Source organism: Salibacterium aidingense DSM 18341 (assembly GCF_000429685.1).
In the GTDB taxonomy this organism is placed as follows: Bacteria; Bacillota; Bacilli; order Bacillales; family Marinococcaceae; genus Salibacterium; species Salibacterium aidingense.
The window spans coordinates 1-115,343 of record NZ_AUCI01000012.1 but is presented as its reverse complement, the minus strand read 5'-3'; the positions used below and the strand labels follow the sequence as shown (position 1 = coordinate 115,343).

Annotated in this window: 128 protein-coding genes and 1 riboswitch (1 of these 129 running past the window's edge); of the genes, 100 read left to right on the top strand and 28 right to left on the bottom strand. The window is 40.4% G+C overall.

All coding sequences use genetic code 11. From position 1 onward, the window contains the following. From G475_RS0113245 to G475_RS0113235, 3 genes are all read left to right on the top strand, one after another. A protein-coding gene (locus G475_RS0113245; RefSeq protein WP_026701708.1) for a helicase-related protein crosses the window boundary here: on the top strand, nucleotides 1–550 show its 3' end. 2,753 nt of this gene lie to the left of the window's left edge; the window shows 550 of its 3,303 coding nt (coding positions 2,754–3,303); its start codon lies beyond the left edge, outside the window; it ends in the stop codon at nucleotides 548–550. Between the two features lie 15 nt (nucleotides 551–565). Continuing rightward, nucleotides 566–715, top strand: coding sequence for a hypothetical protein (locus G475_RS27240; protein ID WP_156911699.1), 150 nt, complete (start codon nucleotides 566–568; stop codon nucleotides 713–715). Nucleotides 716–790: 75 nt separating this feature from the next. Next, nucleotides 791–1,936: an ATP-dependent DNA helicase gene (locus G475_RS0113235; protein ID WP_051302511.1), complete on the top strand. Its 1,146-nt coding sequence runs from the start codon at nucleotides 791–793 to the stop codon at nucleotides 1,934–1,936. Nucleotides 1,937–1,983: 47 nt separating this feature from the next. Here the strand turns inward: G475_RS0113235 and G475_RS0113230 are convergent, their stop codons facing one another. The 3 genes from G475_RS0113230 to G475_RS0113220 form a co-directional block, all read right to left on the bottom strand. Continuing rightward, nucleotides 1,984–2,250, bottom strand: coding sequence for a hypothetical protein (locus G475_RS0113230; protein WP_026701706.1), 267 nt, complete (start codon nucleotides 2,248–2,250; stop codon nucleotides 1,984–1,986). A 67-nt stretch (nucleotides 2,251–2,317) separates the two neighbouring features. Then, nucleotides 2,318–2,758 (bottom strand): hypothetical protein, encoded by a 441-nt coding sequence (locus G475_RS0113225; protein ID WP_026701705.1) that lies wholly within the window; start codon nucleotides 2,756–2,758, stop codon nucleotides 2,318–2,320. A 16-nt stretch (nucleotides 2,759–2,774) separates the two neighbouring features. Further along, nucleotides 2,775–3,566 (bottom strand): ParA family protein, encoded by a 792-nt coding sequence (locus tag G475_RS0113220; RefSeq protein ID WP_026701704.1) that lies wholly within the window; start codon nucleotides 3,564–3,566, stop codon nucleotides 2,775–2,777. Nucleotides 3,567–4,481: 915 nt separating this feature from the next. Here G475_RS0113220 and G475_RS0113215 point away from each other — a divergent pair. After that, a complete protein-coding gene (locus G475_RS0113215) occupies nucleotides 4,482–5,078 on the top strand; it encodes a hypothetical protein (RefSeq protein WP_026701703.1) in 597 nt (198 codons plus the stop codon). A gap of 46 nt (nucleotides 5,079–5,124) precedes the next feature. Here the strand turns inward: G475_RS0113215 and G475_RS0113210 are convergent, their stop codons facing one another. The 3 genes from G475_RS0113210 to G475_RS0113200 form a co-directional block, all read right to left on the bottom strand. Continuing rightward, nucleotides 5,125–6,054: a helix-turn-helix domain-containing protein gene (locus G475_RS0113210; RefSeq protein ID WP_026701702.1), complete on the bottom strand. Its 930-nt coding sequence runs from the start codon at nucleotides 6,052–6,054 to the stop codon at nucleotides 5,125–5,127. Between the two features lie 12 nt (nucleotides 6,055–6,066). Next, nucleotides 6,067–6,501, bottom strand: a complete 435-nt coding sequence (locus G475_RS0113205) for a DUF5348 domain-containing protein (protein ID WP_026701701.1) — start codon at nucleotides 6,499–6,501, stop codon at nucleotides 6,067–6,069. Nucleotides 6,502–6,858: 357 nt separating this feature from the next. Beyond that, nucleotides 6,859–7,401, bottom strand: coding sequence for a hypothetical protein (locus G475_RS0113200; protein WP_026701700.1), 543 nt, complete (start codon nucleotides 7,399–7,401; stop codon nucleotides 6,859–6,861). Nucleotides 7,402–7,699: 298 nt separating this feature from the next. Between G475_RS0113200 and G475_RS0113195 the strand changes: the two genes are divergently transcribed. The 3 genes from G475_RS0113195 (at nucleotide 7,700) to G475_RS25060 (ending at nucleotide 13,420) form a co-directional block, all read left to right on the top strand. Beyond that, nucleotides 7,700–8,740 (top strand): tyrosine-type recombinase/integrase, encoded by a 1,041-nt coding sequence (locus G475_RS0113195; RefSeq protein ID WP_026701699.1) that lies wholly within the window; start codon nucleotides 7,700–7,702, stop codon nucleotides 8,738–8,740. Between the two features lie 672 nt (nucleotides 8,741–9,412). Then, a complete protein-coding gene (locus G475_RS0113190) occupies nucleotides 9,413–12,634 on the top strand; it encodes a type ISP restriction/modification enzyme (RefSeq protein ID WP_026701698.1) in 3,222 nt (1,073 codons plus the stop codon). Nucleotides 12,635–13,024: 390 nt separating this feature from the next. Further along, nucleotides 13,025–13,420 (top strand): tyrosine-type recombinase/integrase, encoded by a 396-nt coding sequence (locus G475_RS25060; protein WP_026701697.1) that lies wholly within the window; start codon nucleotides 13,025–13,027, stop codon nucleotides 13,418–13,420. 113 nt (nucleotides 13,421–13,533) lie between these two features. On the opposite strand, the gene G475_RS0113180 is transcribed toward G475_RS25060, so the two are convergent. After that, nucleotides 13,534–14,418 (bottom strand): hypothetical protein, encoded by an 885-nt coding sequence (locus G475_RS0113180; protein ID WP_026701696.1) that lies wholly within the window; start codon nucleotides 14,416–14,418, stop codon nucleotides 13,534–13,536. A gap of 1,067 nt (nucleotides 14,419–15,485) precedes the next feature. Between G475_RS0113180 and G475_RS0113165 the strand changes: the two genes are divergently transcribed. From G475_RS0113165 to G475_RS0113155, 3 genes are all read left to right on the top strand, one after another. Then, entirely contained in the window at nucleotides 15,486–16,121 is a 636-nt protein-coding gene (locus G475_RS0113165; RefSeq protein ID WP_026701694.1) for a hypothetical protein, read from the top strand. An 86-nt stretch (nucleotides 16,122–16,207) separates the two neighbouring features. Continuing rightward, complete coding sequence (gene ku / locus G475_RS0113160; RefSeq protein WP_026701693.1) at nucleotides 16,208–17,032, top strand: non-homologous end joining protein Ku; 825 nt, start codon at nucleotides 16,208–16,210, stop codon at nucleotides 17,030–17,032. A 91-nt stretch (nucleotides 17,033–17,123) separates the two neighbouring features. Further along, nucleotides 17,124–17,975, top strand: a complete 852-nt coding sequence (locus tag G475_RS0113155) for an ATP-dependent DNA ligase (protein ID WP_051302509.1) — start codon at nucleotides 17,124–17,126, stop codon at nucleotides 17,973–17,975. Nucleotides 17,976–18,430: 455 nt separating this feature from the next. Here G475_RS0113155 and G475_RS25055 read toward each other — a convergent pair whose 3' ends face one another. From G475_RS25055 to G475_RS0113105, 9 genes are all read right to left on the bottom strand, one after another. Beyond that, nucleotides 18,431–19,705 carry an RNA-guided endonuclease InsQ/TnpB family protein gene (locus tag G475_RS25055; protein WP_035711169.1) on the bottom strand — a complete coding sequence of 425 codons (1,275 nt, stop codon included), beginning with the start codon at nucleotides 19,703–19,705 and terminating at the stop codon, nucleotides 18,431–18,433. Between the two features lie 21 nt (nucleotides 19,706–19,726). After that, nucleotides 19,727–20,473, bottom strand: a complete 747-nt coding sequence (locus G475_RS0113145) for a DUF1385 domain-containing protein (RefSeq protein WP_026701691.1) — start codon at nucleotides 20,471–20,473, stop codon at nucleotides 19,727–19,729. 1,098 nt (nucleotides 20,474–21,571) lie between these two features. Then, the gene (locus tag G475_RS0113140) at nucleotides 21,572–22,330 is read right to left on the bottom strand and encodes a DUF1385 domain-containing protein (RefSeq protein WP_026701690.1); all 759 of its coding nucleotides are present in this window, start codon (nucleotides 22,328–22,330) and stop codon (nucleotides 21,572–21,574) included. 76 nt (nucleotides 22,331–22,406) lie between these two features. Next, on the bottom strand, nucleotides 22,407–23,075 hold the full coding sequence (locus G475_RS0113135; RefSeq protein ID WP_026701689.1) for an SOS response-associated peptidase: 669 nt from the start codon (nucleotides 23,073–23,075) through the stop codon (nucleotides 22,407–22,409). 50 nt (nucleotides 23,076–23,125) lie between these two features. Further along, the gene (locus G475_RS0113130; protein WP_026701688.1) at nucleotides 23,126–23,818 is read right to left on the bottom strand and encodes a helix-turn-helix transcriptional regulator; all 693 of its coding nucleotides are present in this window, start codon (nucleotides 23,816–23,818) and stop codon (nucleotides 23,126–23,128) included. 114 nt (nucleotides 23,819–23,932) lie between these two features. Further along, nucleotides 23,933–24,856, bottom strand: coding sequence for a restriction endonuclease (locus G475_RS26415; RefSeq protein WP_051302507.1), 924 nt, complete (start codon nucleotides 24,854–24,856; stop codon nucleotides 23,933–23,935). 298 nt (nucleotides 24,857–25,154) lie between these two features. Then, complete coding sequence (locus G475_RS0113120; RefSeq protein ID WP_026701687.1) at nucleotides 25,155–25,667, bottom strand: hypothetical protein; 513 nt, start codon at nucleotides 25,665–25,667, stop codon at nucleotides 25,155–25,157. A gap of 150 nt (nucleotides 25,668–25,817) precedes the next feature. Beyond that, the gene (locus tag G475_RS0113110; protein ID WP_026701686.1) at nucleotides 25,818–26,183 is read right to left on the bottom strand and encodes an FKBP-type peptidyl-prolyl cis-trans isomerase; all 366 of its coding nucleotides are present in this window, start codon (nucleotides 26,181–26,183) and stop codon (nucleotides 25,818–25,820) included. 384 nt (nucleotides 26,184–26,567) lie between these two features. Next, nucleotides 26,568–26,825 (bottom strand): hypothetical protein, encoded by a 258-nt coding sequence (locus tag G475_RS0113105; RefSeq protein WP_026701685.1) that lies wholly within the window; start codon nucleotides 26,823–26,825, stop codon nucleotides 26,568–26,570. Between the two features lie 147 nt (nucleotides 26,826–26,972). Between G475_RS0113105 and G475_RS0113100 the strand changes: the two genes are divergently transcribed. From G475_RS0113100 to G475_RS0113065, 7 genes are all read left to right on the top strand, one after another. Further along, nucleotides 26,973–27,719, top strand: a complete 747-nt coding sequence (locus G475_RS0113100; protein WP_026701684.1) for a hypothetical protein — start codon at nucleotides 26,973–26,975, stop codon at nucleotides 27,717–27,719. A 2-nt stretch (nucleotides 27,720–27,721) separates the two neighbouring features. Further along, entirely contained in the window at nucleotides 27,722–28,366 is a 645-nt protein-coding gene (locus tag G475_RS26410; protein WP_051302505.1) for a single-stranded DNA-binding protein, read from the top strand. Between the two features lie 85 nt (nucleotides 28,367–28,451). Beyond that, a complete protein-coding gene (locus tag G475_RS0113085) occupies nucleotides 28,452–28,736 on the top strand; it encodes a nucleotidyltransferase family protein (RefSeq protein WP_026701683.1) in 285 nt (94 codons plus the stop codon). Next, nucleotides 28,733–29,062, top strand: coding sequence for a HepT-like ribonuclease domain-containing protein (locus tag G475_RS0113080; RefSeq protein ID WP_026701682.1), 330 nt, complete (start codon nucleotides 28,733–28,735; stop codon nucleotides 29,060–29,062). The genes G475_RS0113085 and G475_RS0113080 overlap by 4 nt, the downstream gene beginning before the upstream one ends. Nucleotides 29,063–29,192: 130 nt before the next feature. Then, nucleotides 29,193–29,738 (top strand): hypothetical protein, encoded by a 546-nt coding sequence (locus G475_RS0113075; RefSeq protein WP_026701681.1) that lies wholly within the window; start codon nucleotides 29,193–29,195, stop codon nucleotides 29,736–29,738. An 834-nt stretch (nucleotides 29,739–30,572) separates the two neighbouring features. Further along, nucleotides 30,573–31,718: a replication initiation protein gene (locus G475_RS0113070; protein ID WP_026701680.1), complete on the top strand. Its 1,146-nt coding sequence runs from the start codon at nucleotides 30,573–30,575 to the stop codon at nucleotides 31,716–31,718. Nucleotides 31,719–31,851: 133 nt separating this feature from the next. After that, the gene (locus G475_RS0113065; protein ID WP_026701679.1) at nucleotides 31,852–32,178 is read left to right on the top strand and encodes a hypothetical protein; all 327 of its coding nucleotides are present in this window, start codon (nucleotides 31,852–31,854) and stop codon (nucleotides 32,176–32,178) included. Nucleotides 32,179–32,435: 257 nt separating this feature from the next. Here the strand turns inward: G475_RS0113065 and G475_RS0113060 are convergent, their stop codons facing one another. Together G475_RS0113060 and G475_RS0113055 are read right to left on the bottom strand one after the other, a co-directional pair. Further along, on the bottom strand, nucleotides 32,436–33,035 hold the full coding sequence (locus tag G475_RS0113060) for a short chain dehydrogenase (RefSeq protein WP_026701678.1): 600 nt from the start codon (nucleotides 33,033–33,035) through the stop codon (nucleotides 32,436–32,438). 839 nt (nucleotides 33,036–33,874) lie between these two features. Then, nucleotides 33,875–35,296, bottom strand: coding sequence for a hypothetical protein (locus G475_RS0113055; protein ID WP_026701677.1), 1,422 nt, complete (start codon nucleotides 35,294–35,296; stop codon nucleotides 33,875–33,877). A gap of 511 nt (nucleotides 35,297–35,807) precedes the next feature. On the opposite strand from G475_RS0113055, the gene G475_RS0113050 reads away from it, so the two are divergent. Continuing rightward, nucleotides 35,808–36,227 (top strand): hypothetical protein, encoded by a 420-nt coding sequence (locus tag G475_RS0113050; RefSeq protein ID WP_156911695.1) that lies wholly within the window; start codon nucleotides 35,808–35,810, stop codon nucleotides 36,225–36,227. Nucleotides 36,228–36,388: 161 nt separating this feature from the next. Here the strand turns inward: G475_RS0113050 and G475_RS0113045 are convergent, their stop codons facing one another. After that, on the bottom strand, nucleotides 36,389–36,811 hold the full coding sequence (locus G475_RS0113045; RefSeq protein WP_026701675.1) for a hypothetical protein: 423 nt from the start codon (nucleotides 36,809–36,811) through the stop codon (nucleotides 36,389–36,391). A gap of 211 nt (nucleotides 36,812–37,022) precedes the next feature. Next, nucleotides 37,023–37,664 (bottom strand): helix-turn-helix domain-containing protein, encoded by a 642-nt coding sequence (locus G475_RS27550; protein WP_051302503.1) that lies wholly within the window; start codon nucleotides 37,662–37,664, stop codon nucleotides 37,023–37,025. A gap of 237 nt (nucleotides 37,665–37,901) precedes the next feature. Between G475_RS27550 and G475_RS27760 the strand changes: the two genes are divergently transcribed. The 37 genes from G475_RS27760 (at nucleotide 37,902) to G475_RS0112850 (ending at nucleotide 73,065) form a co-directional block, all read left to right on the top strand. Next, the gene (locus G475_RS27760) at nucleotides 37,902–38,174 is read left to right on the top strand and encodes a helix-turn-helix domain-containing protein (protein ID WP_084414114.1); all 273 of its coding nucleotides are present in this window, start codon (nucleotides 37,902–37,904) and stop codon (nucleotides 38,172–38,174) included. A gap of 33 nt (nucleotides 38,175–38,207) precedes the next feature. Then, nucleotides 38,208–38,639, top strand: a complete 432-nt coding sequence (locus tag G475_RS0113030) for a hypothetical protein (RefSeq protein WP_026701673.1) — start codon at nucleotides 38,208–38,210, stop codon at nucleotides 38,637–38,639. Between the two features lie 120 nt (nucleotides 38,640–38,759). Beyond that, nucleotides 38,760–39,548 carry a hypothetical protein gene (locus tag G475_RS0113025; protein ID WP_026701672.1) on the top strand — a complete coding sequence of 263 codons (789 nt, stop codon included), beginning with the start codon at nucleotides 38,760–38,762 and terminating at the stop codon, nucleotides 39,546–39,548. After that, entirely contained in the window at nucleotides 39,545–39,838 is a 294-nt protein-coding gene (locus G475_RS0113020) for a hypothetical protein (RefSeq protein ID WP_026701671.1), read from the top strand. Before G475_RS0113025 ends, G475_RS0113020 begins: the two co-directional genes overlap by 4 nt. A gap of 123 nt (nucleotides 39,839–39,961) precedes the next feature. Next, complete coding sequence (locus tag G475_RS0113015) at nucleotides 39,962–40,213, top strand: hypothetical protein (RefSeq protein WP_035711165.1); 252 nt, start codon at nucleotides 39,962–39,964, stop codon at nucleotides 40,211–40,213. Nucleotides 40,214–40,490: 277 nt separating this feature from the next. Continuing rightward, nucleotides 40,491–41,021, top strand: coding sequence for a metal-dependent hydrolase (locus G475_RS26400; RefSeq protein ID WP_051302502.1), 531 nt, complete (start codon nucleotides 40,491–40,493; stop codon nucleotides 41,019–41,021). A 101-nt stretch (nucleotides 41,022–41,122) separates the two neighbouring features. Beyond that, on the top strand, nucleotides 41,123–41,512 hold the full coding sequence (locus tag G475_RS0113005) for a hypothetical protein (protein ID WP_026701669.1): 390 nt from the start codon (nucleotides 41,123–41,125) through the stop codon (nucleotides 41,510–41,512). A 67-nt stretch (nucleotides 41,513–41,579) separates the two neighbouring features. Then, nucleotides 41,580–41,921: a hypothetical protein gene (locus G475_RS0113000; RefSeq protein ID WP_026701668.1), complete on the top strand. Its 342-nt coding sequence runs from the start codon at nucleotides 41,580–41,582 to the stop codon at nucleotides 41,919–41,921. A 30-nt stretch (nucleotides 41,922–41,951) separates the two neighbouring features. Further along, the gene (locus G475_RS0112995) at nucleotides 41,952–42,800 is read left to right on the top strand and encodes a hypothetical protein (RefSeq protein WP_026701667.1); all 849 of its coding nucleotides are present in this window, start codon (nucleotides 41,952–41,954) and stop codon (nucleotides 42,798–42,800) included. Nucleotides 42,801–42,806: 6 nt separating this feature from the next. Next, entirely contained in the window at nucleotides 42,807–44,801 is a 1,995-nt protein-coding gene (locus G475_RS25025; RefSeq protein WP_051302500.1) for a VirB4 family type IV secretion system protein, read from the top strand. Nucleotides 44,802–44,831: 30 nt separating this feature from the next. Next, on the top strand, nucleotides 44,832–47,276 hold the full coding sequence (locus G475_RS0112985; RefSeq protein ID WP_026701666.1) for a hypothetical protein: 2,445 nt from the start codon (nucleotides 44,832–44,834) through the stop codon (nucleotides 47,274–47,276). Further along, complete coding sequence (locus G475_RS26395; RefSeq protein ID WP_051302498.1) at nucleotides 47,273–49,303, top strand: peptidoglycan DD-metalloendopeptidase family protein; 2,031 nt, start codon at nucleotides 47,273–47,275, stop codon at nucleotides 49,301–49,303. The genes G475_RS0112985 and G475_RS26395 overlap by 4 nt, the downstream gene beginning before the upstream one ends. 19 nt (nucleotides 49,304–49,322) lie before the next feature. Next, a complete protein-coding gene (locus G475_RS0112975; RefSeq protein ID WP_026701665.1) occupies nucleotides 49,323–49,739 on the top strand; it encodes a hypothetical protein in 417 nt (138 codons plus the stop codon). A gap of 122 nt (nucleotides 49,740–49,861) precedes the next feature. Further along, complete coding sequence (locus G475_RS0112970; RefSeq protein ID WP_026701664.1) at nucleotides 49,862–51,484, top strand: AAA family ATPase; 1,623 nt, start codon at nucleotides 49,862–49,864, stop codon at nucleotides 51,482–51,484. Continuing rightward, a complete protein-coding gene (locus tag G475_RS0112965; RefSeq protein ID WP_026701663.1) occupies nucleotides 51,481–52,314 on the top strand; it encodes an AAA family ATPase in 834 nt (277 codons plus the stop codon). The genes G475_RS0112970 and G475_RS0112965 overlap by 4 nt, the downstream gene beginning before the upstream one ends. Next, entirely contained in the window at nucleotides 52,311–52,793 is a 483-nt protein-coding gene (locus tag G475_RS0112960; protein ID WP_026701662.1) for a prepilin peptidase, read from the top strand. Before G475_RS0112965 ends, G475_RS0112960 begins: the two co-directional genes overlap by 4 nt. A 141-nt stretch (nucleotides 52,794–52,934) precedes the next feature. Further along, nucleotides 52,935–54,146, top strand: coding sequence for an S-layer homology domain-containing protein (locus G475_RS0112955; protein ID WP_026701661.1), 1,212 nt, complete (start codon nucleotides 52,935–52,937; stop codon nucleotides 54,144–54,146). Beyond that, nucleotides 54,146–55,744 (top strand): hypothetical protein, encoded by a 1,599-nt coding sequence (locus G475_RS0112950; RefSeq protein ID WP_026701660.1) that lies wholly within the window; start codon nucleotides 54,146–54,148, stop codon nucleotides 55,742–55,744. Before G475_RS0112955 ends, G475_RS0112950 begins: the two co-directional genes overlap by 1 nt. A gap of 3 nt (nucleotides 55,745–55,747) precedes the next feature. Continuing rightward, nucleotides 55,748–56,242: a hypothetical protein gene (locus G475_RS0112945; RefSeq protein ID WP_026701659.1), complete on the top strand. Its 495-nt coding sequence runs from the start codon at nucleotides 55,748–55,750 to the stop codon at nucleotides 56,240–56,242. Nucleotides 56,243–56,288: 46 nt separating this feature from the next. Further along, the gene (locus tag G475_RS0112940; protein WP_026701658.1) at nucleotides 56,289–57,443 is read left to right on the top strand and encodes a Flp pilus assembly protein CpaB; all 1,155 of its coding nucleotides are present in this window, start codon (nucleotides 56,289–56,291) and stop codon (nucleotides 57,441–57,443) included. Between the two features lie 14 nt (nucleotides 57,444–57,457). Then, a complete protein-coding gene (locus tag G475_RS0112935; RefSeq protein WP_026701657.1) occupies nucleotides 57,458–58,918 on the top strand; it encodes an AAA family ATPase in 1,461 nt (486 codons plus the stop codon). Between the two features lie 93 nt (nucleotides 58,919–59,011). Further along, a complete protein-coding gene (locus tag G475_RS0112930; RefSeq protein ID WP_026701656.1) occupies nucleotides 59,012–60,571 on the top strand; it encodes a CpaF family protein in 1,560 nt (519 codons plus the stop codon). A 16-nt stretch (nucleotides 60,572–60,587) separates the two neighbouring features. Then, on the top strand, nucleotides 60,588–61,487 hold the full coding sequence (locus G475_RS0112925) for a type II secretion system F family protein (protein WP_051302496.1): 900 nt from the start codon (nucleotides 60,588–60,590) through the stop codon (nucleotides 61,485–61,487). Nucleotides 61,488–61,525: 38 nt separating this feature from the next. Further along, on the top strand, nucleotides 61,526–62,431 hold the full coding sequence (locus tag G475_RS0112920) for a hypothetical protein (protein WP_026701654.1): 906 nt from the start codon (nucleotides 61,526–61,528) through the stop codon (nucleotides 62,429–62,431). 306 nt (nucleotides 62,432–62,737) lie between these two features. Further along, nucleotides 62,738–62,989: a hypothetical protein gene (locus G475_RS0112915; protein ID WP_026701653.1), complete on the top strand. Its 252-nt coding sequence runs from the start codon at nucleotides 62,738–62,740 to the stop codon at nucleotides 62,987–62,989. Between the two features lie 88 nt (nucleotides 62,990–63,077). Next, nucleotides 63,078–63,287 (top strand): hypothetical protein, encoded by a 210-nt coding sequence (locus tag G475_RS0112910; RefSeq protein ID WP_026701652.1) that lies wholly within the window; start codon nucleotides 63,078–63,080, stop codon nucleotides 63,285–63,287. Further along, nucleotides 63,259–63,771, top strand: a complete 513-nt coding sequence (locus G475_RS0112905) for a hypothetical protein (protein ID WP_035711161.1) — start codon at nucleotides 63,259–63,261, stop codon at nucleotides 63,769–63,771. The genes G475_RS0112910 and G475_RS0112905 overlap by 29 nt, the downstream gene beginning before the upstream one ends. Nucleotides 63,772–63,883: 112 nt before the next feature. After that, nucleotides 63,884–64,189 (top strand): hypothetical protein, encoded by a 306-nt coding sequence (locus G475_RS0112900; RefSeq protein WP_026701650.1) that lies wholly within the window; start codon nucleotides 63,884–63,886, stop codon nucleotides 64,187–64,189. Between the two features lie 44 nt (nucleotides 64,190–64,233). Beyond that, a complete protein-coding gene (locus tag G475_RS0112895) occupies nucleotides 64,234–64,560 on the top strand; it encodes a hypothetical protein (protein WP_026701649.1) in 327 nt (108 codons plus the stop codon). A 16-nt stretch (nucleotides 64,561–64,576) separates the two neighbouring features. Then, nucleotides 64,577–65,308 (top strand): RusA family crossover junction endodeoxyribonuclease, encoded by a 732-nt coding sequence (locus tag G475_RS0112890; RefSeq protein WP_026701648.1) that lies wholly within the window; start codon nucleotides 64,577–64,579, stop codon nucleotides 65,306–65,308. A 566-nt stretch (nucleotides 65,309–65,874) separates the two neighbouring features. Then, nucleotides 65,875–67,008 carry a replication-relaxation family protein gene (locus G475_RS0112885; RefSeq protein ID WP_026701647.1) on the top strand — a complete coding sequence of 378 codons (1,134 nt, stop codon included), beginning with the start codon at nucleotides 65,875–65,877 and terminating at the stop codon, nucleotides 67,006–67,008. Between the two features lie 154 nt (nucleotides 67,009–67,162). Further along, nucleotides 67,163–68,452 carry a ParM/StbA family protein gene (locus G475_RS0112880; RefSeq protein WP_026701646.1) on the top strand — a complete coding sequence of 430 codons (1,290 nt, stop codon included), beginning with the start codon at nucleotides 67,163–67,165 and terminating at the stop codon, nucleotides 68,450–68,452. Nucleotides 68,453–68,543: 91 nt separating this feature from the next. Then, nucleotides 68,544–69,086: a hypothetical protein gene (locus tag G475_RS0112875; RefSeq protein ID WP_026701645.1), complete on the top strand. Its 543-nt coding sequence runs from the start codon at nucleotides 68,544–68,546 to the stop codon at nucleotides 69,084–69,086. 88 nt (nucleotides 69,087–69,174) lie between these two features. Beyond that, nucleotides 69,175–69,402 (top strand): hypothetical protein, encoded by a 228-nt coding sequence (locus G475_RS0112870; protein WP_026701644.1) that lies wholly within the window; start codon nucleotides 69,175–69,177, stop codon nucleotides 69,400–69,402. Nucleotides 69,403–69,558: 156 nt separating this feature from the next. Beyond that, entirely contained in the window at nucleotides 69,559–71,490 is a 1,932-nt protein-coding gene (locus G475_RS0112865) for a CAP domain-containing protein (RefSeq protein ID WP_026701643.1), read from the top strand. A 91-nt stretch (nucleotides 71,491–71,581) separates the two neighbouring features. Next, entirely contained in the window at nucleotides 71,582–72,103 is a 522-nt protein-coding gene (locus G475_RS0112855; protein WP_026701642.1) for a hypothetical protein, read from the top strand. Nucleotides 72,104–72,531: 428 nt separating this feature from the next. Then, nucleotides 72,532–73,065, top strand: coding sequence for a hypothetical protein (locus tag G475_RS0112850; RefSeq protein WP_026701641.1), 534 nt, complete (start codon nucleotides 72,532–72,534; stop codon nucleotides 73,063–73,065). 271 nt (nucleotides 73,066–73,336) lie between these two features. Here the strand turns inward: G475_RS0112850 and G475_RS25015 are convergent, their stop codons facing one another. Next, nucleotides 73,337–74,047 (bottom strand): helix-turn-helix domain-containing protein, encoded by a 711-nt coding sequence (locus tag G475_RS25015; RefSeq protein ID WP_169728526.1) that lies wholly within the window; start codon nucleotides 74,045–74,047, stop codon nucleotides 73,337–73,339. 480 nt (nucleotides 74,048–74,527) lie between these two features. Here G475_RS25015 and G475_RS0112840 point away from each other — a divergent pair, with 480 nt between their 5' ends. The 24 genes from G475_RS0112840 (at nucleotide 74,528) to G475_RS0112720 (ending at nucleotide 93,409) form a co-directional block, all read left to right on the top strand. Next, on the top strand, nucleotides 74,528–75,268 hold the full coding sequence (locus tag G475_RS0112840; RefSeq protein ID WP_026701640.1) for a DUF2786 domain-containing protein: 741 nt from the start codon (nucleotides 74,528–74,530) through the stop codon (nucleotides 75,266–75,268). Nucleotides 75,269–75,288: 20 nt separating this feature from the next. Then, the gene (locus tag G475_RS0112835) at nucleotides 75,289–75,486 is read left to right on the top strand and encodes an AAA family ATPase (protein WP_026701639.1); all 198 of its coding nucleotides are present in this window, start codon (nucleotides 75,289–75,291) and stop codon (nucleotides 75,484–75,486) included. 82 nt (nucleotides 75,487–75,568) lie between these two features. After that, nucleotides 75,569–75,763: a hypothetical protein gene (locus G475_RS0112830; protein WP_026701638.1), complete on the top strand. Its 195-nt coding sequence runs from the start codon at nucleotides 75,569–75,571 to the stop codon at nucleotides 75,761–75,763. A gap of 391 nt (nucleotides 75,764–76,154) precedes the next feature. Then, nucleotides 76,155–76,481 (top strand): hypothetical protein, encoded by a 327-nt coding sequence (locus tag G475_RS0112825; protein ID WP_026701637.1) that lies wholly within the window; start codon nucleotides 76,155–76,157, stop codon nucleotides 76,479–76,481. Nucleotides 76,482–76,697: 216 nt separating this feature from the next. Then, nucleotides 76,698–77,084, top strand: a complete 387-nt coding sequence (locus tag G475_RS0112815) for a hypothetical protein (RefSeq protein ID WP_026701636.1) — start codon at nucleotides 76,698–76,700, stop codon at nucleotides 77,082–77,084. Nucleotides 77,085–77,417: 333 nt separating this feature from the next. Next, on the top strand, nucleotides 77,418–77,798 hold the full coding sequence (locus G475_RS0112810; RefSeq protein WP_026701635.1) for a hypothetical protein: 381 nt from the start codon (nucleotides 77,418–77,420) through the stop codon (nucleotides 77,796–77,798). A 94-nt stretch (nucleotides 77,799–77,892) separates the two neighbouring features. Continuing rightward, nucleotides 77,893–80,286 (top strand): DNA topoisomerase 3, encoded by a 2,394-nt coding sequence (locus tag G475_RS25010; RefSeq protein WP_051302494.1) that lies wholly within the window; start codon nucleotides 77,893–77,895, stop codon nucleotides 80,284–80,286. Between the two features lie 268 nt (nucleotides 80,287–80,554). Beyond that, the gene (locus G475_RS0112800) at nucleotides 80,555–80,806 is read left to right on the top strand and encodes a hypothetical protein (RefSeq protein WP_026701634.1); all 252 of its coding nucleotides are present in this window, start codon (nucleotides 80,555–80,557) and stop codon (nucleotides 80,804–80,806) included. A gap of 25 nt (nucleotides 80,807–80,831) precedes the next feature. Next, on the top strand, nucleotides 80,832–80,993 hold the full coding sequence (locus tag G475_RS27225) for a hypothetical protein (protein ID WP_156911691.1): 162 nt from the start codon (nucleotides 80,832–80,834) through the stop codon (nucleotides 80,991–80,993). A gap of 39 nt (nucleotides 80,994–81,032) precedes the next feature. Further along, the gene (locus tag G475_RS0112790) at nucleotides 81,033–81,563 is read left to right on the top strand and encodes a hypothetical protein (RefSeq protein WP_026701633.1); all 531 of its coding nucleotides are present in this window, start codon (nucleotides 81,033–81,035) and stop codon (nucleotides 81,561–81,563) included. Nucleotides 81,564–81,598: 35 nt separating this feature from the next. Then, nucleotides 81,599–83,848 carry a type IV secretory system conjugative DNA transfer family protein gene (locus tag G475_RS26830; protein WP_084414110.1) on the top strand — a complete coding sequence of 750 codons (2,250 nt, stop codon included), beginning with the start codon at nucleotides 81,599–81,601 and terminating at the stop codon, nucleotides 83,846–83,848. Nucleotides 83,849–83,889: 41 nt separating this feature from the next. Next, nucleotides 83,890–84,753, top strand: a complete 864-nt coding sequence (locus tag G475_RS0112780) for a hypothetical protein (RefSeq protein ID WP_026701632.1) — start codon at nucleotides 83,890–83,892, stop codon at nucleotides 84,751–84,753. A 14-nt stretch (nucleotides 84,754–84,767) separates the two neighbouring features. Beyond that, nucleotides 84,768–85,529, top strand: coding sequence for a hypothetical protein (locus G475_RS0112775; RefSeq protein ID WP_026701631.1), 762 nt, complete (start codon nucleotides 84,768–84,770; stop codon nucleotides 85,527–85,529). Between the two features lie 43 nt (nucleotides 85,530–85,572). After that, nucleotides 85,573–86,796, top strand: coding sequence for a murein hydrolase activator EnvC family protein (locus G475_RS26390; protein WP_051302492.1), 1,224 nt, complete (start codon nucleotides 85,573–85,575; stop codon nucleotides 86,794–86,796). Nucleotides 86,797–86,887: 91 nt separating this feature from the next. Further along, nucleotides 86,888–87,055, top strand: a complete 168-nt coding sequence (locus tag G475_RS26825) for a helix-turn-helix domain-containing protein (protein ID WP_169728525.1) — start codon at nucleotides 86,888–86,890, stop codon at nucleotides 87,053–87,055. Nucleotides 87,056–87,468: 413 nt separating this feature from the next. After that, entirely contained in the window at nucleotides 87,469–87,789 is a 321-nt protein-coding gene (locus G475_RS0112760) for a hypothetical protein (RefSeq protein WP_026701630.1), read from the top strand. Between the two features lie 21 nt (nucleotides 87,790–87,810). Next, nucleotides 87,811–88,650, top strand: a complete 840-nt coding sequence (locus G475_RS26385) for an ORF6N domain-containing protein (RefSeq protein ID WP_051302490.1) — start codon at nucleotides 87,811–87,813, stop codon at nucleotides 88,648–88,650. A 24-nt stretch (nucleotides 88,651–88,674) separates the two neighbouring features. Further along, nucleotides 88,675–89,937, top strand: coding sequence for an ERF family protein (locus tag G475_RS26380; RefSeq protein ID WP_051302488.1), 1,263 nt, complete (start codon nucleotides 88,675–88,677; stop codon nucleotides 89,935–89,937). A gap of 3 nt (nucleotides 89,938–89,940) precedes the next feature. Continuing rightward, nucleotides 89,941–90,234, top strand: a complete 294-nt coding sequence (locus tag G475_RS0112745) for a hypothetical protein (RefSeq protein WP_026701629.1) — start codon at nucleotides 89,941–89,943, stop codon at nucleotides 90,232–90,234. Nucleotides 90,235–90,252: 18 nt separating this feature from the next. Next, nucleotides 90,253–91,026, top strand: coding sequence for a hypothetical protein (locus G475_RS0112740; protein ID WP_026701628.1), 774 nt, complete (start codon nucleotides 90,253–90,255; stop codon nucleotides 91,024–91,026). An 18-nt stretch (nucleotides 91,027–91,044) separates the two neighbouring features. Next, nucleotides 91,045–91,497 carry a single-stranded DNA-binding protein gene (locus tag G475_RS0112735; protein WP_026701627.1) on the top strand — a complete coding sequence of 151 codons (453 nt, stop codon included), beginning with the start codon at nucleotides 91,045–91,047 and terminating at the stop codon, nucleotides 91,495–91,497. Between the two features lie 124 nt (nucleotides 91,498–91,621). Continuing rightward, complete coding sequence (locus G475_RS0112730) at nucleotides 91,622–92,257, top strand: JAB domain-containing protein (RefSeq protein WP_026701626.1); 636 nt, start codon at nucleotides 91,622–91,624, stop codon at nucleotides 92,255–92,257. Then, entirely contained in the window at nucleotides 92,257–92,454 is a 198-nt protein-coding gene (locus tag G475_RS0112725) for a hypothetical protein (protein WP_026701625.1), read from the top strand. The genes G475_RS0112730 and G475_RS0112725 overlap by 1 nt, the downstream gene beginning before the upstream one ends. Nucleotides 92,455–92,494: 40 nt before the next feature. Further along, nucleotides 92,495–93,409, top strand: coding sequence for a hypothetical protein (locus G475_RS0112720; protein WP_026701624.1), 915 nt, complete (start codon nucleotides 92,495–92,497; stop codon nucleotides 93,407–93,409). A 224-nt stretch (nucleotides 93,410–93,633) separates the two neighbouring features. Here G475_RS0112720 and G475_RS26820 read toward each other — a convergent pair whose 3' ends face one another. After that, the gene (locus tag G475_RS26820) at nucleotides 93,634–93,906 is read right to left on the bottom strand and encodes a helix-turn-helix domain-containing protein (RefSeq protein ID WP_169728524.1); all 273 of its coding nucleotides are present in this window, start codon (nucleotides 93,904–93,906) and stop codon (nucleotides 93,634–93,636) included. Between the two features lie 54 nt (nucleotides 93,907–93,960). Continuing rightward, the gene (locus tag G475_RS0112710; RefSeq protein WP_026701622.1) at nucleotides 93,961–94,848 is read right to left on the bottom strand and encodes a LysR family transcriptional regulator; all 888 of its coding nucleotides are present in this window, start codon (nucleotides 94,846–94,848) and stop codon (nucleotides 93,961–93,963) included. A gap of 88 nt (nucleotides 94,849–94,936) precedes the next feature. Here G475_RS0112710 and G475_RS0112705 point away from each other — a divergent pair, with 88 nt between their 5' ends. The 4 genes from G475_RS0112705 to G475_RS0112690 all read left to right on the top strand — a co-directional run bounded on the left by G475_RS0112705 (nucleotide 94,937) and on the right by G475_RS0112690 (nucleotide 98,639). Then, nucleotides 94,937–95,575 (top strand): HD domain-containing protein, encoded by a 639-nt coding sequence (locus G475_RS0112705; RefSeq protein WP_026701621.1) that lies wholly within the window; start codon nucleotides 94,937–94,939, stop codon nucleotides 95,573–95,575. A gap of 179 nt (nucleotides 95,576–95,754) precedes the next feature. Beyond that, the gene (locus G475_RS0112700) at nucleotides 95,755–97,110 is read left to right on the top strand and encodes a DHA2 family efflux MFS transporter permease subunit (RefSeq protein ID WP_026701620.1); all 1,356 of its coding nucleotides are present in this window, start codon (nucleotides 95,755–95,757) and stop codon (nucleotides 97,108–97,110) included. A gap of 64 nt (nucleotides 97,111–97,174) precedes the next feature. Continuing rightward, nucleotides 97,175–98,014, top strand: a complete 840-nt coding sequence (locus G475_RS0112695; RefSeq protein WP_026701619.1) for a dihydrodipicolinate synthase family protein — start codon at nucleotides 97,175–97,177, stop codon at nucleotides 98,012–98,014. 109 nt (nucleotides 98,015–98,123) lie between these two features. After that, nucleotides 98,124–98,639 carry a GNAT family N-acetyltransferase gene (locus G475_RS0112690; RefSeq protein ID WP_026701618.1) on the top strand — a complete coding sequence of 172 codons (516 nt, stop codon included), beginning with the start codon at nucleotides 98,124–98,126 and terminating at the stop codon, nucleotides 98,637–98,639. Nucleotides 98,640–98,932: 293 nt separating this feature from the next. Here the strand turns inward: G475_RS0112690 and G475_RS0112680 are convergent, their stop codons facing one another. Then, complete coding sequence (locus G475_RS0112680) at nucleotides 98,933–99,148, bottom strand: hypothetical protein (RefSeq protein WP_026701617.1); 216 nt, start codon at nucleotides 99,146–99,148, stop codon at nucleotides 98,933–98,935. A gap of 92 nt (nucleotides 99,149–99,240) precedes the next feature. Then, nucleotides 99,241–99,412, top strand: a riboswitch (cobalamin riboswitch). Nucleotides 99,413–99,690: 278 nt separating this feature from the next. Between G475_RS0112680 and G475_RS0112670 the strand changes: the two genes are divergently transcribed. After that, complete coding sequence (locus G475_RS0112670; RefSeq protein WP_026701616.1) at nucleotides 99,691–99,882, top strand: hypothetical protein; 192 nt, start codon at nucleotides 99,691–99,693, stop codon at nucleotides 99,880–99,882. A 185-nt stretch (nucleotides 99,883–100,067) separates the two neighbouring features. On the opposite strand, the gene G475_RS0112665 is transcribed toward G475_RS0112670, so the two are convergent. The 3 genes from G475_RS0112665 to G475_RS24985 are packed head-to-tail and all read right to left on the bottom strand — an operon-like array spanning nucleotide 100,068 to nucleotide 101,097. Then, a complete protein-coding gene (locus tag G475_RS0112665; RefSeq protein WP_026701615.1) occupies nucleotides 100,068–100,475 on the bottom strand; it encodes a hypothetical protein in 408 nt (135 codons plus the stop codon). Between the two features lie 14 nt (nucleotides 100,476–100,489). Continuing rightward, nucleotides 100,490–100,750 carry a hypothetical protein gene (locus tag G475_RS0112660; protein WP_026701614.1) on the bottom strand — a complete coding sequence of 87 codons (261 nt, stop codon included), beginning with the start codon at nucleotides 100,748–100,750 and terminating at the stop codon, nucleotides 100,490–100,492. Nucleotides 100,751–100,770: 20 nt separating this feature from the next. Next, nucleotides 100,771–101,097 (bottom strand): hypothetical protein, encoded by a 327-nt coding sequence (locus tag G475_RS24985; RefSeq protein WP_051302484.1) that lies wholly within the window; start codon nucleotides 101,095–101,097, stop codon nucleotides 100,771–100,773. 815 nt (nucleotides 101,098–101,912) lie between these two features. Between G475_RS24985 and G475_RS27220 the strand changes: the two genes are divergently transcribed. The 15 genes from G475_RS27220 (at nucleotide 101,913) to G475_RS0112570 (ending at nucleotide 113,174) form a co-directional block, all read left to right on the top strand. Beyond that, the gene (locus G475_RS27220) at nucleotides 101,913–102,242 is read left to right on the top strand and encodes a hypothetical protein (RefSeq protein ID WP_156911689.1); all 330 of its coding nucleotides are present in this window, start codon (nucleotides 101,913–101,915) and stop codon (nucleotides 102,240–102,242) included. Nucleotides 102,243–102,266: 24 nt separating this feature from the next. After that, nucleotides 102,267–103,379: an AAA family ATPase gene (locus G475_RS24980; protein WP_035711149.1), complete on the top strand. Its 1,113-nt coding sequence runs from the start codon at nucleotides 102,267–102,269 to the stop codon at nucleotides 103,377–103,379. 105 nt (nucleotides 103,380–103,484) lie between these two features. Then, nucleotides 103,485–104,972 carry a vWA domain-containing protein gene (locus G475_RS26375; RefSeq protein ID WP_026701613.1) on the top strand — a complete coding sequence of 496 codons (1,488 nt, stop codon included), beginning with the start codon at nucleotides 103,485–103,487 and terminating at the stop codon, nucleotides 104,970–104,972. Nucleotides 104,973–105,303: 331 nt separating this feature from the next. Then, complete coding sequence (locus G475_RS0112630) at nucleotides 105,304–105,645, top strand: hypothetical protein (protein ID WP_026701612.1); 342 nt, start codon at nucleotides 105,304–105,306, stop codon at nucleotides 105,643–105,645. A gap of 257 nt (nucleotides 105,646–105,902) precedes the next feature. Then, nucleotides 105,903–106,085: a hypothetical protein gene (locus G475_RS0112620; protein ID WP_026701611.1), complete on the top strand. Its 183-nt coding sequence runs from the start codon at nucleotides 105,903–105,905 to the stop codon at nucleotides 106,083–106,085. A 118-nt stretch (nucleotides 106,086–106,203) separates the two neighbouring features. Beyond that, on the top strand, nucleotides 106,204–107,097 hold the full coding sequence (locus tag G475_RS0112615) for a hypothetical protein (protein ID WP_026701610.1): 894 nt from the start codon (nucleotides 106,204–106,206) through the stop codon (nucleotides 107,095–107,097). A gap of 53 nt (nucleotides 107,098–107,150) precedes the next feature. Continuing rightward, on the top strand, nucleotides 107,151–107,381 hold the full coding sequence (locus G475_RS0112610) for a hypothetical protein (RefSeq protein WP_156911687.1): 231 nt from the start codon (nucleotides 107,151–107,153) through the stop codon (nucleotides 107,379–107,381). Further along, entirely contained in the window at nucleotides 107,374–107,727 is a 354-nt protein-coding gene (locus G475_RS0112605; protein ID WP_026701608.1) for a DUF2325 domain-containing protein, read from the top strand. Before G475_RS0112610 ends, G475_RS0112605 begins: the two co-directional genes overlap by 8 nt. Beyond that, nucleotides 107,684–108,808, top strand: a complete 1,125-nt coding sequence (locus G475_RS0112600; RefSeq protein WP_407636205.1) for a DUF6094 domain-containing protein — start codon at nucleotides 107,684–107,686, stop codon at nucleotides 108,806–108,808. The genes G475_RS0112605 and G475_RS0112600 overlap by 44 nt, the downstream gene beginning before the upstream one ends. A gap of 23 nt (nucleotides 108,809–108,831) precedes the next feature. Continuing rightward, complete coding sequence (locus tag G475_RS0112595) at nucleotides 108,832–109,065, top strand: hypothetical protein (protein ID WP_026701606.1); 234 nt, start codon at nucleotides 108,832–108,834, stop codon at nucleotides 109,063–109,065. Nucleotides 109,066–109,127: 62 nt separating this feature from the next. After that, nucleotides 109,128–110,075 (top strand): hypothetical protein, encoded by a 948-nt coding sequence (locus G475_RS0112590; protein ID WP_026701605.1) that lies wholly within the window; start codon nucleotides 109,128–109,130, stop codon nucleotides 110,073–110,075. A 24-nt stretch (nucleotides 110,076–110,099) separates the two neighbouring features. Further along, nucleotides 110,100–110,309 (top strand): hypothetical protein, encoded by a 210-nt coding sequence (locus G475_RS0112585; RefSeq protein ID WP_026701604.1) that lies wholly within the window; start codon nucleotides 110,100–110,102, stop codon nucleotides 110,307–110,309. Nucleotides 110,310–110,426: 117 nt separating this feature from the next. After that, nucleotides 110,427–111,830: a DNA cytosine methyltransferase gene (locus tag G475_RS0112580; protein ID WP_026701603.1), complete on the top strand. Its 1,404-nt coding sequence runs from the start codon at nucleotides 110,427–110,429 to the stop codon at nucleotides 111,828–111,830. 97 nt (nucleotides 111,831–111,927) lie between these two features. After that, nucleotides 111,928–112,926: a DNA adenine methylase gene (locus G475_RS0112575; protein WP_051302482.1), complete on the top strand. Its 999-nt coding sequence runs from the start codon at nucleotides 111,928–111,930 to the stop codon at nucleotides 112,924–112,926. 20 nt (nucleotides 112,927–112,946) lie between these two features. Beyond that, the gene (locus tag G475_RS0112570; protein ID WP_026701601.1) at nucleotides 112,947–113,174 is read left to right on the top strand and encodes a hypothetical protein; all 228 of its coding nucleotides are present in this window, start codon (nucleotides 112,947–112,949) and stop codon (nucleotides 113,172–113,174) included. A 73-nt stretch (nucleotides 113,175–113,247) separates the two neighbouring features. Here G475_RS0112570 and G475_RS0112565 read toward each other — a convergent pair whose 3' ends face one another. Then, nucleotides 113,248–114,213 carry a hypothetical protein gene (locus tag G475_RS0112565; protein ID WP_026701600.1) on the bottom strand — a complete coding sequence of 322 codons (966 nt, stop codon included), beginning with the start codon at nucleotides 114,211–114,213 and terminating at the stop codon, nucleotides 113,248–113,250. A 450-nt stretch (nucleotides 114,214–114,663) separates the two neighbouring features. On the opposite strand from G475_RS0112565, the gene G475_RS24970 reads away from it, so the two are divergent. Further along, nucleotides 114,664–115,343 (top strand): ZmpA/ZmpB/ZmpC family metallo-endopeptidase-related protein (locus G475_RS24970; protein ID WP_267880105.1); only part of this gene is annotated, 680 nt, incomplete at its 3' end.

Sequence of the window (115,343 nt, the reverse complement as noted above, 5' to 3'; positions counted from 1 at the left end):
GTTTAAACGGCTTATGTCTCGCCGCATATCAGCTATGATTACGGAAGGACGCATTGAACGTTCAGATAGTTTGGCGCAATATGCCGATGCTGGAGCCGGTCAATTGACCAACGATCTTTCCAAAGAATTAGCCTCCAGCGACCTGACAGCGGCCTGGGAAGATTTAGCCCAAAAAGATATCGACGATAATATAGAAATCGTGAAGGAAGATGAATTTAAAGATGCCATCACGAAGGCCTTTGAAAAGCTGACCGCTGAAACCAAAGAGCTGTGCGGTATAGATACGAACGAGGCTGTCAAGGAATGGATCGAAGAAGGAATGGACATTACCGAAGAGAACTTGGAAGAAATTCTTGCTCTCTTTGAATCCATTGACGAAGAAAACGTAGAGACAGAAAGGGAAGTGGTTTCTACTCAACCAGGCAACCCCCGTTATGATGAGAATCATGATATGGTGACGCACCTGGTTGAATTGAATAACCCCGAATCCCAAGACTCCTTGATAGAAGCTGCCAAAGAGGAACAATTGTCCCTCTTTGCCATGGCGTAATAAGGAGGGGAAACAATGAACGTATCAAAAGCATATCGAAAGTTTGTAACGGCTTCACATCCATACGAAGCCTACCGTGTCGTTGAAAAACTCACCCCGGATCAGGCCCGGGAATTACTAAAAATTATGGCGATCAACCAAAATCCAGAGAAAAATACAAACTAAAAGAAACGGAAGAAAAAGGAGCGGGAGACCGCTTCTTTTTCAATTCAATCGAAGAATAGAGGAGCGATTTGACGTATGACAACAACAATGCTAGCGTCTTCAATAACCCTGACAGAAACACAAAAGAATGCGATCAGTAAAGCAGTATATTGGTTTAAAAATGAAACCGATACCCAAAAAATATTTACGGTTGGTGGATACGCCGGTACTGGTAAAACTACGGTCGTTCGATCTCTGATTGAAGAATTGGGGATTAAAGAAAGCCGAGTCACGTATATAGCTTTTACTGGTAAGGCAGCTTTACAATTAACTCGAAACGGGAACAGGGCATCCACGATCCATCGTTTGATCTACGATGTGAAAGATATAAATGGCCAAGTTCGATTTGAAAAGAAAAACAAAGATGCTCTTGATTATGACTTGCTAGTGATTGATGAGGTTTCCATGGTTCCCAAAGATATCCTCGAGGATTTAAAAACTTTTGATATTCCAATTCTGGCTATCGGAGATCATGGACAATTAGATCCGATTGGAGAAACGAATGGTCTGTTAGAACATCCTGATGTTCAGTTAACGGAAATTCACCGCCAGGCTAAAGACAACCCCATTATTTATCTATCGATGCTTGCAAGGCAGGGAAAACCATTACCGAGAGGAGCATTAGGCAGTGAAGCTTTTGTTCTCCCCAAAAACGACCCACGAGTAAAAGCTGAGATGTTTCTCCGGGCAGACCAGGTACTATGTTCGTATAATAAAACAAGGCATCAGCTGAATATGAGAATGAGACAGCTTTTAGGGTTTCCGTCTCCTTCCCCTGCGGTACAGGATAAAATCATATGTACCAAAAACAACTGGGAAGAAAACATCGATGGAATGGCCTTGATTAACGGTCTGATTGGCAACATTCAGTGTGTAAAGAATAGTGAAGGCAGCAATGCTTTGAACATTGATTTCTTGCCTGAATTTATGGAAGAACCTTTCACCGAATTAGATACCCTGGTAGCCCCTTTTCTTGGTAAAAAAGTATCTCCAGCTCAGTACAGGTATTTTAATATGTTTGATTATGGGTACGCCATTACTACCCATAAATCCCAAGGCTCCCAATGGCCAAAGGTAGCAGTACAATATCAACCGATGGGTAACAAAGACAGCCAAAAGAAGTTATTGTACACTGCGATAACACGGGCCCAGGAGAAACTCATATTAGTGCTCCCAGCATAAAAAAAGGATTCCATCTCTCATACGAAGAGGTGGAATTCCTTTCTTTGTTAATTTTGAACATAGGTAGAAGTAACTTCTGCACCATCCCTGATCTTAAGAATAGAATCTGTAAAGTCAACAATATCGTTCATGTTTACTACCCAGTGTCTTCCCTCTGACTTATCTTCCTCATTATCTTTATAATATTTATTTATTTCTATATGGGCTTCTACAGCGCTTCTTGCCGGTACATAGGCAATAATGTCATCAAACCGGAAGAAAGAACGGTCCTCTAACTCTGTTTTTAATACAACAAAAGATTGTTCCTCTTGCATTTGACATTCTCCTCTCCTTAAGACGAAATTTAGCTATCAATAAAATGATATTTTCTCATCTTCCCCTTTAGGAATCTTCGTTATAATATTCTTTGCTCATTTTAATAATATAATCATACAGGGCTTCATTAACTATTCTAGTTTTTTCACCTTTTTGTTTATTTGCCAGACGGTTGATTGCCTTTAAAATGTCATTCTTTACGTAAAACGTATCTTTAGTGTGTGTATCTTCAAATTTTAACTTTTTCTGTTTAGGTCGTTTCTTAACAATAGTATCTGCTAATTGTGTTAAATCTTTTGGTTCCTCATCTAATGAATTATTTTGGGTTTGGGAATCATTATTTATTGCTACATCGTTTTTATTTTCACTTGTGTTTACGTTTGTATTTTCATCATCAAAATTATCAGTATGACTTTCCCACAGTGCATCATGCGCTTTGTTTCCTTTGCGCTCTCCTTCTGTTTTATTTCTTAAGTTTTCTGCCATTTCTTTTCTTTTAGAAGACAATTTGCTGCTCCTCCTCTCAGGAATTATTAGTAGTATTAATCGTATCAAGTAGTTCTTTTACAAAAACAATATAAGGTTCTAAAACTTCCTGATCGTTTTTAGTGGAATGGGAGATTCCTGTATTTGAAAATTCTTTAATTCTACTTCGTCTTTTAATAATACTGTTAAAAACAATATCGTCATACACTTCCTTAACAGAATCTAATATTGTTGAGTCTAATACTACGCGGCTATCTAACATTGTGGTCAAAATACCTGCTAAGTATAAGTCAGGATTAGTATGTTCTTTTACTCCATTAAGGAAATCCATGTATCGATCTAATGCATCATAACTTAAAGGGTCGCTTTGTAAAACAACGACGGTATAATCGGAAGCGGTAAGGCCGTTAATGGTTTGGTCTCCTAAATTGGGTGGTAAATCGATAACAATATAGTCATAATCATGTTTAATAGGTTCTAATATTTCTTTTAGCAATTGAGATGGATCACCTTTACCTCTATAAGTGGTATGAAGATATCTATTTATAGTAATGAGATAATCCTCAGCAGGTATAATGTGAAGGTTGTCCGTTATTCTATGAATATATTTTTCAGCATTCTTTTCTTTCATTGCTTCCAGAATGGTATATTCATGAAAATCATAGATGTTTTGTTGTGTTAAAAATAAAGTCATGTTGCCTTGGCTATCAAAGTCAATTGCTAACACCTTATAATTATAATATTCAGCTAGAAGGTAACTAGTAATACTTGCAGAGGTTGTTTTACCTACGCCTCCTTTTTGCAAACCAAAGCTTATGGTATGTCCCATGACTAACCCCTTCCTATAACATTAATACATACAGTTTAATATAAGAATAAAAATAAAACAAGTAAACATAGAATAATAAACGTAAACGTAAGCAAAAACACTTGTGTTTTTGCAATTAAAATTACTGTTCTTATATTAAAGCAGCATTTTCATTGTCTTTATGTTAATATCGAGAAATTTTGTCCCCATAACCCCTTGAACAATTAAGATTATACGAATAATTCAATATGCAATTAATATAATAGCAAGTGTATAGAAAAATATCAATATTTTTACTTTGACAAACGTTTGTAGAAACACAAGCGTTTTTATTTTACAAATCAACTGTATTGTGTATTTTAAAAGCATTAACAAAAAGAAAATTGAACTTGATTACAATTAGGTGTTTAAAACAGCGAAGGGAAATAAGTGAATAATAAAAAGATCGGCTCATGGTAGGCCGATCTTTTTCTGCTCCCAAATAGGAGCAATCAAAAATGGAATTGAAATCTTATTATAACATATTGTCAGGATTAATTAAATGATTTACATAAGTTAAGCATTTTGCACGATTATTAGAGATACGTCGCTAGGGGCAAATGCTTCCTCGTAGCCATGACTGGTGGAAGATATGGACGGGTCAGTGGTCACATACATGTAATGTAAAGACTTTAATAAATACTGCTAATCGTTTTATACAGGTTGAGATTGCGAAAATCTTGGTGAATTGCTTTTTTGGTCATGTTAATTCTGGCTTTGGAATGTGTGTCAGAAAAGAAATAGATACTCCAATATCACATTAAAAACCATCGTAGTCAGACTAATTTATTTCCGATAAATATCTTATATAGTATTTTCTATCATAAATTAACACAACATGTAGATGATCCTATCATTTAGGTGATATAATTAGGGAATAGAAGAGGGGGATTTTATATGGCCGTTACAAAGGAAGTAATGAAAAATACAACGCTGCAGATTCTAATTCTCAATATAGCGCTTCCAATAGCTTGCGGTTATTTTGTAAATAACTTTAGAATCACTCAATTATTAGGAATACCTGGTTATGTATATACTTCCCTATTAATTATTCTATTTTTTTGGACAATATATGGAGTATTCTCGATATATAGAAATTGGGTCATTAAAGTCAGAGAATCAAAACAATATAATCCTACAAGTTTTAAAGGAGGTTTTTATAATGCAGGGAATCCCCAAATATATTATGAATACGGGGGATTTAAATGGATTATTTATATCGAAAATAGAGACATACACGTTCAATTTTCACATACAACCCAATATTCTATTGATATTGATCATGTGATAGGACCTTTATGTCCAAAAGAAAATTGCATATCTGATTTAAATATGGTTAAAACCTATTTTGGTAAGTATAAGTTCACTTGTCCAGCTTGTTCCTTCAATAGAACAAGAAGTAAAAATGCAAACACTTTAGCAAGAGACATGAAAAAAACTTTGTACGGGCATGTGAGAAGAGAAGGGTTGAACCAGCTTGATATAAGGAGGTAATACAATATAAAATTTTTATATAATAATTGTAGCCCCCATTAGTTCATTAATCGTTACCTATTAAAATTCGTTTTATGTAGGAATGAATATCCTCATCTTCTCGTTTTAAAGAGTGCAGCGCATCCAATTCCTGCTTGCTAAAATAGGTTGTCACCGGAATCGCATCGCTATGAATCGCTATCCGCTCTTGTTTCCATTCTACATCCCCTTCAATCAGTCCGCTCAGCAAGAGCGAAAAATCCGCTTCCGTTCCCGTAAAGGAACTGCTGCGGATCCGCATCTTGTAATTCCCCTGGTGATCATCCAACACTTGCATATTCGAAGGCCCGATATCGTGCATCATCCGATACAACAGGTCATACAGCACATGATTACCGCTTCGAGGCATCGGAAACTGAAACACAGCATGTCCTTTTCGGCGGCTGTATGGGCGTTCCGGCCAGTTGTCCTGGGACTCGAAATCTTTTGACGGCAACGTGCTCTGTCCGTGTTCCCAAAGCACACGGACCGGCCGCACCTGAATGATCCGGCCGGTCTTCCCGTTCAGCGATACGGGCGCAAATAACCGGTGCCCCTGGTGGTAGGGTTTCAGTTTGGTACCGATATCGCTTGCAGAAGTCTCCTGGTTTCCAAGCAGCTGCCGCACCCGTTCGCACTCAGCCCGGGAAAACACGAGCCGGTGCTGTTTTCCAATATAAGTATCATGCGCCTGGATAGTTCCGTTCTGGCGGAGCTTGGATACATACTGCGGGGTGACGCCGATAACGTCCGCTGCTTCCCGGAGCGTTAATCCGCGTAATTCGACACGTTTCAACAAGTCCTCAACTTCCCGTGTATCAAACAAGTACCCGCCATCAATGGAGCGGGTTTCTTCATTGATGGGATGTAGTTTGTCTTCCGCAATCCAGCGGTAGATAGTAGCTCGTGATTTTTTTGCCGCTTCCTGAACCTGCTGGACCGTCATAAAATGTTGCATAGTCATCCGCTCCTATCTTCTTATCCGTGCCTGCATGCCGTCTATCGGCTGCTCAAAGCCGAAGGCTTTGGCATAATAACGCCCATGATGTTCAATCGTGGTAAATACCCAATAAGGACCATCTTCATCGGCTACTAATAGTTCGCAGGCATCGCCGCTGGTTAATTCCGTACCATCCGGAAAGGCAGGGCGTCCGTTACTCTGTTTCATGAGCGGTCCTTCTACCGCAATCTTTTTATGGAGGTACCGCAGACGACGGTGAACATCATCCAGCTGATCCAGCAATCGGGTGTATTGGTAAGTCAGAAACACTTCATCGGCATCCTCCATATCATAGGCGATCTGCTCCCCGGTATGGCCGCCGCCAAACTCAAGAACCCGTTCGATCTGCTGCTGAAGAGTTTGAAATTCTTTCTTCATGGTCTCGAGGGAACAAAGGTTATCCAATATTTGATCATCCTCTCTAAGGTATGCGTTCTATGTATCCTATTCACGAAATCTTTTGCAGGAAAAGTCAATTATTCACCACTCATTAACTGTTTTTATTTCCTAATCATCAGATGCTACATAAGTCATTTGGATTTAAACAACTTTTTTCTCCGTTTAATTTCTTTTTTTACTCCCATTTTTTCACGATATAAATGAGACATAAATTCTAACTTAGTACCTTTAAAATCAAAAGGCTTTGCCACATTTGTTTTTAATTTTTTATACTGTTAATTAATGATACAAGATAGTCTTTTAACTCCTTGTCCGCCAGTTTTGAAATATTTCTCACCATAATTGAATTCCTTTCAACCTTTCTTATTTTCTTTTGTTCGTCGTCCCGCTAAATCTACGAAAGAGAAATTGAAATGATAAGATCGTAAGAGCTATGGCAAAGGGAAATTTTAAAATTGTACTTTCTTCTAGTTGGATTTGTGAAAAAAGTAATTGAACGATTTTGACCGAGAATAATTGAAGTAAAATCAACGTGATTATGGCAGCTCCTATGATTCCGATAATCCCCAGCATGTCTTTTGCTGCAGGTATTAAAAAATGCTTCGAGATATTTTTATGCTTAAACAGACGGTCGATAGGCATGAAAAACAAAAAGATTAGCGCGAGGCCATAGACGGGGATAGTAATCATCGTTAGAATACCATCAGGTACGGTATGGATAGGGAGCAACAAAAAATGTTGTTCCAAAGCTTCAGCGTGGATAATAGGAAATGGATAAACTAAGGATAAACAAATCCCTGTTAATAATCCAATGACACTAATTATAAATAACGTTGCGATATATTCAGGTTGAAGGTCATACCTAAACACTTTCTTCTTGTTCCAACTTGCTTCGTTATTTTCCATTTATAAAAACTCCTTTCAATTAGATAAATAAAATTCAAAATAAAATGAATAGTAGTACATATTACTATTTTCCATTTTTAACTTGTTTTATTGTACCATAAATAGTTGTGTTGTAAATTAGATGATATATAAATAATATACCTAAAGAAATAGTCGCTTTCTTTATGTAAGTTATTAATATTTCAAATACAACAATTATAAATGATGGTACAATAGTGGTGGAAAGACATGGAATGTATATCATTTAATATCTGTTTATAGATCAGTCAAATTAAAGGACGAAAGGGGAGAGGAACCGATGGCCAATATCCAGCAGGGGGCCGATTCTTCCACGGTTTCCCATTTAGACTTACGCCGAAAAGCATCCTTTTTGGATACGGCGCATTACTATGCCATATCGCAGCAGGGTTTTGATGGGGTGAACTGGGAGCGGATCCCGGACGAATATCTGTTGTATATCTACTTGCATAAAAGCCCGAAAATGAATGAGGACCGCAGCAGGCGGACCATCGATAAATACCTGGAATCCCTGCGGCCGTTTTTGGCATTCGCTGTCGAGCACGGGGGTGTCCGTTCCCTTACACCAGCACTCGTTTATTCATATCAATTACAGCTGCAGCGGAGCGGCTCCTACGCTTCAGCCACGTTGGCCCGTCATACGTCGGTGATCAAGCAGTTCCTTCTGTTTCTATACCGCGAGGGCATGATTGCAGAGAACCTGACCACGAAAATGGCGGGGGTGAACATTGAACACCATGTAAACCGGGATCTGCATGATGAGGAAGTCCAGGCGTTACTGTCGCATTTTCGGAGCGAAAACCGATTCATTTATACGATGTTGTACGTGCTGCTTAGCACGGGGATGCGGATTGAAGAACTGGCCACTGCGAAGTGGAAGGATGTATATTGGAGGGACAAAGAAGAAGCCTACTTTTTGACTGTCACAGGCAAGGGAGATAAGCGGCGGATTGTTTTGCTATTTGAAGATGTCCTGGATGTCGTGAAAGCATTCCGGATGCGCCGGGGGTGTGAGGTTGAGAGTTTCACCGGAGAAACGGCGTTTTTTCCTAAACCAGACGGTCGTTCTTACAATGCCACATATCTCGGTGCGACCTTCTCGAAACACGTGAACACGGTCCTGGACCGGGAACATCCTATCACTCCGCATACATGCCGGCACTATGCCACTCATTACATGCTGGAGCGGGGAGCGGATATGGATTCGGTCCGTGCTATGCTCGGTCATGCTTCCATACGAACGACCGAAGCTTATACCAAAGGGGAAAGGCAGCACGGGGAGCATGCAGCGGCTAAGATTAAGCAGAAAACTTTTCAATAAGATATAAAAATATCGAGAGATATTGAATATGTAAACAAATTGTTAAGGGAGCAGAATCAGAGACAAGTAGAAATAGCTGTAGTAATAAGTGGAGATGACGCAGCTTCATTATTGTGTTGTATTTTCATTTCTTATTTTCTTTTTTTATTACAACAAAACTTATAAGAACAAGCTAGAGCAAATAAAAATTCGTCCTCTAAGTAGCAATAATACATATTCACCTGCATTGGCTTCTCCTTTAAAAGTTTAATTATATTAGGGGAAAATACCATAAAATTGGTAAACATTTCAATATGCTTCGATTCGGAAGACCGAACGGTATACGAAAAAAGAAAAGTAGCATGCGGATGCTGAACATGCCTTAGATACTTTAGGGACATAAAATTCTTTGTGTAAGAGGGATTCTCTATGATAAAAGTATGATATTATAGAAACTAATTAGATTAGATTCTGTAGAAGGGTGAAAGTTTGATACCTAAAAAAATTGGAGAATATCAAGAAGATTAGTATTTGTGGTATAAAGAAAGATTTGGGGCGCGTTTAGCTAATCACGCGCCTTTTTGTATTGAGCCATGTACTACAATGAAAAAAGGATGTAGAATACCACTTATTTTGACCTTTAAAAGGTAAAGAGATGTATTTAGCATTAATAAATAATGGGGAGGGTGTTCTTTGAAGTCAGAAATCCGAAAGTATCTTAAATCTATATCCCACGAAGCAAAATCTAGACGTTCCACTGAGCATACTTTTCGTCCTGCAATAAAGCAATTACTTGACGCTTTTCACGGAATCTCCGCTATAAATGAACCTAAACGACAAAATATAGGAATGCCTGATTTCCTTATCTCAGATGGTTACATTCCTATAGGCTATATTGAAACCAAGGATATTAGTACCTCATTAGACGATGTAGAAAGAACAGAACAAATATCACGTTACTTAAATGGATTAGAAAATTTTATTCTAACAAATTATATTGAATTTAGATGGTACGTTAGAGGAGAGCATCGTAAAACTGTTTCATTAGGAATTCTTCAACCTAACTATACTATTCAAATAAAAACAGAAGGTTTAAGTAGTTTTATAGAAATGTTGAAAAACTTCTATAATCAATCTTCTTCTACCGTGAATTCTTCAAAAGAATTAGCAGAACGGATGGCAGCTATGGCAAAACTAATCTATGAAGTTATTGATAAAACATTTGTAAAAGGTTCTAATCGTGACAAAAATCTCATGAGGCAGTATGAAACACTGAAACAAACTGTAATGCACACCTTGACACCTATCGAATTTGCAGATATGTATGCTCAGACTATTGTATATGGGTTATTTTCAGCTCGTTTAAATGTTATTGAAGATGCCTTCACCAGAGAAAAAGCAGGATTTTTAATTCCAAAGACAAACCCCTTCTTACGTGAACTATTTAATCATTTGGCCGGCCCATCCCTTAACGATTCTTTAATATGGATAGTTGATGAAGTGATTCAGCTTTTAAAAAACACTGATGTTCGAAATATTCTTAAAGAGTTTGACTCTATAAAAGAAGATCCTATGATTCACTTTTATGAAACATTTCTTAATTTTTACAAACCTGAAGAGAGAACTACTCGCGGCGTGTATTACACACCAACGGCTGCGGTCAGTTTCATGGTACGGAGTTTAGATAAAATTTTAAAAAACGATTTTGATTTATACGAAGGCTTAGCTGATACTAGCCAAACCATTACTAGAGAAGAAATCATTAGTAAAAACCAAACTAGAAAATATTATATACCTAAAGTTCAGATACTTGATCCAGCAGTTGGTACTGGTACCTTTCTTCATAAAATTATCGACCATATCTATAAAGACTCATTTAAGAATAACCAAGGTTTATGGTCAGGTTATGTAAGAAACAATTTACTCCCGAGACTTTATGGTTTCGAGCTTTTAATGGCTTCTTACACCATAGCCCACATGAAGTTAGACTTAAAACTTAAGCAGACAGGTTATAACTTTGAAGGTAGTGATCAAGACAATCGACTTCGTGTTTTTCTCACCAATACCCTAGATAAACCTGGTGAAACCAACAATCCCTTATTTATGAGTCAATTTATAGCAGGTGAAGCTGAGTCGGCAAATAAAATTAAAAGTAATGAACCTATTATGGCTATTATTGGGAACCCACCATATTCAGGTGATTCTGCTAATGATATAGAATGGATGAAACAATTGATGCGGGGTTTTGATGAAACCACTGAAAAAGTTGTTGAGTCTTATTTTAAAGTAGATGGCCAGCCATTAGGAGAACGCAATCCGAAATGGTTAAACGATGATTACGTGAAATTCTTACGGTTTGCTCAGTGGAAAATTGCACAACGAGGGTATGGGGTGGTGGTTTTTATTACCCCACACGGTTTTTTGGATAATCCAACTTTCAGAGGGATGCGTGAAAGTCTTATGAAGACCTTTGATGATCTATACGTTATTGACTTACATGGCAACGCAAACAAAAAAGAGGGTATTTCAACCAACGATCAAAATATATTTGACATTAGGACGGGCATTGCAATTAGTCTATTTATTAAGAGGGATAATAGGAGAAAAATAACACGCGTTTATCACACAGAGATGTGGGGGAGCAGAGAAGAGAAGTATGAATGGCTTAATACAAATGACATTAAAAGTTTATTTTGGACAAAATTAAAACCTAAAAAACCATTTTACTACTTTTCTCCACAACTCTCTTCATACACCAATGAATATTATGAAAGAGGAGTTAGTATAACCGAGGCAATGCCAGTGCACTCGACAGGCATTGTAACGGCGAGAGATCGTTTTACTATTCATTGGAATACTGAAGATGTTATGGACACAATATCTACTTTTGTTAATCTAACACCAGAGGAAGCAAGAGACCACTTTGACTTGTCTAGAGATGTTAGAGACTGGAAAGTTCACCTGGCCCAAGAAGACATAATTAATACAGGACAAAGTGATGAAAATATTGTACCTATACATTACCGTCCATATGATATTCGGTATACCTATTATACTGGCAAGAGTAGAGGCTTTTTGTGCATGCCGAGAGCTAAAACTATGAGAAACATGATTGAACGTGATGATAATATTGCTTTGGTTACAACCAGGTTAACAAAAGGAGAGTCTTTCAATCACCTGCTGGTTAGTCGACACATAATTGATTCCATAACACTTTCTGATAACTCATCAAACCGCTCTTATATTTTTCCACTTTTATTTAAAAATACAAAAAATTCTCGAACAGAAGTGAATTTTTCTCCTAATTTTATCAAAACGCTTGAACAAAAAACACGACTAGTAGTTGATAAAAAATGCTCCAACATAGATGATGAAAAAAAAGATAACAAAGAGCAAAGTCGAATAGATCCAATTGATATTTTTGGTTATTTGATTTCTATTTTATCGTCAACACTTTACAAGGAACGATATGCAGAGGAATTGACTCGCGATTATCCACACATCCAAATTACATCAAACCCCACTTTATTCTTAAATCTGTGTAAAAAAGGGAAAGATTTAACACGTGTTCTATTACTTGAATATGAACCTAGTTTAAAAACAAACTTTCCAGTCGAAGGAACGAATGTGGTTGATCATAACGCTATCAAATTTAAGTATTCTGACGATGCAAAAGGACAGTTGTGGTTAAATGAAAAACAATTTTTGGAGAACGTACCAATTGAAGCGTGGGAGCATATGGTTGGTGGGTATCAATTGCTTTCCAAGTGGTTAAAGGTTAGAGATGGCAGAAAGCTAGAATATATTGAGCTTAAACATCTTCAGCATTTAATTGCTATGATTATTGATAGTAGTAAAATCATTGTAGAAATTGATGAAATAATTACTAAAGAGGGGGGATTTCCATTATTGTGAATCTAAAGTAATATATCATTAAGCCTTTATCCCGTTATAATGATGCATCTTGAAGACCAAATCCAACTTGGATTGGTCTTTTATTAGGGTGTGCCCGCATGTGTGAGTACGGCGGACGACTTCTTTTCCCTCTTTTCCCACTTATGCCACCTCACTTCTGCCAAACTGGATCGGTTGGTCAGCGAGATGGCAAATGCCTCAAAAAAACAGATCGCAAAATGCGATCTGCTCTGTATATAAACCCATACTTACACCTGCTACTCCGGACCTGCATGATGAGGAAGTGCAATTTCTGTTGGATCACTTTCAAAAGAAGGACCGCTTTTTTTATACGATGCTGTACGTGCTGCTCAGCACCGGGATGCGGATTGAGGAATTGGCCACGGCGAAATGGAAGGACGTGTACTGGCGGACAAAGGAGGACACGTACTTTATGACAGTCACCGGGAAGGGGGAAAAAAGCGGGTGGTATGGCTGTTTCCGGATGTCCTGGAGGTTGTTAAGGAAATGCGGGCGCGCCGGGGATGTGTGTATGAAATATTCACTGGGGAGAGTGCCTTTTTTCCAAAGCCGTCCGGTGACCATTACCATCCATCGTATTTAAGTGGGGAGTTTTCGAAGCGGGTTAACGAAGCGGTGGACCGGTACCATCGTATTACGCCTCATACATGCCGGCACTATGCCACGCATTTTATGCTGGAGCGGGGAGCGGACTTGGCGGATACTGGGGCACTCTTCGATTCAGACGACAGAACGCTATACAAAAAAAGAAAAGCAGCATGCTGAACATGCGGCGGCAAAAATAAAACAAAAGACCTTTCAATAAAGTAAAACGAGCGTTGATATCAGGTCTTATCCCTGTATAACACAGGGATAAGGCCGAAGGCAGTTTTTATTACTTAAAATACATGTTGAGCTCCACCATAAGTACTTCCTGCTACAGTACTTCCTACATAGGTTTCTACTGTAGATGAATTTAATGTAATCATAGCCCATTTAATACCGAATCCTGCCTCATAGTATAATCGAGTGTACACTTCTGCATATTCATAATCGCCTTCTACCACGTTACGCCCTTTACCAACTCCACGTTCCTCAATGTAGAGAGTTGAACCACCAAAGGAACGTTGCCAATCTCCATCCTTGCTAGCAACATCAACAGAATCACCATCGTATGAAAATGCCCCTTCTGACCACATAGAAAACATTCTTGTGCCTAAAGCATTATAAGCAGATGCCCCCGTTCTTTTAGTATCGGTATTATTATCGAAAGTCGTAATGGTTCCATCTTCTGGTTCAACTGTTTTGTGTTCTGTAATGTAGAAATCTCCTGTTTCTGAGATAAAGATATTTGCTACACCGTTATTGTAATTGAGTGTTATTACGTTACCATCAGTTGGTGTCTCACCTTTTTTAGCCTCATTAGTTAGTTCATTCATGTTTAATACCTTACCGTTATTTTCTTTAGCCTTTTTGGCTTTTTTGGGAAAAACATCCTTTATCGATAGGTTTTTATCATTTTCCATAAAGCTTGGAGCTGGATTATTTTCATAGTGAGTTTCTATTGTTTCCTCAATTTTTTCCATGCTAAGATTGTCTTCATTTCTTAAGTCATTCAATTTTTGGGTTAGTTCTGATACGTTGTTTTCGATATAATCTTTTGCTTCTTGTATTTTTTGTCCTCTTGGAATGTCATCTGATTTTGCATCGGAAGTTGAATAAATTGACAATGAACTAACTAACAATAAGACTGCTAATGTTAAGAAACTGAAAAACTTTCTCATAATACATCACCTCAAATAGAAATTTGTACAAATATTGTACTTTTACCAATTTCTACATTAAATTGAAATTACCTTCTTTAAATCCAAAAAAGTTACAATTCAGTACAAATGAATCTTTTTTTTGTAGAGGAAAATCGGTCATACTTAATAAAGGAAAAGATAGTAACCAAATAATGTTTACGGGAAAAGGAGACTTTATATATGAAACATTTTTCACTATTTTTATTGTTTAGTTTTGGTACCGTTTTACTGTTAAAGTTAATTAGAGAAGTAGCACCATTTTTATTTCCTTATTTATTCTTTACAGCCATCGCTGTACTGATTGTATTGATAGGGTTTCTGATTAAGGTTTACCTAACTAAGTATCAGTCAAATAAGAAATGAAACTAGGGGCACGCAACTTCTCATGTTAAAAAGGATAACTTTTATTGGAGGAATATTGAATTGGTGATGAAAAACAAATAACTATTTATTAAGAAAGCCGCATTGGTGAATGGAATAATGGGGTTTCCCGTTATAATCGGGCTTCCCGCTATTAAATGAAATTTCTTTATTGTCACTGATCACATATAAGTTCCCATTACAAATAATTAAAGACAGGAACAACATTTGTCCCTGTCTTTAATTATTTAACTCAATATGATGTAACAAAATAAAAAACTTTGCAACGATATTATTTTTTCTTTTTCCGTGGAAAATGATACTTGTCAGCCAGCTTTTTTATTTTTTCAGCTTCCTTTTTCGCCTCTTTTTCAGATATTTTGATCTTCACGTGTTTTCCCTCCGTACTTGTCTTCATACTCCATGATCGCCAATAAAAAAAGGGTCTAAACCTCCATTTTTAATGCCTATTCGTGGGACGGGAGGAAAGTGTCCCAGGACTAGGGCTTGATAAAGATAATTACGGATGATCTTTGCCCTCGCTGTGACCACCTCAAAAGTAGAGGGATTCAATGATTATGTTGAAGCGGTAATAACGTTTTCCCCACTCCCATATAAATAAAAAATAACGGTGGGACGGGAGGAAAGTGTCCCTATTCTAATATTGATTTTAGGAGGGAATAGTGGTGGGGGAGAAGAAAGAAAGAGCCACTCGTTCGGACAAAAAAAGAGATGTAAAACCGACTATAAGTTCAGATCTGTATGAATGTATTGGTCGTTTATCCTACATTACTCGGCGCCCGATAAAAGATGTCGGGGAAACCATATGTGAAAAAGGGTTGGTATCCGATGGGGTGATCGAAAGTCTGTCTCCGAACTTTAAACGAGATTACTGGTTAAGTCCTAACCGAATGGTAAAAGGACAAGGCGGAATAAACCAAACCAGGATCTTACGAGTATACGGAGAGAAGCGTCGCATTAAAATACGTTTCCGGCAAGACACCTACGAAAAGCTTTGTGATTTCGCTCATGCTTTAGATTTTACGGTTTCCTCTGCCTGCAGCCTATTGTTAGAAATGAGTACGATGAGTGGCAATATTATTCATACTTTTATCGAGGAGTACATGGATGAAGCTCTCGATGAACCGCGTAAAAAACAGCTGAGGCATGTTTTATCCTATATTAATATGCATTCCCCTTATGAAGAAGAGATAACTATGACGGAGCTGTTTAATTGGATCGTGGAGGAGTTACGAACAGGGACAGAAAACATCAAGAACACGGTAGATCAGTATTTGCAACGTTTTATCGACCACGAATAGACGGTAAAAAATCGCATGACAAACTGGATAAATGGGGGCAAAAAGGAGAAGCATAAAAAGAAATAAAAAATGAAGGAAGGGATAACTTGCACACCATTTGGAAGGGGCATATCCAGTTTGGTCTTGTTAGTATACCTATCAAGTTGCACGCAGCCACAGAAAATAAAAATATTTCGTTTCGTAACATACATGAAGAATGCGGAACCCCCATTCAATATCAAAAATACTGCCCTAACTGTCGGGAAGAAGTCTCCAATAATGATATTGAGAAGGCATATGAGTATGGAGAGGGAAAGTTTATAAAAATTAATGATCGCGAGCTCAATCAAGTAAACAGGGAGAGTAAGCAAAACAGTATCGAAGTTCTCGATTTTGTGAGGTTAAGCGACATTGACCCTATGTATTACGATAAAACGTATTTTATCGGGCCGAATGAGGCGGGAGTCAAAGCCTATGCATTGTTACGTGACTCCATTAAAAAAACAAAGAAAATCGCGGTGGCCAAGGTAACCATACGATCCAAAGAACATTTAGCTGTCATTCGTGTTATCAAAAAAGCATTAATCATGGAAACCATCTTTTATCCGGATGAGGTTAGGGAGATTAATGACATACCCAACTTACCCGGAAACATTGATTTAACAGACAAAGAAGTAGAAACCGCAGAGACATTAATAAAGCAGCTGACAACAGAATTCAATCCAAATCATTACACCGATGCAGTCAGACTCTCTTTACATGAATTGATTCAAGATAAGCTGGAAAAGGAACAAGATGTGATTACTTCGGGTGATAAAGAGAAGGAAGACATTAATGATTTAATGGAGGCATTGCAGGCCAGTATAGACAAAGAAAAGAGTACCCACCATCAGGAAGAAGAAAGGAAAAAGAAGGCAAAAAAGGCAACGTAAACCGCTCAAAGGTGGAGAGCGGTTTTTCCAATCATTACATCTCCTTTATTGCATCTCCTGCTGATATAATGCAACCAGGAGTGTGAAGAACGTGATACAACCAATGTTGCTACATAAAGCAGAAAACAATGTTCCTATAAAAGATAACCGATATTTTTCAGAGCTGAAACTGGACGGCATTCGGCTGATTTTAATAAAACAGAAAGATAAAATATTATTATATACAAGGCACCAGGTTGAAGTAACCTCACGATTCCCGGAACTATTAGCCATTGATATCCCCGACAATACAATATTGGATGGAGAGCTGGTAGTGACCGATAATCGGGGTTTTCCTGATTTCGAATGGGTAATGAAGCGATTTCAGTTCACAAATGCTTCAAAAATAGCTAAAATGCGCAGCAGCTATCCTGTTACCTTTGTGGCCTTTGATCTTCTAAAATATGAAAATCGCTGGGTAACTGATTTAACACTCATCGAACGTAAAATGTTATTATCCCATGTGATTCCGGAAAATAATGACGTGCTTTGTAAGGTGGCCTATTTGGAAGAGAAGGGGCCAGAACTGTTTGATCAGGTCCAAGAAAGAGGTCTAGAGGGCATTGTTCAAAAAGATAAGCACGCCAAATACATATGTAACTTCCGCTCTTCTTCATGGATAAAAGTCATCAATTATCAGCAAACAGAAGTGTATATTAGCGGGTACCGAAAAGATCAAACGGGATGGCTCCTCATGTATGAAAATGGCAAAGAGGCTGGCCTCCTGGAACTTGGAATAGATCCAAAAAGTAGGGCTGCTTTTTATCGTATAGCAAATCAAAACATTATTGTTGAGGATCATGATTTCATCATGATTAATCCTCTGAAAGTGAAAGTAAAATATAGAAATATAACATCCTCTGGAAAGTTAAGGCTTCCTGTTTTCAAAAGTTTTGCTTTGTGAACCTCATAGGTAAGATGAAAACCTATAATATTGTTCTTGAGCATCCAATCTATCCGTGTTTCAAACCCTTATAGGTAAGATGAAAACAACACTCTTATCCGCAGGTTTCCCACCTTTTGCCTTGCGTTTCAAACCCTTATAGGTAAGATGAAAACCCCAGCAAAAGCTGATGTGACAGGGTTGTATATTGTGGTAGAGTTACAGGGTTTGCTCCAGCTTTTTTATCCATCCCCGTGAATCCAAGGCTTTTGATGTCGTCGACCCGCCGGGGTATTTACGCTACTGAAGGTCGACGACAGTTTTACATCTACCAAATATGTAGTTGCAAGGGTTCCTCAGTCGGTTTTTGTGACTGAGATTTCAGCCCACCCGAAACGATGGGACTACCTTCACGAGTGTTGCCGCCACTGTGAGCGGTACTTCTCGTTTTATGGGCGAGAAAGCGCCCAATAAATTTAACTTTTCATCTCGGTTTGTATGATTTGTTCAATACCTGGTATTGAAATGTTTTTTGCTGCATTGAAGTCAGCATTCGTTTCCATCCCACATGAGGTGCACAGAAAAGAGGCCTGTTCTTTTCTATTATTGCTGTCTATGTTACCACAATGATGACAACGCTGAGAAGTCTTTTGAGGGTCTACTTTTATGACCTGAATTCCTTTCTCTTCTGCTTTGTACGTTATTTTTTCCTGAAGGTCATGATAGGACCATCTTTTTAAGAAAGCATCGTCCTGATGAATACCCTTGAGTTCTTCCAATTGTATTGTGGCACACTCATGTTTTTCGGCCATATCCACGACATAACGGGAATAATGATGGTTTTTGGTTTCCCGGAAATTGGCTATTTTGTCTCGAATAACTTCAAGCGGGTCAATTCGTGTTTTTGTACCGTGTCCTACACGTCCGCTGCCGGCATATTTTCCCTGATCCTGCAGTGCTTTTTTTCTGCTTTCCACCTGCCGCCGAAACCTTTCAATTTCACCGCCCTGAATCTTGTAGCGTAAATGGTCATGATAATTGAATGCCATATAGATGGGGTAAATAACCCCCATATCTACGCCCATGACTCGTTCTGTTTGAAACGGGGTTTGGAGCACATCGAATTTGTACGACAGGTTTAAAAACCACTTTTTCCCCTTTTTTACGATTTGAGAGGCCGTATGCTGGTATTCTCCTTGAACTAGTCGTTTTAAGATGGTTTTTTTGCTGTTATCGCCAGAATGAAGAAGAACACGAAATTGGCCGGATTTCCGCTCCATTTCTTTTCGGTAAGCCGTGCTCATGAGGCTGAGGGTTGCGATATAGTTTCCATTTTTCTCGTCGTGTTCGAGAGAAACCGCATCTTTGACAATATCGATGGGAATATCCTTTTTATAACTGGGAATCGACCGATCACCACGGAGGATTTCCTTCAAATCTGACTTCCATTTGTCTACGGCTCGTTTAACAGTCTGAGAACAATTTCCACTTTGGATATAGTAATACTGTTCTTTGAGCTGATTATAAGCATATCCATGCATGCTTGTGTAATGAAGAATCTCTTTATTTTTAGGGTAATCCCCGTGCAAAGCTTTATATTCCGATGAAAAATTGGAGTATTCCCAGCAAAGCTGAATGGTTTTATTGAGAACCTGCCTGGTTTGATAACGGATATCGTGCAGGACCCTCCCTAGTATTTCCCAATCTTCATCCATCGGTTTAACGATCTGTAAGCGGACCGTTTTTTTCATACTTCTTCACACCTCATTTTCTTAGTCCGTGGTACTCTCCTGTTTTTCTAATGCTTGAATGGCTTTAATAGCTGCTTGCAGATGCTTGTCGTTTGGTTTAGACGTAAACAAAAGGTATTGCGCAGCATAACCGACATAATATATCGGGGTGATGATGTAGCTCAAATATTGGTCGTACTGCCGCATTTCATAAGTCATTCCCCAAGCAAAAAAAGCAATGCCGACGTGAAAACCAAAAATCATATATAGGATAGTGAAAACGATAAGAAAAAGAATTACGAGGTTGGTGCCACAATACCTAGAGATACGGGAATACTGCTTTACGTTCTCCAGCCGCAGATCACCGGAATGGCCGTATGCATTAGCGGCCATATGTTCAGCGGCATGGTATTTCCCGATTGGTGTTAAACGGATCACAAAAGCAGCTCCCCCTAATAGGAGGGCCAAAAAGAGGAGCGGGGAGATTGTTTCCGGAAGAACCATATGATTCATGCTGTTGTCTTCCCGGGAAATGTTTAGAAAGATAATCAAGACATAGGACAGCAGCACTGTAATTATCATTTTTCGTTTGATAAGAAAAACATAAAGAAATAGGGCATAGGCACGAATAAACGGCCACTTCATAATATTTTCTAGAAAACGGGGGCCCTGTTCCCTTTTGTTTACATACACGTTGGTAGCTTGTTTTTTGTTCACTGTGGTGGCAGCATAACGGTCCGAATAAAACGATACCGAATGCATGCCTGCAATTCCGCCTTTTAATTGCATATTATGAACCTGCCTTCTACTTCTACGGATGAAATGACAAACAACTACTCTTTTCCATCATTTTACCATAACGGTGGTCCTAGAACGATGTCATATTTTAATTCATTCTTTTCTTTCCGATATATTTGATAAGTACATAGAACCAGTGGTCAAGCTGAGGTACCCCATAGGGATAATTAAGAGAATGGAGATTTTTAGGGTATACTTTGGCAGAAATATTAGGATTATGCAACCTCAAAGGGGAGAGTATGAAAAAAATTATAGGAAGTTTCGTTATTATGGTAATGGTATTGCTTGGTTGTAATTCTTTGTGCTTCCTGTGGTATAATTTATTTAGACCGCAGGTGCTGGAACACCACGGTCCTGTACAACAGCCGCTTTAAGAGCGGAGGGCTTTCCCGGTTCAGTTACGGGAGTAGACAGCACACCTTAGCCGAGGGATAGACCGCACACCTTAATCGAGGAGCGGTCTATTTCTTTTGCGACATGATCAACACGCTTAACGTGCCAAATCTCCCTTTCTTTTCTTCGAATGTTTGAAAGAGAAGGGAATATGCCACTCCCCATTCTCATTCACTCATGCTATGTACTGTCTTTGACCAGGAGAAAACGCTGCTTTTTTCAAACGGAGTTCTTCCGCCGTTTCTGGCGGTCGTCCAGAAGCGGCCGCTCATCTTGCACCATCAACACTCTCTACTCTCTAAAAAATTCCTCTTATAACAACAAATAGAAGTATTTTCATGGTATAATAGATTTTAGATGCAACGGGATTTCCCTTTAAGGATGGGCAACCACTCCCCGTAGAAAGGGGGTGGTGCTATGTCTGATTATCAAATCATCATGATAATACTAACTGTATTGCTTATCATGGTATCAGATAACAAGTAAAACCCCATCCTTAAATTAGAGGCGCAACTCTAAAAAGGATGGGGTTTTTAATACCGCTTTTAAAATGTTGCCCTCTTTGAAGGGCCGTTCGCATCTTTAAAGAGGTAGGGGCAGTTCACCGCTGTCCCTGCCTTTTATTATATTCTAACTGTACCATATTATGACGAAAACATCAAAAACAATAAATCGGGCTCTAAATTTTTCCATATATCATCCAAGTTGTTGAACGTAGCTATTTTCTTCTTTCTCTAAAGAAGAAATTGTTTTTATGGCAGCTTCCACGTGCTTATCCTTTGGTTTTGATGTGAATAGGACGTATTGAGTGGCATAACCAAGATACATTAATGGTCTCATGAGATAGGGGATACGTTCCTCGTTCTCCTTTAATTCGTAAGCGATGCCCCAAGCTAGAAAGATCGTTCCTGGATTGTATCCAAAAATACCATACAAAAGGGTGAATGTCACAAAAAAGATCATAACAATATTGGTGCCGCAATGAGAATGGACACGGGAATGCCGTTTGACGTTTTCAAGTTTCATATCACCGGAATGTTCGTAGGCATTAGCAGCCATATGCTCAGCTGCATGATACTTTCCGATCGGCGTAAAACGTATCAAAATACCTGCGGATCCCACGACCATAGCACAAAAAAGCAGCGGGTGGATGGACACCGAGTGAAGAACACTATTAACAGTGGTATCATCCAGAGCTGCGTTCAACATGGTCAATATTCCAAATAGGAGAAGCATGATCAGTGCCAACTGTTTTTTGACGATGAACATATGAATGAAAAGAGCATATGCTCGAATAAATGGCCACTGCTTTAATGCTTGGATGAAACGGGGCGTGTTTTCTGTTTCCATAATATATACAATGGAGCTGTTTTTTTCATTAACCGTTGTTGCTGAATAATGGTCTGAAATAAAGGAGACCGAATTTATGCCAGCCATGCCGCCTCTTAATTGCATACTCTATTCCTTCCTATTCATGACACTGTTGATATTAATAACGATGGTTCCCGTTCCTCTTATTTTACCATAGATACTAATAAATTGGTTCAATCAACGTTGCACCTTGATTGTTCGGGCTGTTTACATCGGTGCTGACCGGATACGCCGTCATTCTATCCCCATCTACAGCTGTCATACAGGCCTGAATGGTGTCGGTGTCCTGGATGGATGGGTCCAGCCATAAAGATTCCCGTTCTTGGGTTAGGATAATTGGCATTCTGTCGTGCAGTTTTTTCATGAACGTATTGGCAGCTGTGGTTAGGATGGTGCAAGTGTATAAGGTGTCACGGTCGCCTTCCCACTTCTCCCATAAGCCGGCTAATCCAAAGGCTTTTTGATCCTTTAGGTAAATGCGATAGGGCTGTTTCTTTCCTTTCTCTGTGGTCCATTCATAAAAACTGTCGGCCGGGATGATACAACGCTGCTGCTGAAGCGGCCGTTTAAAACTATTTTTCGTTGGAGCGGTTTCGGAGCGGGCATTAATCATTTTATAGCCAATCTTAGGATCGTCTGCCCAAAATGGAACTAATCCCCATTTAAGAGTCCCTAATCTATTTTTTGTTCCATCTGAAATTATCGCAGCAATGGCTGTTCCCGGAGAGACATTGTAATCAGGCTGATAGTCAGTAATAGTCGTTGCTTGAATCGAAAACCGCTCTTGTATGTCGTTAAGAGAAAGCGTTAAGGTAAAACGTCCACACATAAAGTTCATTCTCCTTTTATATATACTAAGTAGCCTGCCACATGGCTGTTTTATTTATAAGTTAATACAAAAATACCGCATTGGAAGCATTTTCGTATAATTTCCATTTTTGATGTTACCTGCAATTTTTTATGTATTTTGGCCATTTGATTGTTGATTGTGTTTTCATGAACGCCTAAAGTGTCGGCAATTGCTTGATTCGATTTCCCCTCAGCCAATGCTGATAGGACTCGTACTTCTGCTCTAGTTAAGTATTTAGAAGCTTTCAATGTATTCACGTTAATTTCTCTTTTCCCGGAAATAGGAGATCCATTTTCTAAACAAGAAAATTCTTTTAAAACAGTGGTATGAAAGACAGGGTGAATATAATAATTTAAATCATAGGCAAGCTTTAAATGGTTCAACCATGATTGCTGATCTGTATTGTTGTAAACTAGTGCATGGCTGTATAATAAAAATTTTTTTAATGGTTTTTGCTCTAGGGGTAAATTAACGATAATTTGCCAGATGTTTTGATGAAGATGGGGCAGGTGGAAAATTATATTCTCTGCGGTATCCTGGATGTAATAGAGGATGCAGCGTTTTGGGTACAAACGCTCCGCTTTTTCGAAATTAAGGGTTGTCATGCCGTAAGCGATACTTACCGCAAATCTATTAGCTTTTTGTTTATAGTCCCCTGTGTCTAAAAGAAGCAGCGGTTTGGTGGGTGTCTGTTCTTGATTATTCTGGTCCTGATAAATCACTGAAGGAGTCCTCCTGATTTCAGAAGTTCGGCATTTAAAAACGAATGGTAGTATAAAATGAAGCTTCGTGTTTAACGAGTAAATGCTTTTTTCGAAGTCTTGCTTACCATTACCTTAACTGCTGTTGTTTGACTTTTCAGTATAGCGACAAAGAGGATATCGCACACAACCATAGAAGCTTCCATATCGCCCCCTTCTTCGTTTTAATTTGTAACCGCATAATGGACATTGTCTAATGGATTGTACCTTTTTATTTAGAAGAGAGGGTGGAGTGATATTGCAATAGACTATATGGTTGTTTTTACATCGCGTGTGCTCTGTGTGAGCAAGTTTCGTAAAGAAGACAATATCACCACATTGTTCACACATTACTTGATAGCTCTGATTTTTTGAAGAAGGATAGACCTTTTCAAACAGTTCTCTTAACCGGTGGCCGTCTATTAAGGTGATGTTATATTTTGCGCTATAATTAATAGCTGATGGTGTAAAACGGCTTGTAGTAATAAAAAAACCTTTGTCTGTACCTTCTTCTATCATAGCAGCATAAAATTTTTGAAGCATAGGGCGGCCGATTGTATTGTTTTGATGGTGTCTTTTATATTCAAAAAGGTACTTTTTTTGATTTTTCCAGGCAATAGCGTCTTTTCCTCCATCATTGATGTAAGGAGTTTGGTTGACAGTATATCCTAGTTCTCTAAACATATCGCTTACTACATTTTCAAAGTCTTGCGGAGAGAGACTTTGGAGATATTTAGTGCTTTTTCTCATTTGTTTTAACAACTTTTTCATTTCTTCTTGGTATAATTGTTCGGAATTTTCTTTTATTTTCTGTTTTTGAAGTATTCTTTCTTTCTTTTTTGTACACTTTATACATTTATTTTCTGAAGCCCCCTTAGAAATACCATGGGGACAAAAATCTTTTTTGTCTTTGTGTGCCTCTAGCAAATAATGATAGAATTTCTTGCCATTTTTGAAACTCCAAAATAATGACCACCCAATAAGATATGTGATGACTAAAAGAAATATCAATTCGCCCATAGGACGCTCCTTTTATATAACTATGAATATATCCTATTTTACATACTGTCAGGATACCATACATTTATTTGAGCGAGTTAATTGAATGTTTTATAAGGATAAGGTTTAAGTATAAAGTGAGCACAAATAAATGCACTACTTTTATGACCACGTCAAACAGACTTTTGTGTCCGCTTGACATTACGTATATGAAAGCAGGGCGAGAAACCCTGCTATCTGTAAGATCACTGCAGCAAAGTAAACGATAAAATATAGAACCATCATGTCAAGAAATCCTTATTGTAGGTAGAAGCAAGAATCACATATCGAGATCCCCATTATAAACATTTCCATCCCAATGTTTCTGATCCCATTTGACAGCTTGCTTTTTCCATTTTTTTTGCATGTTGACCTCTTCTAATTGACGAAGTTCTTCTTCATACTCCTGTACGACATTTCTTACGCTTTTAACTGGTTGGGTCTCATCCTTATTCGTAATATCGACAGTTTTTATTATATTGTAAGTCACTGGTTGGTATAGTTCCAGGTAACGCTTTTTGTGCCTGTCATCAATAATAGAGCGTATACGTACATGATACGTTCCTCTAGCTCCGTACACCTTCCTTTTTGCAAAGTCACTGTTTATTCCAAAAAACAATGCTTTGTGTACTTGAAATGGGGTAACAAAAAAAATTATAACCAGGAGATTCAAGACAATAAGGAAGCCAAAGGCGAGTAATAATCCCTCCTCACCATAGACGAAACCTACTACACAAAATAGTAAGTATCCAAACACCAAGCCTAAACGTATAAATTCTCTACATATATCCATAAATGGATCCCTTTCCTTTCTTTTGAAAGAGTAGGTAAAATGCCTCTACCCTTTCTCATTCACTTATACCGGCAACTTCTACTGATCTATCATAAACAATGCCCTCCCAATATTTCTGATAGGAATTGATCAATCCCCCCTTCACCTTTTTCATTCTTGAACAGGTTCCTCAAAAAGCGGAACGGTCAGCTGTTGCAAACGTAATTCTTCGGCCTTTTCCGCCGACCAATTCTCTAATGTGCCATACAGCACGATATAAGCAGCATCGATCAACGTTGCGGCATGCGTATTCCGGCCGATCACCTTCAAGGTATTTCTATCCCAGATATTATTCTTCTCATCGGTCACATACACCGCTTCCGGATCCCTCTCCTTATGAAGCAGGGATAACGCTTCGTCGACCAACCATTGGTGCAATGCCTTCCGCTTCTGCTGGTCTTCGGCTGCCACCGCTTCCTCTTTCTGCTGCATCTCCGCATAAGTTTTCCATCGTGCCTGCTGCTTGTCTTGAACCATGACAAATAGCCCCTTTCTGAATAAGTTATGGATAGCATAACATGTAACACAAAGACAGTCCACTAATTACATAAAAATATGCTCCATGCTCCCTTCCGCTCGGTTTGCTTCCTCCTAACTTTGTGACATCTTTCATCCTTTAACCATTTTCATCCGGCGGTCTATCCCCCGGGCAGGCCTACCTATGGAATGCCAACGTATCTAGTAGATTCTTACGGAGAAAAACTATAAATACGCTGGAATCATTATGGTTAAAAGGAAGGGAAAGAGGAAGGAACGGATGGACTGCGGAAGAGAAAACTCTATGATATTTGTAGACTGTATAGTATAATCATTGTAAGAAAGTTAACAATAAAAAAAGAGGGGGAGTCCCTCTTTGACAATCTATATATCTTTCATAAATATGGCTTTAGTCACATCGATGATTTCGTTGTAATCTTCTTCTGCCTTTGTATATAGGTCAGCTTCTATATAATTTTTTACATCCACAGACTCCAATAAGGCCAATGCTGCTTCAACTTTTAAGTCATCATGCGATTCAGGCATCTGTGTTTCACCTTCAAATTCTACCCTTAAGGTAGTTTGACCGGTTTCATAATCTGTAGAAGATATACGGTTTTTGACGTACTCTTGATTACTCAATGAAAAACCTCCATTTCAAGAAATATGTATGCCTAAAATTATACCGTTTGATACACATATACCGCAATATAACTAAATAATTCTTAAGATTCTAGTAGAACGGATTCTACTCCCCCCTCAACATCAACGAAAGGAGTCCAACCGAACATGAAGTCTGAAACCATTGAATTATCACGGAAGCTGGTCATGGAGGCTGTCACCGCCAAGCTGTTATACTTTCACCATTTCAGCCGGGAGCAGCTTTGGCACCACGCCGCCCGTATTATGGACCGGCAGCCGCCGAATCAACGCTATTTTATCACCAGCATTTCCAATATGCAGCGGGATCGCCGGCTGGTGGAAGCCTTTCGGGAGCACCACACGCCTTATCTTACACTATCCGATGACGGCCGCAAGTGGCTTCGGTCCATCCAGCCGACCTTGCTGGAGCGGCTGCGTGCCGTGCAGAGCGTAGCTGCGGCGATAGATTATGATATCACAGCAGACGGTAAGCCTCCTGGTTCGATCGAAGTACTGGAAGGAGCGGATCGCTCTTTTTTTAGTACCATCATCAAAACAATGGATCTCTTCAGGTATTACGTGCTGTGGGTTTTGCTGCACGAGAAAAAGAGTGCTGTGATGGCTGACATCCAGGAAAGTATTGCTGGAAAGTTCGGGTGGCAGCCGTCCAAAGCATACGTTTATAAACTTGCGCTGCAGATGGAAGAAGCGGAAGAAGGAGCACTAATTAAGGGAGCGTGGGACGATCCACGGATCCGGCACCGCCGGTACTGGCAGATCACCACAGACGGACGAGCTTTTTTTCCTGTCTTGGAACAGCGGGCGGCCGAGCAGATCCGCAATGCTTATCATTTCCTGGATGATGTGATCGCATATATCGAAAAGGAGCAGTAACCATGGACATTAACCGCTTTGTTCTGCACGGACGACTGACCGTTCCGCCGGAACTACGATATACGGAAAAAAGCATTGCTATGGTTCGATTTCCCATCGCCTGTGAACGTCCCTATCAGGCTTCCAGCGAGGGGGGCAAGAAGGTGGATTATATCCCCGTCCTGGTATGGCGGGAATACGCCGAAAGAGTCGCTAATAACCTGCAGCGTGGACAGGAGTGTGCCGTGACGGGACGACTGCAGTCGATGGTCCGGCAGGATGCTCACATGAACCGGCACGAAGTAATGGCTCAGGACGTCATCTTCGGTCAGCATCACCGCGGCTTGGCCAAAGACATCAACCAGGCATTTTTCACCGGTCGGCTTACGAAGGATCCGGAACTGCATTATGTAGGGGCGGATTCCGTTGCAGTCTGTCGGTTTATGGTAGTGGTCGAGCGCGACTACAAGCCAAGAGGAGCGGAGAAAGCAGATACCGATTATATCCCTGTTCTCGCCTGGCGTTCGTATGCGGAGCGGCTTGCCAATGACTTAAAAACCGGCATGGGTGTTGCCGTTATCGGACGCCTACAGGCCCGCAAACACCAACAGCAACCCTCTGTCTCCATGCATGAAGTACATGCCGAGCAGGTTAAATACGGAAACTAGGGTGGAATGAACAGGGAGGATGAATTGTTTTTGTTAGGAAATGATATAATGAACATAAGAAAAATGAAGATTGAGAGGGATTTGAATGTTAGACGATCTTCAAGAAAAACGTGACTTAGTTTTGAAAACAGCAAGAGAACATGGCATTAAAAATGTGAGGGTATTCGGTTCAGTCGCAAGATCCGAAGATAATTCTGCGAGTGATCTTGATTTATTAGTTGATTTTGAAGAGGGAAGAACTTTATTTGATTTGATACGTTTTAAACAAGACATGGAACAATTGTTTAACAGAAAAGTAGACGTTGTTACGGAAAATGCTGTTCATTGGCGTATTAAAGATAACGTGATAAATGGAGCCGTACCATTATGAATGATGACAACCTTTATCTGACTCATATTTTAGAGTGCATAGAAAACATTGAAACGTATCTTCCAAATGGGGAGGAAGACTTTTTTCGTTCTAAATTGGTACAAGACGCAGTGATTCGTAATTTAGAAATTATGGGGGAAGCGGCAAAGCGTATTTCCAAAAACTTTCGAAATCAACACTTACATGTGCCTTGGCGTGAGATGACAGACATCCGAAACGTGTTAATTCATGACTATTTCGGCGTAGACAATGACATCGTCTGGAATGTGGTTGAAAAAGAGCTTCCGCCATTAAAAGAAAAAATCATGGACTTACTACATCAATGATTAAAATCAAAACTCTTGGTTGTGTAAGCCAAGTGCTTTGTTCAAGAATTTTATTAATAAACCTTCGTGCCATGTTCGAAAACTTCCCTAAGCAAGATATTCAACCGTCGCAATGAAGGAGGTTCGCCCATTGGATGAGACTACTTCATTCCAGAACCTGTTACGAAAACTTCAAGAACCTTTTCCTTCCGAAATAGTACAGCATCGAAAGATAAATGGCAGGAACAGCTCTTATATTGGCACCGACGCATACGTGGAACGACTGAACGATATTGCAGGCGAGTACTGGAACTGGACTCTGAAAGGGGAGCCAACCGTTTACGAGAAAGAAATTATGGTAATCGGTACCCTGGATATTATGGGAGCCAAGCGGGATGGTATTGGGACAGCGGATCTCAAATACAAAGGGGACAGTTTTACCAATTTAAAATATGCTGCCCGATCTGCATCCCAGGACGCTTTAAGAGACGCTTGTGATCTATTTGGAATGGGGTGGAAAAATCTAAAAACAATATCAGTTGACAGGCAGGGTGCTAAACAGGATGTGCAAGAAGAAACTCCACTCTGTCAAAAATGCAGACAACCAATATCGGTTATCCAGCAGAAATGGCTGCAGGATAACAACATCCGTCTTTTATTTTGTGAAAACTGTGTTCCAGATCACTTTAAGAAATAGTGTACTATTTTTCCCTGTCCTGGAGTCATTTTTAACAATGATCCTTTCATTAAATCTCTTCAACAACGATTTGGTCTATCAATAAAAATTGTACCACATCAAAGTTATACTTGAGAGGTGTCTCCAAACAGTTTGAGGCTAAGAGTAAAAAACTCATGGATGAATATTATAAGCACTTATAACATTAATAATAAATCGTAGCTTTTCTAATAAACTTGAATTTTTTCGGGAAGTATTTATCATTATAAATGATACAATTCTATGAATCTACCACTTTTTTCCCCACTCCTTTAAATGAGTTTTATTAAACATTTATTGGGAACATATAAGAACATATAAAACATTTCGGCAGATGGCAACCCTTGGCACTCTTAGGGTGAAGTTGTCGAAATATCACACATTGAGTAATTATCATCGCAGATTGAGTTATAAGGATCACAGATTGAGTATCAAACTATCACAGATTGAGGTTGAATGATCACACATTGAGGGTGCAACTATCACAGATTGGGTAAGGACCATCACAGATTGAGGCTTATTTTTGAAATAATAGGCATTATATGCCATCATAGAGGAATTTTACTATCACAGATTGCGTCAAAGTAGGGGTAGTCCTTTCTATTTTTCCTATTTTGGGGTACAAATATATCACAAAAACGATCACTCACCCTCAATGTGTGATACTTCATTAAGGATTTCCCCTCAATCTGTGATAGTTCATAGATGTTTATTATCACAGGCCCTCAATGTGTGATATTTACGGGAACCTATCGAAAAGCACACGATATTATGAAATAATATGGAGTGGAAGACCTTAGGTAGGGTTGTGATAGAATGACAAATTTATCTAAAAAGAATGCTGAAAAACGCATGCAAGTCTACCAATCTAATGATTTGGTGGAAGCGATATACGAAGACGATCTAACAGCAACCGAGCACAAGATTATTCGATATGCTGCCGGTAAGATCGTTAAATCACCGGAGCATTTTCCTAATGTATCTTTTACTGTCGCTGAATTTATCAAAGCAGCAGGTCTTACCGGAAATGGCTATTATGCCAGGGTGAACAAAATCGCAAGTGAGTTGACGAAAAAGCGGATCATGATAAAAACAGAATCCCAAGTCGGTTGGTTCCCTTGGTTTAAAGGAATTGTCTATCGAGATGGCATGGTACATATCCAATTCAATGACGTAATTGAACCGTATCTGATTAATCTAACAGAACAGGGTCGTTATACCAAATATGATTTTCCAACGATTGGGCATATGCAGAGCCCTTACACGATACGACTCTTTGAGCTCTTGCAACAATATGTAAAAATCCAAAAGCGAACTTTCCAAATTGATAAATTAAAAGAACATCTGGGAGTGGGGGATAAATACAAACAATATGGTCATTTTAAGTCTCGCGTCTTATTGAAAGCACAGGAAGAACTTAATGACATTAATCTACTAACGTTTGATTTCCAAGAGGTAAAGCAAGGCAGACGGGTGGAAAAGATTGAATTCAACATCAAGATGACAGATACAATTTCCATGGAAGAAGACGTCAAAGAAGAAGAGATTAAAAAATTCCTTGATAAAGCCCGTCCTCTTATTAAAGAGTACGGGTATGAAATACCGAACCGTGTGTTGAAGACGTGGACTATTTATGGAATAGAAGAATTGGAATATGTCCTACAGGATATTTACACTAACAATCGTACAGTCACCCGCATCGATGCGTACATAACGACCATTCTCAAGACCAGGAAGAAAGAATTCGAAAAGTCCACGCAGAATATAGCTGCGGACAACTTTTTGACCAAAAAACGCATCCTCGAATTCATTCGCACCTCAAAAACAAATGAAACCCTCCCAGTGTGGTTCTTGGAGGATAAGTTTACCTCATATATGAAAGAGTACCATTACACACACGATGAAGCACAAGCTATCTGGGAGAAAAACAATGAACTCATCAAAGACTCAATTAAGTCATAGGGCGTGTTACCGAAAGGACAGAGGATCTTTTTCTCGTCCTTTTTTAGTAAGCCTCAAATAGAACCAACCTTTTTCTTTATTAGAGATTCTGCCAAACTAAAAGTAATCTCGATGAGAAAAGGAGGAACAGCTTTTGGATCAGTGGCCGCTAAAAATTAGAAAACAATTAATTTATACTTTCTTGTCACTGATATGTGCTGCAGGTGTATTCTATCTCAGTAATTTGTTTCAGGATATGGCGTATTGGGGTGAGGGATTGACATGGTATTGGGTAGGAATTATTTTTAATTATTTAATCGGATTATTAGGAGTCATGTTTATTATCTTCTCTTTGAAAAGTAGAAAAGGGGATAAGGAAACATCATTCCCTATTTTACTTAGAACACTCTCAGGTGTGACGCTTGTAATCGGTTTCCTTTGGACTACCTTTGTAATTATAGCTGGAATATCAGGTATGTAATTTAACCAGTCAGGCGCGCTTCTTGAATAAGAAGGCGCCTTCCGTTATTTATTTACATTTACAAGGATTTATGCTCATCTCAGTGGGAAATTAAGACATGACTTTTATAGCAAGTATTTTTGAATCGGGCCATATTGTTCAATAAGCCTTATCTTTAACAAGACCTTCAGAGAGTGCACAATAAACCCGAAATCCATTCCTAGTAACGAATTCCGGGTTCTTATATTCACTAAGTTGTTCTATGCTGCGGGTTCACCTTAATAAATTTCATAGCTTTGTCCAGTTTGTACACCCTCAACGCTTTTTCTGAAGGTCAGTGCTACTTTATTTAGCGGAACTGGCTCAAAACCTGGAAAAAATGCACGAAGCTCTTCCGATGATTCCTGAAAAACCGTGGGACTTACCGTGTTGATCCGTATTCCTCTGGGTGCCTCTGCTGCTGCAGACTTGGCAAAGGCTTTAACAGCCCCGTTTGCCATTGCGGAGGATGCGCCTTGGTAGATAGGTTCATCCATGATGACTCCGGTCGTTAACGTAAAGCTTCCACCATCATTCACATAATCCATACCAAGTAATACAAGGTTGACTTGTCCTTTTAATTTGCTTTCGATGGTAGTTTCATTCAATTCCGGTGTTATCTCTTCCAGAGGTCCAAAATGGGCATGTCCTGTTGCACTGATCACAGCATCTACTTTCCCGATTTGGTCAAACATCCTCTTAATGCTATCAGGCTTCGTGATATCCACTTCAACATCAGCATTGTGTCGTGCAGCCCGAATAATTTCATTTTTTTCTTCTAATTCTTTCATAACAGCCTTTCCCAGAAGACCAGTAGCCCCAATTAATAGGATTTTCATATCTTTCAACCCTCTTTTTTTTATTTAACACATAGATTATATAATGAGATTGTAAATCAGTAAAACGAATTTTGATCGAAATAATAATAAAAACGATCGATAAAGGGTGAACCGTTACCAACTTTCCCGTGAAAAGAAAACTGTGATGTGGTATTATGAAACTAATTATAAAAAGAATGTGCCTTCTAAAATTCTCTACTTAATGTAAATTTTTTCACCTCTATAATTAAGTTTTCTTTTTCTTTCCTAAAGAAAGAAAACTTTTCCAACCCCAATTCTTTTAAAACCCAAAATATTCTTTTATACAATTGCTGAAACCATTGTATGAACTGTGTTTAACCTATTTTTTCTCATAAAAAACAAGAAAAATACTATGTTCTTCTCGTAAACAATTAAAGAGAAGCAGTATTTCTATATTAAGAAATCAAATGAATATTGATACTTGTGTATGCATGTACTTATCCACGATTTGTAACCTATTTATCGAAACTTATCCCAATATTCCACTTTCTTTTTTAATATCTTTTTGATTTTATATGACATTACAGGATATTTCTACTAGCTTATCCTTTGTTTCTTTTTTAATACACCTATTTTTATTCTATTTTTTAAGAGTATTTTGCAAAAAATGACCTGGATAGAGATAAAATATGCAGCTGGTTCATAATTAGAAAGAGATTATAAGGTTTGTTTCATGAAAAAAATGGAAATTTAAGGCGTGAAAGGATAAAATGATGGGGGCTTGTATACTGAACTATTCGTACAACAGCAGCAGTTATCATACCAAACAACCCTCTTTTTTAAAGGAAAAACAGGGTGTGGCTGTAGCGGTTCGATTATTAAACGATCGAGGAATGGTCGAGGATAAAATCTTCAACCTTCCACTCATACGGGAACATCTCATTGTGGTATCGTATTTGCTCTACCATATGTTCCTCAAACCAGTGATAGGCCTTTTCTTCGCCAATCATGGGAATTTTTCGAATCATTTCTTCTTCCATCGACACGTACCAGGCTGCGTCTATTTGTTTGTAGTACGCAATCGCGCGGTAGTGGTCAATGCCAAATATATCAGCGGCCGCCGTACATTTGTAATATGCCTCTTTGGTTTGATGGAGTTTTGGTAGCAGTTTTCCGATCTGACCAGCTGCTTCTTTGAAAATACGTTTTAGCTGACTTTTGTTAAAATAGGAAAAGGTATTTGCAAATTCAAAATGCCGTGTCTCCTCATCCTTTTCGGTATTCCGCCAAGTGATGTAAGCCATCAGGCCAGCGTTATCGGCAATGTCGATGATTTCTTTCTGCCGGGTAATGCGGATCTCTTTTTTAATAAAGTAAGCGAGATCAGCCGGGAACGTTCCATGTTTGTCGTAGAAACGTCGAATTGTTTTAATCACCTGACGGATCACCCGGTAGCCCAAATGTTTGAGCATCTGCACCATCGTATGTATCCGAGTACAAAGCTCACCAATCCCGCATTCTTGGAGGACTTGTTCGATGAACCGGGCTTTACGAGGGTAACGTCTAGGCGGTTCCAGAGGCTCCCGTATCCATTCCCCCTCGGCCTCAGCATCAAGAATCCGATGTTCTTGTTTTAACCCAAGATACACTTTCCGGTATGCTCCCCGTTCTTTTTTCAAGGATTTCACCGCCAGATACGGTTCTAATTCTTCGATCACGTATTGGAGGTGGCAGGACTGATTTTTGCGTAGAAACGCCAGGAGTCCTTTTTCACCGTGTATACTGCGGAAAATGAAATCACTGTCGCCCTGCTGCATGGCAATCAACAGGTACAGTTTTCGGGCAGCAAGAGTCATATTTGAAAAATCCTTCGTAAAAACAAAGGGAGATAACCGTACATATCTGTTCATTTGCCCGTGGTCGTCTTGAAAATAGCAAAGCTGATAGGAAGGAACTGGATAAATATCATCTTCTCTTTTATGAACAAGACCCAGCCGGATAAACTTCTTCATGGAAGTATACCACTGGGAAGCACTAATGTTTTTTTCAAAGTACCGTCGGGCTGCTTCAACGATCTGATGAAACGATACTTCCCGTATGTTCCCGTTGGTGTTGCATATTTTATGTAGAAATATCATGACGTCGATATCGGAATTAGTAAGGTGGTTATCGTTCGATTGCGTTGTGATAACTTGCTGGAAAAAGGGGAAACTGAGACCGACGGGACCGGTGGTTTTACCGTCCTGCCTGCCACGTAGATTTTCGAGAATCATGTGTTTCTTTTCAGCCGTTTTTGTCACGCGAAAAACCTCCAAGTTCCCACCAATGGAGACATGAAGGTTTACCTTTGCAAATCTTTAAGATTGTGATACAATGTAATCACAATTGAAATTATCAAGATAAACCTCCATTTCCTTGGACTTCGGTGGATTTAACGGAGCCGCCAAACTCGAGAAATCCACCGAAGTTGGGTGGGGTTTATTTTTTGTTTCCTATAATTTTATAGGAATTTTTTTTTATTGTACGTCTTTTTTTGTCGATTATTTAATCCTTATTTTCCATCGTATCATAAAGATTAACGAAATGGAAACACCAGCTAGTTACTTCCTTAATATACCAGCATTCGAAATAATGCTAAAAAATTGACAAAATCGATAGGTGAAATATAATATAAATTTCGCTGTTTTTCATGCTTTGAAAGTTGCCTTCCAGGGCGTTTTTATCCCTTTTTCATATTATTTACATGTCTCTTTCTTCAAGGAGGTATGCTGTATCGGCAGTAAAAAAAATGAAAAGGGGACTATCATTCCTTTGAACGAAGAAGACTTTCAATCGATCCGTACCGTTATTCCCGACCCTTTTTATATTTATCGCGAAGCTGGAGTTTTACACATGTATTTTCAAGGAGTCACCGTGGTTATCCGTAACAGCCCTATTCGAGGTACCCTTTTAATCAGTTTGGCTCGGAGTTCTCTATGGTTTGATATGGCTGAATATTTAGAGTCTGATAAACTGCAGGAAATGTCCATGCTGTTGGATGAATATATTTGTATCGCTAAGGATAAAGGGTTCATTGGGGTAGAAGTGGAATTCGTTCACAATAAGCCAATGACCACGGATCCTTACGAGATTGTAAAAGTCCTCCATCAAAAAGAATTTTTTAATGTGATGGGTTCTCCAACCGAGCAGTCCGATGACCTTTCAGGTAACTATGTGCATTATTTTAAATAAAGTATTTAATTTTGTACTAATTTGCGCTTTCTTCCAGATATACTGAAACTTTATGAAAACGTAGTTTTTTCTTTTTATCAGTACCTTATCATATTTTATACAAATTTGAAACAATAAATTTCATAACCCCCATAATTTTCGATAATGAAAAATTCTGGGGATTAGGCTAAGGAAACGGCCTCTGTTAACTCTTTCAAACTATAATGATTTAATAAGTGTTCACTGTTTTGATTTTTTGTTTGTTTTGCTGTCAGCACTTTAGCAAAGTATTCGATATTGGCCTCTAGCGGATATCCTTCAGCCGAGTGGCTTACAATGTGTAAATCAAACTTATCGTCACCGACAATATGGTGGGCCAACCCGCGACTGCATGTCATGAAGTCATCTTGCAGTGAATGGGTATCATTCATTATAATAAAGCGTTGATTATATATGGTCATAGCAAACCCGTTTACAGGTAAAGGAAGCGATTGATGATACACCAATACACCTTCTTTTTGGGCTAACTCGAATGGTGATGTGGTCATATGACGATTCACTATACAATTGACAACCCACTCGATTTTGTCATAGGTGCTTTCCATCTATAATTCCTCCTGACTCAGACTTTAATCCTGTGTACTTACCCCTGATTGGATAGGAACTTATGTTCACTTACAGAGTATAGCACAAAAACATAACCCAGTTCATAGGAATAAAGTCCCTAATATGCATATATGCATAATCGACTTTTGTCGAAATTGAGAGAATTTCGATGAAAACACAAAAATAAAAAGACAGTTCCGAACTGTCTTTTTATTTTTCTTCCTCGTCCTCTTCGTGAATTTTCTTTTCATAAGCTTCAAAATAAAGACTGGTTAACACCTTTTTCAGTCGTTCGCGGTCTTTTTTAGTTAAAGGGGTTCCATGATACACAACCATACTTTCATCCAAAAAGTCTACAAGTTCTTTTGGTTTTGGTGTTTTAGAACTAAATTCATCTTCCTGCTCCACATAACCTGATAAAAAATCCGGTGTTACCCCTAGCCCTGCTGCTAATTCAAAAATAGTATTAATATCAGGATATTCTTCGACATCTTTATTTTCTAATTGTTCAATATAAGTGGTTGAGATGCCAGTTGTTCTACTCAACTCTTTTCTGCTTAGGTTTTTTTTATACCTCGTTGTTAATAAACGATCTTGAAGAATCGATAAATCATGTTCATCATGTGATTCATGATCGTTCGCAGTTCCTTCATCCAAATCAAATAAAACATTGGGATCTATATTTAAAGCTGTACAGATTTTATGGATTTCATCCGCCTTTAAGTGTCTTCTATCCTTCTCAGCATGGGAAATGATCACATTCGAAAGCCCATCAATTTTATCTGCTAACTGCTTTTGGGATAGCCCTTTTTCTTTTCTTATATTTCGTAACCTTTCGCCAAAAGATACCACTCTCTCATCACAACCTTATTACATTTTCTTTAAAGAAATTCCCTGAAACACAAAATATTATACAATAATTTAAACTTACCCTTGACCAACCTGTTTTTGTATGTATAATTTAAAATATAATTAAATTTTAAGTTTAAACGAATGATAAATATACAAAATTTTAAATTTAATGGTTATGTTATCAAACTTAGACGTAAGTTACAATACTTCATCGACTCAACTATTTACTGATTGAAAATGGTGGTGTGTTCTATTCAAACTCATAATATTATTAAAGCTATTCGTGAAAGCAAAAATATCCGCTCGAAACAAATAGCAGATTCACTTAACATGACGGTTCAGAATTACTATGCCAAAGAACGCGGTGTAAGAATGATCACTGTTAATGAGCTGCTTATTATTTGCGAAGAATTAGAGGTATCACCTCACACCATCTTCGATATTATCATGATTCATGCTGACCATACGCACAAAAAAATTTTGCCAAATCACGAACCGTACCCATCCTAAGCTAATTCTCGAAAGAAGGTGTCATCTATTCCCATGAAACCTGAAACGACCTGGATTGAGCACACCGAAGAGTTAAAACTTCAAATCAGAAAATTAAAAGAGCAAATGCTTCCGGAAGAAGTCGAGGCAACACAATTTTTAAGCCCTTCTTTGTCCAAAGAAGAGATGGTGAAAAAAGCCCGTAATAAAAAACTACAAGTCATGGTGAATGAGCTGCAACGACAACTGCAAGAAATTGGCGATCGACGTGGCGAAAAAATCGATGACCAGCTTTGGTTTCAACAGCTGGACATTGATGACAACGCTAAGGCCCTATTTCTTACTGTATATCAAGATAAACAGAACTATAATTATGCAGCTGAAGCTTTTGGCTATTCCAAGCAGTATGCCAAAGCTTTATATGAAGATACCTTTCACAAGGTAAAAAAGAAAGCCCGCGAACATGTACGGAAGCATATTACATAGTTGACGTTTAGTTTAACATGTTGTAGAACAAGGCACCCTAAGCTTAATTTTATCATAAACTTAAAAAGAATATAGGGTTGAAAATATAATTTTTAAGTTATAAAAAGAGAGGAATTCATTTTGAGTTACTTTGCGATTCAGTGCAGAAGTGGGCATGAAAATGCTTTAGAACAGTTTATTCAAAGTATGGATCATCATTGGATACTAGAAGCTATTCAAAAAATCATTTCTCCTGCTATTGTTGAAACGAAGATAAACGGTGGCGTACCGGTTCGTGAAAACCGTAAAACATCTATGGGATATGTTTTTATTAAAGTGAATTCTTCGTATATCGATAACAGGGACAGCAATTTGCCAAGTTTTAAAAATGAATTTTACCATTTTTTTAAACGTATACCCTTTGTATCTCAAATTTTAACTACAGATATTCCGGAAGAAGAAGTAAGGACGTTCTGCCAAAAATCCGGCTTGGATATAGATAACGAAGAAGAAGATGCTCACGTTATCATTGAAGCGAATAAAGTCCATGAACGGAATAAAAAGGAACGCCTGAAGGAAGTGAATGGTGCTGATAATCAAGGACACCGGGAATATGCAGAAGCCTTGTTGCAGCAAGAATTAAAAGAACCGACGTGTGTGGTGGAGAAGATAGAGCGCTTGATCCAAAAGGGTAAAGAAAAAGGGCACCATATTTTCGCTCAGCTATATTATGAGATTAATCAAAAAAAAGAGGGGGATAGGTTGAGTTTGTACCTTCCTCATACGTTTATGGTACAAGCATTATCATACCATCAAAAAGAGGGTACCTCGCAACAGTTAAACAACGCATTAAAATCACCAAAGATTTTATTGGAATATTTGTACACTTATATGAAAACGTATGTTCAGTCAAGGGGGGGAGTATCATGATTGAACAGTCGTTTTCCATTCGCCATGAGCTTGAACGAAAGATACTAGAAGCCCCTGTTTATACAAATAATGTTGGTCAGGCTTATTATAAAGTGACTCCTGCTACACTATATTCTGTTTTAGACGCTTTAGAGGGTTCAGCATATATTGACGAGAGTACGGCGGCTGAAACAGCTGAACTTTGGTCGATGGATTTGCAAAAACGAGCATATTTTAGAGAATTAGCGCAACGTTCTGCATTGAAACACCGCCATACCCAGGCTATAAAGGCTTATGAACAAAGCATTTAACACCAATTTAAGATAATTAATAACTAATTATTGTAATAGATGGAATATCATAGTATAATGTGGACATACTTTGACAAAATGATTTGTCCGGAGTGTGTCTCGTATTTGATAAGGAGAGATATGGTGGAACTAACTCCGGTAATATTAGATGGTGTGCCGCTATTTGCAACAACTCAATGGCGTTTTAAAAAACATAATGTCCATGGTCTTATTACAGAAGATAGTGAAACTGGCACCTATAAATTTGAGTTAAAACATTTCTCATTTACGGAATCACGAGAAGGATATTTAAGCATCGACGATGCCAAAGCTGCAGCTGAAAAGAAAATTGATCTGTGGTATAACGTGCAGGGACGTTTACTCGCGTTGAAATAAAACAATTAAACAGCAATGCCGTTTATTCGGGCATTGCTGTTTTATTTATGTAAAGGAGCGACAAAAATGCTCAATGTATCAGAAAAACAGTGTCTCTTGGACAAAATTAATGATAACCCAAGGTGTCAACCCTTCTCATTCCCATGACAATAGGATGATTGTCCAAAATATAGGCGGTCATTTGCTGATGAATTTGAACGGGATGAATTGATATTTATTTTGATGCTACTGCGACGTCATCAAAACACATTTAACGTTTTTTAGAAGGAGGGGTGAAATGACTGCTACAACGCACCAATTAACCGGTGTTCTCTTTGGGATTTGCACGATGACCCTGTTTAATTTATTCACACTGACTGCGGATGCTCTGAACCATGTATTGCTTTTCTACGGACTGATTGTTTTTGGTTCACTACTCCCTGATTTAGATACACCTCGTTCCAAGCTGGGTGGACGCTTTCCATTCTTTTTTATCAGCTTTCCGCTCAATTGGTTGTTTGGCCATCGTACTTGGTCCCATTCTTTGATGTTTGTTTGCTTAACATTTATTACAGGATGGATGGTCGGGGCTTTTCTTGATTGGGAATGGTACTTATGTTCAGCCTTAGCAATCGGGGTATTGTCACATGTGGTAGGAGACTATTTTTTTGATGGTGGTGTGCCGCTTTTCTATCCTTTTCAAAAGCGAAAATATCGATTTATCGTGACAGCTCGGACGAAACGCCCGCATGAATGGAATATATCTGAAAACATTGTGGCTATCTTGCTTATTGCAGCAAATAGCCTTCTTTTATTGTCTCAAATTTAGGATGAAGAAGCTTTGAACTTTGCAGAGGAGGTGCTACTGCTTGATATTATGATGTTCTTCTATGAGTGAGGAAGTTGAATATTTAGAAAGGAGGTGGTTTCATGAATCGGAAATCCATTGGCTTGATAACTATGACTAGTTTGGCATTGATGGTTGTGCTGTTTGCTTTTCAACCAGGCGAGGCTGCTGCTATCACCAATGATATCACGAGTAATACATCTGATTTAACAAATGCTGTAGACACTGCAGGAAGCGATTTTGTTACCTCGGTGCGGTCAATTGCCATTGTAGTGGCCGCAGCATTAGTGTTATGGATGGGCTTTTCGTTGCTTTTCTCCGGGAATGCTCAATCCCTCGCAAACATGAAATATAGGACGGGGAGCTTAGTTCTCGCGCTTATACTAGCTTTTAAAACAGAAATGGTTTTGTCTTGGGGATTTGGAATTTTTGGTGTTGATGTGCCGTCGTTCATTTTCCCTTTCCTCATGTAATGTGTAACCCGCCCGATGTTATAAGGGCGGGAATTTTTTTAGGATTTTTTAGGAAAGGAGGAGTTTGATGAGTTGGGGAGAGTATCATGATTTACCATATCAATCGGGGCTGGAGGAAAAAATAATCGGCCCTTTCTCTTTTAACAAATTGGCTTGGCTGGTACCTTCGATACTTATATCAAATCAACTGGCCAGTGTTGTAGACACGCTGCCGTTTACCAATAACCTTATTTTCGAAAGGCTTCACCTGGCTGTTCCCATCGTTATAGCTGCCGTTTTCGCTTATTTTAAACATGGGAAGACAAACCTTTCTTTGTTACAAACCATTTTATCGTATTTCCGAATTAGAAGAAGAAAACGGACTTTCTATTATCATAAACAACAATTATTGCCGCCGCACCATTCGTAACGTATTAGCTTGAAGGAAGGAGGAATAGCGTTGGGAAGTACCATTGGCTTAATTCTTGCCTTGGGAATTATCGGTTTTGTTTTCTACCGATTTCAGAAACAGAATCAAAAAAAAGATCGCTCCGCAGCCCGAGTGGTACAAGAATTATTTAATCACGAAAAAATCACTGATGATGGATTGGTCTATATGCCGGATGGAACGGTGAATATGCTCCTGGATGTTCAACCGATTAATATTAAGATGAAGTCCCCCAGCGAAAAAGATAGTGTGTGGTTCAACTTCCGTTCCTTTTTAAATTCGATGCCAACACATCATACATTTTTAGTTCAATCCCAGTATTTAGATATGTCAGATTATATTGAAGACTATGTAAATACTGCTCATAATCCAGATATCCCTTTAACCCCTCAATTAAGAGAATCGGCAAAGATGGTGGGGGAGCATCTTAAAGAGATATCGGAACGTAAGACCAGGGATTATCGAGGCTATATTATTGTGAGATATAACCCGTACACCCAAGGAACTGAGGCCGGTGTTATGACTGGTAACACAAAAATTGACACCTTAGTAGAGAAACTCCGTGGAGATGCTGTGAAAATGCCAGAGGATGAAGCGGAAGAATTAACAATGAACATGATGGATGAGATTGCTGATTTAGTCTATCAAGACTTTGACAGCATTGGATGTAAGGTAAGTCGTTTGGACAAGATGGGGGTCTTGAACATGCTTCATTACACGATGAATCGAGATATTGCAGCTTATCAGAGACTCCATGATGTTTATGATTCCGGTGGATTTAGCGATACTACGCAGAGTTTAACGCCTGAAATCTCTAAGCAGGAGCATAATAGATATGATCAACAGGTAGCAAAGGGGTGAGCAGTCATGATTGAATATAATGGAAAAGGAAACAATGAACCGCGTCCTGGAGAAAAGGACGCCCATCATCAAAAGAAGAATATTCTCCAAAAACAAAAAAGAAAGCAGAAAAAACGTAGGGAAGTGAAGCAGACACCCTCGGACAAAACGGTTCCGACGGGGATTGATTTTGTCAGCCCAACGCTCGTTAAAGAAACGTTGCCCGAAGAATCGGGGGTAGAAGGCCGCTACAATGATTATTTGGTGGAAGTAGGTTCAACCATTGAACAAGCCCGCTATTACCGAAGTTTTTTCGCTGAAATTAAAGGGGGTAATACGTGGGCTTCCATGCTGGATCCTCTTATACTAGGTGAGTTCGGCAAAGGAGACACAGACGTTGCTATCCATGTTGAACCGGTCGATTTAAGTCTTGAATTAGAAGATGTGAAAAAGCGTATTGAAGGCTTAGAATCAGACCTGATTACGGAAAAAGATGATTCAAGAGCTCATGAAATGAGGGACGAGATTGCCGATTTGAAAGTTCGGCAGAAGCGCCTTCGTACTAATATTGAAAAGCCGTTTCGAGTAAGCATACAGTCTGTCATTAGTTCGTTAAGCATCAAAGAGTTGAAAAAATTCACCAATAATTTGGTTCGCCGCTTTGCAGGGCGAGAAGTATATATGCGTTCGCCGGATGGTAAGCAGTTGGATGCTTTATACAATATTACTCCTATCTCTCAGAATTATATGTATAAGGAGCATTCATTCAGTTATGAAACCAGTAACGTGGCTGATCTATTTCCGTTTGGCCATGGAGGAATCTCCCACCGCACCGGTATCGTTTTAGGGTATGATGATTTGGGACGTCCCATTTATTACGATGGATGGCATACAAACTTAATGAATCACAATATGGTTATACTCGGCCGCGCTGGTGGAGGAAAAACCTTTTGTACCATGACATTGACCCATCGTTCTGCTCATATTGGTATTTACACCGTTATCATTGATCCAAAAGGGGACTATCGAAAATTCGTGACCAGTATGGGATGTCCCTATGTCGATCTTTCACCAAATAGTAAGTATCGTATTAACTTTTTTGATGTTGATATTGAAGAGAGAAATGACGGAGAGCAGCGAGTGAATATTGAAGAAACCGTGCAAGGCGTCCGGGCTATTGTGTTTAAAATGCTGCGTATTATGGATGATTCCATCCTTACCGGACGGGTGAAAGTAAAAATTGAAAATCTCATTCGAAAGCTGTATCGGGATAAGGGCATTAATGAAGATCCCAACAGCCTTATTGACCAAAATAAACACATTGTTAAAGGGAACGGGGGAACGAATCTTTATAATCTGTCGGGAGAATACAAAACCATGCCTCAACTTGGAGACTTGTTTGTATTAATGCATCAGGAAAATGATCTCCAGGAAGCATCTGAATTGCTGCGTAATTTTACACGCTATGGAGATTCGCCTACCCAGGCTATTTTCGATACGCAGTCCAACGTCAGTATCCAAAACACGGCTATTTTTGCTTTTGGTTTAGCTGATTTAGATGAGGAAATCATGAGGCCGCTCGGACTCTTTATTGCGACAAAATGGCAATCTACCAAATTTGCCAAGAAGAATAGACACTTGCGAAAGCGTGTTGTCTTCGATGAAGCACAAACAGCTATGTATGAACCGGAAACGGCACAATGGCTCGAAAACGAGTTTCGCACGGTCCGCTTTTTTAATACGTCAATGTGTGCTGTGACCCAGGGATTTGAGGTATTTGCACGTGTTGAACAGGGTCTTGGTATTCTCAAAAACGCACCAACCAAGATATTTCTTCGCCAGGAACCCATTGATATCGAGGAAGTGAAAGGGAAATTTGATTTAACAGAAGGGGAAGGAAGTTTTCTCGTCCACCAGGCGCAAAAAGGACTTGGCATCATCCGAGTTGATGAGGAAGCTAGTATCATAAAGGTAGATTCTACCCCTTATGAGTTTGAATTATTTAAAACGGATCCGGGCTAATAAAAATTACGATGAAAGGAGGTGTTTTTATTGTACACATTTCGGAAAGGCATATTAGTTGTTTTGACATTATTGTTACTAATCATGCCGACACTCCCTGTTCTTGCTGATAATGAAGAGGAAGAAAGTTCATCTGAGGAAAGCTCGAATTCACTTATCACAGAAGAGGAAATAGAAGAACGAAATGATGATGCCAATTATGCGGAACGTTTCATAACCGGCATTTTGATGTCTCCGGTCAACCTCCTTGTTGAAATGTTCGGTGCCAAGGATGTCTCCTATCTGGTTTTTCAACGTCCGGAACTTGAATCTATTTTCAGCTTTTTTAATGAAGAGGAAGAAACGTATGTCCATGAGGCTGACGGAGAGGATGGGACAACTGGTACCAGGGCGGACATGATATTAGGTGTTTTTCCGGAGGAATACTTTAGTGGCATCGCGTTACTCTATGATAGCTTTCATGATCTGATGTCCATCCCGCTTACGATGATGTTAGCTTTCGGGGGTTTGGTGCTGCTGATTAATAACTTTAATGCACAAGATCGTTCGAAATTTAAAGAATACATAGCCGGAATGATTTTCGTTTTGGTTTGTTTGCGTTTCGGCCATGTATTATGGAAGATTATTTTTGATATTAACTACTACATTGTAGATTTGGTGTGGAACACCCTCTCGGATAATGGGATATGGACCGGTCGTTTCCTGACCGTGGTATTTGGAAGCCATCTTCAGATGACAGCTATTGAATCACTGGGTGTGGGGTTATTGGTGGTTGTTGCTTTTTTTATGACTTTTGTCCTCAATTATCAATACACGATGCGGATGATTATTTTATCCATATTAATTGTCACTTTTCCACTCGTAAGTTTATCGTTGATCTTTCCTAGTCGACGCGAAGCGATGAATATTTGGGTTCACGAATTCACCAGTAACACGTTCACTCAAACAGCCCATGCTTTGGCATTGGGCATGTTTTTTTATGTTCGAGATAGTTTTGGTGATGGGCTGTCCTTTTGGATCGTCTGCGTCTTTCTATTTGGACTCCCGACTGTATCAATGCTTGTTCATAAAGTTGTTGGGGCTATCACCGGTATTCAAACCCAGGGCAAAGCCCAGGATTTTGGTGCTGCCATGGGCGTCATGTCTATGATGCACATGGGTCGGATGATGCAGCAGGCCACAAAAGGAAGGACGGGAGGTTCCGGAATTAATCCGTCAACCGCTGGGGGTGCTGGAAGCGGTACTGGAGGAAAAGGTGCAACTGGATCAAGTATGGGAAATGGAAATGCCCTGAGCAATTCAAATCTATCGGCATCTTCGGTAAACCAACAGCGTCGTGGAGGAACGGTACCAATGTCAAATGGGCGTTCATCCAATGGGAACGGAGCTGTTTTTTCCGGGGGAGGACGAGCCTTTACAGCAGCACGGTCCATCGCTAAAGGTACGGCACGTATCGGCATTCCGGTTACAGGGGCGGCAGTTAGTTCGATGGCTATGGGGAGTCCCGCTCCTGGGCTGATGGCAGGAAGCATGCTTGGTAATAGTTTAGCAAATGCTGACAATGATGACCAATTGAATTCTCCCGGCAACGGATACCCAAGTAGCGCAGATGTTGATTATGACAAAATGCAAAATAGTTCAGCTGGTACTGAGTCAGGTACAGATTCAAATGAAGGGAACTCTTATGTTGGACATCCAGCGCAATTACCACGTTCCTATCAAACCTATGCATCATCGACGGATAAATTGAGATACGGAAGTCTGCATGGTAACGATGCCTCCGTAAACAATCAAGGAACGGCACAAGGAGCTCAGCATTCCGTTGTTCCAACTCCATTATTATCCACGGGGAATGTCTCCACATCACAGAGCAGACAGCAGACTACCGATAAGGCCAAAGAGGGTTATGGAAATGCGAAAACTCAGTTAAAACAAATGAATCGTAATACAAGTGATCCAAAGGCTTATCGTTCGGCGCAAGCCAGTGCGGCCCAGGCTCGAAATACAAATCAACTGGCTCAAAAATTAAATAAGCCGAATGTAAATATGAATACACCTGCCAAAGCCTCCAGGCAAGCTGCATTAGCCACTCAAAATTATCAAGAGACACAACAGGTATTGGCTCAAACGTCTCCGGACAGTCCTCAATATGACCAACAAAAAGAGGTGGTACAAAACGCCAAAAACGTTATGGAAGAGAGTGTGTCTTATGCAAATTCGTCGTATCCTCAATTACAAAATCCGGAACTCCAGGAATCCATTATTAAGTATAACGAGGGGGTAACGAATCAAGATACCGAAGCTATTGAGCGTCATGGAACAGCTATTAATCAGGCTGAACCTACTACTAATCCAGGAACACAAAGTGAAGGGAACGTTTCGGTAACAGAAGGAAATGTGTATCCGAGCGGTTCAAACTCCGAAGTTAAAATGGAGGATCTGGAATATAAACCGCGAGGACGTGGTCGTTTATGAGTCAAGAAAACAATCAGCAACAAAACCAGAACGATCCATTAGGCAGGGTTGGGAAAGCATTAGGCAACAAAGTAAAACAGCAGGGTAAGAATATAGGTAGAAAGATAACCCAAAAGATTGCTAAAAAAGCGATGATGACAACGTTAAAACTAGTAAAAGCAATCTTGGCTAAAACGGCTGTCGTTTGGGTACCGGTCCTTCTTATTCTTTTGGTTGGTATTATTGCTTTCTTGCTGATCTACGCCCTTCCGAAAGCATTAGCTGAAGAAACAGCATCTACTGTTAATGAAAAAGTCAGTGCCTTTTTCGGATTTTCAGAGGAAGATGAAGAGACCTATGATGGAGATGTTTTCAAAGACTATCAGGAGGCAGCAGCGACTTGGGATGAGGGGCTGTCGAATTATCAACGTAAACAGGCTGAACCCTATGCGATATCCTGGGGCGTTCTTGCCGGTGTGGATCGTTTGCGAAATGACCCACATATGAAATCCGGGAATACGTTCATGAAAATTAGTGATGATGTTGAAATTAAAGTGGACGGCGTTTATCCTCCCGAAGAGTTTATACCAATCTATCGGTCGGCAGCAGAGGAATACGATGTGGATTGGGAGATTCTTAGCGCCATCCACTCAATTGAAAGTGTATATAGTACGTATCCCACTGGCAAAGTTTCATCGGTTGGAGCGGAAGGTCCAATGCAGTTTATGCCCTGTACCTTTGTCGGCTGGGATCATGATACATGTAACGGAAAAGGGCAGGGGAATATATCGCATGATGTGATGCGTGACCTTTCTGCTATTGAGGATTATGGAGGATATGGGGTCGATGGCAACGGAGATGGAAAAGCGGATATATGGAATGAGTTAGATGCTGTGTATTCTGCGGCAAACTTCTTATCGAGTAACGGTTATAGCGACAATAAAGAAGACGCCTTATATCAATACAATCAGGCTGATTGGTATGTCCAGGAAGTTCTGGCATCTGCTGAGCAAATTCGGCAGATGCATACTATTAAGAAAGAGGAGGGGGAGGTCGAGGAATACGATCTTAGCGAAAGGGACATAGAAGATTACGACTTTTTCGATCTTGAAGATAAAGCGGAGGAACTGATAACTCCGGATCCGGAAGGGACCATGGAAGTGTTAGGCCCTCAATTTACTTGGGAAGAAAAAACGGCCACCCATACGTGGGAGGAAGAAGAATGTAAGACGACGACGACCCGAGAAAGTTCTGGTGAGGTGAATACATCAACATCATGCCATTGGGAGGATAAAACCCAAACGGAAACAGTAAAGGTATTAGTGAAAGCAAATACCTACGAAGGAACATACACCCATGATTATCAAATGGTGAAAACCGAAAGTTCTGAAATGAAATTCGCCAGTGGCAAGGCAAGAAACTATGAGGTAACGCAGCCCCAAACAAGCAATATCACATCTCCGTCTAAAGAAGAACGAATGAAGCCCTTCTATGAACATTTGGCACATTTCAATATCACAAATGAAAAAGACATTCATTTAGTAATAGAGCTGATTGAAATGTACGATGATAATTATCTTGATAATAAAGAGGGGCTGGACAATTTAAACCCTGATGAGTACCCGGAAATTGAGGGATCAAATGATTGGCGGTGGCCAACATTATCCACCGATATCAGCAGTACGTTTGGGCCGCGACCGCCACCTTGCTCTACATGTTCGTCTTATCACGGAGGGACAGACGTTCGGGCTGTGGAACCCGGCGTAGACGGAGATCCGATTTTTGCTATGGAGGAAGGGAAGGTCTCATTTACGACATCTCATCCTGCAGCCGGTAACTATATTAATATTCAACATGATAATAACATTAAAACCCGTTATCTTCACCTTCACTCCGTTTATGTCAGTGCAGGTGAGAAAGTGGAAAAAGGCGACATTATCGGAACAATGGGGAACACAGGAAGTTCTACCGGTACACACCTTCACTTTGAGCTGCACGTTAACGGGGAGAAAAAGGATCCACTGCATTACTTCCCAGATATCAATTAACGAATAGGAGTGTTTTATTATGGGAAAACGCCTGCTTCTAATCTTCACAGCTGCCTTTATAGGCTGCTTTTCTACTACCGCTCCACTATTTGCTGCTCCTGATGCAGGGGGGGATACAATCACGGATCGCTTGGAGAATAGCGAAAATAACACGGAATCAGAAGAAAATGGTGGAATCAATACACAGCAAATTAAGCAGAATGCTGAAAACTTTTCTCTTGAGCAATCCATAGCAAATATTGAAGATATGTCTTTGAAGATGCTCATGGTATGGGTCATTGCAGCTGGCATTCTTATGTTTTTTAAATGGAAATGGGCGATGGGGCTGCTCTTTTTGGGATTCTTAGGCTTTGCAGTCATCAACTACTACGATACAGTCGTCTCCCTATTGATGGGAGTGGCTGATTGGGTCGCAGAGACTTTACAGTCAGGATAAGACTTGATACACTAATAATTGACAAAAGAGATTGTTATACGTGTGTACAAAACGGGTATCTTGTTCTCGGAACAGGGTCTTTTTTGTGTATGGACGTATAGGATGGGAGGAATACCTTTTATATGGAAAAGCAAGGGTTACATGTGGTATTTCCCTCGCATTCTGGGAATATGTTGGAGTATATTACTGCTGATTTGGAAGACTTGGGATATCCGGTCCTCCAAACAGACACATCTTTAGATACGATGGCTGACTGGGCGCAATCTGCTGATACATCATCAGCGGATTGCGCCCTTATTTATGGCTTGAGTATTACCTCCAGAGGGCAGTACCAGAGTGACAAGGAAGCTAGCTACCACTATTTGAAGACAATACGCCTGAACCGAGAAGACATGAGACTGATTGTTTTGTTTCCGGAAGAAGTGAAACATGACTATGATTTTATCTCTAAGATTGCTCAACTTAACATTTATGATATTTACTTTATTAATTCTCTCCGGATAGAAGATATTGAATATTGGATTGAGAATAAAAAAGGATTTCAACACGTCGAGCGCATATTAAGCGACTATCACGGTCGGGATGACGATGTTACGGATACGCCTTCTTATGATTCCTATGACACGGAAGAGGCCACGGATTTAGAGGAAGAAGACGCCGACGGAGTTCCTTTTACTTTCCAGGAACACGATACCCTTCCGGATAAATTCAGGAAGCGAAAACTCAGAGATCGCTTAAATAAGAAAAAGGAAAGGGAACCTCCTCAGCCATCAAAAGAAAATCAATCCGAACGCGAAGAGAAAACGTCAACCATGCTGAAAAATATATCGGGGATGGCTTCCTCATTGGCTGCGAATGCCAAAAAGCAGAAAGATAGCAAACCGAAAACTACCATTCAATACGAATACCGGACATTTTCCTCCAAGGTTATTGTCATTGCCGGTACAAAAGGTGGTGTCGGAAAGACCGATATTGCTTTAAACGTTGCGGCTTCAATCAAAGAACAGGCGGAGGTCCGGAAAATGTGTGTGGTCGATTTCAGTTTTCCGTATGGCAGTATAGCCCAGGCTTTACAGCTTCAGCGTACTATTGATCTCTCGGAATGGAAGAACATATCTCCATCTTTGACGGAAAAAGGAGTGAATGAAAAGGTTATAACAGATCACGATATAGATTTTGTTCCGCTTCCGGTTTATGCTGATGCTGCCTTGTCCTTTGATAAAAAGGATGCGGAAGGCATGCTGTATCTGTTGAAGAAGTTTTATGATGTGATCGTTATTGATGCTTCTGGCTATCATGCGCCGACACGAGCCGCCCTGGAATGGGCTTCGGATATTATACTTGTGACCAACCATGACGTTGCGGGTATTAGTAACGGATTAACCTATCGAAATGAGATGGTTCATTCCTTTGGTATTGATCACGAAAAGATTTCCGTTTTTATTAATCAGATTCCCAAATCTGAAGATATCACCAAGCAAACGATTGCGGAATTGTTTGAAGATCATGATTCACCGATCCCTGTGATTGGATACGCACCGTATGATGACTTGGTTCGTCAAAGCCGAAACAATGGTTATTACATCTATTATGACAACCCTACACACTCTTTTTCGTTAGGAATGGATATGATTCTTGAAGCCTTGGAGTTAATTTCACCTGAAGTGATTCGGAGGAAGAAGAAAGAAAAGGTTGGGCTGAAATTTCAAAGTATGTTCAAAAAAGAGAGGAAGGAAGTGGAATGATGTATAAGAACGGGGAAATAATTGCGGTCAGTTCGATGAAGGGCGGTGTTGGGAAAACGGAGGTATCCTTAAATCTTGCTGCCGCAATAAAAAAACAAACCGCCAAAAAAGTAGTAGTTATTGACTTTGATATTCCGTATGGTGGCGTTTCCCAGGCATTAGGAAGTTCAAAGGAAGGCGTCTCCCTTTCTGATTGGGTTCAGACCGAAATCACTATGACAGAACGACAGGCGAAAAGTTTGGTTATACGGAATGAGGAAGCCGGAATTGATTATATTCCGGCGATAGCTGATTCAAACGAAATCAACCAATTAAATGGAAAAGCAGCCAAACGTATCCTGGAACAATTAATCCACCTTTATGATTATGTCATTGTTGATAGCGGGGTAGACATGGGTGGAAGTACGAAAACAGCCTTATTGTCCGCTCAAAAGATTGTGCTGGTTTCTACGGTGCAACAGGGGGCTATTTATAATAACTATCAATTCAAAGAAGACCTGGTGTCGCTTGGTGCTGACCCGTCCAACATTGTTCTATTTTTGAACCAAGTGCCAGAAAAAGAGGCCGATGTTTCGCCGGATAAAATTGAAGAATTATACAGAGGGAGCGGAAGCCCTGTGGAAACGGTAGGAAGTGCGGCATATGATCATGCGGTCCGTAAATCCAGGAACAACCGCTCCTTCATTTATCTAACGAAAAAGAAAAACAGTTTTACCCAAGCTATTGATGAATTAACTCAAAAGCTCGGTTTTCTGACCTTAGAAAATGATTGGCTGCATGAAAAAGAACAAGGATTCTTCTTTCATTTAAAGAAGGCTTTTGCTAAATGATGTATGTAGCTGTTTTCCTATTAACGTTGACCTTTGGTTTATCCCTGTACACGGACATGAAGAGGTATAAAATTAAGAATGTCGTAACGCTGCCTACATCCCTTGCAGGGATATTATGTGCTCCATTTTTTGTACCTCCATTGCAATTCGGATTGTACCTTATTCTTTTAATGGGGATCGGATACATTGGCTGGAACATGGGTTTATGGAAGGCTGGAGATACCAAATTAATGTTAGCCAGTGGGGTTTGGATGGTGTTTATTATTGGTCCGAGCATGTTATTTGTGCTCTTTTATTATCTGGCTTTCATTGTTTTACATTTGTGTATCGGTCATTTTCTTGGGCTAAAAAAATACCGTTTTAACCTGAAACAGTACCTGTTAGGATTACGAACCAAAGTGAATGAGACCTTTGGAACTATCCCCGGCACATTTCTTATTATGTGCAGTTTTTTTATTTCATTTTTTATATATAAATAATTATATATTGAAAATATAATTACTAATTGTTATAATAGAGGTACAGAACAATAGTACCAATAAAGGAGGGAAGTTCCATATATAAAAGAGATTGGGAACTGCCGATAAGAAGTATAAGCACAAAGAAAGGTTTGTGAGAACATGAGAACCTATAAAAAGACAAAGTTGCTATTAGCAAGTGCATTAACCGTCAGCGGACTATCCGCTATAACTGCCGCTTCATCGCATGTGCATGTGATGGAAGCAGCAAATGAAAGAAGTGTGGATGTTTCGGAAAATGACCCTTTTGTTGATATTGGTGAAGATTACTGGGCGTTTAAGGAGATCAATTGGGCAGTCGGACAAGGGCTGATTTTTGGTTATGATGATGATACCTTCCGTCCCAGTGAGAAAGCCACACAAGCACAGTTTCTGGCGATCCTTACCCGATTTGCAGGTGAACAGTTGGATGAATCCGAATCAGAAGGGCATTGGGCAGATGTTCATTACAACTATTTGGAAGAGCATAACTTTCCAATAGTTGAACAAGCCTCGGACCGGGAGCGAAATCAGCCCGCTAGACGTGGCGACATAGCCCGGATCATCAGTGCTTATATCGGAGAAGACTTGTCTGAAACCGAAGCTATTCAACATTTGTATGACCTTGATCTTTCGACAGGAAGGGATGGAAACCAAACCATAGACGGTTTTGGAGCGGATGATTCCTTAACAAGGGCGCAGTTGGTTACGTTCATGTATCGAATGGCGGAGAAGGGATACTCCGAGTTGGAAGGCTTGGAAAATCCACCATCTGACCATGAGGACGATGATAAAGATGATACGGATAATGGTTCTGACGATTCGAATGAAAATGATAAACCTCAACGAGTTAATGTACGTGGTACAGATTATGCTTCTACAGGAGAAGAGTTAGAAAGCAATCATGTGCAAGATATTGAAACCCTCTATGATGACTTTCAATCTATTGCGGCTGATACGAAATTTTCAGCAACGATGGATAAAACGCCTGAATATGTCATGTTACAGCACTCGGACAAAAACATGAATGTAACAGCGAGTTATGGAGCTCAAACTCAAGAAACTGCGAAGATAGTCTATGCTGATAATCGAAACCATGAAGGTTTCCCTATATTGGCTAAAGCGGCACATGCGGCGATACCGGCTGTCACAGAAAACCATTATTTGGAGATAATTAAAGAGGCTCATGAAATAACAGATAATTTCACAAAAGGTAATGCGGTTGATTATTACCAAGAATCTAGCCAATACCTTATCAATATTACAGAAACAAGCATGCAAGGGGTAACGGTGATAATGATCCGCAAAGGTGAACAGAAAGAAGGGGATGAGTAATGAAGAAATACTTCATTGCCCCCCTTCTTTTTTTAATCAGTTTAAACGATCCTATAAGTATTCATTCCACTCAAACAAATGAATGGGATAAATATGTGCCTTATAAGCCTTATTCTGAATGGGAAAATGATAACCCTTATTCCTTTGACCACACTGTGTTGGATACTTTGGCAAGAGCAATAAGAGATAGATCCGATATGGAAGATGTTGCTAATAGTTTTAACGGTAATAGCGACTATGTACTGGATGAAACAAATAATTTTAATGTGACAGAGGTTGTTGGAAATAGCTCTGTGTCACTGCCGAAACAGTTTTATATACGTGACGCTGCTGATAATTCCGGAGCTTACACGGAATATGAAAGCAGCGCGGATACGGCTCATGTTTATACATCCAAATACCCCAAAGCGGAGATGATTGAACCTTCCACCCAAAATTATAAGGTCGGGGAATCGTTTCAGCCCCAGTTCCGGGCCCAAGGGTATGCCCTTGAAAACAATAACCCTACCGCTTCCGGGTTCAGCTGGGACGACATCAGTCGTTATACCTTTGAATTGACCCACTCTTATTATGAAAACGGAGTGCGTCAGGAAGAGATTATTGCCACAAACGAAACCATAAGTCCTGACACGATGTATGTCCATCGAGCCTGGGACGATCCTGTTCAAGTACCCTCAATAGAGTTAAGAGAGGGTACTAATATTTTTGAAGTAGAAGTGACGGATGCTGTAAATCGTACGACAACAAGCACTCCGTTAATGATTGATACGACACCGGATAGACCGCAGGAAATCAGTTGTGGTTCTACTCCGAGTTCTCAAACCGAAATATCAGGAACGTATCCATGCCCTCCTGTCACTTTAGGGGGGCCATCTACGTGTTATTACTATGAAACGTTGAGCATAGATATGGATGGTCCGAACCCTGGCGTAGTAAAAGCAGGGCAAGGGACAGACATTGAAGCAACCACGCATTACATGAATGAAAACCCTGCCCATAGCGGAAATTCGTATGCACCATCGGTAGTTACTACAACCGGAACCATCACTGAAAATTGGCCGGATCAGTATGAAGAAACCGTAGATATGCTGACGGAAACCACGAATCCGGAAACGTATTGGGGAAGTGGCCGGACCGTATCGTGGCAGCTTCCTTATGCGATGATTGATAAAAATGGAACTTGGACAATGACAGACAGCGAATCCGAGGCTGTTAATTTTGTGAACATGGATGATTTTCATTATGGAGGATTGCAGCGATGGTACACCGGATTTGATGTTCCTGATGGAGAAACGATTACGTTCGATACGAGAGCGGAGGGAGGATATAATGACATGGAAGTTTGTGCAACCGGTAATGTGGAAGTGTCCGGGTCACCGTATGATGACTTTGTAATCCATGCCGTTGATCCGTCGAACCCGTTTCCAGAAGAAACCGGCTTAAACTGGCAAGGTCATGAAAATCTCATTACACGGTTGGAGAATTGGTTTCACAGTGGTGATTGGGAGTATGCTTCAAGGAAACAGGAGGCTGAAGATAAAGCACCAACCTTATTTGACCGCGTCAAAGATATCTTCGGCTTTGCTTGGGGGGGATAAACGGTGCATTTCACTTTTAAGTTTAGCCTAATACTGTTATTTATGGCACTGCCGGCCGTTTTATTAGTCGCAGACTATGCCCAACATACGCTAACTCGAGCCGATACTGAATCAGCAACCGAACAGGCTGGATTATACGCCATGAAACAGGGCGTGGTTCCAGGAAGTTTACGGGATACGAACGTAACAACAGAGCCAGATGGTGATGAAACCAATAAGTATAGAACCCAAATTGCGGTGGATGTAGATCCCGATTTAGTGGAAGAAGGCTTTGACGGTTCAAGTAACAGCCGTATTCATGGAAGTTTAGTGAACCTGGCGGAACAAAGTGAAGAAAGGGGGATTTCCAACAACCCGCCGATGCTTGCGATCCGTTCAAACACCGTTAATAATGCTGTTGGCTTTCGTTCAGTAGCTTCTATTCTGCCGAATCAAAGTCAGGAGTATGTCATTCAGAACGAAAAAGTAATCATACTGGAAATGAAAGAGACAGAGTAATCTCCCTGTCTCTTTTTTGTTCCTAATTTTAGAAGGAGGATCATTAATGAGCAAGAAAAATTCTGTCGTGAAACGGAAGAAAAAACCAACGGTACTAATACCGTTGGTCATTGCGGGACTCGTGGCATTTTTGTTTTATACCGGTTCCGCCAAAAAAGCAGAAGAAGTTGTGTCTCCTGTTGAGATACCAATGGCTGCTGAAACATTGAGTGAACATGAAAAGATAAGCAAGGAAGATATTCAAATTAAAGAAGTACCATCTTCCAGTGTACCGCCAAACGCTGTGACTAATCCGGAACAGATCGTAAATAAAATTGTGAATACGAAAACGTCCATTACCAAAAATTCGATGTTCATGAATGGGGAATTTGTTGAGATGGAAGAGATTCCTTCTAACATCGGGATGCGGTTAAACGGAAGCGATTTAGGACTTACCATGCGTGTTGATTTAGAAAAATCGGTAGCAAACTCCTTAAACGATGGCATGGATGTTCAAGTGCGCTTTTTTACGGATAATACACCGAGCGGAAAAGCGTTTGAAGGAGTCCTGGAAGAACGTATTAAGGTAATAGCTGTTCGTGATTCGAGAGGGGATGACGTCAATCGCCGTGTCTATACAAGTGATGAAGAAGAAGAAGACGAAGAAAATAGTGATTCCAATACTGTTCCAACGATTATTGTCTTTGAAGCGACAAGTGAACAGGCCAGCTATTTATTGCGGGCGCAGCAATTGGGTGAGTTAAATATTCTTGCTGTGAGCGATAAATCAGAAGACCAGGAGCAGCAAGTAACAGCAGAAGGTAAGGAAGAAATTGATTCCATCACTACAGCCAAGGAAGAAGGCAATCAAGACACCAAGGAAACAGAAGAGGCTACTATGAATGAAAATAAAGGTGAAGGAGAGAACGATTCACAAGACAGCGGAGAATCTGACACAGCGCCTGCAGGTCAATCTTTTGATGGAAACAGGGTGAAGCTGTTTATTGAGTCTATGTCCTACAAAATAGACGACCAAATTAAAGAACAGGGTTCATTTATTACAACGGATGGGGAGGTTGTCGTTTATGATGAAGAAACCGAGGAGCTACGCTATTTTGAAAGCGAAGAACGTTATGAAGGCAGTAAATACATGCTGCAGGAATTGACAGATGAAGAAATGGAAACATATATCGATGAAATGGAAGAAGAAAACAATCAATAGAAAGGATGTCTCGTTTGAAAAATGTCATGATTTTATCATCAGATATGAAAATGAACAATCGAATCCTGGCTTTTCTCCGGTCGCAGGAGGAAGAAATCCATCATCAGCTTTTTGATTATGTCGAGCAGGCGGAAGCAGCGATGGAGTCCATGAACCCAGATCTTCTAATCGTGCATGATAGTGCCGGCAGTGAACAGGGAGGAGTCATATCCAAAGAGAAACGATTTGTTGAGTTGATGACTACTCAGAAGTCAGAGAGGCCCATAACTTTTATAACGAATATGATGTTGGACCATCATCTGCCCCGGCAGTTGATGGCATCTGATTTTTTTAGGATCATTCCAAGTCAAAAAATGGAACACCTGCTAACACCTCCGCAGAACCAAGAAGAAGTCTATTATATATTTGAATCTGAACAGAACAAACCATATGATGCTATTCATGTTGTGAATCGTAATAATACGCCGGCCGGTTCCTTCAATAATAATTTGCATCTTCCGGCAAATGAAAGTTCTCTCCAGCAAATGGAGAATAAACAGCTCAGTCAGGAGCATGAGATATTGCAGCAGCATCAGACCACGGACTATCAAAAAAATGCTACCCATCTGCGGCAGAATAACGATGATAGTCTTCAGCGTTCCATCGTGACGGTTGTATGGTCTCCGATCCCGAATGTGGGAGTAAACACGTTTATGAAAGCATTGGGGTATAGTTTGGCCGAACGCTCGAAGAAAGTATTGCTTATAGAATTGGACACGGAATTGGCCAAGTTAGCGAGAACAACGTCCCTCACACATTCACACCGGGATCTTTATCAAGCGTTGTCCGCTTTAGAAACGGAAAAAACATTTGCAATTGAAGATAATATGGTGAATAATGAATTGGCCATTGAAAACCTTCCGTTTAGTTACAAAGAAGCTAAAAATCGTTTAAAGTTACTTCCTAATAATTTATATGTGCTTAGTCGAGATGCCGTTATTGGATACAGGGACGATCCGGATATTAACAATGACCGGGTTATTGAATTAATGTTCTATCAGGCGAAGAAAGCTGGATTTGATCATATCCTTGTAGATGTACCCTCCAGTGCGGAAAATCTTTTCAGTACGTTATCTTTTCTTTATGCAGATGAACGACTGGCTGTGGTTGATGACAGTTTTGCGACCTCCGGTATCTATAAAAATGCTATGGATGCCCTGGGAGCCATCGATTTTGAAAAAGAAGATTTTGATTTAATTATCAATAAATACCGAGATAATGATACATTAGAACAGATTGCTGGCTTTTACGAACAACAGCCGGTGGCTGCACTTCCGTATGATGAAGATTTGTTCCATCAGCACCTTGATTTGAAATTGCAGGGCGGGGAAGCGTATATGGATGTCATTTATGATCTCATGCAGCAACGATATGGTATTGAAAAGCCTACTGTAGAAAAGAAAAAGAAAAAATTATCCTTATTTAGCAATTATTAAACGTTCTTGTCCTCCTTTAATATGAAGGAGGACTTTTTGTTTTTCGACAAACAAGTATTTCTGTAATTTGATCTGATTTAGAAGGGGAGTTTCATGATGAACGGTGATACGATGACTTTAGAAGAACGAAAACAAAAAGCGCTTCGAAAGCATTCCGAGAATAAAGATAAAAAAGGGTTACAAGAAGTCGCTTATAAACAGCAACAGGAAAAAGAAGAAGTTCGACAAGAGTTAGTGCCTGAACATGAAAGAGAATACGAAGAAGAAAGTCGGAAGAAACATTTAGAAAGACTGACCGAAAAAATTGCGGATCATTTAACGGAAGAACATTCTGCAGACCTGCAGGGCTCCATGTTTAACTTTTCGGTTCGCAACCGTCTGTACCCTATCATTGAGCGATATATCATAGAGCATAAAATCGTCATTTCCGGATTTGAAGATGAAAAAGCGCTAGCCGGAATGTTAGTGGACGAAATTGCTGGTCTAGGTCCGATTGATGAAATTATCCGAAATGGTAACGATAAAATATCGGAGATTTGGATTAACGGGGAAAATCCGCAAACCGGGAATGTAGACATCTTCTATGAAATGGGAGGGCAGAAATACCGCGTTACTGATCCTCACATGCAGTTTCGGGATAGATACCATGCATATCGAATTGCTCAAAAAATAGCACGTAATGGCCAGCAGCAGTGGGGAGATGCCAAGCCTATTGCAAATGTTCGGTACCCTGATGGCAGAGTGAATATGGTACGGGAACCGTTAGCCACCGGTGGTGGGGGGCCGTATATCTCCTTCCGGCTGTTTCCAAAAGACCAGGTGAGACCAAAAGATTTAATTGAATGGGGAACACTGACGGATGATATATGGGATATTATATCATTATCCATGAAGTATGGATTGAACGGGTTATTTGTCGGTCCAACCGGTTCTGGGAAAACAACATTATTGGCTGCTAGTATTGATGCCGTACCCGAGGATCAGCGTATTTTGTTAATGGAAGATACAGAAGAGATGAGACTTCGGCACAAATACCCGGATAAACATATCATCACTGAAGAATGTAAATTTGATACGGATCCGGAAAAAAACTTCGATTTGTCAAAACTGACAACGAATGGGCTTCGTCAAAAACCAGATTATATGATCTATGGGGAAGTACGAGACAAGGCTGCTTATGATTTATTAAATGGGGCCAACACGGGACACCGGACATGGTCATCCCTGCATTCTCGTTCCGCTGCCAAATCTGTCCAACGTTTAAAGACGATGGTCCAGGAACACGGGTCGAAAATGGATTCGGAGAGCATTGGTCAGTGGATCAGTGAATCTATTGATATCATTGTTTTTCAAAAGTTGTATGAAGATAATGTACGACGGGTCAAAGAAGTGATTGAGTTGAAAGATTATGAAAACAGGAAACCAAAGTTTAATACCATCTTTAAGTATGTGGTGGAAGGTAGAAACGAAGATGGAACATTTCGCGGTCGGCATTATCGGACGGGGAAAATATCGAAGGATACTGCAGAACAGCTCATTCATGAGGGAGCCCCAATAGAGGTTGTTGAGAAATTTATGCAGACGCCGGAAACAATACCGGACAATACAATTGATAGCATGATCAATGCTTACTACGAGGAAGAGGAAGCGTAAAGGGGGTGTTGTATCCATGAATCCGATTTTTTATTTTATCGCAGGTGGCTTATTGCTCGGATTTGTAATCCAAGAGATTTTCCGGAGAATCAAGCGGAAACCGTTATCCACCGTAATCATTGAACATGAGAAAAAGGACGGAATACCTACCCAAAAAAAAGCGCGGGGTTTACAGTCCTTTAAGAATAGAGCAGAACGCGTAAATTGGAACGTGAAAGCAACCTATCAACAAAGTGTCTTTATTGGAGCAACGATAGCCAGTGCTGTCGCTGCTCTTATTTTTGACTTCCTGCTTTTAATTCTAGCAGGGGTCGTGCTTGGATTATTTCTGCCCTATTATCAATTAAAGAAAAAAGAAGACGCCTACATGATGGAATTGCCGCTTCGAGCAGAGCAGGCAGTGAATGCGGTGGAGCAGCAAATGCAATCGGACATCCCGACGTTCGAAGCTCTCAAAAAGGCTACCGCTTACATGCAGTCGCCCATCCGGGAGGAATATGTCAAAGCAGTAGAAAAAATCGAACGGGCAAATATGCCGATTAAAAAAGCTGTAGAACCTATCCCTGATAAACTGCAGTTACCACAGCTTGAATATTTCCATATGATTTTGGAAGTTGCCGAAGATACCGAGGAGAAAGCAGCAGATATCATACGAGATGCCTCTGATACGCTCCGTCGGAAAGAAAAGCAGCGCGGACGTTTGCTTCAAGAAATTAAAGATAGTTTGACAGAGATGAAATGGATGTATGTGTTGGTCGTCGTAATGGTGCTGTCGCTCAGGGTATTATTGGACGGTCAGTACCTTCCTTTCATTGGAACACCGTTACATTTGGTCCTGGATATCGTGTTTGTCGCATTGGCAAGCATTGTTACCTGGAAATTTATGCAGAAATTGCGCCCCAGTAAGGTTATTTAAGGAAAGGATACCGGCATCACTAGTAGGAGGGAAATTGTGTGGATTTAATGATATATGCTGTTATTGTTGGCCTTGCTGTTTTTTGGGCCGTTATGAAAGTAATGATGCCCAAGTACACATCTTATGCCAGTCAGGATTTCATTCGTGCGGAAAATATTGAAGAAGCGGAACGTAACATTGTTCACCGTTCCAAACTCCATAAAATAACGTATCCGTTTTATCAGCGCCTGGAAAAGGTCAAGCCGACGAACGTTGAACATTATGAGAAATTACAGAAAATGATTGAAGAGGCCGGGGAATATGACATGAAACCGGAGGATATACAAATATATCAACTGTTCAACGCGGTATTTTATCCGTTGGTTTTTACCATCTTATCGTTTTTTACAGGAGAGTATCAGATTTATATCTTCGCAGCTGGCCTAATGGTCGGATTTTGGATGTATCAACAGCCTATTAATACCATTAAAAACAAAGTTAAAAAGAATGAAAAGCAAATGTTACAGGACATGACGCGTTTTACAACGATTTATATGCTGATAAGTGCTGGCAATAAGACGCCATACGATGCGCTGTTATCTTCTATCAAGCGAACAGCTGATCGTTGCCCCGCTCTAGGGAATTACCTACAGGATTTGAAAAATGATATGGTGACACACTCGGCAGAACAAGCACTCCGTAAATTTTCATGGAGATTGAAGAAGTTTCCATACATTGAGCGGTTTGTAAATAATATTATTTTGATCATGTCGAAGGGTGATGACCAAAACCAAGAAATTAACATGCGCTTACGTCAAACATTAAATGATATGGATGAAGAGATGACAAACCAATTAATTAAAGATACCAAAGTCCAAGCGCGTATTCCGACTTATATTAATGCGCTGTTGATTTCCATTTATTTGATGGTTATTTTCGTTATAACACTTTTCACTATGTTTTAACAAAAACGAAAAAATAAACAAAAAAAGCCTTGAAATTTAATGATATGTATAATAATATATAATCAGACGTTGAAAACAACGCCCAAAAAAATTAGTCTAAACTACCGAAGCCCTCGGTGTTTGATATTCATCACTCATTGTTCTCTTTTGAGGCAATGTCGTGGGGTATGAAACACTGGGGGTTTTTATTTTGGAGAAAGGGGGAAGCCTTTGCTTATCAATAATCCTCTTGAAGGTAAAAAGTAGTAACAGAAACGTATTTGCATAGACATGAACAATATTTATTATATGTAAAGGAGAGCATGAATGTTGTCACAATTTAAACAATGGATCACAGAAGAAGAAGGATTTCAGGTATTTGAGAAATTTGGTTTAACGCAAGGCGGTGTACTGCTTGCATTAATTGTTACTTCCGTGACGGTAGTTATTATGAGCGGATTTTGGAACGACGTAGGTTCTCGCTATTTCAGTACTGGCACTGGTATTGACGGCATGGCAGAACCGGGTAACGCGGAATCTATGGGTTGGGCTGACGACGCTCAGACCGGATGGGATTAATACCTTCCGGTTTCAATAACGAGAAAAGCTCCCGTTTTGTAAAGCGGGAGCTTTTCCTATTACACGGAAAAAAGGGGGGCAACTTAATATGCTACGTTCGGTAGTATCCTGGTTGAAGGAAGAAGATGGGTTTCAAGTATTTGAGAGTCTTGGTTTAGTGAAGGGTGGATTAATCGTCGCGGTTGGCGTCATTAGTATTTTTCTTGTCATTTTGGGAGTTGAATATACGCGAATGGAGAACGAATTTATTGGAAATGAGGCCGAAGCCAATGAAGCACTACAAAAGTTTTCTCAGTAGAATTCATCGGTTAATGAAAAGCGAAAGCGGCCATTTTCTTGTGTTTGAGTGGAGTAAATTAATCATTGTTTTTATGGTCCTCCTTTTCATCTTAATGCCTGATCTTATTTCTATAGGTAAGGCTGCATTCACAGGACACAACGCCAGCAGTTATACCGTGCAGCGTGTTGCTGATCAGGGGGAGATGACCGAGGATTTGGCCGCCGATGCCATGAATTACATGGAGGATCGGGGTATGGAGGATTGCGGTTCTTCAGGAAATGACGCTCAGACATGTTATGAACTATATGGAACCGGTGAAAGAAAAGGAATAAATAGTGAAGATCCGAATGTGGAAGTACTTGTGGTTATTAAGCATCAACCGAGAATATTGCAGGTTCTTCCGGATCTACGGGCAGGTAATTCTCTCGCTGTTGAGGATGGTGTCATTCAAATGGCATTTCATAAATTAGATGCTGCAAATCCTTATATCAGGGAAAATTAATGTTATTTTCCGTAATGGAATGGGAAAAACGAGGCAAATCAAGACAGGAAACATTGCACCGTGTTCAGACGAGGTTCTGGACACGGTTTTTTAGTAGAAAGGATTGGGTGAATTGGCTAAAAACGAAGAAATTACTCTAAAGGAAGTGAAAAAAATTATAGCTGGCTGGAAGGGGAAATACGACATAACGAAACACGATGACAGGATCACTGCTATAACGGTTAGTATTAGTCATCCGTGTAAAACCTTTCAGGAATCACAGTCTATCAAACAATATATTAAGTATTACTATCCGCATCAAGTGACAGCTGTATTGGATAAAGAAACAGAAACTAACACTGCACATATTAAAATAACCAAGCAGACTCTACAGGACTTCATCCATTGTAAAAACATGATACAAGAAGGGCATTGTTAAGACGGGTTTTATAACTGTTTAAAAACGTAGAAGGGGGTACCACGATGAAAGGGTTTTTAGACAAAGATATAGAACGGTTAGCAGCTTTATGGAAGGGTGAAGTTACATTTATCGAAAAAGAAGACCGTGTCACAACGATGAATGTAAAGAAAAGATATATCGTTGGTGATGGAGATAAAAACATTATAATTGATAGGGTGTTGCAGAGCGGACACGGTTATGTATCGGTAAAAGGGGATCCGGAGGGAGTGACGGTAACGGCTACCATCAAACCTTTCCAGGAATCGATGATGTCATTTAACAGATTTGTTAAACAGCTGCATCTTGTTGAGACCAAACTTAGCACTAATGATGTTGGAAATAACGGATGAAAGGAGAAAGTATCCTATGAGTTCCGAATATCCATATGCTTTAACTGAGGAACAGATAACTGAATTGAAAGAAAAACACGGGGACTTTTGGCAGTTCAGCGATGAATTTTTGGAGTTAACGGACCAAGCTGTGAGTACCGATTACATTACAACGACAACCCGCCGTGGAAACTTACAGAAAGAAATGGCGGTTCTGTTGAAACATATGAATCGAAATAATGAGATGCAAATTTTTCTTCATGAACAATATCTAAAAATTCAGAAATTACTTAATGAACATTGGAAGAATGAAACTGGCAGCGCAGAGGACACTACTTTTTCCTGTGTAACAGAATGGCAAAATGGTCATTTGCAGTTACACATTCAACAATTACTTCCTCGATTGGAGAAGGTAATGACGCTCGAAGCGTATCAACAATTAAGGGAATTTTATATACCTCATTTATCTGAACAACTACTGAAGGTACGTCCAGCTCAGCCCCTTCAGGAAGTATTGGTGTTTATCCGGCAGTATACATCGACGAACCGGTCTTTTGATCCGGATAACCGTTTTCGTTCGTTTATCCTTGATAGTTTAGTACGGTCCGGAATTATTCAAGATGATTCAATTAAAAATGTCATGATGCTTGAAAAGAATGAGTTATGCTCTATGAGAAGATGGGATGGTTACACCGAAGTTTATATTGTTCCTTATCATGATGCCTTTGAATTCATAAACGGGTTAAAGGAAAAGTCCAATAGTTATTAAATTACATTTGAGAAACGATATGCAATGCAACAGCAGCCGAGAGTTGAGAGAATGATCCATTGTTAAAACAGAAGAGGATATCTTCTGGCCTTAGCATTGTTAAAACAATATGCCATTAATGAATAATACTGATTGTTAGAATAATACCCCATCCATTGTTACGCCAATATCCGGTTCTAACAATCAGCGCAAATATCAAGGAATAAAAAAGCATTGTTCTAACAATGCTTTTTGTAGTTCAACTGGATAATGACAGACTTCTTGAAAATCAACATTGTAAATAGCGTAATTTTAAAATCCCGGTCATAGTTTAGGAGGTGCTTATCCAAAGCACGACTAAACAGGCACGTTTGGAGCACAGGGACTAAACGAGAAGGAGTCTAGTTGTATACATTCAGCCAAAGTCACTCCGAAATTGAGAAAAGAAACCGGATAACATAGGAAAGAAAAGAGGGGAGTATGGGTTTGCTCATCCGTAGGGGAGTCTTTATGTCTCCCCTACGGATAGTCGCTGCGACATGTTAGCACAACGACCGGAGAAATGAATGAAAAAGGAGGAATCAGGAATGGGGAAGAGTGCCAGTACCGAAGATGAACGCTATACCATGGAGATAGAGAAAGAAGAAAGCACTCACGGGCGACGCACGATTGACGACGTACAAATTCTGCATGATATTTACCGTTTCCGTGCATTAACACCTCAGCAATTAAGAGTTTTGCATTTTCAGGGAAGAAAATCGTATGTCTACCGAAAAATGCAGTTTTTGCGAAAAGGAGGAATGGTCGAATCCAAGCCACTTGTACGAGGGGGAAAGAAAGTAGAATCAGCATACTATATTACGCAAAAAGGGATAGAAACGCTCGTTCGTCATGAGAAAGTACAGGAACCGCGGCGTTGGGATCGAAATTTACCGGATTGGCGGAGGATTGAGGATATCCTGGATGAGAATGAACTGTATGTGCAGCTCCAAGGTAGTGGAGCGGAGATTCTTGAGAAGCGTGAGTTAAAGGATGCCCTTCGGATGCATCGGACGTCCTACGTTGCTGCTGGTTTGAGGATGCATGGGAAGCTGTATCATGTGTACATGTTCAATAGTGAAACGACACCAAAGACAATGCAGGTAGTAAGACGAGAAATTATTCAAGAGACAGAGCTGAACCGCTACATCCTCTTCTTTAAAGGTCATCAAGCGTTGGAAAGATATAAGAAAATGATAAAAGAGGAAGAGGGAAAACTGGAGTTGATGCTTATTGCGTATCCCTATATACCGCTCCGACTGGGTTTTTTAATACAGGAACCCCCGATAGTGAAGTATTTCACAAAACAATATGGGGTTGAACCAATGTTGCGCTCCGGGGAAGCTGTGGACACAGAAAGTACGTTTGCTGATTATGAGGTTGAATTGAATGGAGAAACCTTCTTTATCGCGGATATGCTGTGGAACGATATCATGAAGTATGACAGTATCGTTTCGTATCAACAAACGGGGTATGAACGCCATAAAAAACGCATTATTATGGTTTGCTGGAAGGAGAAAATTAATGAATACCTGCACAACGTTAACAGCAGTATTGTTACCTTTGAAGGCATTAAGGAGAAGGATTTGACTTTCCATCCTTTTTACCCGACATATCTGCAGCGCATAGAGGATCAGGATTATCGCTCGCCGGAGCGTAGAAAACAACAAGCCCAAAAGTAAACTAGTTTATAAACTAGTTTAATCTATCTTTTGAAAATAAACTAGTTGATAAACTAGTTTAGTATAGATATACTGTAAGAGAAATATTATTGCCCCCTTTCCTAGAGTGAAATGTAGTGCTCTCGGATTGGATGGACTTTATGGAGGGGAAAACGTGAATCAGATTGAAAAACTTTTCGAGGACGATGTTTTAATCACAGGAATTGATCAAGGCAACAAAAGTGCCAAATTCAGTTATTTAAATCGGCAGGGTAATATTGAATCGTTTGCTATTCCAACAGTGATTGCTCCTGCTCAAACTCGAAAAACAAGTTTAGAAGGGGCAGCAGAATCCCACATCATTGAAAAACGACTTCATTTAAAAATTGAGTCGAAGTCTCTCTCCCTTAAAAACCAGGAGCGGTATGTGTATGTCGGCCATTTTGCACGGAATAAACCGGACAAAGAAGAACCGACCTATGAACATAATGGCGGAGAAGGTCGTCACATCTCCAAAACGAAGTTTTCCAACGATCTACACATTGTCACCACACTGGCTGGACTAGCAGTAATGGCGGCTAAAACCAATAAAGATACAGTGCGCATTCCCTATGCAGGTGGTTTACCTGTCAGCGAAATAAAAGAATATGGCTCAGAAAAGGCATTGGAGAGTGTCAAAGGGACGCATCATATCACCTTTATCGATGGACCGATGGAAGGAAAAACGATCAAGGTCGTGATAGACAGCGGAAAAATGTACGGCGAAGGAGCCATCACGGATCTGTCGTTGAATTTCGATGTGCAGCAAGGTGAACTCTTGGAAACGTCTCTTAATGGTCAGCTGGCAGATAATTATGCGCTGGGGGACCTTGGAGCAGGAACCAGCGATGTGATTATATTCACCGATGATGGGATTGACGGTAACCTTTCTAAAAGCCTTGATATTGAGGGAACAAACCCTTATATTGACCGTATGATTGAAAAAGTAAATAACATGGAGGAATACACAAAACTTAAAGACTTAATGGGATTAGACGATGACGCTAAGGTCTATCAATCACGGGAAGACTTTATGAATGAAGTGATTGAACCTGGTATCACGGCCTGGTTGCATAATGAACAACAGGAGACACCAACATTTGAAGTGAAATTGATGAAAAAGCGCATAGTCGATATCACCCACATTGTAATGGAGGAACTGAAAGACTATGCGGAGAAGCACAAAAAAGAACTCAGCAAAGCGTGGAATGATGCTGGGGTGGAAGATTTGGTTATCGTTGGTGGAGGTGTGTTGTTCGGATATCCTGAATTTAAGAAAGTCCAGGAACAATTCCGCGAGTTGCAGGGCGAGGATTGGGCGATCTTCCCGGAAAACATTGAAAAAGCACCCTTTTTTACCTCGCGTGGTTACTTAATAGCGAATTATTTACGGGCCATGTCGGAACAAGCGGAAGTAACATCATAGTAAGAATTCGTGAGTTGGCAGCAATATAAAACTAATAAGAATTGAAGGGACGTCTCGATGGTTATAGGCATAACTGGAAGGGGGTGGTGGTGTGGCAGGTGATACATCTATGCAAGGAAAGGCTGGATACAAAAAAGGGACGGGTCGTACATTTACACCTTCCCTTAAAGCAGATTGGGTGGATGATTTTAACCGGGTTCTCGAGAAAGAACCGGGGTGGAGTCGAAATCAATTAACAGAGTATTACATCCGAAAAGGTATGGAAGAATCAAATGCTGGAGATCGCAGTACGATTACAGTAAATCACGATGATTTAACCGAGGATCAAGTAGCCTTTCTACAGAGCGAAGAGGGGCGCACCTTTATTGGGAATGTCATTTCATATGTGTTAGCTGGTACAGGCAAGGAAAGAGCAAATGCTCCGAAGTCTGCACCATCACCGCCTCCTATTCATCATGAGCGACAGGATGATGGACCGCCAAAGGAAAAGGAGAAAGAGGTCGAGGCCGAAGAACGACCAAAAGAAGAACAGAAAAATGAGGAGTACCAAAGTGATAGTGAAGTTCAATCGTCCTCGCGTCACTTATCTGTGCTGGAAAAAGCGCAGCAAAAATTGAATCGTCAAAATCTATAAGATCCCTGCCGGAAACGGCGGGGATTTTTTCATGCCTTACCACTGGGACGTCCGTATAAAAAGGTACCATTGAAGGAGTTGAAGTATCTTGCAATTTAGCGAGAAACACGTTGTTGAAGGACTGGAAGCAATCCTAGAAAGTCGAAAGGATACCAAGCTCGCCCGGTTTTATTTGGAACATATGAAACAGTGTGCAAACAGGCTCGATATTAATCTGCCGTTATGGTTGATGGAAAACAAAATTAGAGTCCAAGAAAAACGGAACAAATTATCCGCAGAGCAGATGGATTGGGAAGATCTCATTGATGAAGGCTAGGTAGTTTTTTCTAATAAACCCCCCCTAATCGATAAAGAATTTGAAATTTTTAACGATATTAGAGGAGAAAAGACATCCTTCTTTACATTATATATATAATGTTATATAATTAAAGTATAATAATAAATAGATATTAGTATTGAGAGGGGAAACCAAATGAATTGGAGAAAAGCCTTATCTGCAGCTATGTTGATTGGTACCGTAACTCTTATTCAGGACAATGATGGCAAAGCAGCATCAACCAACCAAACAGATAGCGAACATCAGAACATGGTGGAAGCGATCGAAAACATGCAATCCCAAACAAGAATGGCCGATAAAGTTCACCCATTTCGGAATGCTTACATGGATTGGCAGCTGAACCAGGCTGACATATTCCTGGAACGATTGAATCAAATACGAACTGCTTATGGGTGGGACGAAGCAGACCTTAATGAAGAGTTAATGTTTTCCGCGCAGGCAACAGCTAATTACTGGTGGACGCATCAAGCGGGAACCAATGAAACAAATATCAATGCTTCAGAAGGACACACACACACCGAAACCAATTCCAACTATTTCACCGGGGAACAACCGGCAGATCGAATGAGGTATTATGGCCATGAAGAAGTGACCGGTTTAAGCGGAACCGAAGTGATTGCCCCCGATATTATCGATGCGGAACACGCATTTGATCGACTTATGAGTGCTCCGTATCACCGTATGGGTATGTTAAACCCCAGGGTGGACCAAGTTGGTGTTGGAACAAACCTCATCCATGGCCCGAAATATCGTTCTATGGTGGCTCACTTATCAAGTGCTTCGTCCACTGTTTCGACAAACGGTCTTGAAGCTGTCGCTTATCCATATGACGGTCAAACGGGAGTGCCACTTGCTTGGGATGGAGAGGAACGGCCGGATCCGCTTCAACATTTTGATGATGTAGCAGAAACCGTAGGCTATCCGATTACTGTCCAAAAAAATTGGGATGGGGTCGAGCGGTTAGTTACGCAAAATGCAACACTCTTGGATGACCAAGGTTCGGAAGTAGAGACCTATATCGTAGATAGTGAGAAGGAGCAAGGAACCACAGGAAGATTGAACCATCTTATTATCATACCGAGGCAGCCCCTGGATCCGGATACTACCTACACGGTTACTGTGGATGTTATGGAGGAAAAAGAAGCATTCAGCGGGGAAGGAGATGTCACAACGAAAGAGTGGAATTTCCAAACGGTGAAAAAGCCGGAGATTGAAAGTGTAGGGATTCAAAATAATCGCATTAATGTTCATACGAACCTGGGGGATATAGAGGATTATCGTTTCCGAGTCCAACGGGGTAACGGAACCTTTCACCGCTACAACCTTCGTAATGGGTTGCTGGCTCAATATACACCGCTACCGCCGCAACAAGGCAGTTATACTGCTACGCTGTCCAGTGAGGATGTAGCAGGCGAAGATGAAGTGAAAATCGATGTAGAGCGGAACCCGGCGGGTGAATTGGACGCAGTTCTGGATTCTCCAAATAATGATCAAGAAGAAAGCGGAAATAGCCGGGATGGTGAAGAACCAGAAGAGGAAGAAGACAAAGAAGAAGATAATACGGATGGAAACGAGGCACCGGATGACCAAGAAGGACATCAGGAGGACCAAGACCCCGACAACGATAAAGACAATACCAATGACCAAGAAGAAAAGGACAACGGCGACTCTGAATCCGATAGTGATCAAGGAACGGAAGAATCCGGTGAAGAAAATGAAGAACAACAACAGGCTCCTGACGCTGACTACCCTGACTCTTTTGACGGCTATAAACAATACGATCCTGTAGACAATGTTCCATCGGACTATGAGTTTGTTATCCATATGACAAACCGCATTGATCCGACCACAGCGACCAAAGATACCATCTTCATCTTTAACGATGAACAAGAACCGATTCTTGTAGACGTAACGGTGGCGGAAAATAACAAAGCTATCAAAGTTAAAGGTTCTCAGCCGTATGAAAACGGCAGCTATACTTTGGTTCTTTCCGACCAAGTAACAGCAGCAGATGGAAGTAACGTTAATAATGCCGCCTATATGGAGTTTAAAGTACAGGAAGAATAACCCTGCATGGTAGCATCATCCTTTGCAAAGGATGATGCTTTTCTTTGTGCGCCTTCTCCTTTAAAAAACCAAGAAAGGATTGTGACGTGATATGAAAAGAATATTTTTATCCATGATGATTGCCCTTACTATGCCCCTGTTGAGTTCCTGCGGGTTCTTTAGCGAAAATGACGATACTGACAGCGGTGCTGGTGGAAAAGACGAGGAAGCGGTGAATTACAGCGATGTCATCACCCAGACCATGAATGAATCAAATGAACTCCTGCAGGACTTTAATCAAGCATTAGATAGTTTTTATGCCAATCAGCTTACTGAGAAAACGTTTGGGGAGCGAATGGAGGAATATATCCCGAGGGCCAATGAGATTGCTGGCAACCTGGATAACGTGATGTATGACGTTGAACCTGGATTGCATGAGTTTCATCGAAGTTTGATTGACTTAACGAATCAGCAGCATCAAATGTTTTTAGATGCGGTGGATATGGCCAATGATGAAGATAAAAATGTAGATAAAGAGACATTAAGAGAACAATACAGCTCGATCAAACAGACCCAAGCCACCCTGATCGAAGAATACCAAACCAAACAGATGGAGACCGAGGAAGAAAACTAAACTAGTTTATAAACTAGTTTAGTTAAACAAATAGGTTGTGCGGTTGCTAAGGACAACGAGCTTATTTAATAAGCAGATGCCTCACAGAAGAAAAATTCGTGGGGCTGACAGATCTTAGAACCAAGGTTGATGTTTTACAAATAAAAAGAGCAGATGTTCCAGGAGAAAGCGCATATTAGATACAAAGGACGTTGTAATAGAAGGGCGGCTATCTCTTAAAATTTGTATAAAAAAAATTTCGATGAAAAAGGCAGCTTCTAAACCCTGGTATATACGTATTGACAGCCATAGAATGTGAGACACCTTCTTTTTGTATTATATATATAGTGTTTAATATATAACAAATTATAAATTATTCTTTATGAATGTTATAATAACAGTATATTAAATACTAAACATTATATAATTAAAGGGAGAAGGGTGTTGCGATGAATAGGCAAACAGCTGCACAAGGATTGATTCAACGAGTATTTCAAGCGTGGAAAGATGAATTTAAGCAGAACAAGGAAATGCAAGACACGCTTTTCTACAGAATTCAGTATAATAAGCCGCATTTTCTTTGGTACAACAGGGAAAAAGCACAATTCGAATGTTACCTGGGTCAGTCCCCCTTTTCGCTTTATTGCTTCAATGTGACTGCTGATTCAACTACTAAACGGCAACGAGAACCTGTTATTCGTGTTCCCGAAGTATTTATTACCAATCAAGATGTATTAGATTGCTTGAGATCATGGAACATATATGAGGACATTCCGAAGTATGTAGATGAGTGTGTTAAACAGAATGTCACCGCTCCTGTGCTGCTGGAACAAATTAAAAAAGAAGATCCGAAAGCTTATGAGCGATTCAAAAAAAGAACATTCGACGTATTTGTTGCTCACCTTGAAGAAGCAGCGGAAGAAGTTGTGGAAGTTCTTGTTCAGAAGTATTGGCATCAAGCTAAAGAAAATAAATTCTTATAAAACAAAAACATTTATATTTGTGTTATTACTTGTGAAAGCACAAGTGTTTAGATAAACATTTACTGAAACAGTATTAGTTGTATTATTAAAAATGTTTCCTTTATTATAAATATAAATTATAGTATAATTGTATTGACAATTAATTGTGTCATAGTTGTGTATATTTAGGTTCATCCTCTTATCAGAGTGCGGTTGATCAATAAAAAAGGACTTCGGTGAAAACTAATGGGTTTCACCGAAGTCCTTTTTATATCGCTTCTTGGAAACAGGTTTAATTATCATTATGTCCATGTTCCCGTAGCGGGTAATTAACCCGGTATTTTATCAGGTCCGTTGGGGCAACCTGAAGGAAATTACAGAGCTGCTCTAACGAATCAATGTCCAGCTGCCGGACGTTATCATTTCGGAGCCGTCGGATTAATTCATAAGGAAGGCCGCTTCCTTCGGATACCTTGAGCATGGATAAGTTTTTCTTTTTCAAGATTGCACTAAGATGAATGTAAATTTCATAGGATTTAGATCCATCTGGCAATCCATCATTATCTAACACATTGCCCTCTGCCACTTCTAATCGGAATAAGTCACTAATGCGGCAATTGAAGTAGGCAACCAGTTTTCCGATAACCCGGAGCGACAGCCGCTTCGCATGGTGGTTTGCTAAGTTCCAGAGGTTGTTGTAAGTTTCGTTGATATCCGAGGTTAAACGGGCTAATGAAATCCCCTCCACCGCAAGTAAATGATGGATATTCAAGTAAATCTTAATATGCTGCTGAGAAGGATCAATCGTGGGGATGGACGTAGGTGGTTCTTGAACCCCTTCGATCAACAGAAATTGATTGAGATGATAATGGGTTGCGGTGCAAATTCGTTCCAAGACATCAATCGTTACCCTTTTTTGATGGCTGTTCTCCCGGTCTTTTTGAATATTATGAAGAACTGTCGGGTGCAGCCTGGTGGTGGTACTGAGTTGATTTATGTTCATGTCTAATCGTTCCAGAATAGGATGAAGATTTACAAAAACTTTTCGCGAGGGGGGAGCCATTTTAACCCTCCATTTTAATAAGGTTTTTATACAATAAAAATTATATTTTAAAAAAATAATATTTAATTGTCAATTTAATGTTTATATATATATAAAGTTATATTATTATATAAGTAATAATTAAGGTATAAGTTAGAAATTCTACTTTTTCTATATTCATTTTATATAAATGGAAACTCATTTTATAGCTTTATGGTAGTTCAAATATAAATGCAGTAATTAAATACACTTGTAGAAACACAATTGTTTAGATAAACGTTTTTAGAAGTGAAAAGAGGAATCGATATAGGAGAATTAGTGATGTCATTGAGATGTTCTAATTCCAACGAGGTATAGAGATGGGATAACGAAAAAACGATGACAGAACGTTTATGTCGATTTAAAAATTTGAACCAATAGGAGTAGAAAGGTAGTGACATAATGGGAAGTCAAGTGAACACTAAAAATGACTATATTATCAAAAAAATAACACGACTGCTTGCTCTGGCGGAAGATAACTCCAATGAACATGAAGCGCAGTCAGCTTTTCTCATGGCCCAAAAACTAATGCTGAAAAACAACATCGCCATGGATGAAATTCAGGTTTCGGATGGCAAAAGAAATATTGAGGAAGGCCAGGTCACAACCCACAAAAGACTGCACTGGTGGGAGAGGAAATTGGGCATTATTATGGCCAATAATTTCCGGGTGAAAAATTTTATAAATTGGAAAAAAAACTCTAGTAGGGGAAACCGGAAATCAGCTGTTTGTTTTATGGGGTATGACAAGGATGTCCAGCTGGCCAAAGAGATGTACCTGTTAGCTTATGAAGCTATCACGCTGCTGTCTAAAAATTTTATTGATGGTTACTACAAAGAAAACGACATAGAACGGACGCAGTATAACACATTATCTATCAAAAACTCCTATATAAATGGTTTTTTGAGCGGGCTGGAAGAGAAATTCGAAGAACAAATTGAACAAATTAAAGCAGAAGAAAATGCTTTAATGGTGCTGGTTCCCAAAGAGGTAGAAGATAAATTTGAGGAGGAAATAACGGGGAAATCTAAAAGTTTTAAAATACCGTCTATTAGCGAAATTCAAGCGTATCAGACAGGGTATGAAGATGGAAACAAGATTGATTACACACGCTCTACGATTGACGAATATGCGGAGTTTTAGGAAAGAAAGGGTGCATAAACATGGGAATTGCTGAGAAAGTTATGTCCGATAACTTGATAATTACTGGAGAACCGGGGAGTGGGAAAACATTCGCCATTACTAAAATTGTCGAAGAGCTAGTCAGACGCAAGAAAAATTTTGTTTCAAAGGAGCTTCGTTTAGGTGAAGGAATTCTTTATTCTGCACCTGATAGTCCTGAATTAGTTTCATTTCGCTAACAACCCCAAAATGAGACAAAGGATAAAGAATAGTCTCAAAGAAAATCAGACGGATTATGCGAGATAAGGAAGGGTGAACAAGATGGAGTTATCTATTTCAGAACAAAGAAAGGCTATTCATTATGCTGTTCTGCATTTGAGAAAAGAAGTGAAAGAAATTAATGAAAGTATTGAAATAGAAAAAGACCACACATTGAAAAAACTATTGAGGAACAGATTAAAAGAATTGGAATGCGATTTAGACTACTTCGAGAAAGCAAATGAAGAATTGTCTTAATGAACATTTCGACGATTGTAAGATTCGATTCTGATTAAAAAGGGTGAGTTTGTTTGAAGGAAGAATTATTTGTCATAAATTTATTTGCTATTGTCTTTTCCTTAGGCATTATAATGGGGATTTTTTCACCTATAAGCAAACCTCTAAGCAAGTTTAAGAAAAAATTATTGCTTTTGTCGATATGCTGTTTTTTTATAAATTTTTATACAATAGGAACTTATTAAATATAAGATTTTCATAGTACGACGATTATGTTTATGGGACAAATTAAATAAAGGAGTGGAAGAAGGTGAACGATAACAAAGAATGGGTTTTGACGATTAACTAGCATGATGGAAAAAGAATACTTAACGGAACGATACTAAAATGTCATAAAGTGAGGTTGCTGTTTATGAAACAAGTAACAATAGAACATATGAAAAAAATACAACATAAAATTATTCTTTTCCTGATTTTAGGCCTTGGAATCGGGGGAATGTGCGGAGCCACCTTAATGGTTAGTTCTCTTGCAGAGGCATATGATCTCCCTTTTGCAACCGGATTTATTGTACCATTGGTAGTAGGTTTGATAGCGGCTATCGTTAGTAATTACAGGGAAATTAAAAAAGGTTCAAAAGAAAAGATTACTGGTATTATTTTGACAGTTATATTTATTGTGATAATGGGTTATCTTTTTATGAATCCTGGAACTTTGACTAAATTTATAGAGTTTTTCTAAAGGATTGAGAAAAGAGAGGTACCCATTCACCAATTCACCAGTTGAGAACAGATGATTTTATGCGAAGGAGGATTAGCAATGTCTAAATGCAAAAAATGCGGAGCAAAAACGCCAAAAGAGGACACTTACTGCAAGTCTTGCGAAGTAAAGATTCTCATGAGGTAACACTCATCCCTAGTACGGCGCATGAGGTGACAATAGTAAGGAGAGCTTCTGATGTCTGACATATTTATGGTGATTGATATACTTTTAATGTGGTTGCTTTTGATAGCACTTGCAGTGCTACTCTTATGTGTTTTGTGGGCAATGATTTCTTCTGTTGTTCTTAAAGCTAAAGGGTATAACAATGACTTGCGTTTGCCGATTGAAAATGTAGAATCAGCTTATGAAAATGAAATAAAAATACGTGAAAGGTTGGGATATCTCCAAATATCCTTTAAAGCCAGAGGACTTTTAGGAGACAGCGATACGGTTTCAGACTTAATCAGAAAAATCAAGAACTATGACCTTTCCCTTCATAATTTGGAAGTCTTAAATGACGTATTACAGATTAAGGTTGGGATATTCAGGATTACATGTTCCCAAGATAAACGTAATGTGTGAAGTGATGGATACTAATTATTGTCATTTGCTCTTAAAGTTCCAGATACTTTATACAGGTATTTCGAATTGGATGTAGTGGAATTTAATGAAATATTATCCTTGCTATAATATAAGGGAAGACACACCGTCTGTGGAAGCCGGAAGTATTTAGCAAGCAATTGTTTCTTCCGTCTAAAGTGAAATTTAAACAACTTTATTATTTCTGTTCAATACTACCTAAAAGCTGTTCACTAGAAGAAGGTTCATCCTTGAAATAAACATAACTATTAATAGAAATGGAAGTAAAAACACAAGTGTATATGTTTATGTCTTCACTTATGTATAAAAATAACGGTGAAAGGAGGAATTATAATCATTCAGTTAGAGTATTACAAAAATAAAATTGTCATCCAAAATGAAAGCAACGTTACTTTTTATATCGGAACATTCCGTGGCCCTGTTGGTAAACTCTTTCATGGTATTCCCAGGGTAATTATTAATACCACATATGTGAAGGTAGAAGACCTTGAAAAAACGTCTTTCCCCCGCTACCTTATGCAGAAACCCGGAAAAAAATTATGGCCGACTTATCAAGAACTTTTAGATATGAAAGTTATTCCACCGGGGGAGACGATTTGGGAAAGGGACCAAGAATGCTTAAAAAAAGCATGGAAGCAGTTACCACGGCAATTAGGAAAATTAAATCTTTCTGTTTATAGTACAAGGATTAGTTGAACTTATATGACGGAAAAAATAATACAAAGGCAAGTAAACAATCACTCCAATAAAGAGTGATTGTTTTTTATTATACATGAAGGGAGAAATAGATATGTCTACGTTGGTTATTGCTGAAAAACCCGATATGGGCGCAAAAATTGCGAATGTGTTGATGCAGGGACAAGGCAGCAAACGGAAAGGGTACATTGAAGGAAATGGATACTATGTTACATGGGCCATCGGCCATCTCATTGGTTTTCCACCGGCAGACTTTTATGATTCGAAGTATAAAACATGGAACCTGGAGGATTTACCGATCATTCCTGACCCCTTTCAATTAATAGCAGATCCAAAAAAAATGGAGCAAATTAAGATTATTCGAGAGTTGGCAGAACAATCTAATATGATCATCAATGCCTGTGATGCCGGACGTGAAGGCCAGTATATCTTTGAACGTATTTATCGTCATTTACGCCTGCTGCATCCGGTAAAACGATTATGGACGAAATCATTAACAGAAAATGGCCTGAAAACCGCTTTCCAATTATTGAAAAACAATAGTGACTATCAGCATTTGTATGCCGCAGCAGATGCTAGAGCCAAAGCAGATTGGCTAATTGGTATAAACGGTACGCGGGCGTTATCCGTACAGCATCAGGCTAAATTGAGTATAGGACGGGTTCAGACCCCGACACTTGCGATGGTTTATGATCGGGCCCTGGCCATCGAAAACCACGTCAAAAAGACGCGTTATGATGTCTCTGTTACCTTTACACAAGGGAATGAACAATACACTGGGATCCGGGAAGGAGAAGAAATAGCGGACCGTGAAAAAGCAGACCGTATTGCTGAGCAAATCCAGGGAAAACAGGGGACCATTCATTATTATGAGAAAGAAAAAGGAAAAGAATCCGCCCCAAAACTTTTTGATTTGGCAACCCTTCAGACAGAAGCCAATAAACAGTACGGATTCACCCTGCAGCAGACGCTGGATACAGCCCAAAAGTTATATGAAAAACATGAGAGTATTACTTACCCTCGGACCGATTCACGTTTTGTGACCGATGATGAAATCCCGATGATGCTGCAAGTATTTGATGCCGTAAAACCAAGGTTTCTCAAGATGGAGATGCAAGGGGCGGACCAGGCCAAAAAAGAAATTGTCTCCCCGCAATGCCGCCGGGTGTGCAATCCTGATAAAGTAGGGGACCACCATGCGATCCTGCCGACTGAAAACATTCCAGCAAAAGGGCAATTGTCCGAAACGGAGCAGCAATTATATGTTATGATCACTCGTCGCTTTTTCCTTCAGTTTTTTGAACCGGCAACGTTTATGAAACATAAAATACAAACGAAAGTCGGCTCCCATTATTTTCGGACCACCGTGAAAGAGTGGGTAGAAAAGGGGTGGCGGCAAACATTGCAGGAACAAGATGATGAGGAAGAGAAAGAAAACACCAGGAATACCTTTAGCATAGATCCGGATACAGCCGTTCATCTAGCCCACGCTGAAACAAAAGAACGGGTCAGTCAACCGCCGAAACCATATACCGAAGGAACACTGGTGAAAGATATGGAAGCGGCGGGGAAAAAGCTCGACGATGAAGAAATGAAAGCCGCTATCAAGGACACCGGATTAGGAACGCCGGCAACCAGGGCTGCGATAGTCGAACGGTTGAAAAATGTGGAGTATATAATGGAAAAGGGAAAACATCTGACTATTACGGCCAAAGGACGTTCGCTGATTGAATTGCTGCGACAAACAAGCATCCATACCCTCACCTCGGCAGAATTAACAGGCGAATGGGAAAAACGTCTTCATGATATTGCCAGAGGCTACGAGGATCCAGAAAAAATGCTTTCTGGGATCAAACCTTTCACCTCTTTGATGGTGAGCGAGATTCAAAAAATGGAAAAGCAGAACATGCAGGTTACCGAGGTGATTACCTCCTGCCCGTGCTGCCAGCAGGGAAATATTATAGAAACCCAAAAAGCCTTTGGCTGCGATAGATGGAAAAGTGGCTGCTCCTTTAAGATATGGAAAAAAACTTATGGCCAAAAAAAGATTACCAAAAAACAATGCTTCGACTTGATTGAAAAAGGAAAAACATCCCTTCTGACGTTTTACAACAAGGAAAACAAGAAGTATAAAGGCAGACTGTGTTTAACATCAATATCGGATGGCAGAATAGAATTAGAATTTGAAAATAAAACACCAAAATCGCTAGGGACATGCCCCAAATGCGGGAACGGGGAAGTATTAGATCGAAAAAAGTTATATGGCTGCTCCAATTATCCGAACTGCCGATTTCATGTGTTTAAAACGCTTGCCGGCAAGAAGCTTCAAACGCGAATCATCCAACAATTATTGAGCGAAAGAGAAACCGAGATGATGGAGGGTTTCATATCGAAAAAAGGAAAGAGTTTTAAAGCCTACTTAGTTCTAAATGAGCAACAGCAGGTCGAATTTCGTTTTCCCAACACAAACATCAACCATTTTTATTAACAATACGTAAAAAAAAGTACTTTTTAAGGTATGAATTATACAAAATTTTAAAATTGTACTTGCCTATCCGCTTTTCCTTTGATATATTTTACGTATAGTGATAACCCATTAAACAAGGTTATTTCCAACTACCCCCCGTGCCAATTCTATATCTTTGGCAAACCACCGAACCCTCGGAGTTTGCTCGTTATGAGAACGAGTGACTTCGAGGGTTCTTTTTTATGAAAATGATTGTCATTCAATTCTATCAATGTTTGGAGGTGCAGATGTGGCTCATACCACACAGCAGCAAGAATACGAAGAGAACATGATTAAGGAATGGAAACAGATATGTGGAACCTTTCAACCGGATCCAGAAATTATGAAGCAACTATCGGAATTGGAAGCACCTATTCAGGAGACATTGTACGAAGCGTTTCTTGAATGCGCCAAGGACGACATCCTTTTTCTTCTTATGACTTACAAACTAAGCGAGCAACAGGAAAAGATGCATTCTTATCCGGACGCGCCGGAACTGTAGGAGTAGGAAAGGAGAAAAATAAGGCATGAATGTTTGCCAAGTTAAAGGAACACTGAAACGGTTTTCCCTATCCACGATGCTGATTGGTCTGACGTTGAGTGCAGCAATCATGCTGCCTTTTGGCCACAATTTTGAACATATGGCGCCTGGATCCATGGAAGTTTTGGATCAACATAGCATCAGCTGACGGTTAGCGGCAGCCTGATTTGATGGAAAGGATAGAGCGATGAGTATTATAGCAATGTTCTTGCTGTATCTCGGTTCCATTTTCTTTGCCTTCATCTCCGCTTTTTCAAAATGGATGGCTGTGATAGTCGGCGTACCGTTATTACTGTTCACGCTCTCAAGGCTCCGCAAGTATTTCGGATATGCACCAATGATTTTTGCCGGCATGGCTTCCTGGGTATCGCTGCTTTCTATGGCTAATGTGATGCTGGAATGGCCGATTCACCGTATCCTGATGTTGATCCTGACGGTGATCAGCAGTGTCATGGTAGGTGTAGGCATCCTGCTTAGTTACCGCAAACATTATCACCAGGAGCCAAAAATCAAACTGAAAGTGCGGGAGCGGCCGGCCACAGCGAAAGAAAAACTGCAGCAATATGATGAACGCATTCGTTTCAAAAAACAGAAAGCGGCCAAGTATGGATGGATTGGCTGGTTTATGACCGAGGAAGATGAACAAGAAGCGGAAACAGAACTTTATTTTGTGTTAGGAAGAAGCGTTGAATTGGATAAAGAAAAAACGAAAGACTGAGGACAAGCGGTGAAAAGGGAAGGAGGTGTGGAAGCATGATCGAGCAGTTGGAAGATAAAAACAATACCGATCTGTTGTCTTGGGGAGGGTCGGATCCTTTCACCCACACGCTGATTGTCGGGCCGACACGGTGCGGAAAGAGTGCGATGGTAATCAAACCAATTATTCTGCAAATTCTCGAATACCGTGCACGCGGTATACCAGCCGGATTAACATGTATAGAGCCCAAAGGGGATATCGTCCGGGCGGTTAAAGAAATTTGTGATGAATTAGAGGTACCGTATCATTACATCGATCCGGCCTATCCGGATGAATCCGAAGCGTTGAATGTGATGAAGGGGCCGAAAACAGACATCGCAGAAGCCACTGTCGCCGTGCTGAAATCCATGTTCGGAAAGCAGGAAGCCTTCTTCCAAACGATCCAGGAATTGTCCTCTCGGAAAATTACATTGCTTTTGAAAACGTTGTACGGAGACAACATGTACCTGATAGATGTCTTGAAGAACCTCCGGAATGAAAAACTGCTGAAAAAGAATGTGGAAAAATTGCGCCAGTCGAAGCTGGATCCGGATTTGGTTGACTTCTTCGATAATGAGCTGTTAAACGGCAAAGATTCGGAGAAGTTCCGACAACTGGTTTTGGGCCTCAGAGCTCAACTGGATAACTTGATGTCGAACGATTATCTACGTCCCTTGATCTCTCGTAAAAGTGATATGGATTTAGACCGTCACTTTGAGGAGGGTGGTGTTCTTTGCATTAATACTGCTTTGGGCATGTTGGGTTCAGCTGGCGATGCATTCGGGCAATTTGTTGCGATGCACATGCAATTGGCCACGTTCCGCCGGAAAGGAACAGAAGATACACGGGTGCCTCATTACTTAATTATTGATGAATACAGCCGTTATATTAACCCGGATGTGGAAAGGTTTTTATCGATTGCAGCGGAATACAGAGTAGCCGGTATTTTTGCCTGTCAGTCCCTGGGGCAGTTAGAAGTCGAATCCGGACAAACCAATGCGACTGCCATGAAAAAAGCGATTCTGACCTCCTGCCGGAATAAGATCTTCTTTGGAGGACTGGCAGCTGATGACGCCCAGGAAGTCTCTAAGGAAATGGGCGCGGATCTCATGGAGGTTACAGAAAAACGGTATGACGGTCATCTGCTCAAGCAGTGGCAGCCGAAAATGACAGCCGACCGTGAAGAGGAAAAAGAGCGTTTTACGTATTCCATGATTATGGACGGTCTACCCAAGTTCCATTTTATATATAAGCTGCTACAGGATGGAGCTCCGCAACCCCCCGGTGTTGGTGTAGGTTCTTTCATCCCTCGGGATCCACAGGATCTTCGAGCTCACTTTCAAATGATCAAAAATTACACCCTGGAAAAAGAGGAACAAGAAATTCGCCAGCAGCAAGTTCCTAAGTGGAATGTCAAAGCTCGAATTGAACAAAAAAAGCGGCTGGCTATTTTGAACCGTAAACTCGTGGAGAAACAGAAACAAAAGCAAAAACTGGATGAATTGTTTGAGTCGAATCCGTTTGCATTCCAGGAGAAAGACAACTTAGATCGTTCAAAGGAGGAAGCTGAAAAAGGTTCCTCTTCATTACCCATATCCTTGGTAAATAATAAGGATGGTGAGAACGAACATGATACTAAAACATCATATACGCCTATTCAATACCATTCACGAAGACAAAGAGAAGAAATGCAAACAGAGGCAGAAGACCAAGACAGCGGAGGGTCAATAGAACAAACAGAAACACAAGTGGAAACAAAAGTATATGTACAACCGGAAACAAATGTGTATTCACAAACCTATCTTTCTCATGAGGGGAATACTTCGGTGGAGGAGCAGCATCAAAAAGTCACCCCTCCCCTGGATGAAGATGCTTCATCAGCGTCGGACAGGAATCATCAAGAAAATGAAAGCCAAGACAGTCTCTCACCGATTTCAGATGAAGTACCTACAGAAGTAGAGGGAGGGAAACATAACCAAGCCCCTCCCGCTCCATGGCTGGAAAAGGAAACAAAGGACATTCCTCTATCTCTTAGCGACAACGAGATCGAAACCGAAGAAAAGACAACTACCACTCCGGCTGCCTCCATAGCAAAAGCAAATGAATCTGTATCTGAACAAGCGGAAAAAGAGCAAAAAGGGGAGACATCTAATGCTATTCCCACTCGAGCCAAGCAGGAGAGCGAAACGCAAGGACAGGCGGATGACTCCCCCAAAGACCAGAAAGAACCAAGACAGCAAAAAGAAAACATTGAAAATTTCTTTTAAGCACTGAGTTAAAGGAACAAAAATTTTAGGAGGATGACACAATGAGTGAAGAAGCAATGATGGATATTTTCGTCGATGGGTATCAAAGTGAACAACCGGCAACACCGGAGGAAGAAATGCAGCGTTCCATGGAAAAAGTGTACTCGGCTAGGCAGAACAGTACGATTTTGAACGCTGAAATGATCGCGATTGAAGAACACGGCCAAGGCGAGGAGCAGCGAAATTGCGCAGTTATACGAATCGGCCACATGAAAGGCATCATCCCGATGGAGTATATGGAAGCCAAAGATTACCGGCAGCTCCGGAACATGATGGGAACGCAGCTTTCGTTTAAGGTGATCGGTATTGACCGTGAACGAGATTTGTTCATCGGCAGTAGACAAGCAGCAATGGAACATATGAGAGGTTCAACGTTTAACAGGCTGGAAGAAAAGGGTGTCGGCGTCACGGTAGCGGCTAGTGTGCGGTTTGTACAGCGGGATGTTCTAATTCTTCAAATCGGTGGCATTGAGACCTCTATGAACGTTAGTGAGTATGACTATGCCTGGGTATCTGATCTTCGCCAGGAGGTAAGCATCGAAGATACAATGCATGTGAAAATATTAGATTTTGACCGGGAAAGCGGGCAAATCCGGGTCAGCCGAAAACAAGCACGACCGAACCCGTGGGAAAGTGTCCGGCAATTCTTCACCGAAAACAATGAATACGTGGGGTATGTTTCCGGTGTCGTGGAATACGGAAATTTTATCAATCTGATGCCCGGTATTGACTGCTTAGCTCCTCATATGAAGTTTGAAGCATTAAACGCCGGCGATAAAGTAACGGTGAGAATCCGAGATATTCAACAGGATGAACAAAAAATCAACGCTCGCGTCGTTAATATCTTAAAGCGACACAAAGGATAGTTGGTGTTGATGGTATGGATGTTAAATTATCCCCTTTATCGGCGTTTCACGAGTATAAAATAAGGTGGAAGCGACTTCTTACAACAGAAACGCCTGTCCCACAGGGATTACAAATAAATAGCGAAAAAGAACGACGAGCATTGGAAGCCATTCAAGCTGTTGGAGTGATCGGTAAATCCCAACTCTTTCACCAGTATTTGGGTCGTAATAAAAAGAAATTAAAAAAGATGGAAAACTTCCGTCTGATCAAACGGCATGAACTCGTGAAAAACAATGACAGCATTCCTGTATACACCCTGGGAGCCACCGGTCTTAAAGTATTAGGGGTTCCCGAAAAAGGTAATACATGGTTTCAGATGACAGAGTGGATGGTTTTAGAACGGATCCTTTTTTTTCAGTTATTTGCCAAACTGAAAGATGTATATGAAGACTTGGAAATCTGTGGTACGAGTGCCCCTTTCGTAGGGGCGCTCTACTCCAACTTTCACCAAAAGCACTTCGATATTTTGGTGGTACGGCAGAACGAAGAACAGATACGAGACCAATTGACACAGTTTACCAGCAAGCATCCGATTCTGTGTATTTGTGAAGACCTAATCTATCTGGAGTCGATGAATGATATATTAAAAGAGTTAAAAATCCGGGTTACTACGGACTACGATATCAAGCAATGCTCTTTTGAAGAAATGTTCTATCTTTGGTATAACGCGTCATGGCAAAAACAGCACGAAGTATTAAGACATTTGGATAATGATAAAGCCGTCCATGGTACGTGACAACGTAAAGGACGGCTTTTTTATAGAAATGGAGGCTATTTACATGCCAATCAATACAAAGAGAATCCGATTAACGGCAGCTGTTTGTTTATTGCTATTGTTTGCTACGCAGCCCGCAATAACAGACGCAGCGACCATTGAAACACTGGAAGAGCAGAAAGAAGAAACGATAGAACAACAAAAAAAACACCATGCTCAGCTTCGCCAACTCCAGGAATATATGGCTTCGTTGGAAGAAAGAGAAGCGGATATTCAAGAGGAGATAAAAGAATATGACAGGAGGATGACCATTGTAAGCGAAAAACGGTATGAGATGGAACGGGATATTAAAAAGCAGCAAGAAAAAATCGAAGAAACCAATGGGGAGATTGACCAGCAAACAGAAGCCATGGAATCGTATCAGTCGTATTTTAGTGAACGGGCCCGGGCTATGTATCAATCGGACAACATAGATAGAGGAGCCGCCCCGCTGATTAAAATTTTTCTGGAGTCGGAATCATTCGGAACTTTTATCAGTAACATCGTGAATCAACAGACGATCCTCCACTACGATGATGAAATGTATCAAAAGTTTGTAAACACCAATCAGGCTCTTCAAGAGGAAAGAGCCAACAAAAAAGAGGAATTAACAAAGTTAAATGAGAAACAGGATACGTTACAGCTTTTAACCGAACGGTATGAAGCATTACACCAGGAACGCCAGGACTATATGGAGGAATTGGTCTCAGAAATCGAAGAGACGGCTGAAAAACAAAGCCAAACCCGGGAGTATATCGAACAGACGGAGCGGCAGACCAATCAGTTAGAACAACAAATTCGAGCAAGGGAAAACAGAGCCTCACAAGCGGTAAAATCAATGGATATAGAAGGTTCACCATTCATCACGCCCGTCAATAGTGGATATATCTCTTCCAATTTTGGTAGAAGATGGGGGAAAATGCATTATGGGACAGATTATGGTGTTCCTATGCAAACGAGTGTAAAAGCCGCTGCTGCTGGAACCGTCCAACGTGCATCCTATATGAATGGATATGGTAATGCTGTTATTCTACGCCACACGATCAACGGTCAAACGTATGAGACGCTGTACGCCCATTTAAGCCACGATATGGTGGAAGAGGGGCAGAAGGTTAGGAAGGGGGAAGAAATCGCAAAATCAGGCAATTCTGGCCACTCCCTGGGGCCTCATTTACATTTTGAAACACATGTTGGTACTTGGAATGGTGAAAAATCCAATGCCGTGGATCCTCAAACGTTTTTAAACTAACGATACAGCCTTCAATGGAGCAAGCGATATAAAGAAAGTAGAAAGGATTATCGGTGCCATGATATCTCGTACAAAACAAAAGGAAGGATACATGATTAAAAAAATGCGAAAAGAACAAGGAATAAGTCAGGAAGACCTCTGTGATGGTATTTGTTCCCAGTCCATGTTGAGTAGAATAGAAAAGGGAGATTATAAAGCATCCTTTCAAACGATCAAACAGTTGGCTCAAAGACTGGGTATAGATATGAACACCATGTAAGAACAAGTTCCGTGCAACAACGGATGCGTTGGAGGAGTCGTCTACATAACAGTCAGTAGATAAAAAGGCGGCAGCGTAAGCTCGTGAATGGAGAGGAGGCCTTGCTATTACGTCTACGACATTGTATAATAATGTCATAGTTCTATTTAAGGTAAGTTATTTCTTCATACCATTCTCCATGAGAGCTAATGGATAGAAGAAAGTGTCGTTTTTCACTTGGATTATTCTATACTTCCCGGAAACCTTTCGCTGGAAGAGAAGAATAAGACGTTTTATGCTTTACTACACAATAGGTTACACAGGCGTAGGATCGCCTTGTAATATAATCAAACGCACAATATGCGCATCGAAATGTAAGGGACATCCTTTCTTTCGGTGCGCTTTTTTTGTGCACAAAAAAGGAGGAATTCAGAATGCAGACAAAGGTACGACTAACCTATTACCGCGTTCGAGGGGATGAACAGATTGGCGTGAAGGCAGAGATTATTCAAGGAGATGTTCTTGAATCCGTCTACCTGAATTTCTGTCCACTTGATACCTATGAGGTCAATACAATGGCACCTCCCCACGAACCCATAGCAGTGCCGGCACAAACGGAGACGTTTTTGCTTCCGGATATGGAAACAGCGGTCAATATGTTTGAGAACCATGAAATGTATTTCCATGCAAGCGGTGTAGAGATTTATTACATCGATGTGCTAACTATGGAAATACACAATTTAGCTAAAAAATAGCAGTAACAGGAGGAATCAAAAATGGAATTGGAATTGCGAGAAACCCTGGATGTATGTGGGATGGCTATTCCATGCATTGCTGGTGGTTTCGGTAAAAACAAAAAGGCGATGCTTGCTAAGCACGTGGCGGATATTCACGGGAAGACACTCAAAGGTGTCAACCGTGCTATTAATATGAACCGTCACCGCTTCCGCGACCAAGTTGATCTTATCGATCTGAAACGTGAACATTTCCTGGTACATCTCATGCACCAGGGAGTTTTATCGAAGAATGCGGTCAACCGCTCCAGTAATATTTATTTGCTGTCTGAGCGGGGTTACGCCAAGCTGATGAAAATCTTCGATGATGAAAAATCATGGGAGTATTATGATCGGCTGCTCGATGAGTATTTCGACCGCCAGGAGGAATCAGACGAAGCGGGGGCATCACCGGCTGAACTTATTTTAAATTTGGCCCATCAACTGGTGCATCATGAAAACAAAGTGAAGAAAATGGATCAGCAGTATGCTGATACAGCCAATAAAGTAACGTCCATTTCGAATCATTTAACCAAAAAGCCGACCAGGTCACAAATTGTGCATAAGGTGCAGGAATATGCCCGGGTGAGAGGAACACGAAACATTAATACGTGTTGGAATGAAGTTTATCACTTGTTAAAAGCCAAGTATGGAATCGACATTCTTACACGGGTGAAAAATCGAAAAGATTATATTCAGGGCAAGCGGCTTCAGGAGACCGGCAAAGTCTACGCTCCTTCCACCCTGGAGAAAAAAGTGAATGGCTTGGACATTATCTTTGAAGAAGCCTTTGAGCAGGAAACGATGGATATTGTCGCCGGATTAATCAGTCAAAAATACTAATCCAAAACCAAGGAGGACATACCTATGAGTAACGAAAAACAAATAGAAAATATCTTTCAAAAATTATTGAGAGTGAGAAAGGCCATTCCTTATATTCAGAAACAGGCACAGGGGGATCAATATCAGTATGCTACATCCAGTCAAGTATTAGCGCTTGTTCGTGAACAACTGGATGAAGTTGGACTTATATTGCTAACTAACAATACGGGAAAGGAAGTTAATTTTTTAAACAATAATGCTATCCTTACTGAACTTCACATGGAATATGTCTGGGTCAACGCGGACAATCCGGAGGAAACGGTAACTGTTCCATTTTATGCTCAAGGGATGGATTATGGTACTGAAAAAGGAGTAGGTAAAGCTCTTACGTATGGGGAGAAGAACTTTTTATTAAAACAGTTTAATATCCCAACCGATGAGTTGGATCCCGATGCGTTTCAGAGTCAAACGTCAACACCGACATATATCAGCTCCAATCAAGCCAAAGAGTTAAATAATATGGTAGCCGAATTAGGAAAACTTCGTGGATGCAGTCCTGATAATTTCAAGGATGCATTAAATGTCAAAACATTTGAGAAAGTGCAGAAGCAGTATCATAAAGAGATTTATAATAAAGTTAAAGGCTGGCTAGTAAGTGCCCGGCAGCGCGCAAAAGAGAATCAAGGTCAAGAAACCAGAAATACTAAAACCTCAACAAATACCACATCCAAAACATCCCAATCTGAAAAAGTATCAAATCAGAACGAACAAAAAGAACCCACTACAGCTTCAGCTGAACCTTCGACAGAAACAACACCGAAGGAAGGCAAAGACCCCCAAACACATACCTCTATCACCAATTCTCCCAATGAACCAGCTCAAGAATCTCAAGTTAAGCAAGATACCGACAAACAAAATAATGAACAGAACTCAACACCTGCAGATTCATCAGCCGGACCAAGCGAGCAGAATCCTTCCGCTCCCTTCAATAATGCTGAGCAGCCAAAGGTAGAACGTTCGTCTGAAAACCAGGAACCATCCTCGACCTCAACCGCTTCTTCTTCAAATGAAGCGTATGAAGAAGTTGAAATCCAGGAAATAAAGATTTTGAGTAGAGGGGCGCAACTGACAGCGATAAATTACGAGGAGCAGAAAAAGAAACACATTTTTATCAAAGATAATAATCATATAGATGCGCTAGATCAATTACCGGATAGGTCATCCATTAACGTTAAACTCCAGCGACATGGAGAGTTCTTACTGCTCGTGGACTTTCAAGTGTCGAATACCGCTAAAGGAGCCGTATAAGATATGTCGGAAGGGATATCCATTTATCAGGATGGGAGTGGGCTGATTATCGTCCTCCCTTCCTTTACTATCATTCATGGACATCATACTTTTGGCCATATTCTGGTCCGGATCGAAAAACTGGCTGATGACTTATTCGTGACCCATGAATGTCCACTGATGCAGAGAGGAGACTCCTGTGACTGCGTAAAACCAGCATTGGATATATACCTCCACCAGACGCAGGAAGCGTATGAGGACGTTATTTTAGAGCAGCGGAAAGTCAAACTCAAACCGACGATGACGCAATTAATTTAAAGGAAAGGAGAGAAAGCTGTGAGGAATCTTCCTTGTATTATAGAAATCGCAGAAAATCACGGATTGGAGTTGAATCCGAAGACACTGGCCCATACAGAAGTCATGGCAAAGTGTCCGTTCTGCGGAGGCGACGCCAATAAGCCCGGGAAGTACAAGCTTTCTCTCAACCAAGAAAAACGGGTCTTTAAATGCTGGATTTGCAAAGAATCCGGAGGGGTACTGCAGTTTGAAGCTAAACTGACGGGAAAGTCGTTTGCTGAAATAAAGCAAAAATATTATGGAAATCGCAAAACCCCATACCATCCGGCTGAAATGCTTTCCCCACAACAGTTAGAGGCCATTGAATGGCAAAAGGCAAAAAGAGAAAGCTATAATCATTTTCGACAAAATGTGAGCCGTGTCTATGAAGATTGGCACACTCATTGTATTCGCCATAAGCGGCTTGCTTTGGCCAAACTCATTATTGCCGACACCGTCGGCAACGTAAATGAGGTAATCAAAAATATAGAACACGAGGAAGATACATCGTTTGTGCCTGATCTAACGTCCATCGTTTTTGACGCGTTCTCGGAAGCCCAATGGACGGAAACATGGATGATAGAAAGTTTGGAACTGGCTGTATCTGCCTTGCGGACCTCCTTTGTCGATGATGAGGAGGACGGTAAAAATGCCTTGGTTTACCTGATTTTTTTGGAGCGCGACATGAATTTGTCTTCTGAAAAAACAAAAACCATCGATCCTACTGTTGAATCAACAATGGAGCCATCCAAAACAAAACTCGAAATGGCTTAAATAGAGGAGGAAATAAAAATGATTAATCAAGTTGTTGTAGTCGGACGAATGACACGAGATCCGGAGTTACGCTACACACCAAATGGTGTCGCGGTAACAAACTTCAATCTCGCAGTGAATCGTCCATTTACCAATCAAAAAGGAGAAAGAGAAGCGGACTTTTTTAGCATTGTCGCTTGGAGAAAACAGGCAGAGAACCTCTGCAGTTATGTGCAGAAGGGAGATCAAATAGCTGTATCCGGCCGTTTGCAATCCCGAAGTTACATGCGAGAGGACGGAGGAAAACAAAAAGTAGTAGAAGTTGTTGCCGAAACCATTCAGTTTCTTGAAACCAAAAAGAATAACTCTTCACAAGGTGGATCGTCTCAGTCACAGGCGTCTTCTGGAAATCGACAGCAAACCGGTTTTCAACCGAACGGCAATTATGAACCAATGAATGATCCAATCAGTGACGACGATCTGCCGTTCTAAGATTGATTTACTAAAATATACAGATTCAATTAAAAAATCATGCCTTCCCCTTGGGCTATAAATAAGGTGGCACACCTGTATTGTCACCTTATGGTGGCTATAGGTGTGGAAGGAGGAATCAAAAATGGAATGGAACCAAAAAACCTCAAGCACAGTAGTGAAAGAAAGAGCAACGTTTTACGGTTATGAAAATATCGAAACTTCGGAACTACTGGAGATATTGGTAGGAAAACTTGATCCAGCACTTGGGTTGTTATCTGTACGAGATCTGCTTCATATCAGCAAGAGGGATTTACTTTCTTACCCAGGTATTGGTACGAAGAAAGCCGATCAAATAATGGCTGCTATCGGGTTGTCGAAAAAGCTATCCAAGCAAACCTTTGATTTTGGAACAATCATTCGTAATGCTGAGGACGCTTACGAATGTTTTAAAGCCTATCGGTATGAACAGCAAGAGCATTTTATCGTAGGTGCTGTAAGTACCAAACAAGAGTTTCTGGGAAGAAAAGTGATTTATACAGGAACCCGTAACCAATGTATCGTTAATCCTCCAGATGTTTTTCGGTATGCCATTGAAAAGAATGCAGCCGCTATAATTGTGGCACACAACCATCCCAGCGGCGATACCGGACCTTCGCAGGAAGATATTGAGCTTACAAAACGACTAATGAGAGCTGGCAACGAGATTGGAATCGAAGTTTTGGACCATTTGATTCTAGGACATGGATATTACTCTCTCAGAGAAAGAGGGTGCATGTAATGGACCGTTTCCTTCAACAAATGGCCGCTAGAAATCATGATCAGGCTATTGTGGCTCTCCTTATCTTAGGAGCCAGAGAGCGAAAGGATCCCTATCTTCTAAAAAATATTGATATTAATCATATCCGAAAGATTACACTAGCAAAACGAGCGAAAAACATGATAGGCACCATATCTCAGAACAAAGAGCAGGCATAATGCTTGCTCTTTTCTTTTATCCCAATAGGAGGAATCAAAAATGGAGAATATTTATACCTTTGATAACCAACTGGAAGGTACTAAGGTAACCCAGGAAGAGGGATTTCAAAAAGCATCGGACCGCGTAAAAGAATCCATGAAGTTTTTCATGGAAACCGGCATGTATGGCAAAATGAAGAATGCCGAAGCGAAGAAAAAGCAATATCAAGAAGCCCTTCGTAAGAAAGCAGAGCAATTAGACGGTTTACGATACGAGTTTCCGGATCAACAGATGGTCATGAAGTTTGTGGCTAAATCGGTGTATCATTGGGATTATTATGCTCTGAATGATTATTTAAGAGATATAGGAATCCTACCGCTTGTGGTGGATATTGATACCAAAGCAGTCAAACAACAGGACTCGGATTTGCTAAACTTCCTTTCTCATTTTGAAGAGCCTCAAACCTATTCATTGAGTGCTTCCTTTAATAAAAAGGGGAAAGAACTATGGCAGCTGGAAGAAGCTCCATTACCGGAATCCTCCATGGAATGGTACGTTGAACAAATTAAAGCATATAACATAGAATGGACTAATCTACAGGAGCATTATGAAACCATTAAACAACAAGCGGAAGACGTACTATATCAAGGAAGCGACATGAAACTGTATCATGATTACGGTTCGTTTTACTTACGAAAAAAACCGGTGTCGTATGATATTGATTCGATTTTGGAGTTTGAAGGAATGGGAATGAATTTCTTGATCCAATACGGCAAACCGAACCCAAAAAAGCTGGAATCGTTCTTCCTGGACGGGGTACTGAAACAAAGTGATCTTTGTCCCTTCCGTAAAGAAATAGACCGAAAAGTCGATTTTATGGTTATGGAAAAAGAAAAAGAAGATAGAGTATTTGGGTGGTTTTCTAAGAAGAACCAGATTGCTTCTCAAAACTATGCTAAAGGTTCGATTATCTAGTTAAAAGTTATGAAAGCCCTGATATCTACGAATATTAGGGCTTTTTTTCATACTAAAGCAGTGGATGTTGGTGGAAGTTCATGAATCTGGATTATAGAAAGTCCTTGTAGACATGGTAGGGATTTGAAATAATGATTGATAATGTATAGAGATAGAGAGTGTGATTGATTTATGACATCTCCTTTCCAGCATAACAATGAGGCAGCCTTTATAGGAGTGATCATTTACGTTTTAAAAGACCGAAAAGTGACTTCAAACCCTCTACGAAACATTTCAATGGTGGTCGTAAGATTCAGTTTACGATGGACGTGCGTCAGGTGATTATTGACCGTCGCGAGTTTAATGCCCATGAGAGAAGCTATATCTCGGTAAGAGTTTCCATCCAATATGTTCGACAAAACCTCGATTTCTTTATGGGTCAGGTATTGCGTGTAAATAGCGATGGAACGGCTGACTGGGTGCGATGTTTCAGAAGCGAGGGATTGGTACTGCTTCAAAACCCCTTCATGAAAGACTGGATGAATGGTGATGGATAGTTAAATCATTTTCTACTAATTCGGGGGAATAATTTTTAATTTTGTTAATTCCTCAAGCGTCATGGTATAGAAACGTTGAGCTACTGAATTGTTAGCGAACCTAGGAGTATGATACATGTAAATGTCTCGATCAATCTGTAAATCTTTTATACTCGAAACACGGATATCCGTTAAATTCTTTAAATTCAAAAAGGTTTCCGACACAATAGATAGACCCATACCGTTGCTTACCATATTATATAAAATCTCCAAGCTACTTACCTCTATACTTGGTGTTATTCGTTTGTTTAATTTTCCCATTTCTTCTTCCACTAACTGGCGACACATATATTCCTTAGTCATCAATATAATCGGGTAATGATTTATGGACTCTAATTCAATATAGCTCGATAGATGGTATTTTTCTGAAGAAATCAAATAGAATTTTTCTTGAGCCAAAAACTCACAAGGGTGACCAGCTGCTACACCGTTATAAGTAAAACCCATGTCTATTTTGCTCTTATTGAGATCCTCCTGGAGGTTATCGGTGCTTAGAAATTTAATATTGATCGAGGGCTCCTCTTGATGGAATTTCACAAATACCTCTGACAAAAGTTCCGATAATTCCCCATGCAACACGCCGACGCGAAGGGTATCTTCGTCAACTTCGACATCTTTAATGGTGTCAAACGTATCACTTAAAATCATTTGAATGGATGTTGTTTGTTTAAATAAGTATTCTCCAGTTAACGTTAAAGTCACTTTACGGTTAGTTCTAGAAAAAAGCTGCACGCCCAGCTGGTTTTCTAATATTTTAATTTGTTGACTAAGAGTTGGCTGTTTTATACCTAACTTGTTTGCTGCTGTTGTAAAATTCAAATGTTCAGCTAATTTATGAAAATAATACAGTAATTGATAGTTCACGTTATCCCTCTTTCATAGTTTTAAACTATTGTATCATAGATGGATTAAGACCACCTGAACAGTTATTATATTTTTGGGAGGGATAACGATGATAAAAAATCTGAACGAAATTACCATACCCGATAGTAAAATGGTGCAAGATGCTCAAGATATTGTTCATGATTACGGTAATGAATTGATATGGAATCATTCAAACAGAGTATATCTATTTGGAGCCATTAAAGGCCTGCAGGATGATGTCCCTTTTGATTACGAGTTGTTATATGTAAGTGCTTTATTCCACGATTTAGGATTAACACCAACTTATAGTAGTCCAAATAAACGCTTTGAAGTTGATGGAGCAAACGCTGCCAGAGAGTTTTTATCTGCGTATAATTTAAATAACGAAAAAACTCAACTCGTATGGGATTCAATTGCTCTTCATACGACGATAGGTGTGGCTGAATACAAAGAAAGCAATGTTGCTCTCCTTTATCATGGAGTTGGAATGGATGTCATGGGCGATAATTTCGATCAATTTAGTGAAGACGTACGGAAAGTGATTACGACAAAATTTCCGAGGAAAAATTTTAAACGTAACATTTTGGAAGCATTTTATGAAGGCTTAAGGCACAAGCCTGAAACTACTTTCGGTAATATCAAAGCCGACGTCATCAGCCACTTCGATCCCCACTACCAGCATGCGAACTTCTGTTCATGTGTGTTGCACTCTAAGTGGGAAAGTTAATATCTAAGCTTTTTCTTCTAACCATGTTGATTATTACTGAAGCAAAATAATACGATTCTTTGTGGAGTTTATTCTCCATAGGATCGTATAGTGTCATGCTAGTTTAGAATAAGAAAACTGACTATTCAACATAAATCATTAGCAGGAACATACTTGCTACTGTCAATGCGAGGGATTGTATGAACAACGACAAGCTAACACTGTGGGTGATCGTTAGTACGAACTTTTTCTTGCTACTCAACCAATTTTTGTTGATCACAGCCTTCCCTACCATTATGGAGGAATTTCAGGTGAACGCAGCAGAAGTGCAGGGGTTAACTACTGCATTCCTCTTAACAACCGCTGTAATGATTCCCATTAATGGGTATTTGGTTGATCGCTTTACCTTGAGAGGTCTTGCTTTTGTGTCGATCACTTGCTTTCTTATCGGCACAGTCTTCGGCGTTATCGCTCCTTCTTTTCCTGCTCTCATAGTTGCACGAGTGATACAGGCGTTAGGAGCAGGAATCATGCTTCCTCTGGCTCAAACGGTGCTTCTGTTGGTGTATCCTTCAGACCAACGTGGCCGGGCTATGGGCGTATTAGGGCTGATTATGAACGTGGCTCCGGCTGTAGGGCCGGCAATAGCAGGATTGATTGTGGATGTGTTCCATTGGAGATACTTATTTTGGTTGACGTTACTCCCCATCATATTATTATATGTGCTCACCTATATGTATGTCCGTAACATCACCCCCTCCAAACCAGCCCAGTTTGATACGTTTTCTTTTTTCTTATCCAGTCTCGGCTTTATCACTTTACTCTTAGGGGTTAGCACCATCAGTACGTATTCTATTCTGGATCTGCGCGTGATAGCAGCCTTTGTTATCAGTATGTTGGCGTTTACTTGGTTTAGCTACCGGCAAACGCAGCTTCAAATCCCTTTGTTGAATATACGTGTGTTTTCATATCCAGTTTTTTGCCTAGCCACGTTATCTGTGCTGATAGTTTCCCTGCTTTTATTATCCATGGAAACCCTTATTCCGCTTTTCGCTCAAAATGTCCAAGGGTCTTCAGCGTTTGTCTCTGGAATGATTTTAATGCCGGGGACCATTGTCCTTGCGGTATTTTCCTGGATCAGTGGCGTTTTATTTGATCGGTACGGCGGCCGAGTGATTATCAGTATTGGTTTTGTGTTCCTAATCCTTTCTTTAGCGGTGTTTTGCTTATTTCAGCCCGATACGCCTTCGTTAATCGTTATTATTACTTTTGGCATTTTTATGTTGAGTATCAGCATCACCATGATGCCTCAAGTAGCATCCGCTATGAACGCATTACCATCATCCATCATGCCCCATGGCACTGCCGTGCTCAATGCTCTGCGCCAGTTTGCCATGGCAGTTGGAGTAGCTTCACTGACCACTGTGGTGACTTTATCGGCTAACAATCAAAACAACCTTTATGATGGAATAAATGCTGCCTTTCTCACTATGGGGGTACTCAGTATTTTTGCTGCTGGTTTTTTTGCCGCGAGCAGGATTTTTGCTAAAAAATAGAATAATATAGCCATACGGGGGTTTGAATATGGGCTATTATATTGCCAAAGGAGGAAGAAAGAGAATGTTGTTGGAACCTTTTCACGTCGCGGTCCCCACCGCCTTTCATCCAGACGAGTCATTAAATGTGGAAGACACCTTAAAACATATAACCTCTTTATACGAACAAGGGGTCAATTCTGTTCTTGTCTGTGGCACCACCGGAGAGCAGCACAGCCTTACTTTTCAAGAGAAAGAACAACTTATGCATGCGATAAACAAGGAAACAGAGTTAACGCAGAAGATGGAAATTATTTTTGGCATTTCTTCTACTCGCCAACAAGAAGCAGAAGCATTAGCAGAGATGGTCCATACGACTTCGATCGCCGGCATCATGATTGGCTATCCTCCCTATATTCAGCCATCGCAGAGAGAAGCCATTGGTTATACCAAAGCGATCACGCTGCTGGCTGATAAACCGACGATTCTCTATAACAATCCTCCCCGCACAGGCTTTGACTTAAGTACAGAGAGTGTTCATGAACTCTTTCACGCCCATCAAAATATCATTGGGCTGAAAGAGGCGGGAGCGAAAGATAGGTACACGATTCAATCCCTCAAGGCATCTTCGCCAGAACTTTTGTTGTACGCCGGCGGCGAGCAGGGCCTTGCTTCCAAAGTAGAAATGGGTTTTGACCGTCTTTCTTCTATCGCGGGAAATCTAGCGCCTGCTGATGTCCTGCATTGGTTTCAAACGCTTCAGCATTCAAATTTCGATAGCCCGGGACAAGAATGGCTACCTGAGAGTATCACCAAGGTGCTGGAGAACGTTTACAATGGGGGCGCTGCTATTCAAAACATCAAAGAGGAATTAAACCGGAGGGGCCAAGTCATGGGCCTATGCAGGCGCCCCATAGGAAATTAAGAATGCTTCCAAAGCGATGACTATATGCTTTTTCCATTGGTTGTAGCCCGAAAACTTCGGGAAGACATGTCATTCGTAATTATAACGTACAAAGGAGCTGCAGATACAAATGAACGTAACCATTACCATGTGCGTACTCGAGGATCTCCATGATCTTCAAGCGATCAGCCGGGACACCTTCCGAGAGACCTTTGAAGATCAAAACTCTCCTGAGCAATTGGAGAACTATATCAACCAAGCGTTCGCCCTGGATCAACTCGAGAAAGAACTCTCCACCCCTTCGTCCTATTTCTTTTTTATTTATTGGCATCAGGCGCTTGCTGGATACCTAAAAGTGAATATGGAGGAGGCTCAATCCGAACCAATGGGTACTCAAGCACTCGAAATTGAACGAATTTATATCAAAAAGCCGTTTCACCAACTAGGACTTGGCAAAGAACTGTTCCAAAAGGCTGTAGATATGGCCTTGGAGCATCATAAAACAAGCATTTGGTTGGGCGTGTGGGAGAAAAATGAACAGGCTCTAGCTTTTTATCAAAAGTTGGGATTTGTTAAAACCGGCGAGCACTCCTTTTATATGGGCCAGGAAAAACAAACCGACATTCTGATGGCCAAGACACTTTGAAGAATAAACGAAAAAGCAATAGTTGCGGTAATGAAAAGGCTTCCTAGAGTGAGGCCAGTTGCGGTGTACAAGAAATGATCGATTAGGTCAAATTCAAACGTCATAACATTTTCCTCCATTTAAAATCGAAATGTAAAAAGGGGAGTGAATCAATCCATTCCCCTTTCATCTGATTCATTCTTGAACCGAATCTTCGAACAAAGGAACGGTCTGCTGTTGCAAACGCAATTCTTCGGCCTCAGCAGCTGACCATTTCTCCAATGTGCCATACAGCACGATATGGGCAGCATCAATCAACGTAGTGGCATATGGCGGCCGATCACCTTCAATGCGTTTCTGTCCCAAATATCATTGTCCTCATCGGTCACATACACCGCTTCCGGATCCCTGTCTTTCTGAAGCAGGGACAACGCTTCATCGACCAGCCAGTGGTGCAATGCCTCTCGTTTCTGCTGGTCATCGAGAAGCTGCTGTTCTTCGGCTGCCACCGCATCCTCTTTCTGCTGCATTTCCGCATATTAGAAGGAATTATCAAGTACTTATTTCCTCTGACGAAAATAGATGAAAACCTTGACTTTCTTTGTAGAAAAGTGTACAATACCATGAAATGAAACTGTTAGGTGCTAATCAATAATCAAGATTTGATATAGCTTAATTAGGGAATTTGGTGAAAATCCAAAACGGTTCCGCCACTGTAAGTGTAGACGAAATGAGTTTTGTTCTCAGAGTAGACAAACACAAGTCAGGAGACCTGCCTACACTTTTTAATCCAAATTGGGTTAACTTTGTGTATGGTTTGTGTGGCGGAAACAGAAGCTAATTTCCCTTCCGATATTCTACCTTACAAACAGCACATTCTAACCCAATGGATTAGAATGTTTTTTTATTTTATGAAAGGTGGAATTTTAATATGGATATAGCTATTATTGAATTATCTTTAAAAATTGTGCATGTAACATCTTTTATTATTTTTAGTCTTATAGGATTTATCATCAGCATTTTAATGTTGTTTAAAAATTGATAATAATCGACCAAAAAATGGGATGTATCAGTGCTGCAGATAGATAGGAAAGTCAACGTAGAAAAGATACGGGGATGGCTGGAACGAAAGGAAATTGACAAATTTATGAATACGTCAGAGGCGGCACATCGTTGGGAGCTAAATCATGAAACGGTCCAGCAACAAGATCAAGTACGCTCACAACACAGAGCTGGAATCAATATTGATATCGGAGAAGTTTAATACTTTCAGAAACCCTACGGGCAGCGCCGAGAATTGAGGATGCAATGGAGAAACGGTTTAGCCCTTGATCTCATTTGTGTTATAATCTGATTATTAATTGAACTTGCGGGATATAAAGTTAGTTATAGTCTATTTGAAAAAGTTTATCTGAACGTAGTGGGAGCCGGGCTGAGACCCGGCTTTTTTCATGTCCGTTCTTCTCCGAGCATCCCCATGACAAGCGCTTGCGCTAATTCTGAGTGTTGCCTAGCTTCTAAAATCTCTTGCGGCATTGACACTTCATACTGTGTGTACAGCGTCATCACCTTTTCCATGAACTTACTGAGATTAGAAGACGTTAAATTATTTAATTCCCACGCTTCTTTTTTGACCTTGTTTTTATTATCGATAGCTTTTTTGAGTTTGTATCCGGCATCGTATAAATTATTGATCTGCTCCGTTCGGTCCACGTCATTTAATTCCATTTCTCTCACATACTCTGTTACCCAGCTGCGAACCAAAGCGGAAGCATCTGTCCCGTTTTTCTTTGCCGCAGCGCTGAATCGCTCTTTTAAATCTTTATCTATTCTGACTTGTAAATATACATTTTCCATGGCTGTGCCTCCGATTACTTTTTGTATATAGTAGTGTAGCTAAATGCTTCAACCATGCTTGAACCAACTTCAAACGTATCGCCCTGCTTATCTTCACTTATAATATACTCTTTAATAGCGCCGGTTCGTACAGTTTCAAGATGTCGATTAATTGCCTCAACTGCTGCCTGTTCCCCCTTCTTCTCCAGATACTGCACAGCCTCTTTAGCACTATCTACATAAACCTCACGGCCCCAATCCTTTTCAAATACTCTTACATTATTTATAGCTTTCATTTCAATTTCTCCTTTTTTTATTATGCTTCTACACCAAACAATTCGTGAGCAACTTTCATGTTACAGCGTTGTACTCCATACCCACTTTCAAGAATTTCTCTTAAATCTTGAAATTCGAGCAATGCTTGTTGTACAGATTTTGAAGCGTTTTTGTGATTGTCGATGAAAAAAGCAGCGTTCTCATCTTTTAAATACTCTCTAACAGACTGCTTTGTCAGTTCAAATTTCTCTGCGTTTTTAACGGGAGCAAGACCTTCAAACGCTTCCCATGCTTTCACCGTGTTAGCCCGAATTTGTTCAGCCCATTTAACCTGCTTTTCACTTCCTTTTAAAGTCGGGAGATTCACGTTTTGCACCTCCTCCCAGCCGAGCTTGAGAGCTTCTGCAAAGTATTCTTTTACCTATCCGCCGAATTTCTTAACCCCTTCGTATGCAATCTCCCAAGCCCGTTTCATGATTTTTTTCATTTTTAATATCTCCTTTCGTTGATTTGTTAAGTTCATTCTACACTTTTGTATTTATAATGTCAATACAAAATCAATACAAAATAATAAAAAACAAAAAAGCAGACCCACAGCCCTGCTTGATATCTAAAACTTGTTCTTTTGCTTTTGCTTGATGAACTTTAAATGATGAAACTCTAAACAGATCTGGGGTAATACTAAAGAATATAAAAATAAGCAGAGCTGAAGCGAATTTTCATGGAAAAGGTGTACAGATGATTTATACGTATCGTATAATAAAAAATGTAGTTATTTTACGTATGTTATATCTAGAACCTTCCTGTAGGAGCTGAAGGACGTAGATTGAACAGTTGGTTATTTATGTTTGCAGACTTCCCCTTTTGATGGCTGGAAGAAAGCAGACCTGGTGAGAAGAGGAAGAACGATCAAAGCAGGTTGTAGCGAAAGGTGTACCTTTCGTTCATCATATAGAAACGTGATAAAGACGTATCCAAAACGTGTATTCATCGTTTGGGTGCGTCTTTTTTTGCGTTTGACATCATCACAAAAAGGAGGAATGCTTCATGTTCATCAACCGCTAGAAAGAAATGTCACCGTGAAGGCACAGGAGGAATCAAAAATGGAATGGAACAAAAAAATGACGAACGGCAATTTCATCGCTGGACGTCGATATCAACTTACAAACGAGGTGAACAGAGATGAAACCACAAGTACCTTCAACCATACATGATGACATTATCGATGGAGTGATCTTTTATAAAAACGAAGAAGATAATTCGGAGAGAGAGCTGACAACAGTTATCCTTGATTCGTGGAAACAAAAGTATTTTCCTGACAACTTTTTTCTATCGGTCGATGATATATCTACGCACTTTGAGAAGACAGTCGGGCCTGTTTTGTTATTTGTATGGTCTGATCATGGAAGGTATGGATCTATCTATCGCTACAGCAGCACGGAAGGAAAATGGAGGGCTTTGGGCTATTCCAATAGAGACGAGAGACGCTCAAAACATCCATTTTTCAATTAAAAACAAAAGAAAGGAAGAGGAACAATGAGTGTTCAAAAAATCAAACAAATAAAGCATGAAATCAGCCAGGAACATATGGAGCGGGACGATATTTTGGAAGCACTATTCACATCATTGATCTCCGGACAGCATTGCCTTTTAATAGGTCCACCTGGAACGGGGAAAAGTGCGCTAATAGCTGAAGTTGTCTCACGAATAGAAGGCATGGAGTATTTTCAGTGGCTGCTTACCCGATTTTCCACGCCGGAGGAGTTATTTGGCCCCGTCAGTCTCAAAGAATTAGAACAGGGGGTATACAAACGAAATACCGAAAATAAATTACCGACCGCTCATGTTGCTTTCTTGGATGAAATTTTCAAGGCCAATAGCGCGATATTGAATGCACTGCTGACATTAATAAATGAACGTGTCTTTTACAACAACGGCGGGATGGAACAAGCGAACCTCATGACGATGATTGGAGCCAGCAACGAATATCCGGAAGAAGAAGGGCTGGAAGCCCTGTTTGACCGATTTTTACTTCGGTTTGAAATTCCGTACATCCAGGAAGATGCTAGTTTTATTTCGATGCTAAAACAGGAACATAACTCTTCAAGCCGGACTACGATTACGTTACCTGAGTTGCAGATTATGGGGATGCAGTGTGACACCATTCATATTCCGGATCAAGTTTATAGCAAAATGAATGATATTCGGGTGGAGTTGCAGCAGGAAGGTTTTTATCCGTCAGATCGCCGCTTCAAACAATCGCTTATGGTGTTAAAAGCAAAAGCCATGCTCGATGAGCGAGATGCGGTGAAGGAAGAAGACCTGCTGATACTCAAAAATGCCTTATGGGAAGATATCGAAGAAAGGAATCAAGTTTGGCAGATTGTTGAAGAACATGCCAGAGATGACGTAAAGGATGAAGTGGAGCAGTACCGAAAAGAGGCAATGGAGGTTTGGGAATACCTGAAACAAGAACAAACCACTGATGCGGCCACGGAAGGGTTTAACAAGTTTAAATCAATTGTCATAAACCTGGTTGACCTTCGAAATGATAATCCCGATCGGAAAGATGAAATTTTGGAATTGGAAGAAAAAGTAATGGCGTATCGCCATGAAATATCCAAAACGTTCTTAGATACCCCTGTTTAAATGGAGTTTATCTTCATTGGGGAAGTCGAAACCAAATAATCTAGCCGCTTCTCCGGCTAGATTTTCTATTATCAGGTGGAATACTCAGAGAAAGAAGGTACTAGTATGTCGAAATATCGTTTATATAAGCATCAAACCGTGATCAATAGTGATAGGTATGACCGCCGGCAGTTTTTATCACTATTTGAAAAATCGAAAAACTTGCAAAAGATGGTAGAGCAAAACAAGGATGAGCCACATTATTTCCCATTATTGAGTGATATATATAGCGCCTTTTATAAAGTGAAACTGGTACTGAAAGAAGACGTACCGGCTGCTTTTCAAATGAATCAAAGCATTCTTCGGAAAATGATGGATACACGCGATTATCAGAAATATCATCAACTGAATCAGGGGGATTCCTTTGCCTGTGGACTAGCCACGATAACATATAGTGAGAAAATTGAAGAATGGGTGGAAACACGAAAAGAAGAAAATAAGGCACTTCAGGATAAACTTCAAGTAGCGAAAGAGAAAGCGGAGGAAGCGGAAGTTCAAGCGGATATGGCAAAACAATTGGAACAGGATGGGTACTATGAGAACAGCCAGGAAGCTCAATTCAAAGCGGAGCAGCTGCAACAGGAAGAAGAAGAGGCCCAAAAGGAAGCAGCCACCATCATAGAGAACGATTTACACACGGATCCAGGAAAAGAGCTTGAAAGCGCTCTTGCACAACAAAGTCAAATGGCTGCGGATCATACGAAAAAAGTAAATCAACTGATTGGAGGCACCGGAGTGGCAGACCACAAAAAAGTACCTTTGGATGAAAAGTTCCAATTGGCCGAGGCGGTCCGTTCCTCCGTGAACTTTCGAGATATTGCGGATTGGGCCGGAACTTTTAGGAAAATAGCAAAAGAGAAACACAAGAAAAAAACGCATGATTCGGTTGAGCGGAATGGCGTAACAGTAGGTTCTGATGTGGAACGATTGCTGCCGCAGGAGTTAGCGTATTTTTCTAAAACGTCTACCAAAAAAGACTTTCTCCGTCGTTATGCTGAGCAGGAAACGATGATGCTTCAGCAGGAAGGGAAGGAGAATATGGGGAAGGGGCCGGTTATTCTTTGCTTGGACCAATCAGGTTCCATGACACACATGGATACGATGGCCAAGGGTTTTACGTTGGCTATGATGATGGTGGCCAAGAAAGAGAAGCGGGATTTTGCGCTGATTCCTTTCTCTACGACAGCATATACGAGAACCTTTTTTCGAGGGAAGATGACCAGCCAACAGTTCAAAGACATGGCTTCAGACTTTTTAAACGGTGGAACCCAGTACCATCCTCCGTTCCAAGAAGTAGAAAAGCTGCTAAAAGGGAAAAAGGAATGGAAAAAAGCGGATATCCTCTTTGTAACAGACGGCGCACCTTCTGATATGAAGAAGGAGCATGATTATCAATCCGTGTGGAAAATGCGGAAAGACTACTCGTGTAATGTTATGTCGGTACTGATCGGGGAACGCGTATCCGATCAGCATGTGCGCCCTTTCTCTGACAGTGTAGTACACGCTGCGGATTTCATGGATGAAGAGGTGTTGAATAAGGCGTTTTCCATCTAAAGTTAACAGGGGATGGATCGGGTTAATGGCCTGATTCATCCTATTTTTTTATGTCTTATTGTGGTAAAATGAAGATGTAAGATTTTATGTTGTTGCTGAAGTTGCAGACCACCCATTTTTGCCGGTGGACAGCAATCCTTGTCGTGTTGTTTTTGGACTCATACACTCTACCATTCCGGCCTAGAGACAATGAGTAAAGGTTTCAAAAGAAAGTATGAAATGAGATATATACACGCATAAGGCGTATCGAAAACACTGATGACCAGTGGGTTCGGTACGCCTTTTTTGTGTGTTTATATAAATAATTTTAACCACATAGGAGGAATCAAAAATGGAACAATCAGATGTAAAACATGCTTTTCTGGCCATGATGTACACGGCCAACAATGAAGGGATGGATCATCTGTTGGAAAAGAAATGGCTCGAACTTGAAGAGACAATACTGAAAGATGAAAGCAAGGATTCGACGGACCTTGGCACGATGATCGACAATATTGATTCGTTTTATCAAAAAGTTGCTAATGGGGGAGGATCTGATACAGAGGTTGCGTTTGTGATTCAAAAACGAGAGACACAAGAAATAATAATGGTTACCACCAACAGTGAAAAAGCCTTTGCCCATGTCCATGAGGGAAGTAGCGTTGTAATTACCGGTATGCCATTAACATCATAGCCTATTGTAAATAAAAAAATTTCTTGGTAAGAAGAACAAGCGTAATTGCTTATTGAAAGAGAGAGGTAATGAAAGTGCTAATAGAAATAATTTACACAGATGGTACCACAGAGACAATTACCATAGACGAACAGGACGGTTGGAAAGTCATGGACGGATTAGACGATATTGATGGTGTATTAAGTTATAGAATTGTTTGATTAATAAACGTATCGACGTTCAGGATGGATTATATGATTTAAAATGGAGGAAGTAAGATGCCTAAAATTATTTACGTTTATCAAGAAGAAATCGAATGTGATTGTGGTAACACATCATTTCAATCGGGGTTTTTTGCCTGCCTGGAAGATGGTTCATTGGTGGAACCAACTATTGATTCTGGCTGGGACGGTCTGTATGTTTGCATGGAGTGCGATCAGATATTTAAATATGCAGATTAATTCAAAAAAATGAACAAGTTACATCGAAGTCGGAAAACGTACCAACATCCGCCACTACAAGTGGCTTGGTACGTTTTTTGTATGAAACGGGATATGTCCAAAAGAAAGGAGAGCAGCTATGAGTGTATCGCTGTTTGAATTTTCATTTGAAGAAGTGACAGCTGCAGACCTGGCACAACCATTGCAGCAGCTACAACATTATTTTAAGCAGATGGGAAACCCACCGCGCCTAAGTAAAGATAAATCTATAAGGGTTAATGCCTACGGCCAAATTGAAAATGAACGAATCCCCCCGTCCATTATTCCAATGCTTCCACACTTACAGGAAGCAGGATATATCCATTATGACGGAGAGTTCGTGTCCTTACGGGAAAAATATCGGGATTATCATGACATAGGTGAGATTGATCAGTGGTTTACTGATGATTGTTACAAGGCTCTCGAAAACGGAGCTTGTTTCTATGATCTATTAAGTCTGCGTACCACCTTTTCGTTGCATTATAATATTTCGCCTGATGCACCTATTACATTGAGTGAAGTATTCAGCCAGCGATTGGATTTGATTGCCTTGGAATTAGGCCTTGATCACTTTTTAGAGAATCCCAAAGCTGCAGGTTTCAAAATGGATGTGTTCAAGAAGTTGGATCGTGCTACGAAAAACAGGGTCGTCCGGGATCTTCTGATGTTGACGACACCAAAGCAAGTGGAGTGTTATTTCGAGCTTCATGCGTTGTGTAAAGGAATAAGAGAGTATAACAAAGATGCACCATGGATTAACCATGAGACGATATCGATGCTTGATCTAGCAATACTGAAGCCCACCTTTTTTGAGGCGGTGTGTCTGGCTGAAAGCCAAGAAGAACAAACCATACATCAGATATTAAACTATGCGGGGGCGATGTACTCGTCTCAGTTGGATCCCGAGTACGTTCTTTATCAAGGCGAAAAAAGACGATATGACATAAAACAAGATCTGAAAAAGACGTTTGAAGAACTAAATCCGGTCGAGTAAATCCGGATTCGTCAGAGAAAAACGAAACCAAAAAGAAAGGTGCTGTTATGATCATGTTTCCTTTGCATTCATCCGACTGGGGTGAAGCCAATCGGAACCCGATGGTAAGAGCATTTGGGAGAAAAAGAGGCGCCAGGGCGAAATGTCAGTCCTGCGCTTTTTGTATAACTAAAAACGGCATTCTGACGTGTGCCTACCGTTATCCGGTGGAACACAGCAGCAAGCATATTGCCTGCCGCAAGTACCGGAACCGCCACAATGAAGGAATGGTGAGACATGAATGAGGTACTACAAAATGAGTGGAAACAGAACCGACAACTGGCTGCCGGCAGCTATTATACGCTGACGATAATCGGTGGCACTTCGAAAGAAACCATTCAAAAAATGGGGCAAAAAGCTGGTTTTTATGTTTGGTTTGACGATGCATTGAAACCGAAACAACCGAAGTACCGCCGGATGATTAGCGACTCCGATTGTGTAATCGTTTTGATAGGGGCGTGTTCCCATAAGGCGATGTGGATGGCAAAACACCTCGCCAAAGAGTTGGAAATCCCGATACGCTTCTCGCAAGGTAGAGGGATTAGCGGTGCTTTCATGGAAGCTGCGAAAGTTTGTTATAACCAAAAATAAAAGGAGGACGACAATAATGGCACGAATGGCTAGTGAACAGAAATTAGGATTTTACCCGACTCCGGAGAAAGAAATGCAGTGGATTTTGAAACGGGTGACCGCTGAGGCTGATACACCGGTCAATGTTTTGGATCCATGCGCTGGAGAAGGACGAGCGATGGAGCTTATCCAACAGCATTTACAGCAAAAGGGAGCAGACGTTACATCCTACGGTGTCGAAATAGAAGAAAGTAGAGCTCGACAAGCGGATATCAGCATTGACCATCTGCTGCATTGCTCGTATGAAGAAATGGTGAGCACGGAGCGGGGGTTCAGTTTGCTATACCTAAACCCGCCGTTTCAGGACAATGACCAGGAGCGGATGGAGAAAACATTCCTTCGGGATCTCACCATGGATCGGATGGGAGCAAACGGATTGTTCATTTTTAATCTTCCGCAGCCTGTATTGAAAGATTGCGCGGACTTATTGGCACGAAGATTCGACAATATTCGCGTCTACCGCTTTACGGATGATAATTACGATCAGTATCAGCAGGTCATTGTGTATGGAACCCGTCAAAAAGGCGGCATCATTACTAAAGACAAACAGATGAGACAAGAAATGATTAAGACGCGTCTTGAAACCACTGCAGAAAAAGGTAAACACGCGGTGAAGCCGTTAGATACGGATGATACTCATGAAGTGCAATATATCGTGGAAGAACCATCAGCTCCGTTGCTGACATTCCGTTCCAATAAAGTGACGGTCCAGGATATTCAAGCCACGATGACCGGGGAAGAAGGACAGGAGATTGAAGAAAGACTGGCACGGGCCATGCCTGATCTGGAATACCAGGATGAAAATGTCCAGTTAACGCCTGCCATGCCTTTGAAAACCGCTCATATTGCAACCGCTATTGCATCCGGTGTGCTGCCGGAGCAAATGGGAGCCGATCATCTGTTGGTTGGTGTAACCAAACGTGTCAAAGAAGAAAAGCAGCAAATAAACGACAAGACTGGGAAAGAGGAGAAGGTTGTCACCACCAGGCCAAAATCTCTGATCCGTATTTTTAGTGACCGGGGTATATTCAATCTGAAATAAAGGATGTAAAGGAGTAATCAAAAATGGAATGGACAATAGAGAATGTAGCGGATCGGTTGCGGTGTCTTACTACCTTATATAAGGTTTCGTTCTTGATTGAAAAGAACGGGGAGATGTATTTTACCGCTCTTTGGACCGATGATACAGACAGTGAGTATGTGCTGCTGAAAGTCGATACTCACGGTCGGTTGTTCACGAAACCGCCGCTACTGATTCAAGCTCGAACATCCTTATGGGAATTCATTGATGTTATCTAAAGTATAAGATATCAGGGTGGACAAGCAGTCACCCTGATCTTTTAGGGAAAAGGAGGTAATCCATGATAAAATTTTGCAAAGATGTAGGGAAAGCAATGGGTAGCGTTATAGTTATCGGTACCTATTCTCTATTGTTCTACGGATATTTAGGGTACTGGATAGCGGAAAATATCTTTTCCCGGATACCTGAGAAAGAGGTTTCTCTCAAAGATGCTGGTGGCGTTGTTTGTCTTGGCATTGTATTGGCTGTGTTTGTTTACCCTAGATTAGCCATAAAAAAGGAAAAGAAATCAAAAAAGGACCCTCATAAAATACTGGAGAAGAAAACAAAAGAGTTGCATTCTTCCTATGTGATTGGAACACAAGTATACCGTTATGAGTATGTACCAACACAAGGGGAAATATTCATTCGACATGTTAACGGGGCGTATGCCGCAAGAGAAAATATCAAAACCATAGAGCAACATGTATATGAACTTGATGCAGCGACGTTTACAAATCTGCTGGAAATCTATAATGGTGTAGTGAAATATAAAGAACTGTTGGAACTATACAGAGAGAATGTAGAAAAAGTGAAAATCTGCATACAGGATGGAAAATTGGGAAAGGCAACGAATTATTATTCACTTGTTTTATTTCTAGCTGAATTCATTAATAAAAGGATGAGTGATCAATCGGGAGAGGACACATTTGTTCATTTTCATTTTAGACCCGATATAGATGTGCCCTCTGCTGTTGTAGAAAATGAAAACAATGGCTTATTCCGTGCTGTTTTGAACGCAGAGATATTACAAAGGGATCAATACGTGTTTTGGAACAAAACATCATCCTCAAAAAATGGAAGGATCTATATTTCCTTTAAAGTGCCAAATAAACCATATATGGTGCTTGTCACTTTGTCTGAGGCCATTAAGCATATGGAGGTCTCACAAAGAAAGAAACACATCTCTAAGATCATGACTGCTTTTAATAACTTAGTGGATGAAAAAGGCGAAGATTTGATACAATAAAGGAAAAGGAAGGAGCTGTTCAACATGTTCCTTAAGTTATTCAGGAAATTATTTACAAATAAGCACCAACAACAAGTAGAAATAAAACAGGAAACGCTTGATTCAAAAAACCATCAAGAATCCGATATATCCCTTTATGATGTAGTGCGGGAAATGGAAAAAGACGGTGCTGTGTTCAAAAAGGCGGAAACGTTTGAAGAAAAGTTTAGAGGTCCAGTGTCTTACCGACGTTAAAGAGAAACTCTCCCAAAAATATAAAAAAGTAATCCTCAAAACGTATCGAATCACATGGCATATGTGCGTTCGGTACGTTTTTTATGTTCAAAAACTAAGTAAAGGAGATCAAATTATATGGCTTTAATCAAAGAACGAAAAGCAAAAGTATCCAAGAGGGGTATTTACCTGCAGGATCAGGAATTGATGCAGACAGCCTTTAAACCAGGGGTATCGTACCAGTACACGGTGGATCCTCAGTCGCAAAGTATTATGATTCATCCGGCATCAGACAGCAACAATACCGTGTCAAAACGTTGGTATCAAGAGAAGGTGAAATCCGTCATTGATATTCGTAAGAAAGAAGCTCTGTCTGCCTTACAGGGAGCGGATTACTTAACGATCGAAATCTTTGACGATCATATCACCGTAACGGGTCACCAGGAGACCCCCCGGGAAAACGAACCGGTAACGACTGGCCAGATCACTTTCACTCGTGATGCGCTGGCTGCAGTGGTACGTGAGAACCCATCCTGGAATATACCGGGATACCCTAATGAGGTTTTAGGTCCCGTTGATGAAGTGCTGTCGGCAGTCAGCTTGTTTAGTGGCGCCGGTGTGTTTGATATTGCCTGGGCAGAACATTTTCATATTGTGGCTGCCATCGAACGAGACCGGCATGCTACTCAGACTTATGTGGCCAATTTTCCGCATTTGTTGCAGCATCAGGATATTATTCGTTTCGATCCGGCCGGGATGCCGCAAGCGGATGTTTGTTTCGGGGGCAGTCCTTGCCAAGGTTTCTCCAACAGCAACCGCCACAGCCACTTCCTGGATAACCCTAATAATAAGCTGGTACGGCACTTTATCGAGAGTGTGAAGGCCAATAAACAATGTAAAGTATTTGTACTGGAAAACGTGCCACAGCTTCTTACAGCGGGAGATGGCCAGTTTTTAATGGAAATCGAAGCCGCTTTAGCGGAATTTGAAATCACATCCGGTGTCTTGGAAGCCTCCACGTTTGGCTCTCCCCAGTACCGTAAACGAGCGTTTGTCATTGGTAGCAAAGTGGGAAAGATCCCGCTCCCTATTCCTTACAACAGCCCGAAAAAGACGGTTCAGGAAGCCTTTCAGGGGCTTCATACCGACATTCCCAATCAAACGGATGTGACGACGACAGGAGGGGAAACGTTGGAGCGGTACAAACACGTTCCGGAGGGCGGTAATGTGATGGATATACCAGCATCTATTCGTCCCAATGGAACACACTCCACGTTCTATAAACGGTTGAGGAAGACAGCGCCGGCTCCGTCGATTGTTCATCCACGTAAGGCTCATATCCTTCATCCTGAAAAGGATAGGATTCTGACAGTACGGGAGTGCGCTAGATTGTTTGATGTACCGGATCAATTTACATTCAAAGGCACCCTGAATGCGATGCAACAGCAAATTGCTAACGCGGTTCCCGTTTCCTTGGGAAAAGCAATTGCCCAAAGCGTGAAAGAAGCATTAACGAAAAAACCGCTCCAAGCGGCCTGGTAATGGAAGCGAAACGAAGACACGTACCGATCTGCCTCTTATTCAGGCGCGGTACGTGTTCTTTTAAATAAAAATAAGGACATGGAAAAAGGTGATAGCAATGGAAGACGATCAAACCTGGTTCTGCCCTTTTTGCGGTGAACCATATGACGAAAACGATATGGAGCACTTGGACCAAAACGAGCGGGGATATTGGTGTGACAGTTGCGATCGTTTTGTCTTTTGGAATGAGAAGGTGGAACAACAACAGCGCTCCTTTCATCTTGTGCTGGAAGAAAAAGCATCCTCCAATCATCAAGTAGCGAATCCGAAACAGTATGTCTTCAAGAAACGACTAAGTCCTCTTCGCTATCCTGGAGGGAAATCCAAAGTCATAAATAATCTCTATCCATATATTCATCCGGACTACACCGAGGTTTTGGTAAGCCCGTACTGCGGGGGAGCCAGCCTGGAATTAGCGTATGTGCAGGCTGGTTTATTCCGTGCAGCCCATCTCAATGATGTGGACTATGGCATTTATGCGCTGTTTTCCACCATTTTTGAGGATCCGGAACCGTTGATCAATCGGATTAGGTTCTGGTCCTTGTCCCATGAGGATTTTGAAGAAGCCAGGGATGTCGTAAAGAAGGAATATGATAATGTTTCCCGGTTGGATGCAGCCTGGTTCATGCTCGTATGTAATCGCCTCGCTTATTCCGGGATTTATTACGCGAATCCTCTCGGTGGAAAGCATGGGAGTCTTGAAAAATTGTTATCTCGGTGGAACCCCAAAGATCTAGTGCAACGCATTCGAACGATCCACGAACTGCGGCATCTTATAACCATCAGCAATGAGGATGCATTCTCTTTCATTGAAGAAGAGTATTGGCTACCGGCAGCTACTTTGTTCCTGGATCCACCTTATGTGGGGAAAGGAAAAACGTTATACCGGCATTATTACGAAAAAGAAGAACATGAAGCGTTAGCGGAACTTCTGGATAGTCTGTATCACGAATTTCCCAACGCGCATCTGTTGGTCACGTATGACGATGTTCCATTCACGCATTCCTTATTTACTCATGCAGCGAAATCGAATGTGGAGCGGTATTTTAGTATCTAAAAAGAAAGGGGTTTATCTCAATGCCAAAAGGTTTTTTTCGTACATTACAATTGCTGTTAGAAGACGGACGGTGTCCGGTGTCGGAGCAGAACGTTGCAAAAGTTGAACGGAATTTGATCAATAATCAGGTACCGTATTATCATATCCAATTGAATGATCGAAATAGTATCCTGGAGTTGAATATCGATCAACTTGGAATGCAATATCATGTAAACCAGTTGAGACGAATATTCGATATCGAAGTGTAAGGAAATCGAGCCTTCATGTCCGTCATATTGCTGACATGAAGGCTTAACTAATAATGACGACTTACATCTTCATCTAATTCCACCCTATAATTTCTTCAATATCTTCTGCTTTTACTTCTGGAACAGTAATCTGAAAGTCTGCTTGTGATGTATAAGTTTTTGAACCCACAACCTCACCATAAAACGCAATCGTATGACCTTCTACAAACTTAGTAAAATCATCATATTCTACCCAAATGACATCATCCTGATTATATCCAAATTCATCTTTTGTTACTGCTACACGCATTGTTGTACTTCCTGTACTATTATTTTCTTGTATCTGTAAAATTCTTCCCTCAAATTTTACAAAGTCACCTGAATATCTCTCAGGATTCTTAGACAATTGGCCATAATCTATTTCTTTGGCGTTTGCTTTCTTTTCTGCTAATTTTTCTTCCTCATACTCTTCTACCGTATATTCTTCTGTTAATTCCTGCTCTCCAAGTACAATGTTATAAGCCCTGTACCCATTTTCTGTTTCTATCAATTTTCCATCTACTTTATAATTTTTCTTAAACTCTTCAAAATCACCATAGGCATTTTTAATTTCTTCATTACCGTCAAGACCTAATTCTTCTCCGCCAAACCTAGCAGTGACAATATATTCTCCATTTACTAAAGTATTGAATGAATCACTTATATTTATCACAAAATGGCCATCATCGACCGTTGTGTCATTATAAGCATATGATTCTTTTTCTATTTGTGACTGTAATACAACCCATAGAATCGCGTCATTCGGTAAATTTGTTGTTCCTTCAATGTGATAATTGTCATCTTCTTCTGAATAAGAAAACTCATCCATTTCAATAGTTATTTCTTCCTTATCATCGTTCTCTGAACTTTCATTATTCTCATTGGTAGATTGTTGTGCATTATCTTCTGACTGTTTTTCTGATCCATCAACGGCTGGTCCTGCACCACACGCTGAAAGAATACCACATAAGAATAAACTTATAATAGAAAATTTAAGGATCTGTTTTCGTTGTTTATTCACCTTCACCACTCCTATTCATCACCTATTTTACAGCAATATTAATTAAGACCATTGTATCATAAAAGGGTGGTATTTTTGCCAAAAACATACAATTGTATAGAAAATTATAGTTTCAAGGTTGTAGTATTTTATTTTGTCTGGAATTTAAGGGTAGTAATTAATGAGGGTAGAAAGCAACAGAAGGTTTTTTAGGAGTGTTGGCTGTAAAGTAGATAGTGTGAGAATAAAACTAAGAAGAAGGATCCACCATTGCTATTTAACAATATGTATAATAAAATGTGTATTATAAAGATTTGTTTATACAAATGAATAAAAACTACCGAAGACCTCGGCGTTTTATATGGAGTGATTCCGTCTTTTGAGATGGATCACTGTATATGGAATGCCGGGGTTTTTTATGCTTCGCGGGTATTTTTATTCACACATTTTTACAAGGAAGGAATGAAAGGAATGAAAGGAATGAAAGAAGTTAGAAAAAGTCGGCATCGTCAATATAGGTGGTTGAAATATTCTGCAGCCACATTGGCAACCACCATGGTAGTACCGGCTGCGATGCAACTATCAGAGGATGTGAATCTTGGCCAGGATCAGGATGTACCATTTAATGCTATGGCGAATCCATTGAAGGGATTGCAGGAGACTCTACAGGTGTCTACTGCTGAAGCGGCAGATGTTACAGAGATTAGTTCGGCTATGGAGTTACACAATGAGCTGCGTGCTAACCCTTCTGGTGATTTTAAATTAACGGCTGATATCGATTTAAGCGCTGCCGGTAACTGGCAGCCGATAGAATCTTTTTCCGGAACGCTGGATGGTAACGGTCATACCATCAGTGGTTTGACGATCAATCGGGAAACGGAAGAATATATTGGGTTGTTCAGTCTATTAAGCAATGATGGACTTATAAAAGACCTCGTATTAACGGATGTGGATATCACGGGATATAAGTATGTGGGGGCATTGGCAGGGTCCATACAGGGCGAAGTGGAAAATGTAGGAGTAGAAAGCGGTACGATCACAGGCCATTATCATTATGTGGGAGGCCTCTCCGGAAAGAACGGGGGTCAGGTTAAAAATGTTTACACCGGTGTAAATGTGACCGGAAAAGATTATACCGGAGGTGTAACAGG

Bases quoted from the DNA above. Each gene is read 5' to 3' on its own strand.
- G475_RS27240 (WP_156911699.1), top strand. From the start codon at position 566: ATGAACGTATCAAAAGCATATCGAAAGTTTGTAACGGCTTCACATCCA.
- G475_RS0113235 (WP_051302511.1), top strand. From the start codon at position 791: ATGACAACAACAATGCTAGCGTCTTCAATAACCCTGACAGAAACACAA.
- G475_RS0113230 (WP_026701706.1), bottom strand. From the start codon at position 2,250: ATGCAAGAGGAACAATCTTTTGTTGTATTAAAAACAGAGTTAGAGGAC.
- G475_RS0113220 (WP_026701704.1), bottom strand. From the start codon at position 3,566: ATGGGACATACCATAAGCTTTGGTTTGCAAAAAGGAGGCGTAGGTAAA.
- G475_RS0113215 (WP_026701703.1), top strand. From the start codon at position 4,482: ATGGCCGTTACAAAGGAAGTAATGAAAAATACAACGCTGCAGATTCTA.
- G475_RS0113210 (WP_026701702.1), bottom strand. From the start codon at position 6,054: ATGCAACATTTTATGACGGTCCAGCAGGTTCAGGAAGCGGCAAAAAAA.
- G475_RS0113200 (WP_026701700.1), bottom strand. From the start codon at position 7,401: ATGGAAAATAACGAAGCAAGTTGGAACAAGAAGAAAGTGTTTAGGTAT.
- G475_RS0113195 (WP_026701699.1), top strand. From the start codon at position 7,700: ATGGCCAATATCCAGCAGGGGGCCGATTCTTCCACGGTTTCCCATTTA.
- G475_RS25060 (WP_026701697.1), top strand. From the start codon at position 13,025: ATGGAAGGACGTGTACTGGCGGACAAAGGAGGACACGTACTTTATGAC.
- G475_RS0113180 (WP_026701696.1), bottom strand. From the start codon at position 14,418: ATGAGAAAGTTTTTCAGTTTCTTAACATTAGCAGTCTTATTGTTAGTT.
- G475_RS25055 (WP_035711169.1), bottom strand. From the start codon at position 19,705: ATGAAAAAAACGGTCCGCTTACAGATCGTTAAACCGATGGATGAAGAT.
- G475_RS0113145 (WP_026701691.1), bottom strand. From the start codon at position 20,473: ATGCAATTAAAAGGCGGAATTGCAGGCATGCATTCGGTATCGTTTTAT.
- G475_RS0113140 (WP_026701690.1), bottom strand. From the start codon at position 22,330: ATGCAATTAAGAGGCGGCATGGCTGGCATAAATTCGGTCTCCTTTATT.
- G475_RS0113135 (WP_026701689.1), bottom strand. From the start codon at position 23,075: ATGTGTGGACGTTTTACCTTAACGCTTTCTCTTAACGACATACAAGAG.
- G475_RS26415 (WP_051302507.1), bottom strand. From the start codon at position 24,856: ATGGGCGAATTGATATTTCTTTTAGTCATCACATATCTTATTGGGTGG.
- G475_RS0113120 (WP_026701687.1), bottom strand. From the start codon at position 25,667: ATGGATATATGTAGAGAATTTATACGTTTAGGCTTGGTGTTTGGATAC.
- G475_RS0113110 (WP_026701686.1), bottom strand. From the start codon at position 26,183: ATGGTTCAAGACAAGCAGCAGGCACGATGGAAAACTTATGCGGAGATG.
- G475_RS0113100 (WP_026701684.1), top strand. From the start codon at position 26,973: ATGAAGTCTGAAACCATTGAATTATCACGGAAGCTGGTCATGGAGGCT.
- G475_RS26410 (WP_051302505.1), top strand. From the start codon at position 27,722: ATGGACATTAACCGCTTTGTTCTGCACGGACGACTGACCGTTCCGCCG.
- G475_RS0113085 (WP_026701683.1), top strand. From the start codon at position 28,452: ATGTTAGACGATCTTCAAGAAAAACGTGACTTAGTTTTGAAAACAGCA.
- G475_RS0113080 (WP_026701682.1), top strand. From the start codon at position 28,733: ATGAATGATGACAACCTTTATCTGACTCATATTTTAGAGTGCATAGAA.
- G475_RS0113070 (WP_026701680.1), top strand. From the start codon at position 30,573: ATGACAAATTTATCTAAAAAGAATGCTGAAAAACGCATGCAAGTCTAC.
- G475_RS0113060 (WP_026701678.1), bottom strand. From the start codon at position 33,035: ATGAAAATCCTATTAATTGGGGCTACTGGTCTTCTGGGAAAGGCTGTT.
- G475_RS0113045 (WP_026701675.1), bottom strand. From the start codon at position 36,811: ATGGAAAGCACCTATGACAAAATCGAGTGGGTTGTCAATTGTATAGTG.
- G475_RS27760 (WP_084414114.1), top strand. From the start codon at position 37,902: ATGGTGGTGTGTTCTATTCAAACTCATAATATTATTAAAGCTATTCGT.
- G475_RS0113030 (WP_026701673.1), top strand. From the start codon at position 38,208: ATGAAACCTGAAACGACCTGGATTGAGCACACCGAAGAGTTAAAACTT.
- G475_RS0113020 (WP_026701671.1), top strand. From the start codon at position 39,545: ATGATTGAACAGTCGTTTTCCATTCGCCATGAGCTTGAACGAAAGATA.
- G475_RS26400 (WP_051302502.1), top strand. From the start codon at position 40,491: ATGACTGCTACAACGCACCAATTAACCGGTGTTCTCTTTGGGATTTGC.
- G475_RS0113005 (WP_026701669.1), top strand. From the start codon at position 41,123: ATGAATCGGAAATCCATTGGCTTGATAACTATGACTAGTTTGGCATTG.
- G475_RS0113000 (WP_026701668.1), top strand. From the start codon at position 41,580: ATGAGTTGGGGAGAGTATCATGATTTACCATATCAATCGGGGCTGGAG.
- G475_RS25025 (WP_051302500.1), top strand. From the start codon at position 42,807: ATGATTGAATATAATGGAAAAGGAAACAATGAACCGCGTCCTGGAGAA.
- G475_RS26395 (WP_051302498.1), top strand. From the start codon at position 47,273: ATGAGTCAAGAAAACAATCAGCAACAAAACCAGAACGATCCATTAGGC.
- G475_RS0112975 (WP_026701665.1), top strand. From the start codon at position 49,323: ATGGGAAAACGCCTGCTTCTAATCTTCACAGCTGCCTTTATAGGCTGC.
- G475_RS0112970 (WP_026701664.1), top strand. From the start codon at position 49,862: ATGGAAAAGCAAGGGTTACATGTGGTATTTCCCTCGCATTCTGGGAAT.
- G475_RS0112965 (WP_026701663.1), top strand. From the start codon at position 51,481: ATGATGTATAAGAACGGGGAAATAATTGCGGTCAGTTCGATGAAGGGC.
- G475_RS0112960 (WP_026701662.1), top strand. From the start codon at position 52,311: ATGATGTATGTAGCTGTTTTCCTATTAACGTTGACCTTTGGTTTATCC.
- G475_RS0112955 (WP_026701661.1), top strand. From the start codon at position 52,935: ATGAGAACCTATAAAAAGACAAAGTTGCTATTAGCAAGTGCATTAACC.
- G475_RS0112950 (WP_026701660.1), top strand. From the start codon at position 54,146: ATGAAGAAATACTTCATTGCCCCCCTTCTTTTTTTAATCAGTTTAAAC.
- G475_RS0112940 (WP_026701658.1), top strand. From the start codon at position 56,289: ATGAGCAAGAAAAATTCTGTCGTGAAACGGAAGAAAAAACCAACGGTA.
- G475_RS0112930 (WP_026701656.1), top strand. From the start codon at position 59,012: ATGATGAACGGTGATACGATGACTTTAGAAGAACGAAAACAAAAAGCG.
- G475_RS0112925 (WP_051302496.1), top strand. From the start codon at position 60,588: ATGAATCCGATTTTTTATTTTATCGCAGGTGGCTTATTGCTCGGATTT.
- G475_RS0112915 (WP_026701653.1), top strand. From the start codon at position 62,738: ATGTTGTCACAATTTAAACAATGGATCACAGAAGAAGAAGGATTTCAG.
- G475_RS0112910 (WP_026701652.1), top strand. From the start codon at position 63,078: ATGCTACGTTCGGTAGTATCCTGGTTGAAGGAAGAAGATGGGTTTCAA.
- G475_RS0112905 (WP_035711161.1), top strand. From the start codon at position 63,259: ATGAAGCACTACAAAAGTTTTCTCAGTAGAATTCATCGGTTAATGAAA.
- G475_RS0112895 (WP_026701649.1), top strand. From the start codon at position 64,234: ATGAAAGGGTTTTTAGACAAAGATATAGAACGGTTAGCAGCTTTATGG.
- G475_RS0112890 (WP_026701648.1), top strand. From the start codon at position 64,577: ATGAGTTCCGAATATCCATATGCTTTAACTGAGGAACAGATAACTGAA.
- G475_RS0112885 (WP_026701647.1), top strand. From the start codon at position 65,875: ATGGGGAAGAGTGCCAGTACCGAAGATGAACGCTATACCATGGAGATA.
- G475_RS0112865 (WP_026701643.1), top strand. From the start codon at position 69,559: ATGAATTGGAGAAAAGCCTTATCTGCAGCTATGTTGATTGGTACCGTA.
- G475_RS0112855 (WP_026701642.1), top strand. From the start codon at position 71,582: ATGAAAAGAATATTTTTATCCATGATGATTGCCCTTACTATGCCCCTG.
- G475_RS0112850 (WP_026701641.1), top strand. From the start codon at position 72,532: ATGAATAGGCAAACAGCTGCACAAGGATTGATTCAACGAGTATTTCAA.
- G475_RS25015 (WP_169728526.1), bottom strand. From the start codon at position 74,047: ATGAACATAAATCAACTCAGTACCACCACCAGGCTGCACCCGACAGTT.
- G475_RS0112840 (WP_026701640.1), top strand. From the start codon at position 74,528: ATGGGAAGTCAAGTGAACACTAAAAATGACTATATTATCAAAAAAATA.
- G475_RS0112835 (WP_026701639.1), top strand. From the start codon at position 75,289: ATGGGAATTGCTGAGAAAGTTATGTCCGATAACTTGATAATTACTGGA.
- G475_RS0112830 (WP_026701638.1), top strand. From the start codon at position 75,569: ATGGAGTTATCTATTTCAGAACAAAGAAAGGCTATTCATTATGCTGTT.
- G475_RS0112825 (WP_026701637.1), top strand. From the start codon at position 76,155: ATGAAACAAGTAACAATAGAACATATGAAAAAAATACAACATAAAATT.
- G475_RS0112815 (WP_026701636.1), top strand. From the start codon at position 76,698: ATGTCTGACATATTTATGGTGATTGATATACTTTTAATGTGGTTGCTT.
- G475_RS25010 (WP_051302494.1), top strand. From the start codon at position 77,893: ATGTCTACGTTGGTTATTGCTGAAAAACCCGATATGGGCGCAAAAATT.
- G475_RS27225 (WP_156911691.1), top strand. From the start codon at position 80,832: ATGAATGTTTGCCAAGTTAAAGGAACACTGAAACGGTTTTCCCTATCC.
- G475_RS0112790 (WP_026701633.1), top strand. From the start codon at position 81,033: ATGAGTATTATAGCAATGTTCTTGCTGTATCTCGGTTCCATTTTCTTT.
- G475_RS26830 (WP_084414110.1), top strand. From the start codon at position 81,599: ATGATCGAGCAGTTGGAAGATAAAAACAATACCGATCTGTTGTCTTGG.
- G475_RS0112780 (WP_026701632.1), top strand. From the start codon at position 83,890: ATGAGTGAAGAAGCAATGATGGATATTTTCGTCGATGGGTATCAAAGT.
- G475_RS0112775 (WP_026701631.1), top strand. From the start codon at position 84,768: ATGGATGTTAAATTATCCCCTTTATCGGCGTTTCACGAGTATAAAATA.
- G475_RS26390 (WP_051302492.1), top strand. From the start codon at position 85,573: ATGCCAATCAATACAAAGAGAATCCGATTAACGGCAGCTGTTTGTTTA.
- G475_RS26825 (WP_169728525.1), top strand. From the start codon at position 86,888: ATGATTAAAAAAATGCGAAAAGAACAAGGAATAAGTCAGGAAGACCTC.
- G475_RS0112760 (WP_026701630.1), top strand. From the start codon at position 87,469: ATGCAGACAAAGGTACGACTAACCTATTACCGCGTTCGAGGGGATGAA.
- G475_RS26385 (WP_051302490.1), top strand. From the start codon at position 87,811: ATGGAATTGGAATTGCGAGAAACCCTGGATGTATGTGGGATGGCTATT.
- G475_RS26380 (WP_051302488.1), top strand. From the start codon at position 88,675: ATGAGTAACGAAAAACAAATAGAAAATATCTTTCAAAAATTATTGAGA.
- G475_RS0112745 (WP_026701629.1), top strand. From the start codon at position 89,941: ATGTCGGAAGGGATATCCATTTATCAGGATGGGAGTGGGCTGATTATC.
- G475_RS0112735 (WP_026701627.1), top strand. From the start codon at position 91,045: ATGATTAATCAAGTTGTTGTAGTCGGACGAATGACACGAGATCCGGAG.
- G475_RS0112730 (WP_026701626.1), top strand. From the start codon at position 91,622: ATGGAATGGAACCAAAAAACCTCAAGCACAGTAGTGAAAGAAAGAGCA.
- G475_RS0112725 (WP_026701625.1), top strand. From the start codon at position 92,257: ATGGACCGTTTCCTTCAACAAATGGCCGCTAGAAATCATGATCAGGCT.
- G475_RS0112720 (WP_026701624.1), top strand. From the start codon at position 92,495: ATGGAGAATATTTATACCTTTGATAACCAACTGGAAGGTACTAAGGTA.
- G475_RS0112705 (WP_026701621.1), top strand. From the start codon at position 94,937: ATGATAAAAAATCTGAACGAAATTACCATACCCGATAGTAAAATGGTG.
- G475_RS0112700 (WP_026701620.1), top strand. From the start codon at position 95,755: ATGAACAACGACAAGCTAACACTGTGGGTGATCGTTAGTACGAACTTT.
- G475_RS0112695 (WP_026701619.1), top strand. From the start codon at position 97,175: ATGTTGTTGGAACCTTTTCACGTCGCGGTCCCCACCGCCTTTCATCCA.
- G475_RS0112690 (WP_026701618.1), top strand. From the start codon at position 98,124: ATGAACGTAACCATTACCATGTGCGTACTCGAGGATCTCCATGATCTT.
- G475_RS0112680 (WP_026701617.1), bottom strand. From the start codon at position 99,148: ATGCAGCAGAAAGAGGATGCGGTGGCAGCCGAAGAACAGCAGCTTCTC.
- G475_RS0112665 (WP_026701615.1), bottom strand. From the start codon at position 100,475: ATGGAAAATGTATATTTACAAGTCAGAATAGATAAAGATTTAAAAGAG.
- G475_RS0112660 (WP_026701614.1), bottom strand. From the start codon at position 100,750: ATGAAAGCTATAAATAATGTAAGAGTATTTGAAAAGGATTGGGGCCGT.
- G475_RS27220 (WP_156911689.1), top strand. From the start codon at position 101,913: ATGAAACCACAAGTACCTTCAACCATACATGATGACATTATCGATGGA.
- G475_RS24980 (WP_035711149.1), top strand. From the start codon at position 102,267: ATGAGTGTTCAAAAAATCAAACAAATAAAGCATGAAATCAGCCAGGAA.
- G475_RS26375 (WP_026701613.1), top strand. From the start codon at position 103,485: ATGTCGAAATATCGTTTATATAAGCATCAAACCGTGATCAATAGTGAT.
- G475_RS0112630 (WP_026701612.1), top strand. From the start codon at position 105,304: ATGGAACAATCAGATGTAAAACATGCTTTTCTGGCCATGATGTACACG.
- G475_RS0112620 (WP_026701611.1), top strand. From the start codon at position 105,903: ATGCCTAAAATTATTTACGTTTATCAAGAAGAAATCGAATGTGATTGT.
- G475_RS0112615 (WP_026701610.1), top strand. From the start codon at position 106,204: ATGAGTGTATCGCTGTTTGAATTTTCATTTGAAGAAGTGACAGCTGCA.
- G475_RS0112610 (WP_156911687.1), top strand. From the start codon at position 107,151: ATGTTTCCTTTGCATTCATCCGACTGGGGTGAAGCCAATCGGAACCCG.
- G475_RS0112605 (WP_026701608.1), top strand. From the start codon at position 107,374: ATGAATGAGGTACTACAAAATGAGTGGAAACAGAACCGACAACTGGCT.
- G475_RS0112595 (WP_026701606.1), top strand. From the start codon at position 108,832: ATGGAATGGACAATAGAGAATGTAGCGGATCGGTTGCGGTGTCTTACT.
- G475_RS0112590 (WP_026701605.1), top strand. From the start codon at position 109,128: ATGATAAAATTTTGCAAAGATGTAGGGAAAGCAATGGGTAGCGTTATA.
- G475_RS0112585 (WP_026701604.1), top strand. From the start codon at position 110,100: ATGTTCCTTAAGTTATTCAGGAAATTATTTACAAATAAGCACCAACAA.
- G475_RS0112580 (WP_026701603.1), top strand. From the start codon at position 110,427: ATGGCTTTAATCAAAGAACGAAAAGCAAAAGTATCCAAGAGGGGTATT.
- G475_RS0112575 (WP_051302482.1), top strand. From the start codon at position 111,928: ATGGAAGACGATCAAACCTGGTTCTGCCCTTTTTGCGGTGAACCATAT.
- G475_RS0112570 (WP_026701601.1), top strand. From the start codon at position 112,947: ATGCCAAAAGGTTTTTTTCGTACATTACAATTGCTGTTAGAAGACGGA.